This window comes from Cupriavidus sp. R6-3, from assembly GCF_059772245.1.
The window spans coordinates 1-113,176 of record NZ_JCBAJO010000001.1; the positions used below are offsets into that span (position 1 = coordinate 1).

The following is a 113,176-nucleotide window of genomic DNA, read 5'->3' on the forward strand; positions in this document are numbered from 1 at the left end:
TGGCCGTGGCGGCGGCGCTGGCGCTGTCCGCGGCAATCGGTGCGCGCGTGTGGGCGGGGCGCCGCGGCTGGACGGCGCTGCGCGGCGCCGGACCCTGGCTGGTCGCGCTGCCGCTGGTGCTGGCCGGCTGGGAGTTCCTGACCGCCAAGACCGGAACCTTGCCGACGCCGTTCTTCGCGCCGCCGCAGGCGCTGATCGAGGTCTATCTCGACGACTGGCGCCGGCTCGGCGACAGCGCGCTGAACACGCTGAAGCTGCTCGGCTTCGGTGTCGCGCACGGCGCGGTGGTCGGTTTCCTGATCGGCGTCTCGATCGGCTGGTCGCGGCGGATCGGCTATTGGGTGCATCCGGTTCTGCGCGTGCTCGGCCCCTTGCCGTCGACGGCCCTGCTGCCGCTGACCTTCTACTTCTTCCCGTCCAGCTATTCGGCCGCGGTGTTCCTGATCGCGCTGGCCACGGCCTTTCCGGTGGCGGTGCTGACGTGGTCGGGCGTTGCCAGCGTCGACAAGCGCTACTACGACGTGGCGCGCACGATGGGGGCGTCGGGCTGGTTCCTGGTGCTCCGCGTGGCGATTCCGGCGGCCTTGCCGCAGGTGTTCGTCGGCCTGTTCATGGGGCTGGGCGCGTCGTTCTCGGTGCTGGTCACCGCCGAGATGATGGGCGTCAAGTCGGGGCTCGGCTGGTACCTGACCTGGGCGCAGGGCTGGGCCTCCTACGTCAACATGTACGCGGCGCTGATCGTGATGGCGCTGCTGTTTTCCGGGGTGATCACGCTGCTGTTCGCGCTGCGCGACCGGGCACTGTCGTGGCAGAAGGGGACCGTCAAATGGTGAGCGCGGCGATTGCGGACAAGGCAAAGGCGACCGCGGTGCAGGGACCGGCAGGGTTGCATCCACAAAAGAACGACGGGACGGGTGGGGTCATTGAGCGCGAGGGAGCCGGCGCGCGCATCGAGGTACGACAGGTCAGCCACTGGTTCGGGGACGGCGAGACACGGCTGCAGGTGCTCGACCGGGTCGATCTGAAGGTAGAGCCGGGGGAATTCGTCGCGCTGCTGGGGCCCAGCGGCTGCGGCAAGTCGACCTTGCTGCGACTGGTTGCGGGCCTCGATGCGCCGGTGGAGGGTCAAATCCTGCAGGACGGCGCGACGATCGCCGAGCCGGACCCGTCGCGCATCGTCGTGTTCCAGGATCCGACGCTGTTTCCGTGGCGGCGCGTCTGGGACAATGTGGCGCTGGGCCTGCAGGCGCGCGGGCTGCTCGGCCGCGAACATCATCGCGTCGACGCGGCGCTCGAACGCGTGGGCCTGAAGGACTTCGCGCGCGCCTTTCCGCATCAGCTGTCGGGCGGCATGGCGCAGCGCGTGGCGCTGGCACGTGCGCTGGTCAACGATCCGCGCCTGCTGGTCCTGGACGAGCCGCTCGGCAAGCTCGATTCGCTGACGCGGCTGGCGATGCAGAGCGAGCTGGTCGCGCTGTGGCAACGCGCCGGGTTCTCGGCCCTGCTGGTCACGCACGATGTCGAGGAGGCGCTGTTCCTGGCGCAGCGTGTGATCGTGTTCAGCGATCGGCCGGCGCGCATCCGCGCGGAGATCGAGGTCGATCTGCCGTATCCGCGCCATCGCGGCGATCCGCGGCTGACCGAGATGCGGCACGAGGCGCTGCGGCATCTGGGACTGGACGCGAGCTGGTGATGGAGGAAGCGTTGCGGGAGACGTTGGACGGGGCGTTGGAGGGTGCGTTGAAGGAGGCGTTGGCGCAAGCGTTGAAGGCAGCGTTGGGGGAAGCGTTCGGGGACGCCGCGGCGCGAACGGTTCGATGAACGGCGTGGTATTGCCGCCCTGGCTCGATACGCTGTTGGCCATCGTCGAGCAGGCGCAGTTCGGCCTGCTGCGGCTATGGCACTGGCTGGGGCTGACCGGCGACGCGCACGGACAGCCGGCCTGGCCCTGGGGCCATCGCATCGCCGGCGAAACGCTGCTGATCGATCTCGGCGTGGCGAGGCAACTGGCGTGGACAGGGATCGCCGTCGCGCTGTCGCTGGTGGCGATTGTGCTCACGCTGCCATGGCGGCGCCGGCGCGTGCTGTTGCTGACGATCGCGGCCGCGAGCCTGCTGTTTGCACCCTGGCCTGCGCCGGCGCTGCTGTTCGTGCCGGCGGCGCCGACCAGCTTTCATGCGAGTCCGACCGGATTTTCTGTGGAAGCGATTGCCGTCGGCGCGCGAATCTATGGGCAGCATTGCGCGGCCTGCCACGGTGACGACGGCCGCGGCGAAGGGCCGATGGCGGCGACGCTGCCGCGTTGGCCGCCAACGCTGGTCGGCCCCTTGCTCGGACGCCGTGCCGATGGCGAGCTGTTCTGGCATATCGCCGATGGCATGCGCGATGACGATGGTCGCCTCGTGATGCCGGCGTTTGCCGGCGTATTGCGCGATGACGAAATCTGGGCCGTGCTCGACTACGCCAAGGCGCTCGCGGCGGGCGAGGGTGCGAAGTCGGCCGGCAGCTGGCCGATGGCGGTACCGGTTCCCGATATGGCGATACGCTGCGGCGCCGATGCGCCGCGCCGGCTGGCGCGGTGGCGCGACGGCCAGCGGCTGCGGCTGGTCGCCTTCGACGGCTCGCCCGATCGCATTCCGCTCGAGGATCCACGCTTTCTCACGCTGCTGGTGACGCCCGACGGCAGGCCGCCCGCCGCCGTGCCGCAGTTTCGCAGCGAGTGCACGGCGGTGTCGCCGCAGGCCTGGGATATCGTCGCGCGGCTTGGCGGCGTCGCGCCGGAACGCCTTGCCGGCACCGAGCTGCTGGCCGATCGCAACGGCTGGCTGCGTGCACGCGGCACGCCGCAGCAGAAGGGCTGGTCCGATGCCGATCTGCTGTGCGAGTCGGGCCAGCCGGCGAAGTCAGCATCGGGCGGCAAGCCTGCACCCGATGGGCTGACTGCGCTGCTGCTGCGGATGGACGCCGAGCCGGTGCGCTTCGTCAAGGGCGGGATCGTGCATTAGCGGAAGGCCGGCAAGCGGAGCGCGGCCGTGAGCCGCGGTGAGCGGGGGGGGCGGCGGTGAGCGGCAGTGCGCGGCGCTATGCGGTGGCGTGCAGCATTGCGCCTTACCGCTTCATCATCGCCACCAGCGTATCGACGAAGTCCAGCGCCAGCCGCGACAGCGGCTCGGTCTCGACATGGAAGATCTGCGCCGATGCCGTGACGCGGGTCCTGACCGGCACCGCGACGATGTCGGGCCAGCTCTGGCCGAATACCGTCATCGCGTCGACCAGCGCGATGCCGGCGCCCGCCTGCGCCAGCGCACGGGCGACGTGGGCCTGTTCCACCTGCACGCTGAAATCGGGCTGGTCCGCCTCGCCGCCGAACATCTCGCGGATCAGCAGGCCGAAGGGCACGTCGTCGCCGTAGCCGATCAGCGCCTCGCCGGCCAGTTCGGCCGGCCGCACGGCACTGCGCCCGGCAAGCCGGTGGCCCTCGGGCACCAGCGCGACCAGCGGATTGCGCGCCAGCACGCGCGCCTCCAGATTCGGGTGCGTCAGCGGCATGGTCGACACGCCCAACTCGACCTGCCCCGACAGCAGCGCGCGCAGCATATTGGCCGGAATCTGCGTGCGCACGACGATCCGCACTTCGGGATGCGCCAGGCGAAAGCGCGCGATCGCGCGCGGCAGCACCGTCTGCCCCAGATTGGGGCTGCACGACACACGCAGGCTGCCGGTGCGGTTCGCCGCCAGGTCCTCGGCGATCTCGTTGACGCGCTCGATGCCCTCGTAGACCGAGTTGACCTCGGCCAGCATGCGGCGCGCTTCCGGCGTCGGATACAGCCTTCCCTTGGTGCGGCGAAACAGCGCGAAGCCCAGGCGCTGCTCGGTATGCGACAGCAGGCGGCTGATTGCCGGCTGCGAGACGTACAGCAGCTTGGCGGCGGCGCTGATGGAGCCCGTCAGCATCACCGCGCGAAAGACTTCGATCTGGCGCAGATTGATTTTCATGACATAACACGATGTTAAGCGTCACCGATATATAAGCATATGACAGTCATGGCCGCGCTCCCTACACTGATTTCGACGAATCCACGATTCGACGATCCACGACATCAGGAGACGGTATGAGCGACATCCATCTGACCTACCTCAACGGCAAGGACATCGCGCAGCTGGCGATGACCGACGCGGAGATCCTTGCCGCGGTCGAGCAGGGGCTGGTGGCGCAGGGCAATGGGCAGACCGTGATCGAGCCGCGCATGCATCTGATCCCGGACCCCGCCTTCAACGGGCACTTCAATGTGCTGCGCGGTTATGTCGCGCCGCTCGGGCTGGCGGGGGTCAAGATCGTCGGCGACTTCGTCGACAACTACAAGCAGGGCCTGCCGTCGGAAATGGCGCTGCTGAACCTGTTCGACCCGCGCACCGGCATGCCGGTCGCCGTGATCGACGCGACCTTCATCACCGATGCCCGCACCGGGGCGCTGACCGCGCTGGGCGCGCGTCATCTGGCGCGCCGCAACAGCAAGGTGCTGGGCCATATCGGCGCGCGCGGGACCTCGTACTGGAATATCCGGCTGCTCGACAGTCTGTTCGACTTCGACGAGATCCGCGTGCACTCGCGCCGCCCCGAAAGCCGCAACGCCTTCGCCGCCAGGCTGGAGCGCGACCTGGGCAAGCCGATCGTCGTGACCGAGGACTGGGAGTCGTGCGTGCGCGGCGCCGATATCGTCGTCGAAGCCTCGCGGCTGGAACGGCCGACGCCGCTGCTGAAGACCGAATGGATCTCGCGCGGCGCCTTCGTCGTGCCCTACGGCACGATGAGCGCGGTCGAGCTGTCGCTGACCGACATCATGGACAAGCTGGTGGTCGACGACTGGAGCCAGTGCAAGGGCGGCATGTTCGGCTCGCTGCGCGCGCATGTCGAGGCCGGCAAGCTGTCGGAGCAGACGCTGTACGCCGAGCTCGGCGAGATCGTCGCCGGCCGCAAGCCCGGGCGGCAGAGCGACGACGAGACCAATCTGTTCTGGCATCGCGGCCTGTCGCTCAGCGATATCGCGCTCGGCCACGCGATCATGCAGAAGGCGCAGCGCATGGGCATCGGCCAAAGGCTGGTCTACGCATGATCGCCAATGCACGCATGTACTCGGTGTCGCCGCAGGCCGGCGCGGTCTGGCGGACGCTGCTGATGCGCGTGGCACAGCGCGCCGGCGTGGAGTTGGCCTATGTCGAGCACGATGCGCCGGCGCCGATCCGCGCGCTGTGGGAGCGCGACGATTGCGCCTGCGTGCTGATGTGCGGCTATCCGTTTGCGACGGCGCCGGTGCGCTACCGGTTGCTGGCGGCGCCGGTGCCCGATCTGCCGCGCTATGGCGGCCTGCCGCGCTACTTCAGCGAGTTCATCGTGCGTGCCGATTCGCCGTGCGCCTCGCTGGCGCAGACCTTCGGCACGCGCCTTGCGTGCATGCTGCCGGAATCCAATTCCGGCTATAACGCGCCGCGCCGCTATCTGATGGAGTTCGGGCTGGTCGACGGGGCGTTGTATCTGCCGACCGAAGCGGCCACGCCGACCCCGCAGGACGTGATCGATGCCGTCATTGCAGGGAGGGCGGAGGTTGGCGTAGTCGACAGTTATGTGCTGGACCTGCTGCGTCTGCATGCGCCCGGGCGGATCGCCGCCTTGCGCACGCTGGCGGTGACGCAGTCCTCGCCGATTCCGCCGCTGGTCGCCTCGCCCGGCATCGACGAGGAGATTGCCGCGCGGCTGCGCGGGGCATTGCTGGACGCGCATCGCGATCCGGACTGTGCCGAAGCGCTCGCCACGCTGCGGCTGGCGCGCTTTGCCGCGGTGGAGCCGGGCGATTACCGGCGCCTGGTCCGGTGGGCGCGCGAGGCCGACCACGCGGGCGTCGCGCTGACCGCGGCGACGCCGGTGGCGCAGGGGCTTTCGTCGCCGCTGTCGCAGCCATCGTCGCGACCGTCGTCGCAGCCGCTGTCGGAGCCACTGTCGGAGCCGCTGTCAGAACCTTTGTCGAAGCCCTTGCCGCACCCCTCCGATCCATTGGCCTGATTCACTCGGGAGATTCACGATGATGCGTCTGCTTTCCACGATACTGGGCGCGCTGCTTGCGGCAAGTGTGCCGCCTGGCGCATCGGCGCAGGGCGGCGGCGGGCAAGCCTATCCCGCCAAGGCGGTCCGGCTGGTGGTGCCCTTTGCCGCCGGCGGCCCGGCCGACGTGCTCGGCCGCGCGGTGGGCGATGGCCTGTCGAAACGCTGGAGCCAGCCGGTCGTCGTCGAGAACAAGGCCGGCGCGGCGGGCACGATCGGCGTCGATCACGTCGCCAAGGCCGCACCCGACGGCTATACGCTCGCCGTGGTGCCGGTCGGCAATATCGCCGTCAATCCTTCGCTGATGCCGAACCTGCCCTACAAGGCGGCCGACCTGGTGCCGGTCACGATGCTGGCGACGGCCGAGAACGTGCTGGTGGTCCACCCTGGCGTCCAGGCCAGGTCGCTCGGGGATCTGCTCAAGCTCGCCCGCCAGCAGCCCGGCAAGCTGACGTTCGCCTCGCCCGGAGCCGGCAGCCAGGCGCATCTGGCCGGTGAACTGCTGCAGCTCGACGCCAACGTCAAGCTGATCCACGTGCCCTACAAGGGCGTCAGCCCGGCGATGACCGACCTCGTCGGCGGCCAGGTCACGATGATGTTCGCGCAGATCTCGGCGGCGCTGCCGTATATCCAGGCCGGCCGGCTGCGCGCGCTCGGCGTGGCCAGCGCCAGGCGCTCGGCCGTGCTGCCCGATGTGCCGACCATCGCCGAACAGGGCTTTGCGCAGTTCGAGGCGGTGTCCTGGTACGCGCTGATGGCGCCCGCCGGCACGCCGCGCGAGGTCGTCGAGCAGCTGAGCCGCCAGACCGGCGAAGTGCTGGCCGATCCGGGCCTGAAGAGCAAGCTCGCGACGCTCGGCATGGACGTCGGCGGCGGCACGCCACGGCAACTGGGCGAGACGATCCAGAAGGAGACGACGCGCTGGGCCGGGGTGATTCGGCAGCGGGGGATTACGGTGGATTGAGGGGCGACGAGGCGGGGGCGTCAGTTCCAGCGCGGTCAAATGTCGGGGTGCGCCCGGCCGTAACCGTGAGGACTGCGGTCTTTTGGCGTGCGCCCAACTGTGACGCTTGTATTGATGCCAAAATTGATGCATATTGGCTTCAATATTGAAGCGGAGATCAGCCATGCGCACCACAGTGACGATCGATGATGCACTCTACGAAAAGGCACTGGAGATGGCGGACCCCGGCATGGATAAATCGGATCTGTTCCGAGAAGCGATCAAGACGTTTGTACGAGTCCAGGCGGCGAAGCGCCTTGCTGCCCTAGGCGGTGCAGCTCCCGATATGGAGGACGTTCCACGCCGCCGCGAGGAGCCGCCGGCAAAATGAGTGTGCTGATCGATAGCTCGGTATGGGTCGATCACTTCAGGCACCGTAACGCGGCGCTGATCGACCTGATCGTGATGGACCAAGCCCTGACGCACCCCATGGTGGTCGCCGAACTCGCCTGCGGAACGCCGCCGGCACCGCGCCTTACAACGCTCAACGACATTGGCTTGTTGCAGCCATGCAATCAAGCGACGTTGCATGAAGTGATGCAGTTTATCGAGCGGGAAAGGCTGTATGGACTCGGATGTGGCCTGGTCGACATGGTGCTGCTGGCATCCACCCTTATCACGCCAAGCGCAAAGCTATGGTCGCTCGATAAGCGGTTGGCCGAATTGGCCGAACGCTTCGGAGTGGCATACCAACCCAGATTGCACTAGCCGAATCAGCTTGCGTCACCGTCGGATCGTTCCATCACGACTCCGCCTTCTCCGACAAATACTCCCGCCGCTCGATCCCATGCCGATGCAGCTTGTCGTAGAAGGTCTTGCGCGCGATGCCCAGCGATTCCAGCGTTGCGCGAACATTGCCGCCGTTCGCGGCGAGCGTGTCGCGGATCAGTTGGGCCTCGTAGCGGTCCATCCGTTCGGCCAGCGTGCCTTCGGCGCCGGTGTCGCCCGAGGTCGCGGCCTGCGCGGCGGGGGGCGTCGGCAGCGTATGCACGCCCAGCACGAAGCGTTCGGCGAAATGCAGCAGTTCCCGTACGTTGCCCGGCCACGAGTGCGTGTTCAGATAGCGCCGTACCGCGTCGGTGACCGGCGGCGCCTCGCGCTGGAAGCGGCGCGCGGCCTGGCCGGTGAAGACCTCGAACAGCAGCGGAATGTCTTCGCGCCGCTCGCGCAGCGGCGGCATGTACAGCGTGACGACGTTGAGGCGGTAATACAGATCCTCGCGAAAATCGCCGCGCTGCGCGGGGTCGCCCAGATCGACCTTGCTGGCCGCGATCACGCGCAGATCGACCGGCCGCATTTCGTTGGTGCCCAGCGGCGCGACGCTGCGCGTCTCCAGCACGCGCAGCAGCTTCAGCTGCACCGACGGCGGCATGCCTTCGATCTCGTCGAGAAACAGCGTGCCGCCGTTGGCGTGTTCGATGCGGCCGATCCGCTTGCGTTGCGCGCCGGTGAAGGCGCCGGGCTCGTGGCCGAACAGCTCGCTCTCGATCACGCTCTCGGGCAGCGCCGCGCAATTGAGCGCGACCAGTTCGCCCGCGCTGCGCCGGCTCCAGCGATGCAGCGCGGTCGCCGCCATTTCCTTGCCGCTGCCGGTTTCGCCGACCACCAGCACGTCGACATCGGCATCCGCGATATGACGGATGGTCTGGCGCAGCCGCTCCATCGCCGGCGTCACGCCGATCAGCGGCCAGGCGCTTTCCGCTTGCGTCGCGGCGTCCTGCAGCCGGCGGTTTTCCAGCACCAGACGGCGCTGTTCCCAGGCATGGCCGACGGCGGTCAGCAGGCGATGGGTGGCGTAAGGCTTCTCCAGAAAATCGTAGGCGCCGCGGCGCATCGCCTCGACCGCCTGCGCGATATCGCCATGGCCGGTGATGAAGATCACCGGCAGGCTGGCGTCGCGCTCCAGCACCCGCTCGAACAGTTGCAGGCCGTCGAGCCCCGGCATCCGCATATCGGTGACCAGCACCTCGGGATAGCCGTCGCGCAGGCTGTCGAGAAAGGATTGCGCGCTGGCGTGCGCGTCGACCCGATAGCCGGCCAGGGTCAGGCTTTCGGCTGCTGCGGCGCGAACGTCGTGGTCGTCGTCGACCAGGGCGACCCGGCGTACCGGACCCTGACTGGCTTGCGCTTCGCTGGTTTGCATCATGGAGCTGAATTCAGTGTGATGGTGAAGATCGCGCCGCTGCCGCTTCCGCCGTTTCCGCCGCTGCGGGGGCGCGTATCGAGCGTGCCGCCGAACTCGGCGACGATGTCGCGGCTGATCACCAACCCCAGTCCCATGCCCTCCGGCTTCGAGGTGGAGAAGGGCGTGAACAGCCGCTCGGCGATCTCGGGCGCGATGCCGGGGCCGTTGTCGGCGATCTCGATGCGCACGCGCGCATCGTCCCCACCGTTCGCACCGTCCGCATGGTCCGCATGCGTCGCGATGTCGATCCGCGCATCGTCGCGGCCGGCGACGGCGTCCAGCGCGTTCTGCAGCAGATTGACCAGCACCTGTTCGAGCCGCAACCGTTCCGCCTGCACGCGCAGACCCTTGTCGCCGGAGCGCACCAGGGCGACGGGCTGCGTGCGCAGGCGCGGCCCCAGCAACAGCAGCGCGCCTTCGATCGCGTCGTCCACCGGCGTCGGCTCGCGCGCGCCCGAACCCTTGCGGGCAAACGCGCGCAGCTGGCCCGTGATGGCGCCGATGCGCTCGGTCAGTGCGCCGATCCGCGCGAGGCTGGCGCGCGCGCCGTCGGCCTCGCCGCGCTCCAGATAGCTGCCGGCGTTGTCGGCATAGCTGCGGATCGCCGCCACCGGCTGATTGATCTCGTGCGCGACGCCGGCGGCGATCTGGCCGAGAAAGGTCAGCTTGTTGGCCTGCACCAGTTCCTCCTGCGCGGCGTGCAGCCGCAGCTCGGCCTGGCGGCGTTCCTCCATTTCGGCGCGCAACTGGTCGTTGGCGGCCTGCAGTTCCGCGGTGCGCGCCTGCACGCGCGCGGTCAGCTCGGCGCGGATCGCGGCCTGCTGCGCGTTGTGCCGCCGCAGCCGGCGCCGCGCGTAGACCCCGGTGGCAATGGCGATATAGGCGAGCAGCAGCACCACCAGCGCCTGCGCCTGCATCCGCGCCGCGATGCCGGTCCGCTCGTCGCGGCTGGGCGCCAGCAGATGGAAGGTCCAATGCGTGGACGGTACGGGCAGCGCAACGTGGAGATAGCTGTCGCCGGGCGGGTGTCCGGGCACGTCGGCAAGTATCTCTTCGCCGCTGGCCGGCGGCCTGCGCGCCGGCGCGGCACCGGCTGCCGCGGAAAACGGCCGGATCGGCAGCGGGGCGAAGGTGCCATCGCCGAACTGCAGGCTGCGCCGCAGCTGCTCGGCCGCCGCCTCGCCCAGCGGCACCATCGAGCGGAAGCGCCAGCCGGGCTCGCTGGTCAACAGCACCACGCCATCGCTGTTGGTGACGAAGACCGGCTCGGCCAGGTGCGCCCAGTCTTCCTCGAGGCCGGGGAACTCGACCTTGACGACCACCACGCCCAGCGGCTGTCCGCCGGCATCGTCGAGCCGGTGCGACAGGTACAGGCCGGGGCGGCGGCTGATCGTGCCCAGGGCGAAGTGCTCGGCGGCGCCGCCGGCCATCGCGCCCTGGTAGTAGGGGCGGAAGGCGTAGTTCTCGCCGACGAAGCTGTCGGGGCCGCGCCAGTTGCTCGAGGCGACCGTCAGGCCGCGGCGGTCCACCGCGTAGATCACCGAGGCGCCCGTGCCGGCCGCCAGCGCCTCGAGCTTGCCGTTCAGCGCGGCAAGGCGCTGCGGGTCGGCCGTCGCCAGCGCCGTCTTCAGGTCGGGGTCCTGCGCCAGCACGAACGGCAGCGCACGATGCTTTTCGAGATCCCGCCGCAGCGTGGCGACGTTGAACTGCGCGGCCGTCAGCGCACGCTGGGTGACCGCCGCGGTGGCCTCGCGATGCGCAGTACGCTCGACCATCCGCAGCACCGCGACCGTCAGCGCCAGCATCAGCAGCACGGCCAGCGCGACGCCCGCCGCGGCGCGCGGCGAGAAGGACCGGCGCGCGCGCGCTTGGTCGGTTGGCAGGGTCGAGGCGGGCGGTCGGGCCATCGGCGGGGTGAAGGGGGCGGTGATAGCGAAGCGGTCAAGCCGGCACGTCGGACACGCAAGCGCGGTTGTGTGCGGCGAAAGTTGTGTGGATTTCCATACAAATGGCCCGAATTCTATGTGGATTTCCACTCAAACGCCAGCGAGCCGCACGGCGCTTCCGAATTTTTCCCTTAAAGATCAACGAATTGTGAAAGACATTCGGCTGGCACACGCATTGCGATAGCGGCTGGTCCGGCGCCGCATCCGCTCGGCCAGGATATTTCAAGAAACTCGCCGCCGCGTGCCCCCGCATGGCGCCCGGCAGCCCATTGGCAGGGGACACCCGCATGATCGACACCCACACCGCCGCGGCCACGGCCGCGCAGCCTCGTCCGTTCTATCGCCATCTGTACGTGCAGGTGCTGGTCGCCATCGTCGCCGGCATCGCGCTGGGCCACTACTGGCCCGATATCGGCTCGAGCATGAAGCCGCTCGGCGACGGCTTCATCAAGCTGGTCAAGATGATCATCGCGCCGGTGATCTTCCTGACCGTGGTCACCGGCATCGCCGGCATGTCGGACCTGAAGAAGGTCGGCCGCGTCGCCGGCAAGGCGATGATCTACTTCCTGACGTTCTCGACGCTGGCGCTGGCGGTCGGCATGATCGTCGGCAACGTGGTCCAGCCCGGCCACGGCCTGCATATCGATCCGGCCTCGCTGGATTCGAACGCGGTGTCCGGCTATGTCGCCAAGGCGCACGATTCGACCATCACCGGCTTCCTGATGAACATCATTCCGACCACGGTGCTCAGCCCCATGGTCAATGGCGACATCCTGCAGGTGCTGTTCGTCGCGGTGCTGTTCGGCATCTCGCTGGCGCTGGTCGGCGAGCGCGGCAAGCCGGTGGTCGATTTCCTGCAGGCCGTCACGCTGCCGGTGTTCCGTCTGGTGTCGATCCTGATGAAGGTCGCGCCGATCGGCGCGTTCGGCGCGATGTCGTTCACCATCGGCAAGTACGGCATCAAGTCGGTGGCCAACCTGGCGATGCTGGTCGGCACCTTCTATCTGACGTCGCTGCTGTTCGTGCTGATCGTGCTGGGCCTGGTGGCGCGCTACAACGGCTTCTCGATCGTCAAGCTGATCCGCTATATCCGCGAGGAACTGCTGCTGGTGCTGGGCACCAGTTCGTCCGAGGCCGCGCTGCCGACGCTGATGCAGAAGATGGAGCGGGCCGGCTGCGCCAAGTCGGTGGTCGGCCTGGTCGTGCCGACCGGCTATTCGTTCAATCTGGACGGCACCAACATCTACATGACGATGGCCGCGCTGTTCATCGCGCAGGCCTGCGACATCCACCTGTCGTTCGGCGACCAGATCCTGCTGCTGCTGGTCGCGATGCTCAGCTCCAAGGGCGCGGCCGGCGTGACCGGCGCGGGCTTCATCACGCTGGCGGCCACGCTGGCGGTGGTGCCCTCGGTGCCGGTCGCCGGCATGGCACTGATCCTCGGCGTCGACCGCTTCATGTCGGAATGCCGCGCGCTGACCAACCTGGTCGGCAATGCGACCGCCGCGATCGTCGTCGCGCGCTGGGAAGGCGAGCTGGACAAGGATCAGCTGCGCAAGGCGATGGCCGGCGAGGCCGTCGCGCCCGCCGCCCCGGGCACGCCCGAGCTGACGCAGTCGGCGGCGTAACCTCCGGTCGCGCTTGCCCGAATGCCGGACGCGGTCGATCGCGTCCGGCATTTTTTTTGCGCATTGCGGTTCGCATTTGGCGCGTCTATGCTGGCATAGATCCATACGCGTCACTTTTCCGCCGGCACAGGCGGGCAAGGATGGGAACTCGATGCAGATTCGCCTCGATCCGGTCACCTCGGTGCTGATCGCCGTGCTGGTCCTGCTGCTCGGTACGCTGATCAATCGCCGGGTCGCCTTTCTGTCGCGCTACAACATTCCCGATCCGATCACCGGCGGGGTCCTGTTTGCCGCGGTCGCGGCGATTGCGGTCGCGCTGTTCGACTTCCGCGTCGTCATCGACGCCGCCATCAAGCCCGTGCTGCTGCTGATGTTCTTTGCCGGCGTCGGCATGGGGGCGGACCTGCGCGCGCTGAAGCAGGGCGGCAAGGCGCTGGTGATCTTCCTGATCGTGCTGTTTCCTTACATCGTGGTGCAGAACACCGTCGGCGTCGCGATGGCCAAGGCGCTGGACCTGCATCCGATCTTCGGGCTGGTCGGCGGTTCGATCACGCTGGTGGGCGGGCACGGCACCGGCGCCGCCTATGCCGAGCGCTTCGCCGAGATCAACAATCTGCAGTCCGTGATGGAACTGTCGATGACGGTGGCGACGATCGGCCTGATCGTCGGCGGTATCATCGCGGGGCCGGTCGCGCAGTACCTGATCTCGCGATATCGCCTGCGCTCGCAGGGCGAGGACGAAGCGAGCGTCGAGGCGGAGGCCCATGGATTTCCGATCACCACCGTCGCGGCCGTCGGCGCGCTGGGCGGCATCCTGGTGGCGGTAGTGGTCGGCCGCTGGCTCGCCTCGCTGTTCTCGGGCCAGGCCATCACGATCCCAGGCTTCCTGTGGTGCATGCTGACCGGCATCGTGATCCGCAACCTGCTGCCGCTGACCGGCGTGCGCTTCGACGACCGGCCCGCCGAGCTGATCTCCAATGTGAGCCTGTCGCTGTTCCTGGTGATGACGATGATGGCGCTCGACCTGGTCGACGTGGCGCTGTCCGCGGGGCCATTCATCGCGATCATCGCGATGCAGGTGGTCTTTATCGTGCTGTATGTGGTGCTGGTCTGCTTCCGCTTCATGGGGCGGGACTACGAGGCCGCGGTGCTGTCCGCCGCCTTCATCGGCTTCAACATGGGCTCGACCGCCACCGCGATGGCCAATATGCAGGCGATTACCGCCAAGCACGGACCGGCCCCGAAGAGCTTCGTGGTGGCGCCGCTGGCCGGCGCCTTCTTCGTCGACATCATGAATGCCTTCGTGCTGACGCTGATGCTGGCGATGCCATGGATGGGAGGCTGATCGTGCGCCGCCTGTTCTTCGCGCTGTTTGCCCTGGTCGTCGCGTCGCTGCTGGCGGGATGCGAGCGCGGCCCGGACGCCGACGCGCTGCGCAAGGACGTCGCCGCGCGGCTGGCCCAGGCGCTGCCGCCGGGCACGGTGCAGCTGGCGGAACTGCGGCGCCAGGGCTCGCAGACCGATCGGCGCGGCCCGCCGGGCGAAGACCGGCGTGTCGTCTACTTCGACGCCGAGCTGAAGCTGACGCGCGACTTCGACTTCGGCGCTTGGGATGCGCCGGGCGTCGCCGGCCTGATCTCGGCGCTCGGTGCGGCGCCCAGGGGCGTGCAGGGCATCGCGCTGGGCGGCAACAAGGCGGGCGACATCATCCGCGCGCACGGCGCCGCGGTGTACCGCGAAGAAAATGGGCGATGGGTGCCAGTGGTGCCGGGCGGCTATCGCCCGGTCACCGCGCCCGCCTATGCGGCCAGCGCCCCGCAAGGCGCGGCCGCGATGCTGGAGGCCGTGCGCCGCATCGTCGAATCCGTGCCGGCCGAATCGTCGCCAGAGCAGCACGCGATGATCACGCAGGAACTTGCCGCCGCGCATGCCAGCATCCGCGCCCGGCTGGCTCGCGCCAAGCAGGGCTACCCGCTCGCAGCGGGCGCCGAGGGCGGGCAATACCTGCGCTTCGCCCAGGCGCTGGCCGCCAATCCCGGCGCGCGCGTGGTGCCGCTGGTCACGCGCGGCGGCGACGAGAACCTGCGGATGCTGCGGCAGGGCAAGGCCTCACTCGCGCTGGCGCAGGCCGATGCCGCGCTCGACGCCTATCGCGGCGACGGCGACTTCGCCGCCGATGGCCCGTTCACGTCGCTGCGCGCGATCGGCAGCCTGTATCCGGAGGCGGTCCATGTTCTCGTGCGCGCCGATGCAGCCGTCAAGACGGTGGCGGACCTGCGCGGCAAGCGCATCGCCATCGGCGAGAAGGGCGGCGCGTCGCAACGGACGGCGTTACGTGTGCTTGCGGCGCACGGCCTCAAGCCAGCGGATTTTGCCGGGCGCGAGCTGGGCATCAACGCCTCGCTGGTGGCGCTTCGGCAGGGCGAGGTCGATGCCGTGATCCAGATCATCGGCGTGCCGTCGGAAAGTATCCGCGACGCGCTGGCCGCGATTCCGCTGCGCCTGCTGCCGCTCGGCGACAAGGCCGCCGCCGCGCTCGCCGATTCCGGCCGCGGCTATTTCCGCTATACGGTGCCGGCAGGCACCTATGCGAACCAGGCCGCCAGCGCGGCCACCGTGGCCGTCGCCGCGCAACTGCTGGTCGCCGCCGATCTGTCCGACGCCGAGGTCGGCGCGATCGCCCGCAACGTCTATGCGCCGGGCGCGGACTTCACCGCCCGCGGCAGCGCCCAGGGCGCGCAGATCTCCCCGGCCAACGCGACGCAAGGCCTGTCGGTGCCGCAGCATCTGGCGGCGGCGAGGGCGATCGAGGCGCTGGTCAAGGGCGGCGCGGCAGCGCGGCCGGGGCGATGACAACCCTTCGACCGGATCATGTCCCGCGTCGTGCGCTCCGTCGCCGCGGCTTTTCCCCGGCGTCCATCTCCGCCGCCGCCAGCCGCAGGCAATCGACAGATGCTCCGCGCTCGCGCCCAGCCCGGCCTCGCGCGATGCACGCAGCGTAATGATCCCGACCGGCGGCAGCTCGATCGGCACGGCGATATTCACCAGCTCGAGCCTGCCTTCGCTGGCGAACTGCTTCGCCACCGAGCGTGCCAGGAATCCGACGGCGTCGCGCTGCGTGACGAAGGTCGAGACCGCCAGATAGGACGAGGTCTCGATCCGGTCCGATGGCGGCTCCAGGCCCTGGGCGAGGAACGCCTGCTCCAGCTTGACCCGCAGCGAGGCCCAGGGCGGCGGCATCACGCAGGGCAGCTGCGCCAGGTCGGCCCAGCCGGCCTTGCGCTTGGCGGCGAGCGGATGCCCGGGCCGCACTACGGCCACCATCGGTTCGTTGTATAGCGCCTCGGTGGCCAGGTCCGGCGCCGCATAGCCCGGCTCCAGCCGGCCCACGATCAGGTCCAGTTCGGACAGCCGCAGCTTCGGCAGCAGATGCGTGAGATCGCCTTCCTCGATCAGCACGGTGGCCTGCGCCGAGCGCGACTTCAGCCGCGCGGTGGCGCGCGCCAGCAGCACCGGCAGCGCCGCGCCCATCGCGCCGACGCGCACGCGCCCGGCCGCGCCGGTGTCGACCGCCTCGATCTCCTCGCGCGTGCGATCGTATTGCGCCAGCACGCGGCGGGAGAAGCGGATCAGCGCTTCTCCCGCCGCGGTCGGCTCGGTGCCGCGGGTCGAGCGGGAGAACAGCACCAGGCCCAGCATCTTCTCGACCTCGGACAGCGTCTTGGACACCGCGGGCTGGCTGATCGACAGGAATTCGGCGGTCTTGCCGAGATGGCGGAACTCGTCGAGCGCCACCAGCAACTGCAGATGGCGTAGCTTGATATTGGAGCGCAGCGCGCGGTCGATATGGGGCATGCCGCGCAGTCTACCTCGCGGCCTACTTAACGGAAAGGTTATGAAGCAATGACGATATTGGATTGGATCGTTATGTCGTTGCCGGACACAATGCCGCCCATGGCGTTGCCTCGATGCACGCCGGCCACCACCGATAACACAGTGCGAGGACGACAATGAACCAAGGTTCCCCCACCAATCCCGCGCGCCGCCGCCTGCTCCTCGGCGCCAGCGCCGGTGTTGCCACGGCCGCGGCGGCGGCTGCCACCGGTACCGCCGGCATGCTGCTGGCACGCGGCGCCAGTGCCGCCACCTATCCCGAACGTCCGATCACCTTCATCTGCCCGTGGCCGGTCGGCGGCACCGCCGACCAGTCGATGCGCGCGCTGTGCCAGGTCGCCTCGGGCATCCTGAAGCAATCGATCGTCGTCGAGAATCGCGCCGGCGCCTCGGGCATGATCGGCACCCGCGCGCTGGCGCGGGCCAAGCCGGACGGCTACACCATCGGCCAGATTCCGATCTCGGTAACGCGCTTCTCGCAGCTTGGCATGCTGGAGATCGATCCGCGCACCGAGCTGACCTATCTGGCGCGCACCTCGGGCCAGACCTTCGGCATCGCGGTGCCGGCCAGCTCGCCGTACAAGACGCTGCAGGAAGTCGTCGCGGCGGCCAAGGCCAATCCCGGCAAGCTGACCTATGCCCACGCCGGCATCGGCGGTGCGACCCATGTCGGCATGGAGCAGTTCGCGCTGGCCGCCGGCGTGCGTTTCAACGCGATCGCCTACAAGGGCGGCTCGGCTGCGCTGCAGGACGTGCTCGGCGGCCAGGTCGACCTGCTGGCCGATTCCAGCTCGTGGGCGCCGCATGTCGAATCCGGCAAGCTGCGGCTGCTGGCGACCTGGGGCGAGCAGCGGACGCCGCGCTTCAAGGACACGCCGACGCTGCGCGAGCTCGGTTACGACGTCGTGGTCGAAGCGCCCAACGGCATCGGCGCACCGAAGGGGCTGGACCCGGCCATCGAGAAGCAGCTGCGCGACGCCTTCCGCGCCGCGGTCGCCAGCAAGGAATTCAGGCAGGTGGCCGCGCGCATCGACGCGCCGGTGATGTACCTCGATGGGCCCGACTACAAGAAGTACGTGGCGACGGTCTACGAGCAGGAGACCCAACTGATCCAGCGGCTCAAGCTGAAGGAAATGCTGCAGCAGAGCTGATCCCGCAAGCCGCCGACCGCCGACCGCCGATTGCCCCCACCAACCACAGGAATTGTTCGACGTGAACGTCAATGCCGTCATCCGCCTGCACGCCAATGACAACGTGCTGATCGCGCGCCAGGACCTGGCGCTGGGACAGCCGTTGCCCGAGCTTGGCGTGCGTGCGCGGGCCCAGGTGCCGGCCGGCCACAAGATCGCCGCGTGCGCGATCGCGAAGGGCGAGCCGGTGCGCAAGTACGACACCGTGATCGGCGTCGCCGACCGCGATATCGCGCCGGGCGAGCACGTGCATTCGCATAACCTGAAGCTGGTCGATTTCTATCGCGACCCGGCTTTCTGCAGCGATGTGCGGCCCATCGACTATGTGCCCGAGGCCGAGCGCGCGACCTTCCAGGGTTTCGTGCGCGCCGACGGCCGCGTCGGCACGCGCAATTTCATCGGCATCCTGTCGTCGGTCAATTGCTCGGCCACGGTGATCCGGCATATCGCCGACCATTTCACGCGGGAGCGGCTCGCGGCCTATCCCAATGTCGACGGCGTGGTGGCGTTTGCCCATGGCACCGGCTGCGGCATGTCGTCGCCGAGCGAGCATTTCGATCTGCTGCGTCGCACGCTGGCCGGCTATGCGCGCCATCCGAATCTGGCCGGCGTGCTGATCGTGGGGCTTGGCTGCGAGCGCAATCAGGTCGCATCGCTGGTCGAGTCGCAACAACTCGAGCCCGGCAGCCAGCTGCATACGATGGTGATGCAGGACACCGGCGGCACGCGCGAGACCATCGCCGCCGGTATCCGCGCGATCGAATCGATGCTGCCGGCAGCGAATGCCGCGCAACGCCAGCCGGTGTCCGCCAGCCATCTGAAGATCGGCCTGGAGTGCGGCGGCTCCGACGGGTTCTCCGGCATCACCGCCAATCCCGCATTGGGCGCGGCGATGGACATCCTGGTGCGCCACGGCGGCACCGCGATCCTGTCGGAAACGCCCGAGATCCATGGCGTCGAATACATGCTGACGCGGCGCGCCGTCACGCCGGAGGTCGGGCAGAAGCTGCTCGACCGGCTGGCCTGGTGGGAGCGCTATACCGCCGGACACAACGCGCAGTTCAACGGCGTCGTGGGCCACGGCAACCAGCAGGGCGGCCTCGCCAACATCTTCGAGAAGTCGCTGGGCTCCGCGATGAAGGGCGGCACCACGCCGCTGCAGGCGGTCTACCAGTACGCCGAGCCGATCGACAAGGCAGGCTTCGTCTTCATGGATTCGCCCGGCTATGACCCGGTCGCGGTCACCGGCCAGATCGCCAGCGGCGCCAACCTGATCTGCTTTACCACGGGCCGCGGCTCGATGTTCGGCTCCAAGCCCGCGCCGACGATCAAGCTGGCGTCCAACACGCCGATGTACCGGCGCCTGGCCGACGACATGGACATCAACTGCGGCGTCATCGTCGACGGCGAGCTGACCGTCGCCGAGATGGGGCAACGTATCTTCGAACATATCCTGCGCGTGGCCTCCGGCGACAAGACCCGCAGCGAGCTGCTCGGCCTGGGCGACAACGAGTTCGTGCCCTGGCATATGGGCATCGTCAGCTGATTGGCCACATGCGGTCGCTTGTGGCCGCCCGTGGCTGCTTGCGGCGGCTTTCGGCGTTTTCTTCGGCCGCATGCGGCCGCGTCCACCCGCTTACCGTCCTTCTCCAAGACCTCCATCGCATCATGTCCCTGCAGCTTTCCCACGCCGCGCTGCTGCGCGGCCAGAACCTGATCGGCGCCCAGTGGCAACCCGCCGCGCGCGGTGAGCGCCTCGATGTCGCCAATCCCGCGGACGGCGCCACGCTGACGCAGGTTGCCGACAGCGGCGCCGAGGACGCGCGCCGCGCCGCCGATGCCGCACACGCGGCCTTCGCCGACTGGAGCCGCCGTCCGGCCAGGGAGCGCGCGCGTCTGCTGCAACGCTGGCATGCGCTGATCCTCGAGCACCAGGAAGACCTGGCGCGCATCATCTCGGCCGAGCAGGGCAAGCCGATGCACGAGAGCCGCGGCGAGGTGCAGTACGGCGCCGCGTACGTCGAATGGTTCGCGGCCGAGGCGGTCCGCATCTGCGGCGACATCGTGGCCGAGGCCGTGCCGGGCCGAAAGATGCTGGTGCTGAAGGAACCGGTCGGCGTGGTGGCGGCGATCACGCCGTGGAACTTTCCGCTGGCGATGATCGCGCGCAAGATCGCGCCGGCACTGGCGGCCGGCTGCACCGTGGTCGCCAAGCCGGCCGAGGACACGCCGCTGACCGCGCTGGCGCTGGTGTACCTGGCCGAGCTTGCCGGCGTGCCGGCGGGCGTGCTGAACATCGTCACTGCGTCGCGCGAACGCACGCCCGAGGTGGTCGACGTCTGGCTCGCCGACAGCCGCGTGCGCAAGATCACGTTCACCGGCTCGACGCCGGTCGGCAAGCACCTGGCGCGCGAATCCGCATCGACGCTGAAGAAGCTGTCGCTGGAGCTCGGCGGCAACGCGCCCTTTATCGTGTTCGAGGATGCGGACCTCGACGCCGCGGTCGAAGGGCTGATGGCATCGAAGTTTCGCAACGGCGGCCAGACCTGCGTCTGCCCGAACCGCATCTACGTGCACGAGGCCGTTCACGACGATTTCGTCGAACGGCTGGCTCGCCGCGTCGGGGCGCTGAAGGTCGGCGCGGCCAGCGAGGAGGGCTCGCAGATCGGCCCGATGATCAATGCGCGCGCGGTCGACAAGATCGCCCGCCATGTCGAGGATGCGGTGGCCCGGGGCGCGCGCGTCGTCACCGGCGGCAAGCGCGTGCGTACCGCGGACGGTCCGCACTACTACGCGCCCACCGTGCTGATCGGGGCCACGCCGCAGATGGCGTTGTCCTGCGAAGAAACCTTCGGCCCCGTCGCGCCGATCTTCCGCTTCGCGAGCGAGGACGAGGTGATCGGCCACGCCAACGACACGCCGTTTGGCCTTGCCGCCTACTTCTATTCAAACGATGTGCGCCGCATCTGGCGCGTCGCGCAGGCGCTGGAGACCGGCATCGTCGGCATCAACGAGGGCGCCATCGCGGCCGAGGCCGCGCCGTTCGGCGGCGTCAAGGAGTCCGGTTACGGGCGCGAGGGCTCGCGCCATGGACTGGACGATTACCTGCATTTGAAGTATTTGTGCCAGGGGCAACTGGACTGAGGCCGGCCGCAGCCGTAGAACGCCGCAGGAAACCCTCAAGGCCGTACAACGCCGTACAAGGCTCGGTCGCCAGGCCCATCGAACCCGCATTGCTTTGACAGGACCCGTCATGCCCGCATCCAATCCCTTCAAGACCGCATTGGCCGCCCGCCGGCCGCAAATCGGCCTGTGGCTGTCGATGGCCGAGCCGTATCTGGCCGAGGTCTCGGCCACCGCCGGCTTCGACTGGCTGCTGATCGACGGCGAGCACGCCCCCAACGATGTGCGCAGCATCCTGGCCCAGTTGCAGGCGGTCTCGGCCTATCCGAGCGCCCCTGTCGTGCGCGCCGTGGCGGGCGGCGTGCCGCTGATCAAGCAGTTGCTCGATATCGGCGCGACCACGCTGCTGGTGCCGATGGTCGATACCGCCGAGCAGGCGCGCATGCTGGTCAGCGCGACGCGTTATCCGCCGCAGGGCATCCGCGGCGTCGGCAGCGCGGTGGCGCGTGCCTCGCGCTGGAGCGGCCGCACCGACTATCTCGATGTCGCCGATGACGAGGTCTGCCTGCTGGTGCAGGCCGAGACCGTGACCGCGCTGGCAAACCTGGAAGAGATCTGCGCGGTCGATGGCATCGACGGCGTCTTTATCGGACCGGCCGACCTGGCCGCGTCGATGGGGCATCGCGGCAATCCCGGCCACCCGGAGGTGCAGGCCGCCATCGAGAACGCGATGCGCACCATCGTCGCCAGCGGCAAGGCGGCCGGCACGCTGACGTCCGATGCCGCGCTGGCGCGGCGCTATCTGGAGCTGGGCTGCACCTTCGTCGCCACCGGCGTCGACGTGCTGCTGTTTGCCAAGGCCGCGCGCCAGCTGGCCGCGTCCTTCCGCGAGGAAGGCGCCGTCCCCGCACAACGGCCGTCCGCCGCCTACTGAACGATTTCCCGATCTCTCCGCATCATGTCCCTGGATAGTTCCACTCGCGACGCCACGCTGCGCGCGCTGCAAGCCATCGTCGGCGACAACGCCTGCCTCGTCGCGGACGCCGATACCGAGTCCTATGTCACCGACTACCGGCGCATCAGCCGCGGCAAGGCCAGCGTGGTGGTGCTGCCGTCGAGCACCGAGCAGGTCGCCGCGGTGATGGCGTGGTGCCATGCGCACGACGTGCCCGTGGTGCCGCAGGGCGGCAATACCTCGCTGATGGGCGGCGCGGTGCCGGACACGCGCGGCGATGCCGTGGTGCTGAACCTGAGCCGCATGAACCGCGTGCTGGCGATCGACACGGTCAACGACACGCTGACGGTGCAGGCCGGCGTGACGCTGGCCGCCGCACGCGCCGCGGCCGAGGAGGGCGGGCGCCTGTTTCCGCTGCGGATCGGCTCCGAGGGTTCGTGCCAGATCGGCGGCAATCTGTCGACCAATGCGGGCGGTACCGCGGTGCTGCGCTACGGCAATATGCGCGATCTGGTGCTCGGCATCGAGGCGGTGCTGCCCGATGGGCGCATCTACTCGTCGCTGCGCTGCCTGCGCAAGGACAACACCGGCTACGACTTGAAGCACCTGTTCATCGGCGCCGAAGGGACGCTCGGCATCATCACGGCCGCGGTGCTGAAGCTGATGCCGCAGCCGCGTGCGAGCGCGGTGGCCTTCGTCGCGGTGGCGTCGCCGGATGCGGCCGTGCGCCTGCTGGGCGAGGCCAAGCGGCTGTCGGGCGGGGCCGTCACGGCCTTCGAGCTGATTTCGGGCCCGGCGCTCGACCTGGTGCTCGACTATCTGGGCAATGTCGCGTCGCCGCTGGCGCAGCGGCACGAGTGGATGGTGCTGATCGAGTTGAGCTCGGGCGCGGACGCCGCCAGCCTCGAGGCGACGCTGCTGGAAATCCTCGAAAGCGGCTACGAACAGCAGCTGGTGCAGGATGCCGCGATCGCGGCCAGCGTCGCCGACGCGCAGACCTTCTGGCGCATCCGCGAGGAAATCTCGGACGCGCAGACGCGCACCGGCGGCAGCATCAAGTGCGATGTGTCGGTGCCGCTGTCGCGCATCGCGGACTTCGTCGACGAGGCCTCGCGCCGCGTGCTGGAACTGGTGCCCGATGCCCGCATGGTGATCTACGGCCATATGGGCGACGGCAACGTCCACTTCAATCCGCTGCGGCCGAAGGACGCCGACGCGAAGGCCTTCCTCGCGCAGTGGTACAAGCCGGTATCCGATCTGGTCGATGGCCTTGCCCACGGCGAAGGCGGCTCGATTTCGGCCGAGCATGGCATCGGCGCGGTCAAGCGCGACGACCTGCGGCGCTACAAGTCGGAGGTCGAGCTCGAGCTGATGTGGCAGGTCAAGCGGGCGCTGGATCCGAAGAATCTGATGAATCCGGGCCGGGTGTTGCCGGCGATGGGCGAGGGCGGCTGAGCTTTCGGGCCGCCGCGCTGGTGTTCAGGCGGCGGCCTCGAGCCGGCGCGTTCGAGCTGGCAGGCTCAGGGTGGCACTTTCGAGCCGGGCCGTTCGAGCCGGCAGGCTCGGGGTGGCACTTTCGAGTCCGGCCGTTCGAGCTGGCAGGCTCAGGCTGGCACTTTCGAGTCCGGTCGTTCGAGCTGGCATGTTCAAGCCGGGCCGTTCAAGCCGGCTCGGCCGCCGGCTCCGACAGCCGCAGCGTGCGCAGCACCGCCTTGGCCACGCCATACGCGCTGCCCGGGTTCTGTCCGGTGATCAGGCGCCCGTCCTCGACCACATAAGGCGCAAACGGCAGCATCGCCTTGCTGTATTGCGTGCCGCGCTTGCCGAGCTCCTGTTCGAGCCCGAACGGCACCGCAAAGTCGCGCTTGGCCATGATCTCCTCGTTCCACGAGAAGCCGGTCACGCGCTTGCCCTGCACCAGCAGCTCGCCATTGCCGAGCCTGACGTCCAGCAGGCCGGCCGGGCCGTGGCACACCGCGGCCACCACGCGACCCTGCTCGTACATCGCCGCGATCAGCCGCGCCAGCGGCTCGCAACCCGGGAAGTCGAACATCACGCCATGCCCGCCGGTCAGGTAGATGGCATCGAACTCGCCCGGATCGACCGACGCCACGTTGACCGTGTCGTTCAGCAGGTCCATGAAGATCCGGTCCTCATAGCGTTTGAAAACACTGCTGCGCATGCCGGCACTTCGTGCAAGTTCCGACAGCATCAGGCTCTCGGGATCGATCGGGATCATGCCGCCCGACGGCGACGCCAGCTGCAGCGTATGGCCCGCTTCCTCGGCCACATCCCAGAAGTGCGTGAGTTCGCTGAGCCACAGGCCGGTACGAAAGCCCACTTTTTGATACTGGTCGACGTTGGTCGCGACCACCAGGATTCGGCGTTGCGCTGGCATGGGTGCCTCCTGTTTTTCGGGGGAAGTTCGAAAGCTGCAAGAAGCGTTCCGCAGGTTCGGCGGCGGACCCAGGGCAGTCGTCCAGGAATGACGAAGTCGGGGTTAACCCTTGCTCTCGTAAACTCTATTTTCATGGCACGGCTATTGCGTGTAAATTTGTTTACATCGATAGCTGTTCGCCGGATGCACCAGATTGCGCCCGGCCCACCGCAGAGCCATGACTGCTTCCCGTCCGGACCCGGCCGCCAGGCCGGCCGATTCCGCGCCAGACGCCGCGCCCGAGACCACGGTCTCGCAGCGCATCGCGAAGGTGTTTCCGTCGCTGACGCCGGCGCACCAGCGCATGGCGGATTACGTGCTGGCCAACCCGTTCCGCGCGGCGACGATGCGCATCGACGAGTTCGCGCAGGCGGTGCAGGTGTCGGTGGCGACGGCGAACCGCTTTGCCCATGCGCTGGGCTTCGACGGCTACCCGCAGTTCCGCGCCGAACTGGTGCGCGGGTTCGAGGCCACGCTGGCGCCGGTCGAGAAGCTGCGCACCGAACTGGAGCGCCCGGCCACCGTCACGGAAATCATCGCGGCCTCGCTGGAGGAGAACGAGCGCAACCTGCAGGCGACCCGCCGCGCGCTCGATGCCGATGCCTGCGAACGCGCGGTGACGGCGATCCTCGAGGCCGAGCATGTCTATGTGCTGGGCTTCGGCGCGAGCGGCTATCTGGCCGGCCTGCTGCAGCACGGGCTCGACATGTACTGCCGCACGGTGATCACGGTCGCCGGCGTCGGCGGCGCGTCGACGGCGGCGCGGCAGCTGTTCAAGCTGACCAGCCGCGATCTGGTGATTCCGATTGCTTTTCCCCGCTATGTCTATGACAGCGTCGCGCTGACCGAGCGCGCCCGCGCCCACGGTGCCCGCATCCTGGCGCTGACCGACGGGCCGACCTCGCCGCTGGCGCCGTTTGCCGATATCGCGCTGTATGTCAGCGCCGGCCGGCAGCTGTCGCCGAACTCGGATGCGGCCGTGCTGGCGATGATCGAGGCGCTGTGCGGCGCGGTGGCACACCGCGCCACCGGCTCGGTCAAGGCCGCCGCCGACATGACCGAATTCGTGCTGCCCTGGCTGCATCAGACCCATGCCCGCGGCGATTCCAGCCGCACCGCCGCGGCGGGCGACACGCAGACCAAGCCCCGTCCGGGGTCCGGCAAGGCGCCACGGCGCCGGCGCCCGGACCCCGGCACCGAATAACGCTCCCGAGCCTCACCGAGTTGCCTGCCGTGCAGGCCGACACAGCACCATGAACGCAGACCGATCGACCTCCAAGCCCACGCCCGTGATCGCCATCCATGGCGGGGCTGGCACCATCACCCGCGCCGCGATGGACGCGGACAAGGAAGCCCAATACATCGCCGCGCTCGAACAGGCCCTGCGCGCGGGCCAACGCCTGCTGGCGGACGGCGCCAGCGCCGTCGATGCCGTGACCGAAGCGGTGCGGCTGCTCGAGGACTGTCCGCTGTTCAATGCCGGCAAGGGCGCCGTGCTCACCAACGCCGGCACCTATGAACTCGACGCCGCGGTAATGGACGGCGCCACCCGCGACGCCGGCGCGGTGGCCTGCGTCAAGCGCCTGCGCAATCCGGTACTGGCGGCGCGCGCCGTGATGGAACGCAGCGAGCATGTGCTGTTCGCCGCCGACGGCGCGGAAGCCTTCGCGCAGGCGCAGGGCCTGCCGCTGGTCGAGGCGGATTACTACTACACGCCGGAGCGCCATGCGCAATGGCAACGCGCCCGCGCGGGCAGCGGCATGGCCCTGCTCGATCACGACGCCGCCGCGCTGGCCGCGCGCGCCGACGCCGATGAGGCGGGCGGCGAGCCGCTCGATCCCGGCACCAAGTTCGGCACCGTCGGCGCGGTCGCGCTCGACGCCCAGGGCCGGCTCGCCGCGGCAACGTCCACCGGCGGCATCACCAACAAGCAGCTCGGCCGCGTCGGCGATACGCCGGTGATCGGCGCCGGCTGCTATGCCGACGAACTGGTGGCGGTGTCGACCACCGGCACCGGCGAGATGTTCATCCGCGTGGTGGCGGCCTACGACATCTCGGCGCGCATGCGCTATGCCGGCAGCTCGCTGGAGGCCGCGACGCATGCGGTCGTGATGCAGAGCCTGCCGGCGATCCAGGGCCGGGGCGGGCTGGTGGCGATCGACGCGGCCGGCAATGTCGCGCTGCCGTTCAACACCGAAGGCATGTACCGCGGTCATGCCCGCGTTGGCGAGCCGGTCCACGTGGCGATCTACCGCTGACCCCATGCCCGCAGGTTTCGAGGAACACTCCATGGCTACATCGTCTTCCACGTCTTCCGCGCCTTCCGCATCCCGCCTCGCGCTGCCGCCGCAGCGTGTCGTGTCCGTCAACGACCTGACGGTGCGCTTCGCCACCTCCGAACGCACCGTCGAAGCCGTGCGCGGTCTGTCCTTCCATATCGACCGCGGCGAAACGCTGGCGGTGGTCGGCGAGTCGGGCTCCGGCAAGTCGGTGACCTCGCTGGCGCTGATGCGCCTGGTCGAACATGGCGGCGGGCGCCTGGCCAGCGGCAGCATGCTGCTGCGCCGCCGTGGCGGCGACGTGCTCGACCTCGCCAGCGCGGACGCCGGCACGATGCGCGGCATCCGCGGTGCCGATATCGCGATGATCTTCCAGGAGCCGATGACCTCGCTCAATCCGGTGTTCCCGGTCGGCGAGCAGATCGCGGAATCGATCCGCCTGCATCAGAACAAGAGCCGCGCGGCGGCCCGCGCCGAGGCGTTGCGCATGCTCGAGCTGGTGCGCATCCCCGAGGCGCGCCGCGTGCTGGACCGCTATCCGCATCAGCTGTCCGGCGGCATGCGCCAGCGCGTGATGATCGCGATGGCGCTGTCGTGCCGGCCCGCGCTGCTGATCGCCGACGAGCCCACCACCGCGCTGGACGTCACCATCCAGGCCGAGATCCTGCAGCTGATCCGCAATCTGCAGGCCGAGATGCAGATGGGCGTGCTGTTCATCACGCACGACATGGGCGTGGTGGCCGAAATGGCGGACCGCGTGCTGGTGATGTACCGCGGCGAGAAGGTCGAGGAGGGCGACGCGCCGACCGTGTTCGCGCGGCCCGCGCACCCCTACACGCGCGCACTGCTGTCCGCGGTGCCCAAGCTCGGCGCGATGGCAGGCACCGATCTGCCGGCCAAGTTTCCGCTGGTGCGGGTGGAGGGCGGCGATGGGCATGCGAGCGCCGAAGTCCCCGGCGAAAGACCGGCCGCGGCCACGCGTCCCGATGCCTCGGCCCAGCCGATCCTGCGCGTGCGCGATCTCGTGACCCGCTTCGACGTGCCGGGCGGGCTGTTCGGACGGCCGACGCGCCGCGTGCATGCGGTCGAGCGCGTCAGCTTCGACCTGTATCCCGGCGAGACGCTGGCGCTGGTCGGCGAATCGGGCTGCGGCAAATCGACGACCGGCCGCTCGCTGCTGCGCCTGGTCGAAAGCCAGAGCGGCACCATCGAATTCGCCGGCCAGAACATCGGCGAACTGTCGGGGCCCGCGCTGCAGAGCCTGCGCCGCAATATCCAGTTCATTTTCCAGGACCCGTTCGCCTCGCTCGATCCGCGCGTGCCGGTCGGCTATTCGATCATGGAGCCGCTGCTGGTGCACAAGGTCGCCAGCGGCAAGGAGGCCGAGCAGCGCGTGGCCTGGCTGCTGGACAAGGTCGGCCTGTCACCTGCCCATGCCGCCCGCTATCCGCACGAGTTCTCGGGCGGCCAGCGCCAGCGCATCTGCATCGCGCGCGCCCTGGCGCTGAACCCGAAGGTCGTGATCGCCGACGAGTCGGTGTCCGCGCTGGACGTCTCGATCCAGGCGCAGATCGTCAACCTGATGCTCGACCTGCAGCGCGAGATGGGCATCGCCTTCCTGTTCATCTCGCACGATATGGCGGTGGTCGAACGCGTCAGCCACCGGGTCGCGGTGATGTATCTGGGGCAGATCGTCGAGATCGGCCCGCGCCGCGCGATCTTCGAGAACCCGCAGCATCCCTATACGAAGAAGCTGATGTCCGCGGTACCGGTGGCCGACCCCGCGCGCCGGCATCTGCGGCGCGAGCCGCAGGTCGACGAGCTGCCGAGCCCGATCCGCGCGATCGGCGACGAGCCGGTGGTGCAGCCGCTGGTGGCCGTCGCCCCGGACCACTTCGTTGCGCGGCACGCCGTCGGCGGCGCCTATTGAGGCTGCCCGCGCCAACCCGCATTGTGCCGACCCGTATTGAGCCAACCGTGTTGGGCCAACCGTATTGAGCCAACCCGGGCTGCAAGGCCGCCAAGAGCCGACCCAGCCCGATCACCCTGCCAGTCTTACCAAGGAGAATCGACAATGATGCAAGCCAGTTTGTCCCGACGTGGCGCCGCGCGCCTGTTTGCCGGCGGCCTGCTGATGGCCGCGTTTGCGGCCGGACCGGCCTTCGCCGCCAAGGACGCGGTGATGGCGGTGGCCTCTACCTTCACCACGCTCGATCCCTACGATTCGAACGACACGCTGTCGCAGGCGGTCTCCAAGAGCTTCTACCAGGGCCTGTTCGGCCTGGACAAGGACATGAAGCTGGTCAACGTGCTGGCCGACAGCTATGACGTCAGCAAGGACGGACTGGTCTATACCATCAAGGTCAGGAAGGGCGTCAAGTTCCACGACGGCACCAGCTTCGACGCCACCGCCGTCAAGGCCAATCTGGACCGCGTCACCGATCCGGCCAACAAGCTCAAGCGCTACACGCTGTTCAACCGCGTCGCGCGCACCGACGTGGTCGACCCGACCACCGTCAAGATCACGCTGAAGGAGCCGTTCTCGCCGTTCATCAACGTGCTGGCGCACCCGTCGGCCGTGATGATCTCGCCGGCCGCGCTGAAGAAGTACGGCAAGGACATCGCCTTCCATCCGGTCGGCACCGGTCCCTTCGAGTTCGTCGAATGGAAGCAGCCCGACCACTTGCGCGGCAAGAAGTTTGCCGGCTACTGGAAGAGCGGCCTGCCGAAGATCGACACGATCACCTGGAAGCCGGTGGTCGACAACAACAGCCGCTCGGCCATCATGCAGACCGGCGAGGCCGACTTCGCCTTCAGCATTCCGTTCGAGCAGGCCGCGGTGCTGAAAGCCAGCCCGAAGGTCGACCTGATCGCGGCGCCGTCGATCATCCAGCGCTACCTGTCGCTCAATACGCAGGTCAAGCCGTTCAACGATCCCAAGGTGCGCCAGGCGATCAACTACGCGATCAACAAGCAGGCGCTGGCCAAGGTGGCGTTCGCCGGCTATGCGGTGCCGGCCGAAGGCGTGGTGCCGCCGGGCGTCGATTTCGCCGAGAAGCTGGGCCCGTGGCCGTACGATCCGGCCAAGGCGCGCGCGCTGCTGAAGGAAGCCGGCTATCCGAACGGCTTCGAAACCACGCTGTGGTCCGCCTATAACCACACCACCGCGCAGAAGGTGATCCAGTTCGTGCAGCAGCAGCTGCAGCAGGTCGGCATCAAGGCCTCGGTGCAGGCGCTCGAGGCCGGCCAGCGCGTCGAGAAGGTCGAGAGCGTGCCCAGGCCCGAGGACGCCGGCGTGCGCATGTACTACGTCGGCTGGTCATCGTCGACCGGCGAATCGGACTGGGCGCTGCGTCCGCTGCTGGCGTCCGAATCGATGCCGCCCAAGCTGCTGAATACCGCGTACTACAAGAACGACCAGGTCGATGCCGACATCGCCGGCGCGCTGCGTACCACCGACCGCAACGAGAAGGCGCGGCTGTACAAGGACGCGCAGCAGCGCATCTGGGCCGACGCCCCGTGGGCCTTCCTGGTGACCGAGCAGGTGCTGTATGCCCGCAGCAAGCGGCTGAGCGGCGCCTATGTGATGCCGGACGGCTCGTTCGAGTTCGAGAACATCGATATCAAGAGCAGCTCGCAGTAAGCCGCGCAGCGCCGCCCGCCCCAGGTATGCGGGGGCGGGGCGGGCGGCCGGCGGTCTTTTGCGGCCATCCTCATTGCCATTGTTGCAAGCCCCCCGGTGTCCGCGCCGGTCGCCGATTGCTGATCGGCGCGGACCCACGGAGTCGTCATGTTGAATTACTTTCTGAAGCGCGTGCTGGGCGTGGTGCCGACGATGCTGATCGTCGCGGTGCTGGTCTTCCTGTTCGTGCATCTGCTGCCCGGCGATCCGGCGCGGCTCGCCGCGGGACCGGAGGCCGATGCCGCCACCGTCGAACTGGTGCGCAAGGACCTGGGCCTGGACAAGCCGCTGCACGAGCAGTTCGTCACCTTCTTCGGCAATGCGCTGCAAGGGGAGTTCGGCAACTCGCTGCGCACCAAGCGCCCGGTCAGCGAGGAGATCGGCGACCGTTTCTTCCCGACGCTGTGGCTGACCGTCGCCTCGATGCTGTGGGCCGTGGTGTTCGGCATGCTGATCGGCATCGGCTCGGCGGTCTGGCGCAATCGCTGGCCGGACCGCATCGGCATGACGCTTGCGGTGTCGGGCATCTCGTTCCCGGCCTTCGCCCTCGGCATGCTGCTGATGGAGATCTTCTCGGTCCAGCTCGGCTGGCTGCCGTCGATCGGCGCGGAAAGCTGGAAGCACTACATCCTGCCGTCGTTGACGCTCGGCGCCGCCGTGGCCGCCGTGATGGCGCGCTTTACGCGGGCATCGTTCGTCGAGGTGCTGCAGGAAGATTACGTGCGTACGGCGCGCGCCAAGGGCGTGCGCGAGTCGCTGGTGGTCGCCAAGCACTGCCTGCGCAACGCGATGATCCCGGTCGTCACGATGATGGGCCTGCAGTTCGGCTTCCTGCTGGGCGGCTCGATCGTCGTCGAGAAGGTGTTCAACTGGCCCGGCCTCGGCCGGCTGCTGGTCGATGCCGTCGAGATGCGCGACTACCCGGTGATCCAGGCCGAGGTGCTGCTGTTCTCGCTCGAATTCATTCTGATCAATCTGGTGGTGGATCTGCTGTACACGGTGATCAACCCCACCATCCGCTACAAGTGAGGCCGTCCATGACCGAGCTATCGACCGTGGCCAACGAGGCCGCCGTGCCGGGCGCGGCGGCGCAGGCCGAGCCCGTCCGCACGCCGTGGAGCGAATTCTGGCGCAAGTTCCGCCGCCAGCATCTGGCACTCGCCGCCGGCGTGTTCGTGATCCTGCTGGTGATCGTCGCCGTGCTGTCGCCGCAGCTGGTGCCCTACGATCCCGAGAACTACTTCGACTACGACGCGCTGAACGCGGGGCCGTCGGCGGCGCACTGGTTCGGCGTCGATTCGCTGGGCCGCGACATCTTCAGCCGCATCCTGGCCGGCACGCGCATCTCGCTTGCCGCCGGCTTCTTCTCGGTGATCGTCGGCGCCATCGTCGGCACGCTGCTGGGCCTGCTGGCTGGTTACTACGAGGGCTGGTGGGACCGGATCGTGATGCGGATCTCCGACGTGCTGTTCGCGTTTCCGGGCATCCTGCTGGCGATCGGCATCGTCGCCATCCTGGGCAACGGCATGGTCAACGTGGTGTTCGCGGTGGCGATCTTCAGCATCCCGGCGTTCGCGCGGCTGGTGCGCGGCAACACGCTGATGCTCAAGCGCCTGACCTATATCGAGGCGGCGCGCAGCATCGGCGCGTCCGACTGGACCATCCTGATGCGGCATATCCTGCCGGGCACGATCTCGTCGATCGTCGTCTATTTCTCGATGCGGATCGGCACCTCGATCATCACCGCGGCCAGCCTGTCCTTCCTCGGCCTGGGCGCGCAGCCGCCGACGCCGGAGTGGGGCGCGATGCTGAACGAGGCGCGCGCCGACATGGTCACGGCCCCGCATGTGGCGATCTTTCCCAGCCTGGCGATCTTCCTGACCGTGCTCGCGTTCAACCTGCTGGGCGACGGGCTGCGCGACGCGCTCGATCCGAAGATCGATCGCCGCTGACGGAGGGCCATTGCGATGCCGCACGAACCCTCCGCCGCGCCGGACTCGCCTGCACCGGGCGTTCCTCCGCATATTGGCGACCTGCCGGCGGGCGCACGCAATGCGATCACCGATGTGCCGGGCGTTCGCGTGGGCCATTGCACGCTGGCCGATGGCGCGGTGCAGACCGGCGTCACGGTGGTGCTGCCGCACGCCGGCGATCCGTATCTGGACAAGGTGCCGGCCGCGGCCGCGGTGCTGAACGGATTCGGCAAGAGCATCGGGCTGGTGCAGGTCGACGAGCTCGGCGTGCTGGAGACGCCGATCGCGCTGACCAACACCTTTGCGGTCGGCGCCGTGGCGCAGGCGCAGATCCGGCAGGCGATCGCGGCCCACGCCGAGATCGGCCGCGGCTGGCCCACCGTCAATCCGCTGGTGTTCGAATGCAATGACGGCTATCTGAACGACATCCAGGCGATTGCCGTCGGCGAAACGCACTATCTGCGGGCCTGCGCCGCGGCCGGCGCCGATGTTGCGCAGGGCGCGGTCGGGGCGGGGCGCGGCATGTCGGCGTTCGGCGTCAAGGGCGGCATCGGCACGGCGTCCCGGCTTGCGGGGCCTTACCGCGTGGGTGCGCTGGTGCTGGCCAACTACGGCACGCCGTCGATGCTGACGGTCGCCGGCAGGCGGGTCGGTGCCGAACTGGCGCAGCGGCTGGCCGCGCCCACTGCAACGGACGCCGCCACAACGAACGCCGCCACAACGAACGCCGCCACAACGAACGCCGCCGCAACGGACGCTGCGCCCGCTGCAACGGACGCGGGGCGGGCCGCAACGGACGCCGCGCAGACTGCCGCCGATTCCGGGCCGGAGAAGGGCTCGATCATCATGATCGTCGCCACCGACGCGCCGCTCGATTCCCGCCAGCTGGGACGACTGGCGCGGCGTGCCGGCGCGGGGCTGGCACGCACCGGATCGGTCTACGGTCATGGCTCCGGCGATATCGCGCTGGCCTTCAGCACCGCCTATACCGTGCCGCACGACGCCGCCACGCCGATGCCGGCCGTCGCGATGGTCCACGAGACCGAGCTCGATCCGCTGTTCCATGCCGTGGCCGACAGCGTCGAGCAGGCCATCCTGCATGCGCTGTGGCACGCCGAGACCGTCAGCGGCCGCGACGGCCATTGCCGCCGCAGCCTGCTGTCGTGGATGCCTGAATTGAATTTCGCCGACTGAACCGCGCACGCCGCCGCTGCGCCGGCGCGCGCCATTCCTGCGTGCGTCGCCGCTGCGTTTTGCGCGCGCCATTCCCATGAAGATCCTGATCTCCACCGATATCGAGGGCGTCGCCGGCGTCTTCCATCTCGAACAGACACGCCCGGGCAATGGCGAGTACGAGCGCGCCCGCGCCTGGATGACGCGCGAAGCCGACGCCGCGGCGCGGGGCGCCTTCGCGGCCGGGGCCGAGGCCGTCTGGGTCAACGACTCGCATGGGGGCTTTCGCAACCTGCTGCCGGACCTGCTGGACCCGCGTGTGCGCATCGTGCTAGGCAAGCCGCGCTACGCCGGCATGATGAGCGGGATCGAGCAGGATTGCGACGGCGTGCTGATGATCGGCTATCACGGCCGCGCGCAAGGCCGCGGCATCCTGGCGCATACGATCAACAGCAGCGCGTTCGCCAGCGTGACGATCGGCGGCATCGAACTCGGCGAAGCGGGGCTGTACGCCGCGCTGGCGGGCGAGGCCGATGTGCCGGTGCTGATGGCGAGCGGCGACGATGTCTTCGTCGAGGAAACGTCGGCGCTGATGCCGTGGGTGCGCTACGTGGCCACCAAGCGCGCGCAGGGGCAGGGCAGCGGGGATTCGATGACGCCCGCCGCCGCCTGCGAGGCGATCGGCGCGGCCGCGCAAGCCGCGGTCCGCGCGCTGCGGACCGATCCGGCCGGGGCCCGGCCCTTCACCATTCCTGGCCCCGTCACGTGCCAATTGCGCACCCTGACGCCCGCACACGCCGACCTGTTCTGCCAATGGCCCACGCTGCGGCGGCTCGATGGCGTCACGCTGAGTTTCGATGCGCCCAGCGTAACCGACGCGGTGCGCATGCTGAACTGCCTGTCGGCGATGTCGTTCATGCTGCGGTAGCGGCGAATGGGGCAGCGTGGGTTTTCTCCCCTCTCCCGCTTGCGGGAGAGGGGCGGGGGAGAGGGCAAACGGCAGCCGCTATGTCGCTGCAGTTTGAAACCACCTCCTTCTCCCCAACCCTCTCCCCCGTGAGGGGGAGGGAGAATTCCGCCCGCAAGAATCAGTGCCGGTGGTCCGCCGGCGCCCGGCCTCAAGCCACCGGCAACGTCTTGCTGAACACGCTGACGCCATCGAGGTCGCGCAGGTCCACCGTCAGTGCCTTCGTCGACGGATCGATATTGACCTCGCCGAAGAACTGGAAGCCCGAATAGGGCGACAGGTTCGCCTGGCCCGCGGGCGGCGCCTTCTGGAAGACCAGTTGGGGGCCGAAGGTGGCGTCGAGCTGGTTGGGGCCGAAGGTCCCGGCGTTCAGCGGGCCGGCCACGAACTCCCAGAACGGCGAGAAATCGGTGAAGTGTGCCTTCGACGGATCGTAGTAGTGCGCGGCGCAATAGTGCACGTCGGCGGTCAGCCAGACCACATTGGGCACGCCCTTGATGGCGCGCAGCAGCCGCGCGGTTTCCAGCTCGCGGCCCAGCGCCGCGCCGTCGTTGCCGTTGGCGATCGCTTCCCAGCGGGCGTTGCCGGCCGCGTCCTTGCCGTCCGGCACCCACAGGCCGATCGGCATGTCGGCGGCGATGATCTTCCACGTGGCCTGCGATTGCTTCACGCCGTTGACCAGCCATTCCAGCTGCTCGTTGCCGAGGAACACCGTGTCGCCGTTCTCGGTGGTCTGCAGGTTGGCGGTATTGCCGCCACGATACGTGCGCATGTCGAGGACGAACACGTCCAGCAGCGGCCCGTAGGAAACCTTGCGATAGAGCGTTTGCTCCGCCGCGGTGCTGCCGATCCGCATCGGCGCGTATTCGCGGAACGCCTGGGTGGCGCGGGCGACCAGCGTGGCGATGTTCTTCTCGGTGTAGCGCGCGTCGGCGCTCAGGTCCTTGGTCGGCGACCAGTTGTTGGTGACCTCGTGATCGTCCCATTGCCAGATCTGCGGCACCTCGGCCGAGAAGCGGCGCACGTTCTCGTCCATCAGGTTGTAGCGATAGCGGCCGCGGTATTCGTCCAGCGTTTCGGCGACCTTGGAGACCTCCGGCGTCACCAGGTTCTTCCACACGCGGCCGTTCTCGGCGGTGGCCTCGGCCAGGATCGGGCCGTCCGCGTAGATCGTGTCGCCGCTGTGCAGGAAGAAGTCCGGCTCGCGGCGGCGCATCGCCTCGAAGATCTTCATGCCGCCGAACTCGGTATTGATGCCCCAGCCCTGGCCCGCGACGTCGCCACCCCAGACGAAGCGCACGGGGCGATTGGCGTCGGTACGCGGGATCGTGCGGAACTGGCCCGGCACCACCACGCCGGTCGCGCGCGGATTGTCGATGCTGTCACAGGCTACGCGCAGGAAGATCGATTCGCCGGCCGGCAGGCCCGACAGCTCCACGCGGCCGGTGAAATCGGACGCGGCGCTGACGGTGGGGCCGAGCACCTTGCGCGGATTGCGGAAGCTGTCGGTGGTGTCGTACTCCACGCGCAGCTGCGCGGCGCGGTCGGCGCGCGCCCAGACCACCGCGCGTCCATCACCCACATCGCCGATCTGGATGCCGTACGGCAGCTTGGGCCGCTCGCTGTCGGGCACGATGACCGCCGGCGCCTCGGGCGAGTCGTCGGAGCCGCAGGCGGTCAGGCCGAGGCTGGTGCCGAGGCCGAGCGCGCCGGTGTGGATCAGGAAACGTCGACGGGGGTAGGGGGATCGGGTCATGTCCTGCCTCTCGGGTGTGGGGAAGGGAAAGGCAGGACCTTAGCGGGCGATTGCGAAAGAATGATGAAAGCCGGCGCCGGCCGGGACAGGCGTGCGGCGGACGCGCGGCAGACGCGAGGCAAGCGGGATGGCATGGTCGTTGCGGAACACCGGTTCCTGCGTACCAACGATCAAGGAGATGGCGATGAATCCCTCGCAACCCGGCACGAATCAGGGCGGTGCCAGCATCGTAGGATCGGGCGTCGGTGAAGGCCCCGGCCCGGAAGTGATGGCGGCCTCCAGCCTCGAGGACACCAAGGTCTATTCGTCCGACGGCGAGCACGTCGGCGAGATCAGCGAAATCATGCTCGACGTACCGCGCGGCCGCATTGCCTATGCCGTGCTGACCACCGGCGGCTTTCTGGGCATGGGCGACACACTGCACGCGATTCCGTGGAACGCGCTGGTCATGGATACCGACCAGAAATGCTTCCGCCTCGGCATCACGGCCGACCGCATCAAGTCGGCGCCCGGCTTCAACAAGGACCAGTGGCCGCGCATGGCGGACCCGCAATGGGGAACGCAGCTGCACCAGTACTACGAGCGCGAGCCGTATTGGCTGTCCGGCGGCGGCACGCTGTGATATTGGCGGCGCGCACCGCATGCCTTCCATGCGGGCGCGTCGTTCTTACAGCGGCATGTAATTCCGCAATGGGCGACGCGGCCGCAGGCGGCGCCCCCCACGTTGCAGGCAGTCCCCGCTAGATCACCCTGGCCGCGCAAAATGCGGCCAGTTGCGTGGCGGGGGGGTCTGGCGTTGTCAGCGAAGGGGCCTCAATCGAGGCGCGTGCCGGTCGCCTTGACCTGAGCGGCCCACCAGGCTGTCTCGCTGCGGATCTGCGCGGCGAACGCTTCGGGGCTGTTGCCGACGGGCTCGGCGCCCAGTTCGATCACCCGCTTGCGCATCTCCGGCGTGGCCAGGATGCGGGCGCAGGCTTGATGCAGCTTGTCGATGACGGGCTTGGGCGTGCCGGCCGGCGCCATCAGGCCCTTCCACGCGGTGACCAGATAGCCCTTGACGCCAGCCTCGTCGAAGGTCGGCACATCGGGCAGCGCGCCGGCGCGCTTGTCGCTGGCGACCGCGATCGGCCGCAGCTTGCCCGCCTGCACCTGGGCCAGCAGCGCCGGCATGTTGTCGATCATCAGATCGATATGCCCCGCCATCAGGTCGGCGACGGCCGGGCCGCTGCCCTTGTAGGGGACGTGCTGCATCTTCAGGCCGGCGGTGCGGTTCAGCAGCTCGCCGCCGAGATGGGCGACGGTGCCGTTGCCGGGCGAGCCGAACGACAGCTTGCCCGGATGGCTGCGCGCATGGGCCAGGAACTCGGACAGGTTGCGCACCGGCAGCTGGGCCTTCACCGCCATCAGGTTGTGCTCGCGCGCCAGCACCGTGACGGGCGCCAGATCGCGCGCGGGATCGAACGGCATCTTGCTGTACAGGCTCGGATTGATCACGGTAGGGCCTGCCGCGGCGAGCAGCAGCGTGTAGCCATCGGGCGCGGCGCGCGCCACGCTTTCGCCGGCGATATTGCCGCCCGCGCCGGGCTTGTTCTCAACCACCACCACCTGGCCCAGCTCTGCCTTCAGGCGATCGGCGAGCAGGCGCGCCAGGATATCGGACGAACCGCCGGGCGCGAACGGCACCACCAGGCGGATCGGCTTGCCGGGATAGGCCGCGTCGGCGCGGGCCGCGCCGCTCAGCGTGGCGGTGCCGATCGCCAGCGCGATGGTGGCGACAAGGGTCTTGAACATGGTGTCTCCTGTTGTGTTTTATCGGCCGGGCCGCTGGATCGGGCGCCTGATCAAGTGCCCATCAAGCGCCGATCAAGCGCCGATCAAGCGCCGGCCTGCGCCAGCGTGCGCTTGGCGATATTGAGCTGGTGGATCTGGCTGGTGCCCTCGTACAGGCGGAACAGCCGCACATCGCGATAGAAGCGCTCGATGCCGTAGTCGGCGATATAGCCGTAGCCGCCGAACATCTGCACGCAGCGGTCGGCGACGCGCCCGCACATCTCCGAGGCGAAGTACTTGCAGATCGACGCCTGCATCGTCACGTCCTCGCCGCGGTCGCGCTGGCGCGCGGTCTCGAGCACCAGCGCGCGGGCCGCGTGGATTTCGGTCTGGCAGTCGGCGATCATCGCCTGCACCAGCTGGAAGCTCGATAAGGGTTCGCCGAACTGCTTGCGGGTGCTGACAAAGCGGATCGCATCGTCGAGCATGCGGATGGCCGGGCCGATGCACAGCGCCGACAGATGGATGCGCTGCTTGTTCAGCACCTTCATCGCCGTACGGAAGCCCTGGCCCTCGACACCGCCGATCAGGTTGGCGGCGGGCACGCGGCAATCGTGGAAATGGACCTCAGACACCGGCGAGCCTTCCTGCCCCATCTTGCGGTAGGCCGACCCGGTGCTCAGGCCCGGCGTGCCGCGCTCGACCAGGAAGGCCGAGATGCCGGAGGCGCCGGTGGTCTCGGGATCCGTGCGCGCCATCACCGTGAACAGCCCGGCGATCGGCGCATTGGTGATGAAGCATTTGGTGCCGTTGAGCACATAGTGGTCGCCATCGCGGCGCGCCGACGTGGTCAGCGCCGTTGCATCCGATCCGGCTTCCGGCTCGGTCAGCGCGAACGAGCCGGTGATCTCGCCGCTCGCCAGGCGCGGCAGATAGCGCTGCTTCTGCTCGGGCGTGCCGTCGGCGACCAGCGCTTCCGAACCGATGCCGGTATTGGTGCCGACGCGCGCGCGGAAGGCCACCGAGCACTGCGACAGCTCGATCGCGGCCAGCACCAGTTCTTCGGTCGTCATGCCGGCGCCGCCATAGGTCTCCGGGATCGAGAAGCCGAACAGCCCGATGTCGGCCATCTCCCTGACCAGGTCGGCCGGCACCTCGTCGCGCGATGCCACCTCGGCCTCGCGCGGCACCAGGCGCTGCTGCACGAAGCGGCGCAGTTGCGCCAGAAATGCGGGGTAGGTCTCAGGGTCTCGGATCATCGTGATGGCTTCCTGTTTCGGTTGGCAGTGGACCGGGGGACATGCCCGTGGTCCGGCATCGGAGTGGAAGGCAGCGTAGCAATGCGGGCGGAAATAGTGGATCGTTGTTTCGCTATCTTGAACAACTTGCCATTGCCGGGGCGGCCCGGCGCGCTATGATCGAGGCCAGTGGGGCGATGCGCGCGGCGTGCCGCCTCTCGTTTCTGGAGATCCGAACCGCCCTGCCGATGGCTCCACGCCCCCATCATCCCGATCCGGCCTTCGCGACCACACTGGCGCACGGCCTGTCGCTGCTGCAGTGCTTCGGCATCGGCGACAGCGTGCTCAGCAACAAGGAACTGGCCGAGCGCACCGGCCTGTCACCGGCGACCGTCAGCCGCCTGACCTACACGCTGGCGGCACGCGGCCTGCTGCGCTACGACGCGCAATTGCGCCGCTATCGGCTGGGATCGACCACGCTGGCGCTGGGCTACCCGCTGCTGGCCACGTTGCGCATCCGGCAATTGGCGCGGCCGCTGATGAAGGAACTGGCCGACGAGATCGACGGATCGGTATCGCTGGGCCTGCGCGACCGCACGCAGATGGTCTACGTGGAGACGAGCCGCGGCCACGACGCGATGGCGTTCCGGCCCGATATCGGCGCGACGCTGCCGATGCTGCCGACCGCGATCGGGCGCGCCTGGCTGTGCACGGCGTCGCCGCAGGAAAGCGCGCCGGTGCTGGCGGCATTGCGCAAGGCCGATCCGGCGGAATTCCGGCGGCAGGCGTCCGCCCTCGAGCGCGCCCGGGAAGAGATGGCCGAGTTCGGTTTCTGCACCTCGCGCGGCGAATGGCAGAGCGATATTCATGCGGTGGCGGCGCCGCTGGCCTCGCGTATCGATGGGGAAGTCATGGTGTTCAACTGTGGGGTGCTGGGCGTGCGGATGACCCCGCGCAAGCTCGAGCGGCAGATGGGGCCTCGGCTGCTGAGGATGGTCGCGAAGGTCGAGGCCGCGCTGAGGAAGAGCCGATGACGCGGCCTGGCTCGCGCTCTGACTCGCGCCCTGGATTGCGCTCCGGCTCGCGCTCGGAGTCGCGCCAAGACTCGCGCTCCGACTCGCGCTCCGACTCGCGGTCCGACTCGCCGTCCGACGCGCCGTCCGACGCGCGCTCGGGCAAGCGTTCCGATGTGCGCGCCGGCTCGCGGCCCGGTTCCCGCGCCAGCGCGGCGCAGCCCCTGCCGCGCTCCAACGAGCCGGCCGACAAGGACCGGCAGTTCGCCGCCACGCTGGCGAACGGCATCGACATCCTGCTGGCCTTCGACAGCGGCGATGCGATGCTCGGCAATCGCGATTTCGCCGAGCGTACCGGACTGTCGAAGACCACAGTGGCCCGGTTGACGCACACGCTGACCGCGTTGGGCTATCTGCGCCACGACACGGTGCTGCGCAAATACCGGCTCGGCGCGGCGGTGCTGTCGATGGGCTATCCGCTGCTGGCCAGCATGCATCTGCGCCAGCTGGCGCGGCCGCTGATGAAGGCGCTGGCGGACCGGCTGTGCGGCGCGGTATCGCTCGGTATCCGTGATCGCACGCAGATGATCTATGTCGAGACCGCGCGCTCGACCGACAGCCTGATCGTGACGCCGGAGATCGGCGCCGCGCTGCCGATGCTGTCCACCGCCATCGGCCGCGCCTGGCTCAGCCACGCCCCGGCGCACGAACGCGAGGCGGTGCTGAACCAGCTGCGGCTGCAGGACCCCGACGCCTTCGCCCGCGCCCAGCCGCGCCTGGCCGATGCCCGCCGCGACCTGGAGCGGCAAGGCTACTGCGCCAACCGCGCCGAATGGCGTCCCGAGGTCTACGGCTTCGCGGTGCCAATGTGCCAGCCGGTCGGCTCGCAATTGTTCGTGCTGAACTGCGGCGTGCCGGCCGCGCAGGGCAGTTTCGCGGCGATCGAGAAGCAGGCCGGGCCGCAGTTGCGCGCGCTGATGCTCGATATCGAGAGGATGCTGGGGTTGCGATAGAGCGCCGGTAACCCGGCTTCGTGCTCCGGCATGCTGCGATGCGACAAGGGCCGGCCTGGAGAAGAGCAAGACCGAAGTGCCGGTCACCGTGCCGTTATTCCGCATCGCAGCAATGGCCCGTTCGTCACTGATCCGCTTCCGTTATTGCGAAATCCGATTCAATCCTGCTCTTCATTGACTTGACCTTGCGTAAACACGCCTCTACGATCCCCGTCCTATAGCCAATGTGTTCGTATATAGAACGTTAGTTCGAAATGCGGCACTAGCGCAGCAACACGCGACGCCTTTCGGCATGTTTTTGGAGACAGATCTTGAGCAAGGTCGCCGGGTTCTTTACTGAACTGATGCGCCGGTATTTGCCGGACCCCTTCGTTTTTGCCATCGGACTGACGCTGCTCAGCATGGTGATGGCCATGCTGGTGCAGGGACAGGCCGCGCCCGCCGTGATCCTGGAATGGGGCAAGGGCTTCTGGAACCTGCTGGCGTTCACCACGCAGATGGCCGTGATCCTCGCGATGGGCTACGTGCTGGCGACCGCGCCGCTGGTCGACCGTTTCCTCGACCGCATCGTCGAACGCGTGGCCACGCCGCGCGGCGCGGTGATCGTCGCCACGCTGGTCGGCGGCATCGGCAGCTATCTGAACTGGGGCTTCGGACTGGTGATCGGCGGCATCGTCGCGCGCAAGCTGGCGCTGAAGGTCAAGGGCGTCCACTATCCGCTGATCATCGCCGCGGCCTACAGCGGCTTCACGCTGTACGGCCTCGGCCTGTCGGCCAGCATCCCGGTGCTGATTTCGACGCCGGGTCATCCGATGGAAAAGCTGATGGGCGTGATCGCGCTGAAGGACACGATCTTCTCGACGCCGATGCTGCTGACCAGCCTGGCGGTGATCATCACGCTGCCACTGCTCAACGCGATGCTGCATCCGCGCGATCCGAAGGACGTGACCGAAATCAATGCGCAAGCCGAAACGCGCGCGGAGCAGGGCAGTGCGGCCGGCGGCCACAGCATGGGGCTGGAGAACACGCTGGCCACGCGGATGAACAACAGCCGGCTGCTCAGCCTGGTGATCGGTGTCTGCGGGCTGGCCTACGTGGGGCTGTACTTCACGCAGGGCGGCACGCTCGACCTGAACCTGATCAACTTCCTGATCCTGTTCATCGGCGTGCTGCTGCTCGGCACGCCGGCCAACTACGTGGCCAAGCTGAACGAGGGCATCAAGACGATTTCCGGCATCATCCTGCAGTATCCGTTTTATGCGGGCATCATGGCGGTGATGGCCGGATCGGGCCTGGTCGACACCATCTCGCGCGTGTTCGTCGATATCGCGACGCCGCAGACGCTGCCGTTCTGGGGGCTGGTCAGCTCGTTCTTCATCAACTTCTTCGCGCCCTCCGGCGGCGGCCACTGGGTCATCCAGGGACCGTTCATGATCGATGCGGCCAAGGCAATCGGCAGCTCGGTCGCGCAGACCTCGATGTCGGTGATGCTCGGCAATGCCTGGAACGACCTGGTGCAGCCGTTCTGGATCCTGCCGGCGCTGGCGCTGTCGAAGCTGAAGCTCAAGGACGTGATGGGCTACACCGTGATCATGATGTTCTGGGTCGGCCTGATCTACATCGTCGCCATGCTGGCGTGGGGCGCGCAGATCTGACGATCCGGGTCTGGCCATCGGTCACCGCGCTTTGCCAACGACAACACAGGAGACACCATGCCGTACATCATCGAGACCTTCGACAAGCCCGACCACCAGCACGTGCGCAAGGCCCAGCGGCCGGCGCATCTGGACTTCCTCGAAGCCAACAAGTCGCTGCTGCTGGCCTGCGGTGCCAAGCTGAACGACGATGGCAGCGATGCGGGCGGCGGTCTCTATATCGTCGATGTCGAGACCCGCGAGGCCGCGCAGGCGCTGATCGAAGCCGATCCCTTCCATCAGGCGGGCCTGTTCGCCGAAGTGCGGATCACGCGCTGGCGCAAGGCCTATCTCGATGGCGTCTGCTGTCTCTGACTGACATCCCGATCGATCGGACCGCGCGGGCCGGCGCATCGGCGCTGGCACCGCGGCGCGTCCGTGCCGGAGGCTATCCCCGATGCGATGGAAACAACGGCCGGAAGGCTCCAACTGGGGCGATTTCGGCGCCGACGACCAGCTCGGCCGTCTGAACCTGATCACCGCGGACAAGATCCGCGCCGCCGCGCAGGAGATCCGCAGCGGCCGCACGTTCTGCCTGTCGCTGCCGCTCGATCTGCCGGGTGGCAATGCGCTGAACGTGCGCCGGCATCCGCCGGTGCTGCGGCCCACCTATCGCGACGACATTCCGTACGTCAATTTCCCGCTGGCCAGGGTCGATGCCAATGCGCTCGACGTGCTCAGCGACGACCAGGTCCTGCTGTCGCTGCAGTATTCGACGCAGTGGGACTCGCTGGCCCACGTCGGCGCGCTGTTCGATGCCGACGGCGATGGTGTGGCCGAACGCGTCTATTACAACGGCTTCCGGCCCAATGCGGAGATCGTCGGGCCGGTCGACTATGCCGAGGCCGATGATTTCGCCGCGCATCCCTGCGGGCATGACCATAGCCACGCCGATGCGCTGGGCATCGAGACGCTGGCCGTGCATGGCGTGCAGGGGCGGGGCGTGCTGGTCGATCTGGCGGAGCATTTTGGCCGCGATTTCCGCACCGTCGGCTACGACGACCTGATGCGCGTGATGGACGCCGATCAGGTCGCCGTCGAGACCGGCGACATCCTGGTGCTGCGCACCGGCTTCGCCGAGATGGTGCTCGAGATGGGCGGCCGGCCCGATGCGCACGCGCTGCATCACAGCTGCTGCGCGCTCGATGGCCGCGACGAGCGGCTGCTGCAATGGATCACCGATGCGGGCATCGCCGCGCTGGCCGCCGACAACTACGCGGTCGAATGCTTTCCGGCCCGGCCACCGGCGCCGGGGCAGGGCGCGGTGCCGATGCTGCCGCTGCATCATCACTGCCTGTTCAAACTGGGTCTGCCACTGGGCGAGCTGTGGTATCTGCGCGATCTCGCCGCGTGCCTGCGCGCAGAAAGGCGTTCGCGCTTTTTCCTGACCGCGCCGCCGCTGCGCCTGCCCGGCGCGATGGGCTCGCCCGTGACGCCGATCGCCACGGTATGACCTCGCTTACTCTCTTCACCGTACCGCTACAACAAGGAGATCACCATGCTGTTCATGGTTGAAATGACCGTCCGCATTCCCCATTCGGCCGACCCGCAGGCCGTCGACAAGCTGAAGGCCGACGAGAAGGCGTTTTCGCAGCAGCTGCAGCGCGAAGGCAAGTGGCGCCACCTGTGGCGCGTGGTGGGCCAGTACGCCAACGTCAGCATCTTCGACGTCAAGGACAACGACGAGCTGCATACGCTGCTGACCTCGCTGCCGCTGTATCCGTATATGGAGATGAAGGTCACGCCGCTGGCGCAACACGGTTCCGCGATCGCGCAGAACTGATGTCTGTGTCGCTCCGCGTGGGCGCTTTCCCGCGCCGCGCGGGGCATCGATCGATCGTCGTCCCGAGTACCGCCGCGAATCGCCGAGCATCACCGAGCATCACCGAGAATCGCTGGGTACCGCCGACAACTGCTGAGAACCGCTGAGAACCGCTTCTGCCATGCCCTTCGCCGACCTTTCCGACGTTCGCCTCCACTACCAGCTCGATGGCGACCCGAGCCTGCCGGTGCTCGTGCTGTCCAATTCGCTGGGTACCAACTTCGACATGTGGCAGCCGCAGATCGCGGCCTTCACGCAGCATTTCCGCGTGCTGCGCTACGACACGCGCGGCCATGGCCGCTCGTCCGTGCCTGCCGGCCCCTATAGCGTCGCCCAGCTCGGTGGCGACGTCATCGCGCTGCTCGATACGCTGCAGATCGAGCGCGCGCATTTCTGTGGGCTGTCGATGGGCGGCATCACCGGCATGTGGCTGGGCCTGAACCACGCAGCGCGGCTGAACAAGCTGGTGCTGTGCAATACCGCGGCCTACATCGGCCCGCCGGAGAACTGGACCAACCGCGCCGCGGCGGTCGAGCGCGATGGGGTGGGGTCGATCGCGGCCGCGGTCGTCGACAGATGGCTGACGCCGGACTTCGCCGCCGCGCATCCGGAACGGGTGCAGCAGTTGCGCGCGATGCTGAGCGCGACCGATGCCGCCGGCTACGCGGCCAATTGCCGCGCGATTCGCGACAACGATCTGCGCGCCGACATCCATCGGATCGCGGTGCCGACGCTGGTGATCGCGGGCTCGGGCGATATTCCGACGCCGCCGTCCGACGGCCGCTATATGGCCGAGACGATTCCGGGCGCGTCCTATGTAGAACTGGAGGCGGCCCACCTGTCGAATCTGCAGCAGGTGGAGCGGTTCACGCAGGCGGTCGTCGATTTTCTGACTGGCGCCTGAAAGCCCAGGTGGTCGTGGTTCCTCTGACTTGCGCCGGAAGGCCAGGGCAGAGGCCTCGGTAACGACGCCACGTCGTCCCCCGCGCAGGCGGGACGACGCGTCCGTGCAGCCGTCCCCCCTGCCTGCGCACGGGAGACGACCAACTCAATCGACCTTCGCGCCCGAACGCTTGACCACCGTCGACCATTTGCGGATCTCGCTGTCGACAAAGCGCGCGGTCTGCTCCGGCGACATTGGCATCGGCTCCGAGCCGCGGTCGACGATGAACTTCTGCAGCTCCGGCGATTGCAGCGCCTTCACCGTTTCGGCATTGAGCTGCGACACGATGGCCGGCGGCGTGCCGGCCGGCGCCATCAGCACCGCCCATCCCAGTGCCTCGAAGTCGGGCACGCCTTGCTCCTGCACGGTCGGCACGTTCGGCAGCTGCGGCACGCGCTTGCCCGCGGTCACGGCCAGCGGCACCGCCTTCTTCGACTGGATCAACGGCAAGGCCGCGGTGATCGAGTCGACCATCACCGGAATCTGATTGCCGAGGAAGTCCGCCTGCGCGGGGCCGCTGCCCTTGTACGGGATATGGACCATGAAGATGCCGGCGCGCGCCTTCAGCATCTCGGCCGACAGATGCTGCGTGCCGCCGATGCCGGCGCTCGCGTAGCTCAGCTTGCCCGGCGCCGCCTTGGCCTTGCTCACCAGATCGCGCAGCGAAGTGATGCCGGACGCGGGCGTCGACAGGAACACCAGCGGCACCGAGAACACGCCCGAGATCGCCTGGAAATCGCGGCGCGGATCATAGCCGATCGATGCGTACAGCGTCTGGTTGATCGCCATCGCACTGCCGGCCATCACCAGCGTATAGCCATCCGGCGCGGCGCGAGCGGCCAGTTCCATGCCGATATTGCTGCCGGCGCCCGCGCGGTTCTCGACTACCACCGATTGCCCCAGCTGCTTGCCGAGCCGCTCGCCGAGCGCGCGCGCAAAGATGTCGGTCGCCTGCCCGGGCGGGAAGGGCACGATCAGTTTGATGGGGCGTTCGGGGTAGGCGGCGTGTGCCGCGGCGCTCGCCATCAAGGCAATCGCCGCCAGGCACGTGATGCGTGGCTTCAAGGTTGTCTCCTTCCAACAATGTCTGGGTGTGGCACGGGATGCCAAGTGCCGACGATAGCACCCCGTACGTTACCTCGGCCATGGAACCCCTCGATCTCATCGGAAAGGCGGTGCTGGCCCGTCCTGCGATCATGGTTCTGCATGAATATCTTGCGAAACGCCATTCGCAAGAATAGAATGCTTTCTCCCGGGGAGGTGACGATGTTCGAACGAATCTCGCAAAAGCTGATCGGCTATCGGGTCAAGGCGGCACGCGAGGCCAAGGCATGGACGCAGGATCAGCTCACCCAGGCTCTCGGCCTGAACGACCGCCAATCGGTGTCGGACATCGAAAACGGCAAGCGCGCCCTCAAGTCCGACGAGATCCTGGCCATATCCGAACTACTGGACCGCGACGTCGATTTTTTTCTCGATCCATTCGCCGTCGCGGGCGAGGCTCAGTTTTCCTGGCGAGCGGCCCCGACCGTGCCGGAAGAAGAGCTCGATGGGTTTGAATCGAGCGCCGGCAAATGGATCGGTTTATTGCGCTGGCTACGCGAGAGCCAGCGCGGCGGCACCAATCCACTCAAGCACAGCTTGCGCCTGAGCGCGCAGTCATCGTTCGAGGATGCCATCGCGCGCGCCGAAGCCTTGATCTCCGCGCTGGACCTGGGCATGGTGCCCGCTGAGCGGCTTGCCGAGCGTATCGAGCGGGATCTGGATATCCCGGTCCTGTTTGTCGACGCCGTCGAAACACCCAGGGGCGACTCCATTTCGGGTGCGACCTGTCATTTGCAGGACCTCGGCGTGATCCTGATCAATCGCAACGAATCCGAGGCTCGCCGCTACTTCGACCTCGCTCATGAACTGTTCCATGCATTGACATGGGACGCCATGAAACCCGACCACCGGGAGTCAAACTCATTCGAAGCCCGGGGCAGGGCAAAACGCATCGAGCAGCTTGCGGACAACTTCGCCGCGGCGCTGCTGATGCCGAGCCAGTCTCTGCAGCAATTGATCGACCCGCGGCGATGCTCGGATATCGATCATCTCGTCGATGTCGCCGCCGAATTGCGCGTTTGTCCCATTGCGCTGGCCTGGCGTCTGTACAACATGAAGCGTATCGACGCTGCTACGCGGGAAGGACTGCGCAAAGAGCGTCAACGATCCAGTGCAGGTCGCAAGCCAAAGCGCTTCTCGGACAGCTTCGTCAGCATGCTTCACACAGCCATCGACCGTGGCCAACTCTCTGCCCGCAAGGCGGCCAAGGCAATGGGCATGAGCCTGCCGATGCTGAACGACCTGTTCGCCGAGCATTCGTTGCCGGCACCGTTCGAGCTATGAGGACCGACATCGCATGGCGAAGGTCAGGGTGTTCGTCGACACCAACATCATCCTGGAAGCGTTCCGGACGGGATGTTGGTTCGCCATCTGCGAGCGTTACGCGATTGAAACGGTAGAGAAGTGTATTGAAGAGGCGCTTACCGGAGATCTTTCGGCTCCCCGGCGTATTCCGGTGGACCGCAGCGCCCTGGTCGCCGGCTTGAGTGGAAGGCATGCCGTCGGCAGGCGCGAACTGGTCGACCTGGTACTGGCCTATCCTCACTGCCAAACCCTGGACGACGGAGAGCTGCATTTGCTCGCCTGGCTGCACGCAAACAAGCTGCTGCCGCAAGCCCTGATCCTGCTGTCCACGGCGGACAAGGCGGCGATCGTCGCGACGGGTCGTCTCGGCTGGATCGATTCGCTGACGTCGCTCGAACATCTTGCTCGAACGTCGGGCGCCACGCCGGGGCAGATCGGTCGCCTAGCTCGGCATTACAGGGAAGATTGGCTGGGAGAGATCAAGATGAAGATTCGGCTCGGAATCCTCCCGTAGCCGCTTTCCTCCAGGCGGAGGGTGGTGCGCTCACCCATGGCCTTTTCGGCCAGCACTCGATAGCCTCGCACGCGGCGCGGTAGGGAAGCGGGGCCGAACTGGCCCCGCTCCCGTACTTACCGCCAATCTCAAGACTTCGTAATATCAAACACCAGATTCACCGGCGACGGGCCGAACGATCCATTCGGCACCACGCCCGTTTGGTTGACCCCGCGCTGGGTCCAGTCGCAGACGCCGGTCGGGAAGATCGCGCGCAGGCGGTTCAGCTGATCGGGGGTGAACGGCACGCTGTAGTCGGCGGGATTGACCGGCTTCAACGTGCATTTCATCACGTCGCCGGCGATCGGGCCGCCGGCTGCGATGCGGGGCGCGGTCCACGAGGGGAACAGCGAATTGCAGGTCGTGTCCGGCGTGCTGCTCAGGGTCTGCGGTTCCGCGACGAAATCGGTCTGCGAACGCCAGCAACCGTCCACCGCATCCCGCGGCTTGTGCGTGACCACCCGCTGCCTCTGCGGCGCCTGCGATTTGTCGTCCTTGTAGGCAGCCACCCACCGGATGAACATGTCCCAGGCGGTATCGGCCGGCACCGGATTGCCGCGCCACATCACGTGGTTGGCGGTATCGCCGTTGGCGGCGAGCATCCGTTCGCGCAGCGCGAAATGGAACCACTGGTAGTGGTAGGCCGTGTCCTCGTTATAGACGCCCGTCACGTCCACCACGGGGATCGTCGCCAGTCCGCCGTTGCCGCCCAGTTGCAGGCCCGACTGCTGCGCGCGCAGGATCGCGCCGAGGTCGCCTGGCGAGCGCGCCGGGACGTAGTTCGCGTCCTGGTCGTAGCCGCCCACCTTCTCGTTCAGGTCGAGGAACTGATCGACGGTGATCCCTCCGCCGTTCAGCGCCGCCAGTCCGTATTGCACGCCGACGTTGTCGAACGGGCGCAGCGCGAAGCCGGTGGCCTTGTCGATGCCATAGATATTCCTGGCGGCGTCGTACACGGTCGGCCGTGCACCGGTCCGGTTATTGACCGGGTGATAGCGCACCTCCTGCGGCACGGCGGCGTTGAACACGCCCGACACATAGCCCGGATAATCCTGGCGCGCGGGGACCGGATCGGTACGTCCCGCCTGATTGGCGGCGTCCTCGAAGGCCTTGCGGCTCTTGTAGCCGGTCACCGCGGCGATCTGCGCATCGGTCAGCGCGTTGGGATTCCCCATGATGTAGTGCGTGATCAGGTGCCCATCCGAGCCCGACAGTGCGATCGACAGCGGGTCGGGGAAGGTGCAGGCGATCAGCACGCCGTCGAACAGGCCGGGAATGCGATCGGCGGGCTGGGCGCTGCCATAGGACCCGCCCGAGCAGCCGGCGCTGACGGTAAAGACCGGCACGCCGAAGGTCTCGATTACCGCCTCCTTGGACATCATCGCCGCCTCGCTGGCCAGCACCGCGTTGCAGTTGTTCGACGCGTGCTGCAGCGTATTGGCGAAGGTCGCGTAGCCCTCGCCGAGCCGCCTGACATTGAGCAGCGTGAAGTCGAACCCGGCGACCGAGATGTTGCCCTGCGCCGCGCCCTGGATGTACCAGCCGCCCGGGCAGCCGAAGCCCTCGACCGCTATCAGCCGCTTGTTCCATGCCTTCGGCGGTTTCAGCGGCGTGGGGGCCGACTCCCTGGTGGGGTCGTGCAGCACCGCGTTCTGGTAGATGCCGCGATTGACCGTACCGGTTTCCACGCGCACGACGAAGGGCACGGTGCGGCCGTCGAGCGTCGTCGTGCTGGCGACATCGGCGGGCAGCGAGGTGGTGCTCGGCATCGGCACCAGCGCGCCGCCGGTGTTCTTCTGATAGACGTAGTGCACGCGCGTGGCCACGCTGCAATTGGCATCGAGCGGCGGACCAAGGCGCGAGCCGTCCGGCAGCACGAAGCTCTCGGTCTGGCAGATGAACGGCGTTTGCCACGGCCCCGAAATCACCGGGCCGGTGATCGGGTAGTTGGTCATTCTGAGCGTGGCCGTTTCGCGGCCGATCTTGGCCGTCAGCGTATTTTCGCCATCACGCAGCCCTCCGAGGACAGCCTGGAGATGGCGAAGATCGTCCAGCAGCGGGCGGAATTCCCGCGTCACGTCGTTGCCGTTGAGTTCGATCCGCAGCGGGCGGCGGTCCAGCTTGATCTGGCGCGGCACGGTGATGTCGATCAACGCGTTGCCGCCGGTCACGTGATCGGGTGAGGAGGAAAGCAGCTGGATGGTAGGTGCCGCTTCGGGGCCGTCGTCATCGTCGTGGCCGCCGCCGCATGCTGTCAGGGCCGCAAGCATGGCGCATGCGAGCGCCATCCTGGGCCATCGCCGTAGGATGTTCATGTCGTCGACTCCTCTTCCGTAGTGAGTCGTGGTGGGTTGCAAGCCGCTCCGGGCTTGCGCCGACATGCATGCGTACGACGAGCTTAGTGTCCGGTCCTGCCAAATACAATGTCGAGGAAAGCTGACCAGGAGGCTGACCAGAAGCGGATATCGGGGACGGTACATCGCGCGCTCCAGGTGTGCCGAGCCCAGCGCTGAAACGCCCGGCGGCGCCTCCCGGTCGTACCCTTCACAATTCGTGAAGCCCCCATTCCGTCCGGCGCCTTAGCAGGGCCCCCAGGTATCGGTAGAGTCGCGTCAAACATCGACAAGACCGAACCGTGCCTTTCTTCCCCATGCCCTCATCCGAGGACGCCGCATGATCGACGTCCTGGTCATTGGCGGCGGCAACGCCGCCCTGTGCGCCGCGCTGATGGCGCGCGAAGCCGGTGCCTCCGTGCTGCTTCTCGAGGCCGCGCCGCGCGAATGGCGTGGCGGCAATTCGCAGCACACCCGCAACCTGCGCTGCATGCACGACGCGCCGCAGGACGTGCTGGTCGACGCCTATCCCGAAGAGGAATACTGGCAGGACCTGCTGAAGGTGACCGGCGGCATCACCGACGAGCACCTGGCCCGCCTGGTCATCCGCGCGTCGTCGAACTGCCGGGACTGGATGCGCCGCCATGGTGTCCGCTTCCAGCCGCCGCTGTCGGGCGCGCTGCATGTCGCGCGCACCAACGCCTTCTTCATGGGCGGCGGCAAGGCGCTGGTCAATGCCTACTACCGCAGCGCCGAGAAGCTGGGCGTGCAGATCCGCTATGAGGCGCCGGTCGATGCGATCGAGCTTGACGGAGACCGCTTCGTCGCGGCGCGCGTCGGCGGCGAGCGCATCGAGGCGCGCGCCTGCGTGCTGGCGGCCGGCGGCTTCGAATCGAACCGCGAATGGCTGCGCGAGGCCTGGGGCCAGAACGAGCGCGGCGAATGGCCCGCCGACAATTTCCTGATCCGCGGCACGCGCTTCAATCAGGGCGTGCTGCTCAAGTACATGATCGACGCCGGCGCGGACGCGATCGGCGATCCGTCCCAATCGCACTGCGTGGCGATCGACGCCCGCGCGCCGCTGTACGACGGCGGCATCTGCACCCGCATCGACTGCGTCTCGCTGGGCGTGGTGCTCAATGCCAACGCCGAGCGCTTCTACGACGAGGGCGAGGACTTCTGGCCCAAGCGCTATGCGATCTGGGGCCGTCTGGTGGCGCAGCAGCCCGGCCAGATCGGCTACTCGATCATCGACGCGAAGGCGATCGGCCGCTTCATGCCGCCGGTCTTCCCCGGCGTCACGGCCCGCACGCTGCCCGAGCTGGCGCGCAAGCTGGGCCTCGACGAGGCGACCTTCATGCGCACCGTCGGCGACTACAACGCGGCCTGCCGCGTCGGCACCTTCGACCATACGGTACTCGACGATTGCCATACCGAGGGCCTGGCGCCCGCGAAGACGCACTGGGCCCGCCCGATCGACACGCCGCCGTTCTACGGCTATGCGCTGCGCCCGGGCATCACGTTCACCTATCTCGGCCTGAAGGTCGACGACAAGGCCGCCGTGCATTTCGGCGGCAAGCCCAGCGCCAACCTGTTCGTGGCCGGCGAAATGATGGCGGGCAACGTGCTGGGCAAGGGCTATACGGCGGGCGTCGGCATGTCGATCGGCACGGCGTTCGGCCGCATCGCCGGCACGCAGGCGGCGCGGGCCGCCGCCGCACAACGGGGCGCCGCCGCGGCGCCCCGCACCGAATCTCTGGAACAGCAACATGCAACATCTTGAAGCCCTGACGCGCGAAGCGGCGGCGCTGGCGCAGGCCGCGCTGCCCCTGACGGCCGACGAAAGCGAAGTCGCGCGAACGCTGCAGATCTGCAATGCCTGCCGCTATTGCGAGGGCTTCTGCGCGGTGTTCCCGGCGATGACGCGCCGGCTCGAATTCGGCAAGGCCGATATCCACTACCTGTCGAACCTGTGCCACAACTGCGGCGCCTGCTTTCATGCGTGCCAGTACGCGCCGCCGCACGAGTTCGCGGTCAATATTCCGCAGGCGATGGCCAAGGTCCGCGTGCAGACCTATGGCGATTACGCGTTTCCCGCCGCGCTGGGCGGCCTGTACCGGCGCGCCGGGCTGGCGACCGCGCTGGCGCTGGCCGCGGGTCTCGCGCTGTTCCTGCTGATGGCGGTGGCGATGGGCGGCGGCCTGTGGCACGAGCCGATGGCCGGCAATTTCTACGAGATCTTCCCGCACAACCTGCTGGCGACGATGTTCGGCGTCGTCTTCCTGTTCGCGATCGTGGCGCTCGGCGTGGGCGTGACGCGCTTCTGGCGGCAGGTCTCCCCGGGCACGCGGCCGGGCGAATCGCGCGCCGCGGCCGCGACCGGCGCCGCCAATGACGCGCTGCGCCTGCGCTATCTCGACGGCGGCCACGGCGAGGGCTGCAACAACGAGGACGACGCCTTCACGCTGGCCCGCCGGCGCTTCCACCATTTCACCTTCTACGGCTTCATGCTGTGCTTCGCCGCGACGACGGTGGCGACGTTCTACCACTATGCGCTGGGCCTGCACGCGCCGTATGCGTATACCAGCCTGCCGGTGGTGCTCGGCACGCTGGGCGGCATCGGCCTGCTGATCGGTCCGGCGGGACTGTTGTGGTTGAATCTGCGCCGCGATCCGCGCACCGGCGACCCGGACCAGCGTCCGATGGACCGCGGCTTCATCGCGCTGCTGTTCCTGACCAGCGCGAGCGGCCTGGCGCTGCTGGCCTGGCGCGATACGGGCGCAATGGCGGCACTGCTGGCGGTGCATCTGGGCATCGTGATGGCGCTGTTCCTGACGCTGCCCTACGGCAAGTTCGCGCACGGCATCTATCGCAGCGCCGCGCTGCTGAAATGGCATATCGAAAAACGCCGGCCCAGCGATCTGGCGCTGGGGTCGGACTGAGTCCGGCGATCGAACGATCGATCGAACGAACACAAGGAGAGAGAGACCATGACCAAACCAGGCGTGTTGAACATCCCCTCGATGCGCGACCGTTGCAGCGAAGCCGAATGGCAGGCGCGCGTCGATCTGGCGGCCTGCTACCGGCTGGTGGAGCTCTATGGGATGGCCGACATGATGGCCAACCATATCTCGGTGCGCGTGCCGGACGAGGAGGGCGCCTTCCTGATCAACGCCTACGGCATGATGTACGAGGAGATCACCGCATCGAGCCTGATCAAGGTCGATCACGACGGCAACATCCTCGCCAAGCCCGACTTCGGCGCGCTGAACTACGGCATCAACAAGGCCGGCTACGTGATCCACAGCGCCGTGCACGCGGCGCGCCCCGAAGTGGCCTGCGTCATCCACACCCACAGCTGGGCCTCGATGGCGGTGTCCGCGCTGGAATGCGGGCTGTTGCCCCTCACGCAGACCGCGATGCGCTTCCTGAAGATCGGCTACCACGACTATCAGGGCGTGGTGCTCGATACCGCGGAACAGGCCTCGCTGATCGAGGACCTGGGCAAGAGCGAGGCGCTGATCCTACGCAATCACGGCGCGCTGACCGTCGGCAACACCGTCGGCGAGGCCTTCAACTGGATGCACCGGCTCGAACTGGCCTGCCGCGCGCAGATCGGCGCGATGTCGTGCAACACGCCGCTGCAGCAGGTCGGCCAGCAGGTGCTCGAGGCAACCTGGAACAACTACCAGCCCGGCACGCGGCGCCCCTACGGCGTGATGGAGTGGCCGGCGCTGCTGCGCAAGCTGGACCGGATCGATCCGAGCTATCGGGACTGAGCGCGGCGCCCCCCGCCGAACAAGAACAAGTTTGCAGGATGGAGACCACGATGAACCGCAGACGCCTGCTGGCGCAGATGCTGGCGCTTGGCGCCGCCCCCATGGTGATGACCGCCGCGCGTGCGCAGTCGCTGCCCAACAAGCCGGTGACGCTGGTGGTGCCGTTTGCGCCCGGCGGCAACCTCGACGTGGTCGCCCGCGCGATCGCGCCGGCGCTGGAGCAGGGCCTGGGCCGCAACGTGATCGTCGACAACCGGCCCGGCGCCGGCGGCGTGATCGGCGCCACGCTGGTGTCGCGGGCCGAGCCGGACGGCAGCACGCTGCTGGTCACCACGCCCAACGCGATCGTGGTGCTGCCGCGCATGACGAAGACCAACTTCAAGCTGGCCAGCTTCCATCCAGTCGGCCTGGTGTCGACCACCGCGCTGGTGGTGGTGGTCAAGGGCGACGACAAGCGCTTCCGCGATATCCAGTCGCTGCTGGCGTACGCGAAGAGCAACGCGGGCAAGCTCGCCGCCGGCCATGCCGGTCCGGGCACGACCAACCATATGGCGATGCTGCAGCTGGAAGACGCAGCCGGCATCCGGCTCAATCAGGTGCCCTACAAGGGCTCGGCGCCGGCGCTGGTCGACCTGATGGGCGGCCAGATCGACATGGTGGTGGACCAGCTGACCAGCTCGGCCCCGCATATCCAGTCCGGCGCGCTGCGCGCATTGGCGGTGATGTCGCGCGAGCGCGATGCGGCCTTGCCCAGGGTGCCGACGCTGCGCGAGGCCGGCCTGGCCAACTTCGAGGCGACCACCGCGACCGGCCTGCTGGCGCCGGCCGGCACGCCGGCCGCGGTGGTGGACACCATCAACGCCGCGCTGCGCAAGGCGCTGGCCGAAGGGGCGGTGAAGAGCCGGCTGCTGACGGTCGGCAGCGTCGCGCATCCATCGTCGCCGCAGGAGCTGTCGACGCTGCTGCAGCGCGAGGATGCACGCGCGCAGACGCTGGCGTCCGCGGGCCGGCTGAAGGCCGCGGAATGAGCGCCGGCATCCATTCGTCTTGGGAGCTGCCGCTATGACGCGCCCCTGCCTGCCTGCCCGCGAGCACATCACGCCGCCGGCCTTTCGCGCGCCGCCGGGCGCGTGCGACAGCCACGCCCATGTGTTCGGCCCGTTCGAGCGATTTCCGCTCGCCGGCGATCGCAGCTATACGCCGGCGGCCTATCCCGCCGAGGCGTTCATCGCGCATCTCGACGCGCTCGGCCTGACGCGCGGCGTGCTGGTGACCGCCAGCGCCAGCGGCACCGGCGCGGGCAACGCCGTGGTCGTCGATGCGCTGCGGCGCTATCCGACGCGGCTGCGCGGCATTGCCGTGCCGTCCGCCGATACCACCGACGCCGAGCTCGATGCCTGGCACGAAGCCGGCGTGCGGGGCGTGCGCATCAACCTGTATCGGGTCGACGGCCATGCGGTCTACCGCAACGGCGTCGGCATCGACGTGCTCGAAGCGATGGCACCGCGCCTGCGCGAACGAGGCTGGCACGCGCAGATCTGGATTCACGCGCCGGACCTGGTCGAACTGGGTCCGCGCCTGAAGGCGCTCGGCTTGCCGCTGGTGGTCGACCACATGGGCCGGATGTCGACCGCACGCGGGGTTGGCGACCCCGGCTTCCAGACGCTGTGCGCGATGCTGGCCGAGGGCGTGGCCTGGACCAAGATATCCGGGGCCGATCGCCTGAATCCCGGCGGCGCGCCTTACTACGAGGTGGACCCGTTCGCCACGGCGCTGCTGAAAGCCAATCCCGACCAGGTGGTCTGGGGCTCCGACTGGCCGCATATCAATTACTTCGAGCCGCACCTGATGCCCGACGACGGCGTGCTGTTCAACCTGCTGGCGCGCTGGCTGCCCGACGCGGAGGCGCGCGAACGCGTGCTGGTCACCAATCCGGCGCGGCTCTACGGCTTTTAGGTCCGTGACACACGGCGGTCGGCCATACACAACAAGCAACGAGGAGACAACGATGTTCCGTTTCACCAAACCGATCGTCCGCGCCATCGCGCCGGCGATGATCGCCGCCACCGCGGCTTTGACACCGCAGGTCCATGCGGCCGACTATCCCACCAAGCCGGTACGCGTGGTGGTGGCCTTCACCCCTGGCGGCACCACCGACATCCTGGCGCGCAATGTCAGTCAGCAGCTGGCGCAGCGCTTCAAGCAGTCGTTCGTCGTCGACAATCGTCCCGGCGCCGGCGGCAATATCGGCACGGAGTTCGTCGTCCGCGCGCCGGCCGACGGCTATACGCTGCTGGTCAATTCGGTCGGGCCGATCTCGATCAACCAGACGCTGTACAAGCGGCTGAGCTACGACCCGCTGACGGATCTGGTGCCGGTCGTGCAGATCGCCGATGTGCCGAACGTGCTGGTGGTCCATCCCTCGTTGCCCGTCAAGAACCTGGACGAGTTCGTCGCCTATCTGAAGGCCAACCCCGGCAAGCTGAACTACAGCTCGACGGGCGTGGGCACCTCCTCGCACCTGTCCGGCTTCATGCTGACCGAGCGGATCGGGGCACCCGCCACGCATATCCCCTACAAGGGCGCAGACGCGCTGAACGACCTGCTGTCCGCCCGCGTGCAGTTCATGTTCGCCACCATTCCGTCGGTGATCTCCCACATCCAGAGCGGCAAGCTGCGCGCGCTGGCCGTGACCAGCGCCAAACGCTCACGTTCGCTGCCCGATCTGCCGACGGTCGCCGAGAAGGGCTTCCCCGGCTTCGAGGCCGGTTCGTGGTTCGGCTTCTTCGCGCCCAAGGGCACGCCCGAGGCCGTCGTGATGAAGATCAACCGCGCCGTCAACGAGGTGCTGCCGTCGCTGCAGGCGCAGATGATCCGCGAGGGCGCCGATCCGGTCGGCGGCACGCCGCAGCAGTTCGGCAAGTTCACCCGCGCCGAATACCAGAAGTGGAAGCTCGTCGTGCGCGCCTCGGGCGCTTCGGTAGACTGAAGCCCCGCATCCGATACGCCGACACCATGACCGCTTCTCCGCGTGCCGCGCCATTGCGCATCCTGTTGTCCGAGCCGGCCCTGCAGGCCCATGGCGATGCCATCGCCGCGGTGCTGCAGGACCGTCCGTGGGCCGCGGTGCTCGCGCCCGCCATCGATGACCCGCGCGCCGTCGACGCCGATATCGCCTTCGTCTCGCGCGATGTCACCGGCCTGTCGACCAAGCATGAGGTATTGCCGTCGACGCAGCGCTTCTACACCGCGCTGCTCGAGGCGCCGTCGCTGCGCTGGACCCATGTGCATTCCGCCGGTGCCGACCGGCCGGTCTACATCCAGTTGCGGGAGCGCGGCGTCAAGGTGACCACCTCGTCCGGTGCCAATGCCAGCGTGGTGGCGCAAACGGCGTTGGCCGGTCTGCTGACGCTGGCGCGCCAGTTTCCCCGGATGCTGGCTGCGCAGCGGGAACGCCAATGGGCGCCGCTGATCGCCACCGGCATGCCGCGCGACCTGCACGGACAGACCGCGACCGTCGTCGGCTGGGGACCGATCGGCCAGCAGATCGGCGCGGTCCTGCACGCCCTCGGCATGCGTGTGGTGGCGGTGCGGCAACGTCCCGACTCAGCCGGCCCGGACTATCAGACCGTGACATACCGGACGCTGCCCGAGGTGCTGCCGCGCACGGACTGGCTGGTGCTGGCCTGCCCGCTGACCGACGAAACCCGTGGGCTGGTCGGCGCCGATGCGCTGGCGCGCTTGCCGGAAGGGGCGCACCTGATCAACGTCGCCCGCGGCGAAGTCGTCGACGAGCCGGCCCTGATCGCCGCGCTAAGCGAGGGCAGGCTCGCCGGCGCCTATCTGGATGTGTTTGCCCACGAGCCCTTGCCGGCCGAGTCGCCGCTGTGGGACATGCCCAACGTCATCGTGACGCCGCACAGCGCCGGTTTTTCCGATGGCAACGCGGCCCGGGTCGTCGACATCTTTCTCGACAGGCTGCGCGCGCTGGCGACACACGGCGATCCCGACGCGCGGGACTGACATCGCCGGCCGGCGCTTCGCATCGGTCTGAGGGGCAGGGGATGTTTGCGGTACACTGTGCCGCTCGCGGAGGCACCACGGGGGCATCAAGCCCTGCGCCGCCCGCAGCCCTTGTCCCGATCGTCGATGCGCCGGTTCTTCCTGATCCTTCTGGTATTGCTGTTGCCGCTCCAGTCCGCCTGGGCCGCGGCCACCGCGTATTGCCAGCACGAACAGCGGCCGGCGGCCAAATGGCATCTGGGCCATCATCAGCACGAGCATCGGGGCGACGGCAACGCCGAGGCCGGGACGTACGGCAAGGTCGTTGGCGGAGCCGATAACCGAGCTAATCTCGGTGCCGACAACGCGGCCGATCGCAACGCCGATTACAACGCCGATCACAACGCCACCACCAGGGCCGACGCCAATCACGGCACCGATGCCAAGGGCCTGTTCGATCCCGACTGCGGCATCTGCCATCTCGCTTCGCTGCCGTTCGCCTGCCCCGAGCCGGCCGTCCTGCCGGCGCTGCGCCTGCCGCGGACCGTGCTGGTGACGCACGATTTCCACTACACCTCTCTCCATCCCCGCGCCCCCGATCGCCCGCAGTGGCGTCGTCTCGCTTGAGCGGCGAGACGAACGGTTCGATTTCCTGCTGAATTCCCGTCTCGCCGGATTCCCTTGGTGTCTTTTCCAGGTGCAATTCGATGCGACGATTCATGGTGCCGCTGTGCATGGCGGCGATTCTTGTTGGTCCGGGCCGGGCTGGGGCACAGCCATCCCCGCAGTCAGCCTCTCAGCCATACGCTCAGCCATACCTTCAGCCATACCCACAAGCACAGCCAGTCGCGCCCGGGGCCTCCGCATGGCCACGGGAGGCCGCTGAACCGCTGACGGTCGACACGGCGCTGGCGCTGGCCGCCGCGGGCAATTTCTCTCTTTCGGCCGCGGCCAGGGAGCTCGACGCCACCGAAGGCGCGATTCGCCAGGCCCGCACGCTGCGCAATCCCGAAGTGGCGCTCGCCATGGAGGATACGCGGCGCGAGACCCGCGCCACCACGGCGCAGCTCAATCTGCCGATCGAACTGGGCGGCAAGCGCGCGGCCCGCATCTCCGCCGCCGAGCTGGGCCGCGACGTCGCCCAGGCGCAATGGCGCAGCACCCAGGCCGACTTGCGCGCCACGGTGATCGCCGCCTTCTTCGGCGTGGCGGTGGCCCAGGAGCGCGTCAGGCTGGCCGCCGCCTCGGTCGACATCGCGCGCAAGGGCACCGATGCGGCGGCAAGACGCGTCGCCGCGGGCAAGGTCTCGCCGCTGGAGGAGACCCGGGCCGCGGTGGAGCAGGCCAATGCCGAACTGGAACTGGCCGACGCCACGGCCGAACTGCAGTCGTCCCGGCAGGCGCTGGCCGCGCTGTGGGGCAATGCCTCGCCGCAATTCACCGAAGTCCGCGGCGACCTCGATGCGCTGCCGTCCCGTCCCGCGCCCGAGCAGCTGCTGGCCGCGCTGGAGGACTCGCCGCTGCTGCAGAGCAGCCGTCTCGAAGTGGGACGCCGGCAGGCGCTGGTCGATGTCGAACACAGCCGCCGCTATCCCGATATCACGGTCAGCGTGGGCACCAAGCGGGACAACGAGGCCAATCGCACCATGCCGGTGCTCGGCGTGGCGATACCGCTGCCGCTGTTCGACCGCAACCAGGGCAATCTGTACGAATCGATCCGGCGCGCCGACAAGGCCGCGGACGAATTTCTTGCCAACCGCATCCGGCTGACCAACGAGCTGCAACAGGCGAGCAACCAGCTGACGGTATCGCGCAGCTCCGCGCAGACGCTCAAGACCACCGTGCTGCCCGCGGCCGAGCGCGCCTACGAGGCCGCCACGCGCGGCTTCGAGGCCGGCAAGTTCGACTTCCTGAACGTGCTCGACGCCCAGCGCACGCTGTTCCAGGCGCGCATCCGCTACCTCGGCGTGCTGGCCCGCGCCTATCAGGCGGCTACCACCATCGACCGCATCGTCGGACGCTGATCAGGACCGATTTCAATCATGGCAATCACACCGAAGCAAAAGGCCGCCATCGCGGCCATTCTCGCGGCCGGCACGCTGGCGACCGCGGCCGTGCTGCTGACCGGCCGCTCAGGCTCGGACCCACACGGCGCGCATGACGCCCACGGCGACGCGCACGCGCATGGCGCCGGGCAGGCATCCGCTTCCGCCGCGACGCCGGCCGCGGACAAGCATGCCGACGCCGACGCGCCCATCGCGCTGACCGACGAACAGATCCAGCGCGCCGGCATTGCGATCGAGACCGCCGGCCCCGCGACGATCCAGTCGGGACTGCAGTTTCCCGGCGAAATCCGCTTCAACGAGGACCGCACCGCGCACGTGGTGCCGCGTCTGGCGGGCGTCGCCGAAAGCGTGCCGGCCACGCTGGGCGAGCAGGTCAGGAAGGGGCAATTGCTGGCGGTGATCGCCAGCACCGCGCTGTCGGATCAGCGCAGCGAGCTGCTTGCCGCGCAACGCCGCATGGAGCTTGCCCGCGCGACCTACCAGCGCGAACGCAAGCTGTGGGAAGAAAAGATTTCCGCCGAGCAGGACTATCTGCAGGCCAGGGCGGCGCTGGAGGAGGCCCGCATCGCCGTGCAGAACGCGCAGCAGAAGCTGACCGCGGTCGGTGCCACGCCTTCGGCGGCGCGGCTCAACCAGTTCGAGCTGCGCGCGCCATTCGACGGCGTCATCGTCGAGAAACACCTGGCCCTGGGCGAGGCCGTGGCGGACAACGCCAATATCTTCACGATCTCGGACCTGTCGACCGTCTGGGCCGAATTCGTCGTTGCCGCCAAGGATCTGGAACACGTGCGCGTCGGTGAGACGGCGCGGATCCGATCGGCCGCGTCCGACGGCAAGGCCGAAGGGAAGATCTCGTATGTCGGCTCGCTGCTGGGCGAGCAAACCCGCACGGCCAAGGCGCGCGTGACGCTGACGAATCCGAATCTGGCCTGGCGGCCCGGCCTGTTCGTCACGGTCGAGGTGCTGACCGCCAAGGCGGCAGTTCCCGTCGCGGTGCAGGCCGATGCGATCCAGGAAGTCGACGGCAAGCGCGTGGTGTTCGTTGCCGGCCCGAAGGGCTTTGTCGCGCAACGCGTCGTGCCGGGACGCAGCGACGGCCAGCTGGTCGAGATCCGCGAGGGGCTTCGCCCGGGAGTGCGCTATGCCGCCCGCAACAGCTTCGTGCTGAAGTCCGACCTCGGCAAGGACGCTGCCGGGCACGAGCACTGACACGGGAGGTCGCCATGTTCGAACGTGTCATCCGTTTCGCCATCGTGCAGCGCTGGCTGGTGCTGCTCGCCGTGCTCGGCATGGCGGTATTGGGCGCGCTCAGCTACACGCGCCTGCCGATCGACGCCGTGCCCGACATCACCAACGTCCAGGTCCAGATCAATACCTCGGCGCCGGGCTATTCGCCGCTGGAGACGGAGCAGCGGATCACCTATCCGATCGAAACCGCGATGGCGGGCCTGCCGGGCCTCGAGCAGACCCGTTCGCTGTCGCGCTACGGGCTGTCGCAGGTCACCGTGATCTTCCACGAAGGCACGGACATTCATTTCGCACGCCAGCTCGTGAACCAGCGCATCCAGGAGGCCACGGAGAGGCTGCCGGCCGGCGTGTCGCCGGCCATGGGGCCGATCTCGACGGGACTGGGCGAAATCTATCTGTGGACCGTCGAGGCCGAGGAGGGCGCGCGCAAGCCGGATGGCTCGCCCTACACGCCGACCGATCTGCGCGAGCTGCAGGACTGGGTCGTCAAGCCGCAATTGCGCAATGTGCCGGGCGTCACGGAGGTCAATTCGATCGGCGGCTTCGACAAGGAATACCTGGTCGCGCCGAGCCTGGAAAAGCTGGCCTCGTATGGACTGACGCTGGCCGATGTCGTCAGCGCGCTCTACCGCAACAACGACAATGTCGGTGCCGGCTATATCGAGCGCAGCGGCGAACAGTATCTGGTGCGCGCGCCGGGCCAGGTCCGCAGCGAGGCCGACATCGGCGACGTGATCGTCGGCAGCGCACAAGGGCAGCCCATCCGCGTGCGCGATATCGCCGAGGTCGGCATCGGCAGGGAGCTGCGCAGCGGCGCCGCCACCGAGAACGGCAAGGAGGTGGTGCTGGGTACCGTCTTCATGCTGATGGGCGAGAACAGCCGCGCGGTGGCGCAGGCGGTCGGCGAGCACGTCGACGCGATCAACCGCACCTTGCCGAAGGGCGTCCGCATCGTGCCGGTCTACGATCGGACCCGGCTGGTCGACAAGGCGATCGCCACCGTCAAGAAGAACCTGCTCGAGGGCGCGGTGCTGGTGATCGCGGTACTGTTCCTGTTTCTCGGGAATATCCGCGCGGCCATCATCACGGCGCTGGTGATTCCGCTGTCGATGCTGTTTACCTTTACCGGCATGGTCAGCTATCGGATCAGCGCGAACCTGATGAGCCTGGGCGCGCTGGACTTCGGCATCATCGTCGACGGCGCGGTGGTGATCGTCGAGAACTGCGTGCGGCGACTGGCCCATGCGCAGGCGCATCGCGGCAGGCCGCTGACCCGGTCGGAGCGCTTCGAAGAGGTGTTCGCCGCCGCGCGCGAGGCGCGGCGGCCGCTGCTGTTCGGCCAACTGATCATCATGATCGTCTATCTGCCGATCTTTGCGCTGACCGGCGTGGAAGGCAAGATGTTCCACCCGATGGCGTTCACCGTGGTGCTGGCCTTGCTGGGCGCGATGCTGCTGTCGGTGACGTTCGTGCCGGCCGCCGTCGCGCTGTTCATCGGCGAGCGCGTCGCCGAGAAGGAAAACCGGCTGATGGCATGGGCGAAGCGGCGCTATGCGGTCTGGCTGGAGCGGTCGCTGGCGAATGCGCCGGTCGTGCTGACCTTTGCCGGCGTAGCCGTCGTGCTTTCGCTGGCCATGGCGTCCCGACTCGGCAGCGAGTTCATTCCCAATCTGAACGAGGGCGATATCGCGATCCAGGCCCTGCGCATTCCCGGCACGAGCCTGTCGCAGTCGGTCGAGATGCAGAAGCAGCTCGAAACGACGCTGATGGCGAAATTCCCCGAGATCGAGCGCGTGTTTGCGCGTACCGGCACCGCGGAGGTGGCGTCCGACCCGATGCCGCCCAATATCTCCGACGGCTACATCATGCTGAAGCCGCGATCCGAATGGCCGCAGCCGGCCAGGACACGCGAGGCGCTGCTCGGAGCGATGCAGGATGAGGTCGCCAGGCTGCCAGGCAATCGCTACGAGTTCTCGCAGCCGATCCAGCTGCGCTTCAACGAGCTGATCTCGGGCGTTCGGTCCGACGTCGCGGTCAAGGTCTTCGGCGACGATCAGGCGGTGCTCGACCGGACTGCCGAACGCATTGCGGCGGTGCTGCGGGACGTGCCCGGCGCATCCGAGGTCAAGGTCGAGCAGACTACCGGCCTGCCGATGCTGACCGTCGGCATCGACCGGCACAAGGCGGCGCGCTACGGGCTCAATCTGGCCGATATCCAGGACGCCGTGGCGATCGCCATCGGCGGCAAGGAGGCGGGCATCTTCTACCAGGGCGATCGGCGCTTCGACATCATCGTAAGACTGCCCGATACGGTCCGGCAGGACATCGAGGCGCTGCGCCGGCTGCCGATCGCATTGCCCAAGGGCGGAGGGGCCGATGCTCGAGTCAGCTATATCCCGCTGGCCGAGGTCGCGACGATCGAGATCGCGCCCGGCCCGAACCAGATCTCGCGCGAGAACGGCAAGCGGCGCGTCGTCGTCAGCGCCAATGTCCGCGGCCGCGATATCGGCAGCTTCGTGCCCGAAGCGCGGGCCGCGATCGACAAGGCGGTCAGCGTGCCGGCCGGCTACTGGCTGGGCTGGGGTGGCACCTACGAGCAGTTGCGCTCGGCCACGGCCCGGCTGCAGATCGTCGTGCCGGTCGCCTTGCTGCTGGTCTTCGTGCTGCTGTTTGCGATGTTCAACAACATCAAGGACGGCATGCTGGTGTTTACCGGCATTCCGTTTGCGCTGACCGGCGGCATCCTGGCGCTGTGGCTGCGCGGCTTGCCGCTGTCGATCACCGCGGCGGTCGGCTTTATCGCGCTGTCGGGCGTTGCGGTGCTCAACGGCCTGGTGATGCTGTCGTTCATCCGCACGCTGCGCGACGAAGGCAAGCCGCTCGACGAGGCGATCCGGCTCGGCGCGCTGACGCGGCTGCGCCCGGTACTGATGACGGCGCTGGTCGCCTCGCTGGGCTTCGTGCCGATGGCAATCGCCACCGGCACCGGCGCCGAGGTGCAACGGCCGCTCGCCACCGTGGTGATCGGCGGCATCCTGTCATCGACCGCGCTGACGCTGCTGGTGCTGCCAGTGCTGTATCGGCTCGCGCATCGGCGCGATGCGGTAGTGCCGGCCGCTGCCGTGCCGCGCTCTGCCTGATTGTTGGAGTCCATTGGAAACACAAGCCAATGGCGGCCGGATTGTCCGCTCCGGCCGCCATCGACAGAATGGGCTCCATCGCGGCCGGGGTGCCGCAGTGGTGGAGAGAGACATGACGAAGCGAATCATCGAAGAGGGGCAGCCGGGGCCGGCAGTTGCCGGGATGTCCGATGGATCGGTGCGGCGCCGGCACGCCGCTGGCGCGCGCTTTGAACCCGTCGCCTATCTGCTGCTCCGCATCGTCTTCGGCATCGTGATGATGACCCACGGCCTTCCCAAGCTGCTGGGCACCAGCCACGGCTCGATGGCCGATCCAATGGCGGGCGCGACGCGGCTGATTGCCGAGGTCCTGCATCTGCCCGGCGCGCCGGTGCTCGCCTGGCTGGTGGCCGTGCTTGAGACCTTCGGCGGTGCGATGCTGGTGGCCGGGGCATGGACCCGGCCGCTGGCAGCGCTGATGACGGTGCAGATGATCGCGATCTGCTATATCCACCGGCAGCACTTCGCGTGGATCGACCGGGGCATGGAATATCCGCTGGTGCTGCTGGCCGTGGTGCTGCTGATCGCCGCGCGAGGCGGCGGAGCGTGGTCGGTCGATGCCGCGCTGCATGCGCGCCGGCGGGCCTAGAGCAGGCCGGCACGGCCCGGCGCGGCCCGGCGGCAGCGCGCCGCCACGGCAAGGAAAGGATTGACCGCCGCCCGATCGATCTGTTAATTCTGCCGGACCTTCAATGCAGATCGATCCCAACGGCATGGACCGCTTCGACGCCTTGCAACTGTTTACCCGCATCGTGGAGCTCGGCAGCTTCTCCGGTGCCGCCAATGCGCTCAATATCCCGCGCGCCACGGCCACGCATGCGATCAAGGAACTGGAGGCGCGGCTCGGCGCCCGGCTGCTGGAACGCACCACACGCCAGGTCCGCCCCACGCTCGACGGCCAGGCGTTCTACGAGCGCAGCAAGCGCGTGCTCGCCGAACTCGAGAATGCCGAGACCTCGCTGAGCAGCCACGCCACCGATCCGCGCGGCACGCTGCGGCTCGATCTGCATGGCACGCACGCGGCGATGATCATCCTGCCGCGCATCGGCGAATTCCACCAACGCTATCCGCATATCGAGTTGGCGATCAGCAGCGGCGACCGGCTGGTCGATCTGATCGGCGAGGGCATCGATTGCGTGGTCCGGGCCGGCGTGCCGCGCGAGTCCTCGCTGGTGGCGCGACGGCTCGCCAACCTGACCGAGGTGATCTGCGCCAGCCCGGCCTATCTGGACCGGCACGGCGTGCCCCGCCACCCGGACGAACTCGCCCGGCATCAGGGCGTGGGCTTTTTCGCCCGCAATCACGATTACCGCTATCCGTTCACCGTGCGCGTCGACGGCGAGGTGGTCGAATACCAGCCACGCGGCTGGATCACCGTCAGCGACGCCGAGTGCTATACGCAGGCCGGGCTGGCCGGCTGCGGTTTGATCCAGGTGCCGCGCTTCCGCATCGAGGACCATCTGCGCACGGGCCGGCTGGTGCAGGTGCTGGCCGATTGGCCGTGTCCGGAGCTGCCGGTGTCGGTCATGTACACCTCGCAGCGCCAACTGGCGCCCCGAGTGCGGGTCTTTGTCGACTGGGTGTCGGCGCTGTATGAAGAGCGCTTCGGGCCGGTGCGGGCTGGCGTTTGATTCCAGCCGCGCGCGTCAGGCGCGATTGACCACCGGCAGCAGCGCGCCGTGAATCGCGCGGGCCGCGTCGGAGGCCAGGAACAGGATCGCGTCGGCCAGCGCCGCGGGATCGACCCAGCGCGAGGCATCGGCGTCGGGCATCGCTGCGCGGTTTTCCGGGGTGTCGAGCACGCTGGGCAGCACGGCGTTGACGTGCACGCCCTGGTCGCGCACCTCCGCCGACAGCGCCTCGGTCAGCCGCGCCAGCGCGTCCTTCGACGCGCAGTAGGCACCCATCTGCGCCAGTCCGCGCGCGGCCGAGTTCGCGCCGACATTGACGATCCTGCCGCCGCCGGCCGCGATCATGTGCGGCACCACCGCGCGCGACACGTTCAGCACCGTACGCAGGTTCAGGTCGAACATCCGCTCCCACTGGGCATCGGCGCCCTCGCCGACGACCGGACCCATGCCGAAGCCCCCCGCCAGATTGCAGACCACGTCGATGCGCTGGCAGCTGCCGATCGCCTGTTCGATCGCGCGCTTGACCGCGCCGGCGTCGAGCAGGTCGGCTTCCACCGCGAGATGCGCGCCGGCCGGAAGGGCGGGGCTGACGCCCGGGCGGTCCACCAGCACCAGGCGGGCGCCGGCACGCGCGAAGGCGTCGGCGACGGCGCGGCCGAGGTTGCCGGCCGCGCCGGTGATGAGGACGGTCTTGTCGTGGAAGTCGAATGCCATGTCAGGTCTCCAGGGAATGCGTTGCATCGCGCCGCTGACGTCGGCGGATGCGGCCGGCGTCCCGATGTATGTCGGCCGATGCGGCCGGCGCCCAGTGTATGGCGACGCGCCCAACAGGATGTTGCGATTGCGGCTCGGGCTAACCCTGTGTCGCGGCAGAAAATTGCGGCACCGCGCCGGTCCAGGCGTGAGAGGCCTCGGCGGCGTCCCCGAGTTGTCTAAAAAAGTCGTCTACAGATCCAGCGGCATCGCGCTGGTGCACTTGATTTCGTCGAGGCAGACGCTGGAGCGCACGCCGCTGACGCCCGGAATCCGCATCAGCGCATCGAGCAGGAAGTCCGACAGCGACTTCAGGTCCCGCGCGACCACCTTCAATACATAGTCGATATCGCCCGTCACGGAGAAGCACTCCTGGATCTGGGCCAGCTCGGTCACCAGGCCCTTGAACTTAGACAGGTCGCGGATATGCCCGCGCTCCATCGTCACATGGATGAAGGCCACCACGCCGAAGCCGAGCATGGCGCCGTCGAGCCGGGCCTCGTAGCGCTTGATGATGCCGCTTTCCTCCAGGCGGCGGTGACGCCGCAATGTCTGGGCCGGCGACAGGTTGATGGCCTCGGCCAGTTCCAGGTTGGAGGCGCGGCCGTGCTCCTGCAGGACGTCCAGCAGGCGGCGGTCGGTGCGGTCCAGTTCGATCGAATGCATCTTTATTTCTCCAGAGCCATATTTGATGAAATGTTATCTCACATCCTAGGGTTTCCCTGTGGTTTTAACGAAATCCAATTTGGCGCCGCGAAATATAAACTGCATCGCATCGCTGCATGCGTTCGACCCTCAGGCGATATGTCGGGGCCCTGCTGGGACCCGACACCCGCCGGCGCGATTCGACGCATGAGCAGCCGAAATAATATTTCCCGGGGGATGCCCCGGCATCCCGGACCCACAACCCACTTGCCAGAAGACGATATGAGCGATCTCTTTGACAACCCGATGCAGCTGATGGGCTTTGAATTCGTCGAATTCGCCTCGCCGACGCCGAATGTGCTGGAGCCCCTGTTCGAACAGATGGGCTTCACGCTGGTGGCCCGCCACCGCTCCAAGGACGTGGTGCTGTATCGCCAGGGCGACGTCAATTTCATCGTCAATCGCGAGCCGAACAGCCTGGCCGCGTACTTCGCCGCCGAGCACGGCCCCAGCGCCTGCGGCATGGCGTTCCGCGTCAAGGACTCGCACAAGGCCTATGCCCGCGCGCTCGAGCTCGGCGCGCAACCGGTGGAGATCCCGACCGGCCCGATGGAACTGCGCCTGCCGGCGATCAAGGGGATCGGCGGCGCGCCGCTGTACCTGATCGACCGTTTCGAGGACGGCAAGAGCATCTACGACATCGACTTCGAATTCATCGAAGGCGTGGACCGCCGCCCGGCCGGACATGGCCTGAAGCTGATCGACCACCTGACGCACAACGTCTACCGTGGCCGCATGGCGTACTGGGCGGACTTCTACGAGAAGCTGTTCAACTTCCGCGAGATCCGCTACTTCGACATCAAGGGCGAATACACCGGCCTGACCTCGAAGGCGATGACCGCGCCGGACGGCAAGATCCGCATTCCGCTGAACGAGGAATCGCAGAAGGGCGGCGGCCAGATCGAGGAATTCCTGATGCAGTTCAACGGCGAAGGCATCCAGCACATCGCCTTCCTGTGCGACAACCTGATCGAGGTCATCGACAACCTGCAGCTGTCGGGCGTGCCGCTGGCCACCGCGCCGAACCAGTACTACTACGACAACCTGGCCAAGCGCCTGCCCGGCCATGGCCAGCCGGTCGACCAGCTGCAGGCCCGCGGCATCCTGCTCGACGGCACCACCGAGGGCGGCCAGCGCCGCCTGCTGCTGCAGATCTTCTCGAAGCCGCTGCTGGGTCCCGTGTTCTTCGAGTTCATCCAGCGCGAAGGCGATGAAGGCTTCGGCGAAGGCAACTTCAAGGCGCTGTTCGAATCGCTCGAGCGTGACCAGATCGAGCGGGGCGTGCTGAACGTCTGATCCGTCAGCTCGTCGGCGACCCCGGCCGCTCGCGTCGGGATTGTTCACAGGGTCATATCCACCGACTGCCCGGCGCTACCCGCGCCGCGGCAGCGCACAGCCATAAGCGCCCGCCCCCATAGAGGCGCCCGGCTATCATTCCAAAAGAATGGGTAGAGGAAACACTTCATGCATGCAGATCAATCGGACCGCTCGCTCAAGCGCGGCCTGAAGAACCGGCACATCCAGCTGATCGCGCTGGGCGGTGCCATTGGCACGGGCCTGTTCCTGGGCATTGCCCAGACCATCAAGATGGCGGGCCCCTCGGTATTGCTGGGCTATGCCGTCGCCGGCATCGTCGCCTTTTTCATCATGCGCCAGCTCGGCGAGATGGTGGTCGACGAGCCGGTGGCGGGCTCCTTCAGCTATTTCGCCGACAAGTACTACGGCCATTTCGCCGGCTTCATGTCGGGCTGGAACTACTGGGTGCTCTATATCCTGGTCAGCATGGCCGAGCTGTCGGCGGTCGGCATCTACGTCCAGTACTGGTGGCCGGAGATTCCGACCTGGGTGTCGGCATTGGCCTTCTTCCTGATCATCAACGCGGTCAACCTGGCCAGCGTCAAGTCCTTCGGCGAGACCGAGTTCTGGTTCTCGATCGTCAAGGTCGCGGCGATCATCGGCATGATCGGCTTCGGCGGCTATCTGCTGGTGTCCGGCGAGGCAGGCCCGCAGGCCTCGGTCGCCAACCTGTGGCAGCACGGCGGCTTCTTCCCGAACGGCGTGTCCGGCCTGGTGATGGCGATGGCGGTGATCATGTTCTCGTTCGGCGGCCTGGAGCTGGTGGGCATCACCGCGGCCGAGGCCGATTCGCCCGAGAAGACCATCCCCAAGGCGACCAACCAGGTCATCTATCGCATCCTGATCTTCTATGTCGGCGCGCTCGGCGTGCTGCTGTCGCTGTACCCGTGGGAGAACGTCGCCAGCGGCGGCAGCCCCTTCGTGCTGATCTTCCATGCGCTGAACAGCAACTGGGTCGCCAACGTGCTGAACGTGGTGGTGCTGACCGCGGCGCTGTCGGTCTACAATAGCGGGGTTTACTGCAACAGCCGCATGCTGTTCGGCCTGGCACGCCAGGGCAACGCCCCCAAGGCGCTGCTGAAGGTCAACCGGCGCGGCATTCCGGTGGTGGCCCTGGGCGCATCGGCGGCTGCCACCGCGGTCTGCGTGCTGATCAACTACCTGATCCCGGGCAAGGCCTTCCAGCTGCTGATGGGCCTGGTGGTGTCGGCCCTGATCATCAACTGGGCGATGATCAGCGTGATCCATCTGAAGTTCCGCGCCCACAAGCGCAGCGCCGGCCTGACCACGCGCTTCCAGAGCTTCGGCTACCCGCTGACCAATTACCTGTGCCTGGTCTTCATGGCCGGCATCCTGGTGATCATGTACCTGACGCCGGACCTGCGCCTCTCGGTCTATCTGATCCCGGTGTGGCTGGGCGTGCTGGCCGTGTGCTACCGGCTGCGGAACAAGGACGCGGCGCAGGCGCTGCCGCAGGGCGCACCGGTGCGCTGAGGCAGTGACGGCAATGCGAGGCGGCGCCCGGCGCCGCTCGCGACGCCGCGCGTCATCTCCGATCTTGCATCGGTCTCAATCTGGCTTGAGGTTTTCATGTTTGCTCATATCGACGCCTACCCCGGCGACCCCATCCTGTCCCTGAACGAGAACTTCGCGCAAGACCCGCGTCAGGACAAGGTCAATCTGACGATCGGCGTCTGCTTCGACGACGAAGGCCGCCTGCCGCTGATGGCCGCGGTGCGCGAAGCAGAAGCCGCGCTGGTCGCCGACCAGGGTCCGCGCCCGTATCTGCCGATGGCCGGTATCGCCGGCTATCGCCAGGCCGTGCAGAAGCTGGTGTTCGGCGAGAACAGCCCCGCGCTGGCCGAGGGCCGCGTCGCCACCATCCAGACACTGGGCGGTTCGGGCGCGCTGCGCGTCGGCGCCGATTTCCTGAAGCGCTATTTCCCCGAGGCGCAGCTGTGGATCAGCGATCCGAGCTGGGACAACCATCGCGTGGTGTTCGAGCGCGCCGGCTTCCAGGTCAACAGCTATCCGTACTATGACGACGCCACCGGCGGCCTGCGCTTCGACGCGATGATCGACGCGCTGCGCCAGGTGCCGAAGGGCCATGTGGTGCTGCTGCACGCCTGCTGCCACAACCCGACCGGCGTGGACCTGAACGAGGCGCAATGGCGCGAAGTCATCGCCGTGGTCAAGTCGCGCGGGCTGCTGCCCTTCGTCGACATGGCCTATCAGGGCTTCGGCACCGGCCTGCAGGACGATGCCTTCGTGATCCACGAACTCGTGCGCGAAGGCGTGCCGTGCCTGGTCGCCAATTCGTTCTCGAAGAACTTCTCGCTGTACGGCGAGCGCTGCGGCGGCCTGTCGGTGGTCTGCGCGAACGCCGAGGAAGCCGGCCGCGTGCTGGGCCAGCTGACCGGCGCGGTGCGCGCCAACTACAGCAACCCGCCGACGCACGGCGCCCGCATCGTCGGCAAGGTGCTGACCACGCCGGCGCTGCGCCAGTCGTGGGAGGCCGAACTGGCCGCCATGCGCGAGCGCATCGCGGCGATGCGCACGGCGATCCACGGCAATTTGCAGCGCCTGGTCGGCGATGCGGACCTGTCGCGCTATCTGGCGCAGCGGGGCATGTTCACCTATACCGGCCTGTCCGCCGAGCAGGTCGATACGCTGCGCACCGAGCACGGCGTCTATCTGGTCCGCTCGGGCCGCATGTGCGTGGCCGGCCTGAACCACGGCAATGTGGCGGTGGTCGCGAAGGCGATCGCCGGCGTGATGGCCGCGAAGGGCTGATCGCGTAGTTCTGCCTCTAGAAAGCCGAAACCCCGCTTGCGCGGGGTTTCGACTCTAATCACGGAGGCCCGTCCGACCTCGGACCACCCCCGTCTCAAGCGGAAATATTACAGCCACTGCCCGTCTAAAATCAACATCCGTGGAGAGGAAAGCCAGATATATTTCCGGCTTTTCATCCCTGTGCGCGGTGGCATGCAAGTCCATCTGACAGAGCGGCGGTTGGCCGCCGTACGCCGTTTCTTCCAATGCAGCTCAAAGAGCGATCTCTTGGGCTGCTACACCTGGTGCCAAGCATTGTCGGGGGCGCTCCTGCCGCTTCTCAATGATTTTGAGGTCACGTTGCGCAATGCGTTGCATAGAGCCTTGTCTCAGTTCTATGCGCAGACCGATTCGGCGCCGTGGATGCTTCCACTTGCGGGTCCAGTACACGCCGGCGCTCCAACACCGAAGACGCCTCATTCCATGCCGCCTCAGGATCGGCATGAGATTCATAAGTTTGTGGACCGGCGCTCCCGCAAAGGAAAGACCATCAGCCAGGATGACGTTGTTGCATCGGCCTCATTTGGCTTCTGGGAGCAATTGGTGAACGGGCTTGGCCGGTCCAACCATCCGCCCGCGTTGCAACAGTCAGTTCTTCAGATGGCGTTTCCATACGCGCCTGTTGGCACCCAGTATGGCTCTGAAGACTTCAGAAACCGTCTGGTAAGACTGCTGCGCTCCGTTCGCGATGTTCGCAACCGTGTTGGCCATCATGATGCCATTTGGGGAATGCCTGAGTTCGACGCGTACGGGCATATCGGTTTCATCCCACGTCGACCGCGCCATACGGTCGTCAGCGCGAAGCTGTTCGCGCAGCGACTTGTTTGGATCGCCTCCTGGATTGACCCAGAGATTGCGGCGCACATAAGGCGATCAGAACATTGGGAACGGCTTCACAAGGTCCTTTCGCGTTGTGCGCTCACTGCATACCGGCGGCGTGCTGGCCGTGCCGGCTGCCACGAGGCGGTTCTTAAGGGCGGTACGCGGCTCGGACCTCGCCGAACGTTGCACTACTGAAGGATGCAGCCAATACGCGGACGAGCGATAGCGGACGCGGGATGATCAACGGTCTATCGGACAGCAGTACGTTGTTTCACGACTACACCACCATACCCGTTGCGGCCCTCAGCGCCGCCATCGTCCATCCCCGTCCCAGCAGCACCATGCGGGTATGCAGGTCGTCCCGCACGGTCTCGGACACCTGCGGCCCCAGGTCGCGCAGCGCCTTGTCGCGTAGTTCCACATAACCGCGTTCGTAGTCCGCCGCCAGGGCATGCCATAACGCATGCGCGCCCAGCGATTGGCGTGCGCCGGTGATCAGGCAGTGTCCCGCATCAAGATACCGGCGATAGATCGCCGAGGCCAGGCCACGGCGCTGGTAGGGCGGGGCGAACTTCGAATGCGGGGCGCGCAGATGGCGGTCGGCGCGGCGGTCCAGTTCGACCAGCCGGTTGAAGACGGTATAGCCGGCAAGCCGGCGCCGCACGGTGTCTTCAACATAGAAGTAATACTCCCCATCCGCCTCGCGGAAGCGCACCACCAGCCCCGGCAGGGCCGAGGGCGTGGCCGCGATGCCGTGCAGGCAGTCGCCGGGCTGGTAGAGCCGGTCGTACAGTGTCTGCAATTCGGCCTCGAGCGCGTCGGGGGCGTGATCGACATCGATGCGCAGTTCGATGGCGCGCAGCAGGCGGGCGAGGGTGGGGCGGCTTGTATGCCGCTGTCGCGGCGAGTCCGGCCATGAAGCGGGGCCGGCGGCCGCATGGGCGAGCAGGAAGGACATGGCCGTCGTCAACCGCTCTGCCAGGCGCCGCTGACCAGGTTCTCGGGTTTGCGGCGGGCAACGATGCGCGCGCTGACGTCCCAGATATCGATCCGCACGTTCAGTCCCGCATGAATGCCATATCCCGGCCCGGTGACGATGTCCTCGTCGGTCTGCACGCCTTCGCCGGCCTTGATCGCGCTCTCCGCCACGATGGATCCCGTTGCCTTGATGCCCCAGCCGGCTTCGATATGGTGGCTGCTGCGGATCGCGCCGCCGGCCTCGATGCCGTGGCCGGCGCTGATGCCGTGGCCCTGCAGATCGCCGTCGGCCTTCAGCGTCCCGCCGCAGCGGATCGCGTGCTGCGCGGCGATGCTGTCCCCCGCGCGCAGATTGCGGCCGACGTGGATGTGCTCGCCCGCGCTGATGTCCCAGCCCGCGCGCACGCTGCCCTTGGCATCGAGGAAGGTTGCGACGTCGATGCCCCACGCGGCCTTGATGTCGCCGCCGGCCTCGATGGCGCCGCCGCTGTAGAGATTGCCGGCGCAGTCGATATCTTCGCCGGCGATGATCGCCGTGCCCGCGCGGATGCCGCCGCCGACGCGGATCGTGCGGCCGGCCCGGACCACCGAATCGACATCGATGGCGCCGCGCACGACCAGCGTGCCGGCGAACACCAGCGCGCCGGCGTTCAGCGCATCGAGCGTCAGCACGGCATCGGTGGGGCCGAACTGGTCCAGCAGCCAGCACGCATCGCCGACGCGGCCGGCATCGACCAGCGCATCGAGCAGCCGCTGGTAGTCGCTGCCGTCATGCCGGTTGCGCAGGAACCATTTGTAGCCGTCCGCGCAGGGGCGTTTCGCCTTGACGAAATTCTGGGTGAGTTCCATGGACATCGGGACCTCGGTAGTCGGTGAAGGGTGGGGCTGTCGTGCCTTGGGCGGTGGCACGCACGAATGCAAGCGCGATGCCGCGCTCCCTCTCCCCACGCGGGAGAGGGAGGCGCGGAGGGAAACCGCGTTCAAACCGCCTACAGCGGATTCATCACGATGAATTCAACCGCGAGATAAAGCGCGGCAATGCCGGCCATGGCGAGCAGGGCGCGGCGATAGACGACGGCGGATTTTCTGGTCTTGGCGGACATGCGCTCTCCCAATTGCACGTTGAACAGTGGATCGCCGATCGTCGATGGCGATCCCCGGGCAATGTGCCGTGCCAGGGAGACCGGTGTGGGACTGTTGGTGCTAGTCCCGGACTCCCCGCACGGCTGAGAGAAGCACGGCGGGAATATGGGATGTGCGGGCGACCATGGCCTGGCGCGCGGCAAAGCCGCAAGCGTCGCCGTACGCGCGTGCCGCCACAGCATGCAGGGCATGCTGGAAAAGGGCGGAGCGGCGCAGGACGAGTTGCATTCGGTCGCGAAGAAGAGGAAGAGTGAGCCGGTGTCTTCGGTGGAGCGTTTGCTCCATCGGCCCGGAAAACCGGGGAAAAACGGCTGAAAGCAGGCCGAGTATCCCATAGCCGTTGAGAAGTCTCAACCCTGCGGCGCACCATGCGCCCTCGACAGAGCCCGTGCCACAGCCCCCCAGCGGCAGACGCTCAACGGCCGAGCCTCATCGGCAGCCCCTCTTCGGCAGCCCCTCATCGGGAGCCCCTCATCGGCAGCCCCTCATCGGCAGCCCTCAGCGACAGTACTTCCGATACTGGTTGAAATGCCGAATCGCGCGATGCGCGTCGCCCAGCTGCTCATGCAGCCGGGCCGCATTGAAATGCGCATCCGCCATGTCCGGCGCGATGTCGATGCAGCGGTGATAGCTGCGCAGCGCGTCCTCGTATCGCTCCAGATCTTCGAGCGTGACGCCGAGATTGAAGTGGAGCAGCGGTTCGTCGCCGATCGCGGTGAGCGCGTCCCGATACAGCGATTCGGCCTCCTGCACGCGCCCCGCCTCGGTCAGCAGGCAGCCGAGGTTCAAATAGGGATCGGCGTAGTCGGGGGCGATCGCGATCGCGCGGCGGTAGGCTTGTTCGGCCTTGCGCATGTCCTGTGCTTCGAGCTGGCAGCCGAGCTGGAACCATGTACCGGCGTCGGGGCCGTGGCCGGTATGCTCCTCCGCGCGGTGCTCGGTGGGGTCGGTGCGGTTGTCAGCGCGGTTGTCAGCGCCGTCATCAGCGCTGTTTTTGGCCGGGTTGTCGGCCTTCCTCGCCGACTGGATCGACAGCACCGCGCCCGGCTGCGACCGGCTCGGCTGCAATTCCATCACCAGCTGGCCGGTCTCGACCTCCCACTGGCGATGCGCCTCGGAGACGACCACGCCATTGCCGACCGCCGCGATCCGCACACCCGACAGCGGCCGGTCCTGCGACCACGCCTTCAATCGCTGCAAGGCCCGCGTGACGCGCCGCGGCGGCACATTGGCCTTCTTCAGCGAATCGGCGGTGCGGATCAGCACCACGTCCTGGAACGAGAACTGGCGCTCGCCGCGGCTGCCCTTGATCGGTTCGAGCAAACCTGCCCGCGTCAGGCTCGCCACCGTCCCGCGCGAGACGCCGAACGTGCCTTCGATGTCCTTCAGCGTGAAGCTGTCCTTGCCGACCGCGCTCATTTCCTGGCAGTACGTCGGATCGGGGTCGCGGCCTCCGTGGCGCGCTTGGCGCCCTTGCGCGGCGCCGCCTCGCGCGCAGGCTTCTTCGCGGCGGTCTGCGACTTGCTCAGGCTCGCCTTGAGCGCCGCCATCAGGTCGATCACCTCGCCGCCCTCGCTGGGCCGCTCCGCCGTCGCCGATACCGTGATCTTCTTGCCCTCGATCTTCTTGTCGATCTCGGCCAGCACGCGCTGCTTCTCCTCGTCCTGATAGGCCGCGGGGTCGTAGGCCTCCACCGTGCTCTGCTCGATCAGCTGCTCGGCCAGCGTCAGCTCGGCGGGGCGGATATCGGTGCGCTCGACGTTCAGGTCCGCCATCGAACGGACCTCGTCCGCATAGAGCAATTGCTGCAGCACCAGGCCCTCGTCGTTGGCGCGCACCTGCACCATGTACTGCTTGCCCTTCCACACCCAGGTGGCCAGCGCGCAGGTCCCGGTCTTGCGCATCGCCTCGGTCAGCAGGCTGTACGGCTTGGCGCCGCGCTTGTCGGGGGCCAGATAGTAGGCCTTGTCGAAATAGATCGGGTCGATGGCGCCGGTCGGCATGAAGGCGACGATGTCGATGGTGTGGCGCGCGCCGGTCTCCAGCGCGTCGAGCTCCTCCGGCGCGAACACCACGTACCGGTCCTTCTCGAACTCGTAGCCCTTGACCATGTCGGCGCGCTCGACGACCACGCCCTCGCGCTGACAGATGTACTGCTGCCGCAGCCGCGAGCCGCAGCCCTTGTGCAGCAGGTTGAAACCGATGCCGGACTTGCTTTCGGTCGCGGAAAAGACCCGGACCGGGATGGAAACCAAGCCGAAGCTCAGCGAGAGGGAGGCAATGGAGCGTGCGGCCATTTCGTCACCTTTCGGGTTGGCGTATTGCTAAAGAATAGTCGACGCATCGACTGCACGCATCCCTCAGCCTTTCGTATAATGGCGGGTTTGCCGCCACGTCACCGCGCCAAAGCGGGATTCGGGCGGCTCCCGGGCACTGCCCGCCCTCTGCTCTGACGCTCTGACCTCGCTCCGCGCCTCTCCCACCATGAAAACTCTGAAAGCCCTCCTGATCGTCTCCGCCGTGGCCCTGTTCGCCGCCTGCGGCAAGTCCGAACAAGCTCCCGCCGCCGGTGCGCCGGCCGCGGCCGCCAAGACCGTCGTGGTCGGCCTGGACGACAACTTCCCGCCGATGGGCTTTCGCGATGCCAACAATGAACTGGTCGGCTTCGATATCGACATGGCCAAGGAGGCCGCGCGCCGCCTCGGCATGACGGTCGAGTTCAAGCCCATCGACTGGAGCGCCAAGGAGGCCGAGCTGAACGGGAAGCGCGTCGACGTGCTGTGGAACGGCCTGACCATCACCGACGAGCGCAAGAAGAACATCAGCTTCACCGCGCCCTACATGAGCAACCACCAGATCATCGTGGTGGGCAGCGCCTCGCCGATCAAGGCCAAGGCCGACCTGGCCGGCCGCATCGTCGGTGCGCAGGACGGCAGCAGCGCGGTCGACGCGATCCGCAAGGAGGCGCAGGTGGCCGCCAGCATCAAGGAGCTGAAGACCTTCGGCGACAACGTGACGGCGCTGATGGACCTGGCCGCCGGCCGCCTCGACGCCATCGTGGTCGATGAGGTCGTGGGCCGCTATCTGGTCAGCAAGCGCGCCGGCGAGTACCGCGTGCTCGACGAGAACTTCGGCACCGAGGACTACGGCGTCGGCCTGCGCAAGGACGACACCGAACTGCTGGCGCAGCTGGACAAGACGCTGGCCGAGATGAAGCAGGACGGCACGGCCTCCCGCATCGCGCAGCAGTGGTTCGGCGCGAATCTGATCAAGTAAGCCCGCCGCGCCCCTTCACGGGGCGCCGCTTTTTTCTGGATCCCGCGCGCCGGGTTTCGATCCATGGACTACGTTCTCTCCCTGCTGGGACCGATGGCGCAGGGCGCGCGGATCACGCTCTCGCTGTTCTTCATCACGCTGGCGCTGTCGGTCCCGCTGGGCCTGGCGCTCGCGCTGGCGCGGCTGTCGGCATGGCGGCCGCTGAGCGTGGCCGTCAACGGCTATATCTGGCTGATGCGCGGCACGCCGCTGATGCTGCAGCTGCTGTTCGTCTATTTCGCGCTGCCGTTGTTGCCGGTGGTGGGCGTGCGCCTGCCGGACTTTCCCGCGGCGGTGGTCGCCTTCGCGTTGAACTACGCGGCGTATTTCGCCGAGATCTTCCGCGCCGGCATCCAGTCCGTCGACCGCGGCCAGTATGAAGCCAGCAAGGCGCTCGGCATGACCTACCTGCAGACGATGCGCCGCGTGGTGCTGCCGCAGATGGTGCGGCGCGTGCTGCCGCCGGTCAGCAACGAGACCATCACGCTGGTCAAGGACACCTCGCTGATCTACGTGCTGGCGCTGAACGACATCCTGCGCACCGCGCGCGGCATCGTGCAGCGCGACTTCACCACCACGCCTTTCCTGGTCGCCGCGGCGTTCTATCTGCTGATGACGCTGCTGCTGACCTGGATGTTCCAAAGCCTGGAAAAACGCTATGCCGCACACGATCAATGAGCCGCAGAACCGCGGCGGCGAAGGGCAGGAGCGCCCGGTGATGATCCGCGCCCGCGATATCGTCAAGTCGTTCGGCGCCAATCGCGTGCTGCACGGCGTCTCGCTGACGCTGCGCAAGGGCGAGGTGGTGGCGGTCATCGGGCCGTCCGGCTCGGGCAAAAGCACGCTGCTGCGCTGCCTGAACCATCTCGAGACGATCGACGGCGGCAGCATCGAGATCGAGGGCGAGACGCTGGCCGAGCCCGGCGCGGACCAGCGCAGCCGCTACGTGCCGGACGCCGAGGTACGCCGCATCTGCCGCAAGATGGGCATGGTGTTCCAGTCCTTCAATCTGTTCCCGCACATGACGGTGCTGCAGAACATCATCGAGGCGCCGATGACGGTCAAGGGCATGGCGCGCGATGCCATCGTGCCGATCGCCGATGCGCTGCTGCGCAAGGTCGGCCTGCTGGAGAAGCGCGACAACTATCCGTCGCGCCTGTCGGGCGGGCAGAAGCAGCGCGTGGCGATCGCCCGCGCGCTGGCGATGGAGCCGGACATCATGCTGTTCGACGAACCGACCTCGGCGCTCGATCCCGAGCTGACCGGCGAGGTGCTGCGCACGATGCGGCAGCTGGCGGATGACCACATGACCATGCTGGTGGTCACGCACGAAATGGGCTTCGCGCGCGAAGTCGCGCACCGGGTCGTCTTCATGGACCAGGGCCGCATCGTCGAGAGCGCGTCGTCCGAGGAATTCTTCCGCGCGCCGCAGCATCCGCGCACGCGGGAGTTCCTGGCCCATATGTTGTAGGCCGCTGCGCTGCCAGGCGGGGCGAGGTTGGGCGGGGCGAGGCGGGGCGAGGCGGGGCGAGGCGAGGCTGGGCTGGACTGGGCCGGGCGTTTGGCCCGCTACGTCGCCGGATGCAGCCCCTGCACCAGCGCGCGCTTGTTGTCCCGGCTGCGGCGCGCGTGCTCGCGCATCAGCGCCTCGGCCCGTGTCCCTTCATGCGCGACGATGGCCCGCACCACATCCTCATGATCGAACTGCGCGCGCTGCACGAAGGCCAGTTCCAGCGACGGCTGCACTCCCGCCGCGCCCAGCGCGCCAGGGCCCGCCATCGGCGTCCTGGCGATATGGTCGAGCGCCGATGCCAGCGCCGGATTGCCCGCGCCCTCGACCAGCGCCCGATGAAAGCGCGCATTCATCGCCGCCCAGCGCGTGGTATCGACCGGCGCATCCTTCCCGAGCAGCGCCTGCTCGACCAGTAGCCGCCCCTCGTCGACGCAGGCCTGCAGCACCGCGAATATCTCTCTGGTGACGCCTTGCTCCGCCAGCAGCCGTGCCGCCATGCCTTCGAGCGTGCCGCGCACGTCGATCGCCATGGCCACTTCATCCAGCGTGACCTGACGCACGCGGAACCCGCGCGTCGGCAGACGCTCCAGCAGACCCTCCTTTTCCAGCTCGCCCAGCGCCAGCCGCAGCGGGGTCCGGGACACGCCCAATTCCCCGGAGAACTGCACCTCGCGGATCCGTTCGCCGGCCCGCAGGTCGCCGGCCAGGATGCGGCGCCGCAATTCCATCGTCACGCGTTCTATCTGGGAGGCCATCGATCAAAAGTGGAGTTGGGCAGACATGTGGGGTTTCATTATGGCATGAGGCCAGCTTGACGCAGCCGGGTGCATCGCCAATACTGCATGCAAAAGGCATCATAGGTCGACGATAAACGGCATTGGTAAGCATGTTTGCATGCAAACAGCGACAAAATGCCGGACAGGAGACAAGCGCCGTGCCATCCCGATTCCTGCGGCGGCGGCAAGCCCCGCGCTCGCCCGTCGTTTCCCCGCGCCGCCGTGCGACAGCCTTCGCGCTCGCGGCGGTGGCAACCGGACTGCTGGCTGGCCCCGCTGCAGCCGTTGCCGCGTCCGAGCCGTATCCGTCCAAGGCGATCCGCCTGATCGTCCCGTTCCCCGCCGGCGGTGGCGGCGACACGCTGGCCCGCCTCGTGATGACCCGCGCCGGCAAGGAGCTTGGCCAGTCGCTGGTGATCGAGAACGTGGCGGGCGCCGGCGGCAATATCGGCTCGCAGGCCGCGGCAAAGGCGGCGCCGGACGGCTATACGCTGCTGTACGGCACCAATGGCACCTTCGCCATCAATCACGCGCTGTACAAGCGCACCGGCTTCGATGCGATGCAGGACTTCGTGCCCGTCGCGCAGTTGACGCGCATCGCCACGATGGTGGTCACGCGTCCCGGCTTTCCGGCGAAGACCTTCCCCGAACTGCTGCAGGTGCTGAAGGCCAATCCCGGCAAATACACGGTTGCGTCGGCCGGCAACGGCACCACCTCGCATCTGGCTTCCGAACTGCTGAAGGCATCGGCCGGCGTCTCGATGGTCCATGTGCCGTACCGCGGGGGCGCGCTGGCGCTGACGGACCTGATGGGCGGCCAGGTCGACCTGATGATCGAGGTGATGCCCAACGTCATGCCGGCGGTGCGCGGCGGCAAGGTGCAGGGCCTCGCCGTGACGACCGCGCAGCGCGTGCCGAGCTTTCCCGATGCGCCCACCGTGGCGGAGCAGGGCCTGGCCGGCTTCGAGGTCAGCGCGTGGGACGGCATCTTCGTGCCGAAGGGCACGCCGGCCGATGTCGTCGCGAAGGTCCACGCCGCGATTCAGAAGGCGCTGGCCGACCCCGCGCTGCGGCAGCAGCTGCTGGACCGCGGCGCCGAGCCGGTACCGCAATCGAGCGCCGCCTTCGCGCAATTCGTTCGTGCCGAATATGACCGCTGGGGGGCGCTGGTCAAGCGCTCCGGCGCCAGCGTCGATTGATCGCTGAGGGCTCGGCGTCCCCGCCGCCCCGACCGGCTGCCATTCCATCGCAAGAACCGAGACAGACATGACCGCCCATTCCGCTCGCAAGCCCGACGCCAACGCCAACGCCAACACCAACGCCAACACCAACGCCAACGCCAACGCCAACGCCAACACCAACGCCAACACCAACACCAACGCCAACGCCAACGCCAACGCCAACGCCAACGCCAACGCCAACGCCAACCACCGCTCGCCTGCCGCCGACGATCGCAGCGGCCTGCCGCACTACGACCGTCCGCCGCTGAAGGACAGTCGCCGCCCGCGATGCCCGCCGTTCGTCGAGATCACCGATGCCGACCAGCTGCTGCCGTATCTCGAACACGTCGCGCGCCGTCCGTACAACCACGGGCTCAACGCCTGCTGGGACCTGAAGGAGGGCGAGCGCGTGCTGCTGCGCGTCGACAACTGGCACAGCGAGCTGACGATCCAGGCATGCCAGCGCATCCTCGAGAAGTACAAGGTCAGGTACGAGATCCAGAAGGTCGATCGCGGCCCGATCCCGACCTGGGTCGGGGCCGACGAGGTCGACTACTACCTGTTCCGCACGCGCGAGCTGGCGCAGTGGATGGACATGTGGGAAGAGGAAGAAAAGAAGCAGCAGTACGACAAGATCTTGATGGGCTACGGCGGCCCGGTGCTGGCCGAGCGCTTCATCAAGATCCAGCGCATGCCCTTCATCACGCCGGAGATCCTGGCCTCGCCCGCGCATGCGATGCCGATCGAGGTCATCAACGCGATCGACCGCTGGACCTGGGACCGCATCCGTACCGCGCGGCGGGCGCGCATTACGGACCCCGAGGGCACCGACATCAGCTTCACCAATCACGACGACTACTGGGACGCGCGGCGCGAGTTCTATCACCCCGACCTGACCGCGGCGACCTGGCGCGGCAACGAGCATTTCGGCAAGACCTATCTGCCGGGGCATATCACCGGGCGGCCGTGGATGTTCCATCCGTTCAAGGAGGACGGCTGCGGCGTGATCGCCGGCACCACCAACCATATCGCGCCGTGCGACTGGACCCAGCTCGTGGTCGAGAATTCGAAGATCACGCGCATCAACGCCGGCGGCGACTTTGGCGACAAGCTGCGCTACGTGATGGAGCAGACCCGGGACATCCAGTATCCGACCTTCCCAGGCAAGGGCCTGATGTACTGGTGGGAGGCGTCGATCGGCACCAATCCGCATATCCACCGGCCGCGCAAGGACTTCCCGTCGGGCTTCGTCAATTGCCTGTACGAGCGCGTGCGCTCCGGCGTCATCCATATGGGCTTCGGCACCATCATCTCCTCGATGGCCGAGCGCGAGGCCGCCAGGATGGGGCATCTGGTCGGCCACTGGCACCTGCACCTGTATTTCCCCACGTACACCACCGAGCGGTCCGGCGACAACGAGAACATCATCGAGAACGGCCGCCTGCTGGCGCTCGACGACCCCGCCATCCGCAAGCTGTGCGCGAAGTACGGCGATCCGGACCTGTGGCTCGACGAGAGCTGGAATCCCGCGGTGCCGGGCATCAATATGCAGGGCGACTACTGGTCGCACTATGCAAAGGACCCGCTGCACTGGGTCAAGACCGAGCTGGAGGTCTGCCGCAACTACCACCCGATGTTCATGCGGATGGTCGATGCCGATGCGAAGTACTGCGAAGGCGAGGGCGCGCGCTGGTGGAAGGGCGGTTGCTGCAACCACAGCGGCGTGCAGGCGCCGGTGTTGCCGGGCAACTGCTGCGGCACGGAGGCAGCGCCGGTGCAGGCCGGCCATTGCTGCCATGGCGGTGCGGCGTCGGCTTGAGGGCGTGCGCGGCGCGGCGGATAGGTTCGGGGCGAAGCGGAGCGGTGATCGACCGGACCAGCAGGCCGCCGCGGTCAGATGCGGCGGCCCGCCAGCGGCAGGACTGGGACTGATAACAGGGCCTTACGACTGGCCCCGCAAGAGGGCCTGACGACGGGGCTTAACGACGGGACCTTACTTGTCGTTGCCGACCTTCTTGTTCAGGTCGCGCGCCATCTGCAGATGCTGCTCCAGGTCGGGCACGTGCTTGGCGGCGAAGGCCTTGATGTCGGGGTCCTTCGCGTTCTTCGACGCTTCCTGGAACAGCTTGACCGTCTTTTCATGCGCGGCGACGCCGATCCGGCTGGCGTACATCTTGTCGAAGCGCTCGCCATCCAGCGCGCTGAGCCCCTTCAGCTCCGTGCGCTGCACGACCGAGGGCTCGGTCGGCGGCGTATAGCCCTTGCTGGAAGCCAGCTTGGTGAGCTCCTCGTTGACCATGGTGTGGTCCTTGATCATGCGGGCCGCAAAGGATTTGACGTCGGCATTGGAGGCCTTCTGCTCGGCCAGCTTGCTGCCCTCGACCTCGGCCAGGCCGCCCTGCGCGGCGTTTTCCAGGAAGCTGCGGTCGGCGCGCACCAGCTTGCTGGCGTCGCCCGCGGTGCCTCGCGTGGTGGTCTGATCCGTTGCGGTCGTGGCGGGCATATTGCCGGGCGCCGTGTTCTTCGGCGCGGTGCTGGTGCCTTGCGCCATCACCGCGGTGGACAGCAGCAGGGAACAGGCGGCGGTACTGACGACACTGAGTGCTGCGGTACGGATAGGCATGGCGTGTTCTCCCTTGAAGGTGGATGGGTTCGACCAATCAGCAATATCCGCGCCCAACGCCGGCCTCGCCGATCACCGCCTTCGCCCCGTGGCTCGCGCAGGGCTTGCTGGGGCTTGTGCAGGGCCTGTGCAAGGCTGGCGTTGGGATGTCGTGCGCCACGGTAAAGACACCGCCGCATATCGGTCGGCGCAAAGGCCGGCGACTAGGGCGGCGACGAGGCCGGCGAAAAAATTGCATGCGACGGTAAAAACGCTCGGCCCGGTGGCCGGTTTGGCAGGCAGTTCAACGTCCGGCCACGTCTCCGTACACATAACGCCGCGCAGTGCATGCAAAAACGGCGTTTCGGGTGGCCCCCGTAGTAGAATTGCCCCCACTCAAACCGATGTCCCTGCCGCATGCCCGAAGAGCGAACGAGTCTGGCGGAAACGATCCGCGCCACCATCGAACAGGAGATTCTGTCCGGCAAGCTGGCCAGCGGCGCCCAACTCGACGAGCAGCAGTTGCTGTCGCGTTTCTCGGTATCGCGTACGCCGGTGCGGGAGGCGTTGATCCGGCTGGCGTCGGCCGGGCTGGTCGATCTGGTGCCGCGCCGCGGCGCGATTGTGTCCGCCATCACGCTGCGCGAATACGTTGCCATGAGCGAGATCCTGGTACAGCTCGAGGCATTGGCGGCCCAGCTGGCCGCGCGGCGTATCACCGAGGCCGAACGGGGGGCGCTGCGGGAAGCCTATGCGGCTTGCCAGCAGGCGGCGGCGCAGGCCAGCGCCGACCGTTATCGCGAGGCCAATGACCGTTTCCACGCGGTCATCTACGAGGCCTGCCGCAACGAGATCCTGAGCGCGCAGATTCGCACGATGCGGGCCCGCATGCGTGGCATGCGCGACTACCGCTTCGAGAAGCCCGCGCGCATTCGCGCCTCGCTCGAGGAACATGGCGCGGTGATGGAGGCGATCCTGCGCGGCGATGAGGAGGCGGCGGCGCGGGCGATGGTCGAGCACATCTCGACCGGCGGGAACGTCTATGCGGACATGATCGCGTCGATGCCGGACGAGGGCGTGGGCGCCAAGGGGGCGCGCTGACCGACGGGGCGCTGACGGAGGGCGCCCCAGCAAGAGCGAGAAAACACGCCAGCGAGCGCGTCAGCAAGCGCGACAGAAGACACGCCAGCCTGCGCACCAACAACCGCGCCAGCCGGCGCCGCGCGTTTCAATCGATCTTCACGCCCGCCTGCACCGTGCGTTGCAGCGCGTTCTTGCCATCCTGCTGCGCCCATTGCTTGAACTCGGCCGGCGAGCGCGACGGTGCCGGTTCGCTGCCGTTGTCGACCAGACGCGTGCGAATGGCCGGATCGGCCAGCACCTTGGTGGCGACGGCATAGAGCTTGTCCGTGACCTCCTTCGGCAGCCCCGCCGGTCCGAACAGCCCGAACCAGAACGTGTAGTCGAAGCCCGGCAAACCGAGCTCGGCAATGGTCGGCAGCCCCGGCGCCACGGCGGAGCGCTGCGGCGTCGTGACGCCGATCATCTTGACCACGCCCTGCGTGCCGAGCGGCAGCACCGACGATGCCGTGCCGAAGGAAAACTCCACTTCGCCCGCCGCCACCGCCTGCAAGGCCGGCGCGCCGCCCTTGTACGGCACGTGTGTCATGTCGACACCGACCGCGTTCGCAAACGACAGCCCGGCGACATGCGGCGATCCGCCGATGCCCGAAGACGAGTAGTTGAACTTGCCGGGATTCGCCTTGGCCTTCGCCGCAAGCGTTTTCACGTCGGCGATGCCGAGGTCCTTGTTGACGGCCAGGATCAGCGGCGAGATGGTCAGCCGCGTAATCGGCGTGAAGCTGTCGGCCTTGTACTTGACCTTGTACAGGTGCTGGTCCATGCCATAGATCGTCGCCGTGGCCAGCCCCAGCGTATAGCCGTCCGCCGGCGCCTGCGCCAGCCATGCCGATGCGAGCGTGCTGCCGGCACCGGGCTTGTTCTCGACCACCACCGGCTGTCCCAGCTCCTTGGACATGGCCTCGCCCACCACGCGCGCAACGAAATCGGCCGCGCCGGCCGGCGTGTAGCCGATCACCAGCCGGATCGGCTTGTTCGGATAGCCTTCGGCCATCGCGGCGCCGGGCGCGATGGCGGCGATCAGACCCACGGCCGCCAGGGCCGCGACAGTGGCAGAGGCCCTGGAAGCCCTAAAGGCCCGGGAGGCCGCGGAGGTCGCTGTGGAATGGCTGTGCATCGGTGTCTCCTTGTTATGTTGCTTGGGTCGATGGGGCTCTGCGGCCCCTCGTCGATCGTCAGGCGATGGCGCCCTTGTCGCGCCACTGCGCGATCAGCTCCGGCGCAAAGCCCAGCTCGCCGAGCAGCTCGTCGGTCTGCTCGCCGGGGTCCGGTGCCGCGCGCGCAAAGCGCTCGGGGTGGGGCGCGGCGGACAGGTTGATCGGCGAGCGCAGCAGGTCGAGTTCGCCTAAAACAGGATGGCGCGCGGTACGGGTCATGCCGAGGTGGCGGACCTGCGGGTCCTCGAAGGCCTGCCCGATATCGAGCACGGGGCCGCAAGGCACGCCGGCCGGATTGAGCCGCGCCATCAATTCCGAGCAGGTAAAGCGCGAGGTGTGGGCCTGGATCGCTTTGTCGAGCGCGGCCCGATTGCGGGCACGCGAACGCGCGTCGCGATAGTCGGCGTGGTCGATCAGATCGTGCGCCTCCAGCGCCTGGCAGAAGTTGGCCCACATCCGTTGCGTGCTGGCCGCGATATTGACCAGGCCATCGCTGGCGCGATAGGTGCCCATCGGCACCAGCGTCGGATGGGCGTTGCCTTGCTGCGTCGGCACTTCGCCGTCGACCGTGTAGCGCGCCGCCTGGAAATCGAGCTTGTTGAGCATCGACTCGATCAGCGAGGTATGGACCCATTGGCCGCGACCGGTCCGTTCGCGGTGGAACAGCGCCAGCAGAATCCCCTGGCCCAGGAACATCCCCGCCGTGGTGTCCGAGATCGCGATGCCGACGCGGACCGGGCCGCGCCCCGGCTCGCCGGTGACCGAGCTCAGCCCGCACATCCCCTGCACGATCTGGTCGACGCCGGGCCGTTCGCTGTAGGGGCCATCCTGGCCGAAGCCCGAGATGCTGGCGAGGATCACGCGCGGATTGCGGGCGCTCAGCGCCTCGTATGTCAGCCCGAGCCTGGCCTTGACCACCGAGCGGAAGTTCTCGACCACCACGTCGGTGTTCTCCAGCAGCCGCGCCAGGATCTGCGCGCCCTCCGGCGTCTTCAGGTCCACGCACATGCTGCGCTTGTTGCGGTGCAGGTTCTGCTCATCCGAGCCGCGGCGTTGGCCCGTCACCGAGCCGTGGTCCTTTGGCGGCGGCGGCTCGAGCCGGATGACATTGGCGCCCCAGTCGGAGAGCAGCCGTACCGCGGCCGGGCCGGCGCGGGCGACGGTCAGGTCGAGGACGTTGATGCCGTGCAATGGAAGTTGGGATTCGGATTGGGCCATGGCAGGGGAAGGATGATGGGGTGCGGCGAGTATACGCACAACAATCGTATGTATACGAATAGGGGGTTGTATGGATGCGGAGCGTCGCTCGGTGTCCTAGACTTTCCGCTGTGCGGTTCCCCACGGCCGCCTCTGATCGCTCGCACGCCAAGGTGCGGCACCAATAAGTGACTTCGGGGCGACCAGCGTGCGTCCCTCTTCGAGGAATCGTATGAATTCGGCGGCAATACAAATACAGAAAAACGGCGGGCCGGACGAACTGGAGTTCATCGAAGTCGCCGTGCCGCCGCCTGGCGAGGGCGAGGTCCAGATCCGGCAAAGCGCGATCGGCGTCAATTTCGCGGACATCTACCAACGGCGCGGCAGCCACGGCCCCCATCAGCCGACCTCGTTCCCGATCGTGCTCGGCTCGCAGGGCGCGGGCCGCATCGAAGCGGTGGGGCCGGGCGTCAGCGGACTGGAGGTCGGCCAATCGGTCGGCTGTTTCCAGCCGGGGGCTTATCAGGTCGTGCGCAACGTTCCGGCGGCACGCGTGGTGCCATTGCCCGCGCAGATCCCCGAAGACGTGGCAGGCGCCACGCTGCTGCGCGGCCTGACCGCGGAATATCTGCTGCGCCGGATTTCCCCGGTCCAACCTGGGGATGCGGTGCTGGTGCATGCGGCGGCCGGCGGCATGGGCGTGATCCTGTGCCAATGGGCGCGTGCCTTGGGCGCGACGGTGATCGGCACGGTCGGCTCGGAGGCCAAGCGAGAGATCGCGCTGGCCCATGGCTGCCATCACGTCATCGATTATCGGCGCGAGGACTTCGCCGCCCGCACGCTCGAACTGACGGACGGCCACGGCGTCGCGGTGGTCTACGACGCAGTCGGCAAGGACGTGTTCGTGCCGTCGCTGTCGTGCCTGCGTCCGCTGGGCATGGCGATCAACTATGGCACCGCGTCCGGCGATGTCGAGGCGTTCGACCTGCAACTGCTGCACGCGAAGTCGCTGATGGTCTGCCGTCCCACGCTGCGCACCTTCATTGCCGATGCGGCGTCGCTGCGCCAAGGCATGGCGGCGCTGTCGGCGGCGGTCGGGGCAGGTCATGTGCGGCTCGAAGTCGGCCAGCGCTTTGCCTTTGCCGACGCGCGCGAGGCCCACCGGCAGCTCGAAGCCCGGCAGACCAGCGGCGCCGTGGTGCTGATTCCGTAGTCCCGCCGGCGATGGAAACCGTATTACCAGGAGAAGCGGCATGAAGCTCTATCACAGCTGGCTGTCCAGCGCGTCGCGCCGCGTGCGCCTGTGCCTGGCCGAGAAGGGCATCCGCTACGACAGCGTGCCGGTCGACATGCGCCGGCAGGAGCATCACTCGGCGGCCTATCTGGCCGTCAATCCCAACGGCGTGGTGCCCGGGCTGGTGCTGGACGACGGCCGGGCGCTGCACGAAAGCAGCACCATCTGCGAATACCTCGACGACACGCATCCGGAGCCGCCGCTGCGGCCGGCCGATCCCTATCGGCGCGCCGTGATGCGCAATTTCATTCGCTGGACCGACGAGCGCGCGCTGCCGAATCTGCTGATCCTGAACTGGAGCCTGGTATTCCAGGCGCAGGCGTCGCAATGGACCGACGCGGAGCTGGCCGAACGGCTGGCCCGCGTGCCGACCGCGCAGCGGCGCGAGGCGTGGCTGCGCGTCGCGCGACGGCCCTATACCGACGACGAGAAGCGCGCCGCGCTGGACCAGTTGAAGGCCATCGTGCCGAAGATGGAGGCGATGCTGGAGGACGGCCCCTGGCTGTTCGGCGATCGCTACACGCTGGCCGATATCGCCGCCGTGCCGTTCGTGGCCCGTCTTGCCGAACTCGATGCCGACGCACTGTCGCCGGATTCCGCGCACGCCGTGGCCGACTGGTGGCGGCGGGTGCAGGCACGTCCCGCGTTTGCCGAAGCACGGATCGATCGCTTCGATGCCGCCGTGGCAAGCGCGTAAGCCGCATTGCTTTCCCCTTGATTCGACCACTCCCTCTCATTGCAAGGCCAGCCCATGTCAGACACCGGATCGCTCCCCATTCTGGAAATCGAAGACCGCATCGCCACCATTACGCTGAGCCGGCCGGAGGTCGCCAACCGGCTCGGCCCGGACGACCTGGCCGCGCTGCGCCAGCATGTCGACACGGTCAATGAGGCCGACGTGCTGGTGCTGCGCATCCGCGGCAGCGGCAAGTATTTCTGCAGCGGCTTCGATATCGGCAAGCTGGCCGCGGGTCAGCGCGGCGCCGGGTTCGAGCCGCTGGTCAATGCGCTGGAAGATTGCCGCCCCGTGACGATTGCCGAGATTCACGGCGGGGTCTACGGCGGCGGCACCGATCTCGCGCTGGCATGCGACTTCCGCATCGGGACACTCGCCACCGAGATGTTCATGCCGGCCGCTCGGCTGGGCCTGCATTTCTATCAGCGCGGCATGGAGCGCTATGTCTCGCGGCTGGGTTTGAATGCCGCCAAGCATCTGTTCCTGACGGCCGAGAAGATCGATGCCGAGGCGATGTTCCGTTGTGGCTTCCTGACCGAATTGCTGCCGGCTTCGGCGCTGCGCGAACGCGTCGAGCAACTGTCGTCCACCATCGCGTCGCTGGCGCCGATTTCGGTGTTCGGCATGAAGAAGCATCTGAATGCGATTGCGCGCGGCGTGCTGGACGTCGAAGCATTGGCCGCCGATATGCAGCGCTCGGTGCAATCGGAGGACATCAAGGAGGGGGCCATCGCCTGGAAGGAAAAGCGGGTGCCGAGGTTTGTCGGGCGATAGTACGGTCGGCGGCCAGGCCGGTAGGCCCGTAGGCCGTCAAGTTCGTCGGGGCGCCAGGTCGTCGGATTGTCAGGGCGTTGAACCGGATATCAAGCCGCCAGTTCCTGCTCCAGCGTTTTCGCGTTGAATCCCGTCAGGCAATCGAGATCCAGCGCGCGGATCTGATCGGTCATGAAGTCGATAAAGACGCGAATGCGGGTCGGCAGGTGCTGGCGGCTGAGATAGCAGATAAAGTGGCCGCGATCGTCCGGCGCGTGCCGGGCCAGCGCCACGACAAGTTCATTGGCCGCGATGTGATCGCAGATCTGGTATCCCGCCATTTGCGCGATGCCCCATCCCTGCAGCACCGCTTCGAGCACCAGATCGGCGTCGTTGAAGGTCAGCCGCGCCGTGGGCATGTATTTGCGCACGGCGCCATCGACCTTGAATTCCCATTCGAATATCCGCCCGCTGGCAAAGCGGAAATTGATGCAATCGTGCTCGGCGAGTTGTTCCAGCGTCTGCGGCAATCCGTGCGCGGCCACATAAGCGGGCGAAGCGCACAACGCCATCTGCATCGGAATCAGCCGCTTGGCGATGATGCTCGAATCTTCGATGCGACCGTTGCGGAATGCCACGTCGATTTGCTCGGAGGCGAAGTCGGTGGGCCGATCGTCGAGCAGCAGGTCGATGGCGATATCCGGATAGGCCTTCATGAAGCGTTCCAGCAGCGGCGCGATGATCTTCCTGCCGAAGCCGACCGTCGAGCTGATGCGGATCAGGCCGCGCGGCGGACCTTCCCGGAGCTCCAGCATGTCGTTCATCGCCTCGACGATATGCGTCACGCCCTGGTGGCAGTTTTCGAAGAAGCGCTGACCTTCGCGCGTCAGCTGCGTGGTGCGCGTGGTACGGAGGAACAGCCGCGTACTGAGCTGGGTCTCCAGCTTCTGCACGTTGCGGCTGACCGCGGAGCGGCCGATGCCCAGGCGCTCGCCGGCCTTGGCAAAGCTGCCCTCGCTGGCGACAGCCATGAACGCCATGATGCCGGCATAGCTCGCCGCAAAGCTGGTGGAAAGCGCGTCGGCGCGATTGGGCAGGCTGAGGCGGAAGGCGCGTTCCGCTGTTTCCGGTTCGTTCATTTCAGCACTCCCTGAATGCATCGCCGCAAGAAATGAGGCGTGCCTGGATGCTAATCAGGCGCCGGTGTACGGTAAATGACAGCGTTCCCTGATTTTCTGCCAGGCTGCCATCGGGTTTCCGCGCGCTTTGCCATGTGCGATCGAGATTGGTGCAGAAATGGAAACGGCGTCGCATTGCCGCATTGCCGCATGGGGCGCCGCATGGATACGCTGCTCGCACGCCCTTGCATGTCGTTGCACACGCTTGCGCGCGCTTGCACGCCATCGCCGGCACGACATAACATCCGGTGTCCTCTTCTCGGCTGCCATGGAATTGAATCCCTCGCCCTCCGCCTCCGCGCCCATTGAACCCATGCCGCGCAATGTCGTGTTTGTGCTGTATCCCGAGGTCAGCCTGCTCGATTTCGCCGGCCCGCAGACCGTGTTCTGGGCCGCATCCCATTACGCCCACGAGCGCGGCATGCCGGGCTATCGCTGCCATGTCGCCAGCGAGTCCGGCGGGGCGGTCGCGGCGGTGGAGGGCACGGCGATGCAGACCGTGGCGCTCGATACCCTGGACCTGCGCGAGGTCGACACCGTGATCGTGCCGGGCTCGCCGAACATTCTCCAGGTCGCCATCGACTCCGGATCGCTGATCGAATGGCTGGGCATGGCCTCCGCCAGGGTCCGTCGCACGGCCTCTGTCTGCAGCGGGGCGTTCCTGCTGGCCCACGCCGGGCTGCTCGATGGCAAGCGGGCCACCACGCATTGGGCGATGCTGCAGCGGTTTCACGAGATGTTCCCGACGGTCGACCTGGATGCCGATGCGATCTTCGTGCAGCAGCAGAATCTGTGGACCTCGGCCGGCGTCACCACCGGCATCGATCTGGCGCTCGCCATGGTGGAGGCCGATTGCGGCCACGAGGTCGCGCTCAACGTCGCCAAGGAGCTGGCGGTCTATATGAAGCGCCCCGGGGCACAGCCACAGCTCAGCGAGATCCTGATCACGCAGAGCCGGCAGGTACCGCTGTTCGAGACGCTGCATTTGTGGATCGTCCAGAATCTGTCCCGCGAAGACCTGTCCGTCGAGCAACTGGCCGATCGCGTCGGCATGAGTCCGCGCAACTTCGCGCGGGTCTACAAGGAAAAGACCGGACGCACGCCTGCCAAGGGGGTCGAGCACTTCCGCATGGAAGCAGCGCGCGGCCTGTTGCAGGACATGGACAAGCCGGTCGACCAGATCGCGCGCGAATGCGGCTTTGGCAGCGAGGAGCGCATGCGGGTCGCCTTCCAGAGGCACTTCGGGCTCTCGCCCAGCGAATACCGGCTGCGGGTCAATCGCTGATCCGCGCATCGCCTTCGAACCATCCTGCGATTTCCGTCCCGCGTCCCGCCGCCGCGACAGGCAGTGCGGCCGGGATGCCTGCTGCCCGCGCGATTGGTGCCAAACGGGAAACACCGTGGTCCGCGCTTCGGTCTGGTGCCCAACTCCCGCGACCCCTAGCATGAGGTGGAGCTGTTCCATTTCCACTCACTCCACACACAGCAGGGAGACGCATCATGAAGATCGTTGTCATTGGCGGGACCGGCCTGATCGGCAAGAAGGTCGTGGCGAGACTGTCGGCGCAGGGCCATGAGGTGATTGCCGCCGCGCCGCAGACCGGCGTCAACGCGCTGACCGGCGAAGGCCTGGCGGAGGCCCTGGCGGGCGCGAAGGTGGTAGTCGATCTCGCCAATTCGCCGTCGTTCGAGGACGCGGCGGTCCTGCATTTCTTCGAGACCTCGGGGCGTAATCTCGCCGTTGCCGAGAAGGAAGCGGGCGTGGCGCACCACGTCGCGCTGTCGGTGGTGGGCACCGACAAGCTGCAGCAGAGCGGCTACTTCCGCGCCAAGATCGCGCAGGAGGCGCTGATCCGCCAGTCCAGCGTGCCTTACACGATCGTCCGCTCGACCCAGTTCATGGAGTTTCTCGGCGGCATCGTGCAATCCGCGGCGCAGGGCGACGCGATCCGGCTGTCGTCGGCGCTGATCCAGCCCATTTCGTCGGACGACGTCGCGCAGGCCGTGGCCGAGCGCGCGCTGGCCGCGCCGGCGAACGGCATCGTCGAGATTGCCGGTCCCGAGCAGTTCAAGATGAGCGACCTCGTGCAGCGCTATCTGAAGGCGATCGGCGATGCACGGACCGTGCAGGTCGATCCCGCCGCGCGCTACTTCGGCGCCGAGCTGCAGACGGGCACGCTGGTGCCGGAGGGCCAGGCGCATCTCGGGCGCGTCCGCTTCGAAGACTGGATGCGCAAGTCGCAAGCCCACTAGGCGCGGCGTGCCGATGGAAAACAAGGGGCTCAAACCGCCACCGCTGACGCTGCTCGACCGCTATCGCGGACGCGACTTTGCCACGCTGTACACGACCACCGTGACGGTATCGGGAGGCGAGTCCGGGCACGGCCGCGCCTCCGGTATCGCGCGGTCCGATGACGGCAACCTGCAACTCGAACTGAGGTTGCCGGCGGCGCTCGGCGGCCCGGGCGGCGGCACCAATCCCGAGCAACTCTTTGCCGCTAGCTTCGCGGCGTGCTTCCACGGGGCCTTGAGCCTGCTGGCGCAGCGCGAGCAGATCGATGTCACCGCGATGACGGTCGCGGCCAAGGTCTCGTTCGGCCGCGATCCCAGCGACGGCGGCTACGCCTTGATTGCCGAGATCCATATCCGCATGCCGGGGGTCGACAAGCCGGTCGCCGAAGAACTCGTTCGCCATACCGAGCGCTTCTGTCCCTACGCCAAGATGGCGCGCGAAGGCATTCGCACCGTCATTACCGTGTCGGTTTGAGGACGGGAATCCGCGATTGGTGCCGAAGCGGCAACAGCGTGCGCACCTTGGCGGTACTACCGGGGAAACGGCCCCAACCCTACGATGCCATCCAAGCCGAGCCGCATCGATTCGCGATGCGGCCTCGGTGAAGACAACACTGATTTCCGCTCACCAGGAGCCACCATGACCCAACGCCTCAACTATTTCCAGCAATCGCCGGAACTGTCCAGGAAGCTGATCGAACTCGGCACGATGTTCCAGAAGACGACGATCGAGCCCCATATCCGCGAACTCGTCGAGATCCGCACCTCGCAGCTCAACGGCTGCGGCTTCTGCGTCGACATGCACATCAAGATGGCGAAGATCCACGGCGAGCGCGAACTGCGCCTGCATCATCTGGCCGTCTGGCGCGAATCGACGCTGTTCTCGCCGCGCGAGCGCGCCGCGCTGGCGTGGGCCGAGGTGCTGACCCATATCCCGGCCCACGGCGTGCCCGACGACATCTACGAACGCGTGCGGACCCAGTACAGCGAGAAGGAGCTGTCGGACCTGACCTTCCTGGTCGGCGCGATCAATTCCTGGAACCGCCTGAACGTCGCGTTCCGCACCGTGCCGGGCTCGTCCGACAAGGCGTTCGGCCTCGACAAGGCCAACCTGGAGTAATGCGATGAAGCCAGTCACTGCTTTTGCCGCAACGCTGCTGCTGTCGTCCATGATGATGGGGCAGCCCGCCATCGCGGCCGGAGAAGGCGTCTCGGTCAAGCCGCTGCTGACGCAGCCGTTGCCCGAGTACCCCGGCAAGGAAGTCGAGATGATCGTCGTCGACTACGCGCCGGGCGGCGCCGACCCCGTGCATCGCCATGACGCACACGGCTTCGTCTATGTGCTGGAGGGCAGCATCGTGATGGGCGTCAAGGGCGGCAAGGAGGTCATGCTCAAGGCCGGCGACACCTTCCACGAGGGCCCGAACGACATCCACACCGTCGGGCGCAACGCCAGCAAGACGCAGCCGGCCAAGTTCGTGGTGTTCCTGATCAAGAAGCAGGGCGCGCCGATTCTGACGCCGGTGAAGTAGTCCACGCGCATATCGACATACGTTTTGCTTCGTTCTCCTGGCGGAATGGGACCCATACCATTGTCTGGTCCCATTCATGCCACGGAGAAGCGATGAGCGCCGTCATTCAGGATCGTCCTGCCATCACGTCCAGCGAGCTGGACATCGTTCCGGTTTCGCCCCGCATCGGGGCCGAAGTGCGCGGGCTGCGCCTGTCCGGCTCGCTCGACCCCAGCACGCTGGGGGCGCTGAAGGCCGCCTTGCTGCGGCATCGCGTGCTGTTCCTGCGCGGGCAGCAGCATCTGGACGACGCCACGCACCAGGCGTTCGGCCGGCTGTGGGGCGAGATCGAATCGCACCCCACCGTGCCCGCGCCCGACGGCACCACCTTCCTCGAACTCGACTCGCGCCATGGCGGCCGCGCCGATTCCTGGCATACCGACGTGACCTTCAAGGTCGCGCCGCCCAAGGTCTGCATCCTGCGGGCCGTGGTCTTGCCGCCGGTAGGCGGCGATACCGTGTGGGCCAACACGGTGGCCGCCTATGACGCGCTGCCGGAAGAACTGAAGGCGATCGCCGATCGTCTGTGGGCGGTCCACGGCAACGACTTCGACTACGCCGAGACCCGCGTCGACCACGGCGCGAGCGAGCAGGAGACGGAGGGGCGCAAGAAGTATCGTGCCGTCTTCACGCGCACGGTCATCGAGGCCGAACATCCCGTCGTGCGGGTCCATCCGGAAACCGGTGAACGTGCGCTGCTGCTGGGCCATTTCATCAAGCGGCTGTCGCGGCTTTCCACTAGCGAATCCCGCCATCTGCTCGAGGTCCTGCAAAACCGCGTGGTACGGCTCGAGAACACCGTGCGCTGGCGCTGGTCGCCCGGCGACGTGGCGATCTGGGACAACCGCGCCACGCAACACTATGCGCTCAACGATTACGGCGACCAGCACCGCATGGTGCGGCGCGTGACCGTCAGCGGCGACGTGCCGGTCGGGGTCGACGGCCGCCGGAGTGTCGACCTGACTGCCGCCGCGCAGCAGTGATTCATGCCAATGCATCAGGACATGACATGACCACTGCCATCGAGTCCGACGATTCCGCCACTGCGCCTGTCTTGCGCACCGACCACCGGCCGTCGACGGCGCCTGACATCGGCCGCCGCCGCGTGCTGCGCGCCGGCGCGGCACTGGGTGCCGGTGCCGTGCTTGGGGCGCCGGCATTCGCGCAAGGCGCGAAGAAGTACGCCGGCGTCGTGCTCAACGTTTCCGCATTCAGCGCGCCTTACCAGAAGCTGCTGCGGCAATGGCTGCCCGAGTTCGAGGCGCAGACCGGCATCAAGGTCAACTTCGACACGCCGTCCTTTCCGGTCTACAACCAGCGCGTCGATCTGGAACTGTCGACCAAGGGCTCGGGCTTCGACGTGGTGAACGTGACGTTCATCTATTCGAGCCGCTGGATTCAATCCGGTTGGCTGACGCCGCTCGACGATTTCATCAAGGATCCCGGCCGCACGCCAGCCGACTTCGATATCAACGATTTCCTGCCCGGCGCCCGCGCGCCGGAGACGGGCCGCGATGGCAAGCTCTACGGCGTGCCGTGGACCGCCGAGGTGACCATCAGCGCCTCGTCGCGCTTCGATCTGGTGAAGGCGGCGGGACTCGCCTATCCGGATACCACCGACGATCTCGTCAAGACGCTGAAAGCTGTCAATCGCAAGGAGCGCGTGGCCGGCTTCGTCACCGACAACCACTACGGCTGGACCTTTCCGCCGTATCTGCATGCCTTTGGCGGCGACGTCTTCCGCAAGGCGCCGGACGACCTGTATCCCACGCTCGATACACCGGAAGCAATTGCCGCGGCCGATTATTTCGCGCGCCTGCTGCGCGAGTTCGGCCCAGACGGGGCCGTCTCGTATACGCCGGACCAGGCGGTGCAGGCGCTCAAGGCCGGCCGCAGCAATTTCAGCACGCTAGGCCAGATCTATCTGTCGCAGGTCGGCGACCCTGCTTCGAGCAAGGCCGCGCAAACCGCCGCGTGGGGCCTGGTGCCGAAGGGGCAGGCGGGCCGTTTCCCGGGGACGGCGGTGCACGGCTATGGCATACCGGTCGGCAGCAAGAACACGGATGCGGCCTGGCAGTTCATCGTCTGGGCCACCTCGAAGACGATCACGCGGCGGGCGGTTGCCGCCGGCTATGGCTCGCCGTCGCGCCGCTCGGACATCGACGCCGACGTGTTCCGCAAGCGGCAGGTCGTCAACGGCTATGACATCGCGAAGCTGTGCACCGATTCCATCGAGCTGTCCGGCAAGCAGGGGCATATGAAATACCGCACCGTCTCGGTCTATCCGCAGGTCGATCAGCAGCTGAACAAGGCGATCGAGCTGATCGTTTCCGGTCAGCAGAGTGCGGCCGGCGCGATGAAGCAGGCGCAGGCAGCGGCCATCGCCGAGCTCAAGCGGGCGGGTGTGGCGGTCTGATGGCGGGCTCCGTTTCGATCCGGCCCGCCGCGTCGCCACGCGGCTGGGAAGCCGAACGGCGGCACGCCTTCCTGTTCGGCCTGGCGCCATCGCTGCTGATACTGGGCGCCATCACGCTCGTGCCCGCCGCGGCATTGTTGCTGATCAGCCTGACGCCGCTGAACCTGCTGGACCCGGCAGGGACGTTCCGCTTCGACGATCCCCTCGTCAACTACAGGCAACTGCTGGACGATCCACGCTTTATCGGCTCGTTGTGGGTGCAGGTGCGGCTGTCGCTGTCCAGCGTGACGTTGCAGCTCGCCCTGGGCTTGGCCATCGCGCTGCTGCTGAACGCGAACTCCCGCGTGCTGGCGGCGATTCGCTCGGTCTTCCTGATCCCCATGGTGCTGCCGCCGATCGTCGTCGCGCTGATCTGGAAGATCCTGTACACGCCCGATGTCAGCCCGCTGCATCGGGCACTGGAGCAGATCGGCCTGCCGCTGCGATCGCTGATCGCCAATCCCGATACCGCGCTGTGGGCCATCAGCATTGCCGAGACCTGGCAGTGGTTTCCGTTCACGATGCTGATGGTGTTGGCGGCATTGCAGATGATCCCCGACGAGCCGCTGGAAGCGGCGCGCATCGATGGTGCGAATCGCTGGCAGTTGTTCCGCTACATCGTGCTGCCCTATATCCGGCCGGTGCTGGTGGTGTGCGCGCTATTCCGGTTGATCGACAGCTTCAAGGCATTTCCGCTGATCTATGTGCTGACCAATGGCGGACCGGGCACGGTGACGGAGGTCACCAACTTCTACGGCTTTATCCAGGCATTCAATTTCTCGTATTGGGGTTATGCGAGCGCGATTGCCGTGGTCATGCTGGTGGCGGTGTTTGCCATCAGCTGGTCGATCAGCCGGTTCAACAGGAGTGATGGGAATGAACGCGACGACTGACACGCTGCGATTGCCACCGGGCGGCAGCGCCGGCGAGCACGCCACGCCGGCGTTGCAGCGGCCGTGGGCAAGGCCGCTGGCCTGGCTGCGTCGCCACGGCCGTGCCGCGCTGGCAATCGTGTTGCTGCTGGTGCTGATGTTCCCGTTTCTGTGGCTGGTGCAGATCGCCTTCAGGCCGGCTGAAGGCGCGTTCGACGACAGTCTGCTGTTTTCACCCACACTGGAGGCATTCCGCGCGCTGCTGGAGGGCAACTTCGCCCGCTCGTTCGCCAACAGCCTGCTGGTCAGCTCGCTGTCCACGGTGCTGTCGCTGGCGATCGGCGTGCCGGCCGCCTACGCGCTGACGCGGTGGCGTTTCCGCGCGCGCGGCCGCGTGGCGCTGTGGATCCTGATCACGCGGATGGCGCCGCCGATCGCCTTCACGATCCCGTTCTTTCTGGCCTACCGCTGGATCGGCTTGCTCGACACCGTCTGGGGGCTCGCGCTGGTCTACCTGACCTTCAATCTCGCGGTGGTGATCTGGCTGATGCAGGGGTTCTTCGAGGCGGTACCAGCGGCACTGGAAGAGGCGGCGTGGATCGACGGCTGCGGCGTGTGGAGTGCGTTCTGGCGCGTCACGTTGCCGCTCGCGGCGCCTGGCGTGGCGGCCACCGCCGTGCTGTGCTTCATCTTCTCCTGGAACGACTTTTTCTATGCGCTGATCCTGACCCGGACCCATGCCGTCACCGCGCCCGTCGCGATCGTCAATTTCCTGCAATACGAAGGCTGGGAATGGACGAAGATCGCGGCGGGCGGCACGCTGGTGATGCTGCCCGTGGTGGCGTTCACGCTGCTGGTGCGCAAATACCTGGTGCGGGGGCTGACCGCCGGCGGTGTCAAGGACTGACGGCGGACCCGCAATTCCATTCCGAAGGACTCATGGCTTCCATCTCTCTCCGACATTTGCGCAAGGCGTACGGCAGCACCGAGGTCATCCACGACCTGTCGATCGATATCCGCGACGGCGAGTTCGTCGCGCTGGTTGGCCCGTCAGGGTGCGGCAAGTCCACGCTGCTGCGCATGGTGGCAGGCCTTGAGCCGATCACGGCGGGCGAGATCCGGCTGGGCGACCGGCTGATCAACGATGTGGCGCCGCGCGATCGTAATATCGCGATGGTGTTCCAGAACTACGCGCTGTATCCGCATATGACCGTGGCGCAGAACCTCGGCTTTTCGCTGAAGCTGCAGGGCCTTGCGAAGGCGGAGATCAAGCGGCGCGTGCAGGCCGTGGCGGAAACGCTCGGCCTGTCCGCCGTACTCGACCGCACGCCGCGTCGCTTGTCGGGCGGCCAGCGCCAGCGCGTGGCCATGGGCCGCGCGATCGTGCGGCAGCCGGAGGCCTTTCTGTTCGACGAGCCGCTGTCGAACCTCGACGCCAAGTTGCGCGTGCAGATGCGCACCGAAATCAAGGCGCTGCACCAGCGGCTGGGGACCACCACGCTGTATGTCACGCACGATCAGGTAGAGGCGATGACGATGGCCGATCGCATCGTCGTGCTCAAGGAGGGTGTGGTCGAACAGTCCGGCGTGCCGCTGGAACTCTACGATCGCCCGCGCAATGCCTTTGTCGCCGGCTTCATCGGCTCGCCGGCAATGAACTTCCTCCGCGGGCGGGTGCAACGCCATGGCGCGCCGGCGGTCCTGACGGACGATGGCCTGCGGCTACCGCTCCATCGTCTCCCGGAGGCCGCGGATGGCCATGAGGTCCTGTATGGCGTGCGGCCAGAGCATTTTGCGCTCGAGGAGGGCGGCACGCTGGAAGCCAGGGTCGTGGTGGTCGAACCGACTGGAGCGGAAACGCTGATCGCTGCCGGGCTCGGCCGCCATCAGGTGGTGGCGGCATTCCGGGAACGCGTGGACGCTCACCCCGGCACTGCGCTGAAGCTGGCGCCTCGGGCCGAGCATGTCCACCTGTTCGATGCGGCGTCTGGCCAGCGCCTGAATTGACGGCGGAATCGGTGGCCGCCACGGACGGTGCCTGTCGTCCGCCGGGCCGGCAATCCCGACCCGGGCTGGCCCAATACCGGGATGTCGCTGGTTACCGCGCCGCCGCCAATTGCAGGGAAGGCTGCCGTGACGACGCCATCGGGGCAGGGCCGGCCTCCAGACGGAATCGCGCCACCACGCTTTGCAGCTCGCGCGCCTCGTCGGCCAGCGCGTTCGACGCCGCAGCCGCCTGTTCGACCAGCGCGGCATTCTGCTGCGTCACGGTATCCATCTGCGTGACCGCCTCGGCGACCTGGGCAATGCCACTGCTCTGGTGCTCGGACGCGGTACCGATTTCGCCCAGCAGCGTCGTCACGTGGCGGACGGCCCCGACGATTTCCTGCATCGTCTGACCGGCCTTGCCGACCAGCGTCGAGCCGCTGCCGACCTGCTGCACCGAATCGTCGATCAGGTCCTTGATCTCGCGTGCCGCCGCGGCGCTGCGCTGGGCCAGCGTACGCACTTCACCGGCCACCACCGCGAAGCCGCGGCCCTGTTCACCGGCGCGCGCCGCTTCGACGGCGGCATTGAGCGCCAGGATATTGGTCTGGAAAGCGATGCCTTGGATCACGTCGACGATATCGGCGACCTTCTTCGAGCTGGTGTCGATTGCCTGCATGGTGTCGACCACGGCGGTCATCACCTCGCCACCGCGCTCGGCGATGCCCGAGGCCGACTGCGCAAAACGGTTCGCTTCGCGGGCCCGCTCGGTGTTCTGCTGCACCATCGCGGTCAGCTCGCTCATGCTCGACGCCGTTTCCTGCAGCGTCGCGGCCTGCTGCTCGGTGCGCTGCGACAGATCGGTATTGCCGGCCGCGATCCGGTGCGAGGCCTCGGTAATCGAATCGGTGGACGTCTTGATCCGGGTAATCAGGTCGGTCAGCATGTCCTCCATCCGGCCGAGCCCGCCGAGCAGGGCGCCGAAGGGGCCGGTGCGCTCGGTCTCGAATTCCTGGCTCAAGTCGCCGGCAGCGACCGTTTCGGCGATCAGTTCGGCTTCGGCCAGCGGCTGCTGGATGCCCTTGGACAGCGCGTGGACGCTTGCCACCGCCAGCAGCAGGGCGGCGATGCCCAGGCCGGCCATCCATTCGGTGGTGGTGGTGATTTGTTGATCCAGCTGGCTTAAGGAGGCCGCGCCCTTGGCCGCGGTATCGGCCGCATGGGCCGCCTCGCCGATGGCGCGCAGCTGTGTCACACCCATTCCCAGCGCGATTGCCAGTACCAGCAGCACCGCGCCAAAACATGCCCCGAGCCGCGCCCGGATGGTCCAGTTTCCGATATGCATTTCTGCCTCCGCTCCCCATTTTTTTGTGGATTGGCGCCCGGCATGCAGGCGACTTGGCGGGCCGGACGGCGACGGTCCGGTTTTTTCACCCCCAACGCGGATTGACGGCAGGGCAGCAGAAAACTTTAGGGAAAAAATCAGGCGGGTTTTCGGTCCACCATACGAAGCCGTGGCAACGCGCCGCTTCAGGTTTCGATGGCCTCGCCGACCTCGGCATGCGCCAATTCGACCCGATTGCCGCCCATGGACTTCGCGCGATACAAGGCACGGTCCGCGGCAGCAAGCCGATCCACGAGCGACGGTGCGTGGCTGTCGAACTGTGCGAGCCCGACGCTGACGGTGGCTCGTATCCCGATGCCGCTCTGGTGCGGGACCGCCTCGGCGAAACGCCTCGCCACCGTCTCCGCCAGCGCCCTGGCGCGCAGCGCATCGTTACCGGACAGCAACGCGGCGAATTCCTCTCCCCCGATACGAGCCAGAACCGCATTCGGGCCCAGCACGCTTTGGGCGATTTCCGCGAATGACTTCAGCACCCTGTCGCCGGTCTCGTGCCCGTGGCGGTCGTTGATGGCCTTGAAATGGTCCAGATCGAAGGCCAGCACGGCTATTGGCCCGCGCTGCCTGCTGCGATCGACGATCAGCGCGCCCTGTTCGAAGAACCATCGGCGATTGCCCAGGCCGGTGAGGTAATCCGTCTGCGATTGCCGCAGGAGCTGCCCGTGCGATTCATCGCGAATCAGCTTCAGCAGGGCCATCGGCAAGATGACCGAGTACAGCACGCCCTCATAGATCGTGATCTTGCTGGCGATCGACTGTATCGACGATCCGTAGGCGGCCACCAACCACGGGAGGACGAAGGTCCTGGCCGCGTAGATCACGGCATGAATGCCGGCAACGACCACGACGATGCGCCGCGGCTGCAATGGCTTCATCGCATCGCACCGCAGCATCTCCCAGGCCGTCAAGGCGCTGACGATCGCAATTGGCACCGAACTGACGTGGCTCCAGACGAATTCCCGATGTTGCGGGCCCCACACGGCCCACACCAGCGCCATGACGATCAGCAGCCCGATGGAGCTGGCCCGGTATTCCCGGCCGTTCAACGATGCAACGCCGCGCAGCACAAGCAGATAGCCGCTGAGAACGAGCAGGTTGCTCACTGCCGATCCGATGGCGCCGGGCAGGTCGCGGCGGAACAGCACCGCCGCGCAGCCAATGGCCAGCGTCGCGAACCCCGCCGCCAGGATTCGCAATTCCCTGCTGCGCCTGGGGTTCGTCCGATGCTCCCAGAAGATCATTCCGGCGCTGACGAGGAGCGTTCCGATGGCGAGGTGATAAAGGGTAAGGAGATCGACGTGCATGCCAAATGTAAAGACATTGCGCCGATACATTGCGGCGGCCGCCGAATTTTACGTGGGAAATTGCATGGCGAGATCGTTGGGGTACCGATACCCGCCAGCAGAAGGAGGTTCAACGAGGAAATCCGGGGAGGGCTGAGTGGATCAAGGGGAGGCCACGATTCAAGCCGCTATTCAAGCCGCCAAGCCGCTATTCCTGCTGGATTCCGGCCTCCTTGACCACCTTTCCCCATTTCGCCAGGTCGGACTTGATCAGCGCGGCGTAGTCCTGCGGCGTCCCGCCCTGGACCTCGATCCCGGCCGCTTCAAGCTTGGCGCGTACCTCGGGGAGCTTCAACGCCGCATTGATCTCTGCATTCAGCTTGGCGACGATTTCCTTCGGCGTGCCCGCGGGCGCCAGGAAACCGCCATTGGTGTTGGCGTCATAGCCCTTCAGTCCTTGCTCTTCCGCGGTCGGGACATTGGGCAGGGCCTTGGAGCGGTTCCGCGTCGAAACGGCCAGCGCGCGGACGTTGCCGGCCTTGACCTGCTCCTGGATGGCGCTGATGGTGTCGATGAACAGCACCGTGCGGCCGGCCACCAGGTCGGGGTGGGCGGCGGACGAGCCCTTGTACGGAATCAGCAGCATGTTGGCGCCGCTGACCATGCGGAACATCTCCGCCGCCATCTCCTGCGCGCTGCCGCGGCCGGAAGTCGCGACCTTGGCCTCGCCCGGATTGGCCTTCATCCAATTGACCAGTTCGGGGACCGACTTGGCGGGAATTTTCGAATTGACTGCGAACACCAGCGGAATCACGTGGGTATAGACGATCGGCTCGAAGCTCTTTTCCGGATCCCAGCCGAGATTCTTGAACAGGTACTTATTGATGTTGTGGCTGCCGCCAACGATACCGATCGTGTAGCCGTCGGGCTTGGCATTGGCCAGCACCGCGGTGCCGAGGTTGTTCTATGCGCCGGGACGGTTCTCGACGATAAAGGGCTGCCCGAGCTTGACCGCCAGCTTTTCTCCGACGACGCGTGCAATCAGATCGATGCCGCCACCGGCCGGGGCGGGCACGATGATGGTGACGGGGCGGGTCGGGTATTTCGGTGTCTGTGCCGACGACAGGCCGGGGGCCATGATCAGCGCGGCAGGGATCGCTACGGTCGTGATCAGCTTGGTAAATGGCATGGTTGTCTCCTCTGTTTCTGGTCAACTGTTGTGTCAACTCTGGTGCTGCGCATCGCCGAGGCGCCAGCGAGCCGGGCGCGGGGACGCCGGGAAGCTGGGACGCTTTAATCGATATCAGCCGCGCCCGACGAAGGGCATGGCACTCGCCATGACGGTCATGGTCAGCACGTTCGCCTCGAGCGGCAGCGATGCCATATGACGCACGGCATTGGCGACGTGCGTGGCGTCCATCATCGGTTCCGGCGCTGTCGTGCCATTGGCCTGAAGCACGCCGCGCGTCATCCGCTCCGACAGTTCTGTCAGCGCGTTGCCGATGTCAATCTGGCCGGCGACGATGTTGAACGCGCGGCCGTCCAGCGCAAGTGCCTTGGTCAGGCCGGTGACGGCGTGCTTGCTGGCAGTGTAGGGCGCCGTGTAGGGGCGCGGGGTGTGCGCCGAGATGGAGCCGTTGTTGATGATGCGTCCGCCTTGCGGCGACTGCCGGCGCATCAAGCCGAAGGCCGCCCGCGCGCAAAGGTAGACGCCGGTGACGTTGGTGTTGATCACGTTGAACCAGGCGTCCAGCGGCAGCTCGTCCATCGGCACGGCCGGGGCATTGACGCCGGCGTTGTTGAACAGCAGGTCCAGCCGGCCGAACTCCCGTTCGATGGTGTCGAACAGCGCCTGCACGCTGGCGGGATCGGTGACGTCAGCAGGCACGGGCACTGCGCGCTGTCCGCGCGCAGAAGCCTCGGCGGCCAGCGCTTGCAGCGGTTCGGCGCGGCGGCCGGCCAGCACCACCGTCCAGCCGTCCTCCAGCAAAGCCATCGCGCTGAGGCGGCCAACGCCGCTGCCGGCGCCGGTGACGAGGGCGATTGTTCTTGAGGCGTTCAAGGGCGGGTCTCCTTAATGAGTTGTGAGGCTGGAAGGCTCATGCGTGCTCGTGCGTGCGTTCGTTCGTGCGCCCATGCGCCCATGCGCCCATGCGCCCGTGAGCTCGTGAGCCCGTGAGCCCGTGAGCCCGTGAGCCCGTGAGCCTGTGCGGTGGGGCGTGGGACCGATTGCCCCGCGCTCAGGTGGTCAGGCTCATCATCGGCCGGCCGCCGGCCAGCGCCTGCGCCACGCTTTCCAGCACCATCTGTGCCATCGCGGTCCGGGTCTCCCAGGTCGCGCTGGCGCGATGAGCCTGCAGCGTCGTGCGATCGGACTCGCGCAAGACGAGCGGTACGCGCGGCTCGTCGACGAACACATCCAGACCCGCGCCCGCGATGCGGCCGGCCGCCACGGCTTCGGCCAAGTCCGCCTCATTGACCAGCCGACCACGCGCCACGTTGACGAGATACCCGCGCGGCCCCAGCGCGTCGAGCACCGCGGCATCGACGATGCCCTCCGCCTTGTCGGCCGCTGCGCAAAGCACCAGCGCATCGCTGCGGCGCGCGAGCTCGCGCAGGTCGGCCACGAACTCGTGGGACACGTCATCCATGCGGCGCAGGTCGGTGTAGCGGATGGGGCAGCCAAAGGCCGCCGCCCGCATCGCCACCGCCCGGCCGACACGCCCCATGCCGACGATGCCGACATTCATGCCGCTGAAGCGGCGGGCAAGCGGAATCGCGCTCGGCTGCGGGTACAACTCCCACTGGCCATCTCGCACGAAACGATCCCCCGCGCAGATATTGCGGCAGGCCGCGATCAGCAAACCGATCGCAAGGTCGGCCACATCCTCGGTCAGCGCACCGAGGGTCGCGGTAACCGCCAGATTCCGGCCACGACAATATTCCAGGTCCACCGCATCGGTGCCCACGCCATTGATGGCCACCACCTTCAGCGCAGGCAACTGCTCCAGCATCGCCCGCGAAATCCCCGTGTGTCCGCCGGTAATGACGGCCTGGATGGAAGGCCCGTACTGCCGCAACCACGCCGCCTGATCGACGATCTCGAAGAACTTGTGGACGTCATAAAGCGAGGCGAGCTCGTCGTTGATGGCGGGAATCAGGATGGGATTCAGTTGCAGGATTTGCGGCTTCATGTGCGTCAGCGTGTGGTGTTTAGCGAGGCGTTGAACGTTGACGGCATAGTAGGTAATACTTGATCGTCATGGCAATATTGATCTATAAAATCAACATATAAACGTTACGAGTCATCATGAGCTCCTGGATTTCGATGGACGAGGCATGCCGACAGCTCGGCGTGCGACCGCAGACGATCTATGCCTATGTCAGCCGCGGCAAGCTGGAGGTGATGACCGACCCGGCCGACACGCGCCGCAGCCTGTACCGCGCGGAGGACGTGGCGGGCCTCGCCAAACGCAAACAGGCCGGCCGCAAGCACGAAACCCTCGCAACCAATACGCTGTTTGGCGCGGAACCCAGCATCCCGACCGCGCTTTCCACGTTCGTGCGCGAGCGGCTGTACTACCGAGGACAGGACGCGGTGTCCCTGGCTGGCTCGGCCACCCTCGAAGACGTGGCGCAATTGCTATGGGACGCGCAGCAACCGGTGGACTTCTCATGCTCGACCCGCGTCGCGAACCCCGGCCGTGTCGCGGCATTCAAGACCCTCGCTACCCTGGCCGCCACCGGCCACTCCACGCACGGCCGCATGACAAGGGTCCTGCATGTCGAATGCCAAAGCCTGGTCGGCCAACTCGCCAACGCGTTCGGCGCGCAACCGGGCCAACAGCCGCTGCACCTTCGCTTTGCCCAAGGGTGGAAACAGCCGGCGCACGTGGCTGAGCTTCTGCGGACGGCCATGGTTCTTCTGGTCGACCACGAACTGACGAGCTCCGCCTTTGCCGCACGCATCACGGCATCCACCGGCGCATCGCTGCCGGCCTGCCTGCTTGGAGGGCTCGCCACGCTCTCCGGCCCCTTGCACGGCGACGCCTCGGGCCGCGTCAAGGCGCTATTCGATGAAGTGGCGCGGCAGGGCGAGGAACAGGTGATTGCGCACCATCTGTCTACGGGGTTGCCTTTGCCCGGTTTTGGGCATCACCTGTATCCCGATGGCGATCCGCGGGCGGTAGCGTTGCTGGCGTTGTTTGATCCGCCGGAAGCGATAGTGCGTTTTATCGAGAAGGCGACGAGGCTGACGGGGCTGCAGCCGAATATCGATGTCGCGCTGGCGGCGATGGTTATCCATTACGGGTTGCCGGACGATGCTGCGTTCGCGATGTTTGCTACGGCGCGCAGCATTGGATTGCTCGCGCACAGCCTGGAACAATTGGGGGTGGGGCAGGTGATACGGCCGCGGGGGAGGTATGTTGGGGTGGTGCCGGGGACGATGGTGGAGAGGTGAGGGGGCAAGTGGACGCGGCGTTCAATGACGTTCGCATAGTTAAGCCGCGTCGGGTTCGAGTGATCCGACGGCAAGGCGTCCCCAAATGGGTGTGCCGGCATCGCCAGCGTGTCGGTAGCTCGTGCAAGCCGGCTTGGCGCTCATGCTATCCCGCCCCCATCTATTCACAATCATGGCGGAACCTTCGACACCGTAATCGAGCTTTTATGAAAGCTGCTAGTTACTAGTCAAATTCATGCGATTTGTTTGACCTGATATCCACAATTGCACGTTTCACGGTACGCTGGTTTTCCTTGTTCAGGTGACCTAGATCATCTTCTATTCGCGCGAGATATTTCTCGCCGCGGAACGAATCCGCCACTCGGGCGAGGATCAGGGCGACGTCTCCGCATCGACATGCGGTTAGCGCCAAATCGCCAGGATCCCATGAGGATGACATGAAGGCGTCGACTAGCTCCCGGCGCGCTGCTTTGCATCGGTCCCAATCATAGAAGGGAACAAACTTGAGGACGCTGGGTACCTCGTCGGCCTTTGCGAGTTCTCGATAGACTACAGGGAACAAAGCCGCAACCATAAGAGAGACAGGCTGGCTACGAGCGCTCAGTAGCGACGGCAAGAGCAAACCGGCAGCATTGACTAGGGCCATATACGAGGTCTTTTCCGCGTCGAACATGAGCGTTGCGCAGGCTTCGTTGGCCTCCCCCGTCAGATCGATGGCGTGGCGCCCCTGCAAAGCGCGGGCGATTTCATCGACAGCCTCGACAATGCGCACGCGCGCTGCAGACGGTGCTTTCTCAAAGACGATCAGGTTCCGGCTTGCGATCGCTGCGTCGTTGCCGCGCTCTAACCCTACCCTGGCAACCCAAGCGCCGTCCAATTGTGAGCCGAGGATGCCAAGCAGCATGGATAGAAATGCGGTATCGTCGCCCTCCAACGGGTGGCGCAGACAGGCTTCCATTGCTTGCTGGGCAATCCGAAATTTTTGAGCATCGTTGATCTTCGGGATCAGGAATCGGATGATGTGCACATAGGTGTTAATTGGAATATCGAGTGATGCAGCTCGAGTGAGTATGTCAACTGCGTCATCTGGTAGGCGCGAAACCACCCGCTCCGCAATTCCCTCATCGGTGAATAGCTCATTAAAGGCCTTGTGGTCGGCACGCCGCAGTACGCTGGTGAGCAGCTCAGCAGCCAGCTTTTCGGACAGCCGGTCTTCATTGAGAATCCAATGCATGTCCGTCCCGATCGCGTCCAGCGTAAGATCGAGTAATGCATCCCTGCCCGGCGAAGCATCTGACGAGATCAGGACGTCGCGGAGGACTGCCAGTCCGCCGATCTCCCGTGCCCGATCGATGAGCGCAGAACAAAGCAACTTCGCCTGGAAGGCGCCCGCGTCCCTGAGCCAACACAGTTCCGCAGCAATACCTTCGACGTCCAACTGCTTGAAGATGGCTGCGGCGGCAGGAAGCTGCCGGTCTTCGATCAAGTAGGGGAGCAACATGGCCCCGGCTCTGTCCGCGAGCTCTCTGTCCACGGATGCCAGAACTGCGCCCATTTTCCGGATGAGATTACTATCCTGAGCGATGCGATGAGTCAGCGGACCACCTTGCGAAATCAGGCGCGCGATAATGTCCGCCGGCGCTTCGGCAAGGATCTGCTCCACGCGCGGCGCAGCTCCGTTGCCGAGGCCGATGGCCACGCTAGGGACCAATTCGTCGATTGCACCGTCCGGATCGGGTTGTTTCAACAGGCTGATCGCACCATCGGGCGTGCGCTCCGCGAGAAGTGCTGCCAGTTGTACAACTGCCTTCCGACCGGCTGGCATGTCGTACCCCCGCATCTTTCGCGCCATCGCTCCAACGAAGTCCCAAGCGTTATGAGGGGGTAAATTGTCTGCAGCCCGTAGGGTGGCTTTGGCTAGCCGAGGTTCCAGTGATTTCATTGCCGCTGCATTGGCAATCAATCCTGAATTGGCGATATCCAACAACCCCAAGGCGGCGGTGGGCGATCGGTCGAGCTTGTCCATCAACTCGTCCCACAACAATGCTATTCGCAGGACAGCCGCGCTGTCCGCGTTGCGATCGCCCAGCAGATTTATCTCACGATCGGACAGCAGCCTTGGCACCGGTGCGTCGAAGACACGGCGCACAATCGTGCCCGTCCATCTATGTCGGTCTGCCTGTGCCGATCTGCCGTCCACTCGACGCCCTTGCCAGTCGGAAAACTTAGCCTTTGCACTCGAAGGTGCGAAGACGAGGTCTAGGTCGCGGCCAGCTATTTTACGGGGTGAGAGCGCGAACGTCGAAAGCGAAAATCGACGTCGCATGGCCGGCCAAAGGGCGATGAGCAGTCGTAACGCGATCAATTCGGGATCCGGTGCATCAAACACCGCCACCGGTTTCGCGTCTTCCAGAAAAAGCGCCTCGAGCAACTCGCTTGCGCCGAAGTCGGGGGCGGGAGGAAGCCGGTCTTCAGGCTGCTCCTCTAGTTCAATGCGTATCGCGTCCGCTTCGGTCGGCAGTTCGGCCGAACTGAGTAGGCGAAGGATGGAAGTTATCGACGTCCTGCGAGACCAGACTTCTGTGTCGAGCAGCATGCTCTTGGTTCGGACGCAGCCCGCCCGGGCAACGGTCAGGTCCTGCCATGTCCTGGCAATGACGTAGTGGCTACCACTTGGCAGCGGATAGGCTGACAGATAGGGTGAGAACTGTTCCTTCGGGCGCAGAGGTCCGGCAACGTCAGACAGACGATCCACCACTGCTTGGTCGTCCTTGGGCAGCATCAACGAAGACGCGAGGAGCTGGTGCCCCTTGCGATAGCCATGGACTTGAACTTCTGCGGTGATCATGGTTTCACAGGCCGACTGCCCAGGCGATGGGCAGCGTGACGTCAGGATTCTTCCGCCATCCATTCTCGTCACGTACAGCGACCCAACCCTTATCATCAAGCCCCGCTTCTAGGAACGTTTGCCGATAGTTGGGATCGTACTTGAGGTCGCCGCCGACAACGCTTAATCCAAAGATCTGGACATCAAGACGCGTTAGGTCCGCTAGCCTGCCGGCGACAAGGGGATATTCACGCTCCAGATATGCCGCAGGCCCATGATTGAACGTGCCAGGGTCGACGATGTCCCAAGCGGTAACAACGATCGAGAGGCGCGGTAGGCCGCCGTCCTGGCGATTTGCAAGGGAAATTTCAAGAAAGCGGATCAGCTCACACAGCATCACCTGTGTCGGGAGACCCTGGTCCTCCTCGCCCCCAAGTCTTTCCAGCATTTTGCGCGACGTTACCCAATCGAGCGGCCGCACATTCTGATCGGAATTGACTCGCACGAAGAGAAGCGCGGCGTCTGCTTGCCGAAGTTCATTCATCCAATCAGGGTCAATTTCGCTGTCGATGACAGCGTTGCGCCAAAGTTCCCCGGAAATATCCGGTACCACGACCCTCGCCCTAGGGCCGTTTTTCGTCGCGGCGACTACAACCTCAAAGTCGCGACGAGCGTCGCTGTGTTCGGAGCGCGGGGCGAAGCCTCCCTGAAACAGGTGATCGGCAACCTCAAGTACGAAGTTGATGTTCTCTGGTTGCTCCGCAGCATGCAGGGCACCTGCTCCGACGTCTAGCGCCCGCCATAGGCGACCAATATAGTTTGTCTTCCCGGAGTCCGGACCGCCAAGCAATATGATCGATCGGCTCATTGGTCCCTCCTATAGGCCAGGTAGGCGCGGCTTCCCTCCGTGGGCTCGGTCGAAGGCCAGAAGGTCGGACGAGCATCCGGCTGCCCGATTGTCCGGTTAATCAAATCGGCGATGCCGAATCCTGCCGGCACGTTTTCAGGATCATCGGAGAAGGGCGCCACGCCAACTATTTCGGCTCGGGCACCGCGTCGGGCGAGTTCCGCGTGCAAGCGGTCTGCTACGTTAGCGTTAAGGACATGCAAGTCTCGATGAGTCACCACGACCATCAAGCGCGGGGTGTGTGCGTCCAGCATCGTGTTCAGGCGCCCTGCGAGCTGGCCTACGCGGGCTATGAGTCCCTGCCGTTTTTCGATGTCGGCTAGCGACCGGCCATCGAGCACAATCCAGATGGCGTCGGCCGACTTCATGAAGTCGAGCCGATCCGATCTGGCCGTGTTAACCAGAGCCTGCGTCCATTCGCCCGGTAGGTCGGGAAGCGCGAGATCAACGCGTCGGCCGTCCGAAAGCCTGGCGAGCCTCAGATGGAGAAAGCCAGGGCGATGATCGTCCGCTAACTCAGTGTGAACTGTCATTTGTTCAGGCACGTTACCATGGTTCCAATCACGGGCGCCGCGCGCAATCTCCTCAAAGGCTGCCAGACTTCTGCTCTCCGCGAATGACCATCCCGTCAGCATCGCATGTGAGACCAGCAGGTAAAGGCTGGCCAA

99 protein-coding genes and 2 pseudogenes (1 of these 101 cut by a window edge) are annotated in these 113,176 nt (G+C 67.0%); 72 read left to right on the forward strand and 29 right to left on the reverse strand.

Annotated elements, in window-relative coordinates; genetic code table 11:
* The 3 genes from AC6EI8_RS00005 to AC6EI8_RS00015 all read left to right on the forward strand — a co-directional run.
* Positions 1 to 833 (forward strand): ABC transporter permease (locus AC6EI8_RS00005; protein ID WP_498380914.1); only part of this gene is annotated, 833 nt, incomplete at its 5' end.
* Positions 827 to 1,693 (forward strand): ABC transporter ATP-binding protein, encoded by an 867-nt coding sequence (locus AC6EI8_RS00010; RefSeq protein WP_226105368.1) that lies wholly within the window; start codon positions 827 to 829, stop codon positions 1,691 to 1,693. The genes AC6EI8_RS00005 and AC6EI8_RS00010, both read left to right, overlap by 7 nt.
* Positions 1,694 to 1,817: 124 nt before the next feature.
* Positions 1,818 to 3,005 carry a c-type cytochrome gene (locus tag AC6EI8_RS00015; RefSeq protein ID WP_226105369.1) on the forward strand — a complete coding sequence of 396 codons (1,188 nt, stop codon included), beginning with the start codon at positions 1,818 to 1,820 and terminating at the stop codon, positions 3,003 to 3,005.
* A 103-nt stretch (positions 3,006 to 3,108) separates the two neighbouring features.
* Here the strand turns inward: AC6EI8_RS00015 and AC6EI8_RS00020 are convergent, their stop codons facing one another.
* Positions 3,109 to 3,996, reverse strand: coding sequence for a LysR family transcriptional regulator (locus AC6EI8_RS00020; protein WP_265634282.1), 888 nt, complete (start codon positions 3,994 to 3,996; stop codon positions 3,109 to 3,111).
* Between the two features lie 116 nt (positions 3,997 to 4,112).
* Here AC6EI8_RS00020 and AC6EI8_RS00025 point away from each other — a divergent pair, with 116 nt between their 5' ends.
* The 5 genes from AC6EI8_RS00025 (at position 4,113) to AC6EI8_RS00045 (ending at position 7,808) form a co-directional block, all read left to right on the forward strand.
* Complete coding sequence (locus tag AC6EI8_RS00025; RefSeq protein ID WP_150083471.1) at positions 4,113 to 5,114, forward strand: ornithine cyclodeaminase family protein; 1,002 nt, start codon at positions 4,113 to 4,115, stop codon at positions 5,112 to 5,114.
* Positions 5,111 to 6,058 carry a phosphate/phosphite/phosphonate ABC transporter substrate-binding protein gene (locus AC6EI8_RS00030; protein WP_226105371.1) on the forward strand — a complete coding sequence of 316 codons (948 nt, stop codon included), beginning with the start codon at positions 5,111 to 5,113 and terminating at the stop codon, positions 6,056 to 6,058. The genes AC6EI8_RS00025 and AC6EI8_RS00030 overlap by 4 nt, the downstream gene beginning before the upstream one ends.
* Positions 6,059 to 6,077: 19 nt before the next feature.
* On the forward strand, positions 6,078 to 7,061 hold the full coding sequence (locus AC6EI8_RS00035; RefSeq protein ID WP_498380916.1) for a tripartite tricarboxylate transporter substrate binding protein: 984 nt from the start codon (positions 6,078 to 6,080) through the stop codon (positions 7,059 to 7,061).
* 163 nt (positions 7,062 to 7,224) lie between these two features.
* On the forward strand, positions 7,225 to 7,431 hold the full coding sequence (locus AC6EI8_RS00040) for a type II toxin-antitoxin system VapB family antitoxin (protein WP_265634276.1): 207 nt from the start codon (positions 7,225 to 7,227) through the stop codon (positions 7,429 to 7,431).
* Entirely contained in the window at positions 7,428 to 7,808 is a 381-nt protein-coding gene (locus AC6EI8_RS00045; RefSeq protein WP_265634274.1) for a type II toxin-antitoxin system VapC family toxin, read from the forward strand. The genes AC6EI8_RS00040 and AC6EI8_RS00045 overlap by 4 nt, the downstream gene beginning before the upstream one ends.
* 34 nt (positions 7,809 to 7,842) lie before the next feature.
* On the opposite strand, the gene AC6EI8_RS00050 is transcribed toward AC6EI8_RS00045, so the two are convergent.
* Both AC6EI8_RS00050 and AC6EI8_RS00055 read right to left on the reverse strand, forming a co-directional pair.
* Entirely contained in the window at positions 7,843 to 9,246 is a 1,404-nt protein-coding gene (locus AC6EI8_RS00050; RefSeq protein WP_498380917.1) for a sigma-54-dependent transcriptional regulator, read from the reverse strand.
* A complete protein-coding gene (locus AC6EI8_RS00055; protein WP_498380918.1) occupies positions 9,243 to 11,192 on the reverse strand; it encodes a sensor histidine kinase in 1,950 nt (649 codons plus the stop codon). Before AC6EI8_RS00055 ends, AC6EI8_RS00050 begins: the two co-directional genes overlap by 4 nt.
* Positions 11,193 to 11,518: 326 nt before the next feature.
* On the opposite strand from AC6EI8_RS00055, the gene AC6EI8_RS00060 reads away from it, so the two are divergent.
* The 3 genes from AC6EI8_RS00060 to AC6EI8_RS00070 all read left to right on the forward strand — a co-directional run bounded on the left by AC6EI8_RS00060 (position 11,519) and on the right by AC6EI8_RS00070 (position 15,712).
* The gene (locus tag AC6EI8_RS00060; RefSeq protein ID WP_150083476.1) at positions 11,519 to 12,859 is read left to right on the forward strand and encodes a dicarboxylate/amino acid:cation symporter; all 1,341 of its coding nucleotides are present in this window, start codon (positions 11,519 to 11,521) and stop codon (positions 12,857 to 12,859) included.
* A 151-nt stretch (positions 12,860 to 13,010) separates the two neighbouring features.
* Positions 13,011 to 14,204 (forward strand): sodium/glutamate symporter, encoded by a 1,194-nt coding sequence (gene gltS / locus AC6EI8_RS00065; protein WP_226105377.1) that lies wholly within the window; start codon positions 13,011 to 13,013, stop codon positions 14,202 to 14,204.
* Positions 14,189 to 15,712, forward strand: a complete 1,524-nt coding sequence (locus AC6EI8_RS00070) for a TAXI family TRAP transporter solute-binding subunit (RefSeq protein WP_498380919.1) — start codon at positions 14,189 to 14,191, stop codon at positions 15,710 to 15,712. The genes gltS and AC6EI8_RS00070 overlap by 16 nt, the downstream gene beginning before the upstream one ends.
* Positions 15,713 to 15,728: 16 nt before the next feature.
* Here AC6EI8_RS00070 and AC6EI8_RS00075 read toward each other — a convergent pair.
* Positions 15,729 to 16,714, reverse strand: a pseudogene (locus AC6EI8_RS00075) (LysR substrate-binding domain-containing protein).
* Positions 16,715 to 16,869: 155 nt separating this feature from the next.
* Between AC6EI8_RS00075 and AC6EI8_RS00080 the strand changes: the two are divergent.
* From AC6EI8_RS00080 to AC6EI8_RS00100, 5 genes are all read left to right on the forward strand, one after another.
* Complete coding sequence (locus AC6EI8_RS00080; RefSeq protein WP_226105384.1) at positions 16,870 to 17,904, forward strand: tripartite tricarboxylate transporter substrate binding protein; 1,035 nt, start codon at positions 16,870 to 16,872, stop codon at positions 17,902 to 17,904.
* Between the two features lie 61 nt (positions 17,905 to 17,965).
* Complete coding sequence (locus AC6EI8_RS00085; protein WP_498380920.1) at positions 17,966 to 19,489, forward strand: UxaA family hydrolase; 1,524 nt, start codon at positions 17,966 to 17,968, stop codon at positions 19,487 to 19,489.
* A gap of 122 nt (positions 19,490 to 19,611) precedes the next feature.
* On the forward strand, positions 19,612 to 21,087 hold the full coding sequence (locus tag AC6EI8_RS00090) for an NAD-dependent succinate-semialdehyde dehydrogenase (RefSeq protein ID WP_226105387.1): 1,476 nt from the start codon (positions 19,612 to 19,614) through the stop codon (positions 21,085 to 21,087).
* A gap of 109 nt (positions 21,088 to 21,196) precedes the next feature.
* Complete coding sequence (gene hpaI / locus AC6EI8_RS00095) at positions 21,197 to 22,000, forward strand: 4-hydroxy-2-oxoheptanedioate aldolase (protein ID WP_498380921.1); 804 nt, start codon at positions 21,197 to 21,199, stop codon at positions 21,998 to 22,000.
* Between the two features lie 24 nt (positions 22,001 to 22,024).
* Positions 22,025 to 23,476 carry an FAD-binding oxidoreductase gene (locus AC6EI8_RS00100; RefSeq protein WP_498380922.1) on the forward strand — a complete coding sequence of 484 codons (1,452 nt, stop codon included), beginning with the start codon at positions 22,025 to 22,027 and terminating at the stop codon, positions 23,474 to 23,476.
* 205 nt (positions 23,477 to 23,681) lie between these two features.
* On the opposite strand, the gene AC6EI8_RS00105 is transcribed toward AC6EI8_RS00100, so the two are convergent.
* Positions 23,682 to 24,419 (reverse strand): type 1 glutamine amidotransferase domain-containing protein, encoded by a 738-nt coding sequence (locus tag AC6EI8_RS00105; protein WP_265634254.1) that lies wholly within the window; start codon positions 24,417 to 24,419, stop codon positions 23,682 to 23,684.
* A gap of 217 nt (positions 24,420 to 24,636) precedes the next feature.
* Here AC6EI8_RS00105 and AC6EI8_RS00110 point away from each other — a divergent pair, with 217 nt between their 5' ends.
* The 8 genes from AC6EI8_RS00110 (at position 24,637) to AC6EI8_RS00145 (ending at position 34,493) form a co-directional block, all read left to right on the forward strand.
* A complete protein-coding gene (locus tag AC6EI8_RS00110; protein WP_149318203.1) occupies positions 24,637 to 25,662 on the forward strand; it encodes a MurR/RpiR family transcriptional regulator in 1,026 nt (341 codons plus the stop codon).
* Positions 25,663 to 25,711: 49 nt separating this feature from the next.
* Positions 25,712 to 26,716: an isoaspartyl peptidase/L-asparaginase family protein gene (locus AC6EI8_RS00115; protein ID WP_498380923.1), complete on the forward strand. Its 1,005-nt coding sequence runs from the start codon at positions 25,712 to 25,714 to the stop codon at positions 26,714 to 26,716.
* A 31-nt stretch (positions 26,717 to 26,747) separates the two neighbouring features.
* A complete protein-coding gene (locus tag AC6EI8_RS00120) occupies positions 26,748 to 28,667 on the forward strand; it encodes a dipeptide ABC transporter ATP-binding protein (RefSeq protein WP_498380924.1) in 1,920 nt (639 codons plus the stop codon).
* A 144-nt stretch (positions 28,668 to 28,811) separates the two neighbouring features.
* Positions 28,812 to 30,380, forward strand: coding sequence for a glutathione ABC transporter substrate-binding protein GsiB (gsiB, locus tag AC6EI8_RS00125; protein ID WP_498380925.1), 1,569 nt, complete (start codon positions 28,812 to 28,814; stop codon positions 30,378 to 30,380).
* Positions 30,381 to 30,527: 147 nt separating this feature from the next.
* Complete coding sequence (gsiC, locus tag AC6EI8_RS00130) at positions 30,528 to 31,448, forward strand: glutathione ABC transporter permease GsiC (RefSeq protein WP_149318206.1); 921 nt, start codon at positions 30,528 to 30,530, stop codon at positions 31,446 to 31,448.
* An 8-nt stretch (positions 31,449 to 31,456) separates the two neighbouring features.
* Positions 31,457 to 32,371 carry a glutathione ABC transporter permease GsiD gene (gsiD, locus tag AC6EI8_RS00135; protein ID WP_223819641.1) on the forward strand — a complete coding sequence of 305 codons (915 nt, stop codon included), beginning with the start codon at positions 31,457 to 31,459 and terminating at the stop codon, positions 32,369 to 32,371.
* 15 nt (positions 32,372 to 32,386) lie between these two features.
* Positions 32,387 to 33,586 (forward strand): DmpA family aminopeptidase, encoded by a 1,200-nt coding sequence (locus tag AC6EI8_RS00140; protein WP_498380926.1) that lies wholly within the window; start codon positions 32,387 to 32,389, stop codon positions 33,584 to 33,586.
* Positions 33,587 to 33,662: 76 nt separating this feature from the next.
* On the forward strand, positions 33,663 to 34,493 hold the full coding sequence (locus AC6EI8_RS00145) for a M55 family metallopeptidase (protein ID WP_226105401.1): 831 nt from the start codon (positions 33,663 to 33,665) through the stop codon (positions 34,491 to 34,493).
* A gap of 190 nt (positions 34,494 to 34,683) precedes the next feature.
* Here AC6EI8_RS00145 and AC6EI8_RS00150 read toward each other — a convergent pair whose 3' ends face one another.
* Positions 34,684 to 36,288, reverse strand: coding sequence for an alkaline phosphatase D family protein (locus AC6EI8_RS00150; protein WP_498380927.1), 1,605 nt, complete (start codon positions 36,286 to 36,288; stop codon positions 34,684 to 34,686).
* A gap of 184 nt (positions 36,289 to 36,472) precedes the next feature.
* Between AC6EI8_RS00150 and AC6EI8_RS00155 the strand changes: the two genes are divergently transcribed.
* Entirely contained in the window at positions 36,473 to 36,910 is a 438-nt protein-coding gene (locus AC6EI8_RS00155; RefSeq protein ID WP_149318210.1) for a PRC-barrel domain-containing protein, read from the forward strand.
* Positions 36,911 to 37,101: 191 nt separating this feature from the next.
* On the opposite strand, the gene AC6EI8_RS00160 is transcribed toward AC6EI8_RS00155, so the two are convergent.
* Complete coding sequence (locus AC6EI8_RS00160; RefSeq protein ID WP_498380928.1) at positions 37,102 to 38,079, reverse strand: Bug family tripartite tricarboxylate transporter substrate binding protein; 978 nt, start codon at positions 38,077 to 38,079, stop codon at positions 37,102 to 37,104.
* Positions 38,080 to 38,162: 83 nt separating this feature from the next.
* Complete coding sequence (locus AC6EI8_RS00165) at positions 38,163 to 39,317, reverse strand: acyl-CoA dehydrogenase family protein (RefSeq protein WP_498380929.1); 1,155 nt, start codon at positions 39,315 to 39,317, stop codon at positions 38,163 to 38,165.
* A 227-nt stretch (positions 39,318 to 39,544) separates the two neighbouring features.
* Between AC6EI8_RS00165 and AC6EI8_RS00170 the strand changes: the two genes are divergently transcribed.
* The 7 genes from AC6EI8_RS00170 to pcaD all read left to right on the forward strand — a co-directional run bounded on the left by AC6EI8_RS00170 (position 39,545) and on the right by pcaD (position 45,742).
* Entirely contained in the window at positions 39,545 to 40,330 is a 786-nt protein-coding gene (locus AC6EI8_RS00170) for an IclR family transcriptional regulator (RefSeq protein WP_498380930.1), read from the forward strand.
* On the forward strand, positions 40,327 to 41,322 hold the full coding sequence (locus AC6EI8_RS00175) for an IclR family transcriptional regulator (protein ID WP_498380931.1): 996 nt from the start codon (positions 40,327 to 40,329) through the stop codon (positions 41,320 to 41,322). The genes AC6EI8_RS00170 and AC6EI8_RS00175 overlap by 4 nt, the downstream gene beginning before the upstream one ends.
* Before the next feature lie 311 nt (positions 41,323 to 41,633).
* Positions 41,634 to 42,977, forward strand: coding sequence for a short-chain fatty acid transporter (locus tag AC6EI8_RS00180; RefSeq protein WP_498380932.1), 1,344 nt, complete (start codon positions 41,634 to 41,636; stop codon positions 42,975 to 42,977).
* Between the two features lie 57 nt (positions 42,978 to 43,034).
* The gene (locus tag AC6EI8_RS00185) at positions 43,035 to 43,331 is read left to right on the forward strand and encodes a YciI family protein (RefSeq protein WP_149318214.1); all 297 of its coding nucleotides are present in this window, start codon (positions 43,035 to 43,037) and stop codon (positions 43,329 to 43,331) included.
* 82 nt (positions 43,332 to 43,413) lie between these two features.
* Positions 43,414 to 44,469 (forward strand): cyclase family protein, encoded by a 1,056-nt coding sequence (locus AC6EI8_RS00190; protein WP_498380933.1) that lies wholly within the window; start codon positions 43,414 to 43,416, stop codon positions 44,467 to 44,469.
* Between the two features lie 45 nt (positions 44,470 to 44,514).
* Entirely contained in the window at positions 44,515 to 44,799 is a 285-nt protein-coding gene (gene catC / locus AC6EI8_RS00195; protein WP_149318216.1) for a muconolactone Delta-isomerase, read from the forward strand.
* A gap of 160 nt (positions 44,800 to 44,959) precedes the next feature.
* The gene (gene pcaD, locus AC6EI8_RS00200) at positions 44,960 to 45,742 is read left to right on the forward strand and encodes a 3-oxoadipate enol-lactonase (RefSeq protein WP_226105412.1); all 783 of its coding nucleotides are present in this window, start codon (positions 44,960 to 44,962) and stop codon (positions 45,740 to 45,742) included.
* Between the two features lie 144 nt (positions 45,743 to 45,886).
* Here pcaD and AC6EI8_RS00205 read toward each other — a convergent pair whose 3' ends face one another.
* A complete protein-coding gene (locus AC6EI8_RS00205; protein WP_226106274.1) occupies positions 45,887 to 46,807 on the reverse strand; it encodes a tripartite tricarboxylate transporter substrate binding protein in 921 nt (306 codons plus the stop codon).
* 240 nt (positions 46,808 to 47,047) lie between these two features.
* Between AC6EI8_RS00205 and AC6EI8_RS00210 the strand changes: the two genes are divergently transcribed.
* Both AC6EI8_RS00210 and AC6EI8_RS00215 read left to right on the forward strand, forming a co-directional pair.
* A complete protein-coding gene (locus AC6EI8_RS00210) occupies positions 47,048 to 48,169 on the forward strand; it encodes a helix-turn-helix domain-containing protein (protein WP_498380935.1) in 1,122 nt (373 codons plus the stop codon).
* A gap of 13 nt (positions 48,170 to 48,182) precedes the next feature.
* A complete protein-coding gene (locus tag AC6EI8_RS00215; RefSeq protein WP_498380936.1) occupies positions 48,183 to 48,704 on the forward strand; it encodes a hypothetical protein in 522 nt (173 codons plus the stop codon).
* Between the two features lie 128 nt (positions 48,705 to 48,832).
* On the opposite strand, the gene AC6EI8_RS00220 is transcribed toward AC6EI8_RS00215, so the two are convergent.
* Positions 48,833 to 51,013: a DUF6351 family protein gene (locus AC6EI8_RS00220; protein WP_498380937.1), complete on the reverse strand. Its 2,181-nt coding sequence runs from the start codon at positions 51,011 to 51,013 to the stop codon at positions 48,833 to 48,835.
* A gap of 403 nt (positions 51,014 to 51,416) precedes the next feature.
* Here AC6EI8_RS00220 and tcuA point away from each other — a divergent pair, with 403 nt between their 5' ends.
* From tcuA to AC6EI8_RS00285, 13 genes are all read left to right on the forward strand, one after another.
* The gene (tcuA, locus tag AC6EI8_RS00225; RefSeq protein ID WP_226105419.1) at positions 51,417 to 52,859 is read left to right on the forward strand and encodes an FAD-dependent tricarballylate dehydrogenase TcuA; all 1,443 of its coding nucleotides are present in this window, start codon (positions 51,417 to 51,419) and stop codon (positions 52,857 to 52,859) included.
* Complete coding sequence (gene tcuB, locus AC6EI8_RS00230) at positions 52,846 to 54,018, forward strand: tricarballylate utilization 4Fe-4S protein TcuB (RefSeq protein ID WP_498380938.1); 1,173 nt, start codon at positions 52,846 to 52,848, stop codon at positions 54,016 to 54,018. The genes tcuA and tcuB overlap by 14 nt, the downstream gene beginning before the upstream one ends.
* Before the next feature lie 48 nt (positions 54,019 to 54,066).
* Complete coding sequence (locus AC6EI8_RS00235; protein WP_498380939.1) at positions 54,067 to 54,855, forward strand: class II aldolase/adducin family protein; 789 nt, start codon at positions 54,067 to 54,069, stop codon at positions 54,853 to 54,855.
* 50 nt (positions 54,856 to 54,905) lie between these two features.
* Entirely contained in the window at positions 54,906 to 55,883 is a 978-nt protein-coding gene (locus tag AC6EI8_RS00240; protein WP_498380940.1) for a Bug family tripartite tricarboxylate transporter substrate binding protein, read from the forward strand.
* A 34-nt stretch (positions 55,884 to 55,917) separates the two neighbouring features.
* Entirely contained in the window at positions 55,918 to 56,811 is an 894-nt protein-coding gene (locus tag AC6EI8_RS00245; protein WP_226105425.1) for an amidohydrolase family protein, read from the forward strand.
* A 97-nt stretch (positions 56,812 to 56,908) separates the two neighbouring features.
* A complete protein-coding gene (locus AC6EI8_RS00250) occupies positions 56,909 to 57,844 on the forward strand; it encodes a Bug family tripartite tricarboxylate transporter substrate binding protein (RefSeq protein ID WP_498380992.1) in 936 nt (311 codons plus the stop codon).
* A gap of 26 nt (positions 57,845 to 57,870) precedes the next feature.
* Positions 57,871 to 58,878 carry a D-2-hydroxyacid dehydrogenase gene (locus AC6EI8_RS00255; protein ID WP_498380941.1) on the forward strand — a complete coding sequence of 336 codons (1,008 nt, stop codon included), beginning with the start codon at positions 57,871 to 57,873 and terminating at the stop codon, positions 58,876 to 58,878.
* A gap of 126 nt (positions 58,879 to 59,004) precedes the next feature.
* On the forward strand, positions 59,005 to 59,484 hold the full coding sequence (locus AC6EI8_RS00260) for a cobalt-zinc-cadmium resistance protein (RefSeq protein ID WP_498380943.1): 480 nt from the start codon (positions 59,005 to 59,007) through the stop codon (positions 59,482 to 59,484).
* Positions 59,485 to 59,564: 80 nt separating this feature from the next.
* A complete protein-coding gene (locus tag AC6EI8_RS00265) occupies positions 59,565 to 60,881 on the forward strand; it encodes a TolC family protein (protein ID WP_498380944.1) in 1,317 nt (438 codons plus the stop codon).
* 18 nt (positions 60,882 to 60,899) lie between these two features.
* Positions 60,900 to 62,132 carry an efflux RND transporter periplasmic adaptor subunit gene (locus AC6EI8_RS00270; RefSeq protein ID WP_265634211.1) on the forward strand — a complete coding sequence of 411 codons (1,233 nt, stop codon included), beginning with the start codon at positions 60,900 to 60,902 and terminating at the stop codon, positions 62,130 to 62,132.
* Positions 62,133 to 62,146: 14 nt separating this feature from the next.
* On the forward strand, positions 62,147 to 65,311 hold the full coding sequence (locus AC6EI8_RS00275; RefSeq protein WP_498380945.1) for a CusA/CzcA family heavy metal efflux RND transporter: 3,165 nt from the start codon (positions 62,147 to 62,149) through the stop codon (positions 65,309 to 65,311).
* A 112-nt stretch (positions 65,312 to 65,423) separates the two neighbouring features.
* Positions 65,424 to 65,939, forward strand: a complete 516-nt coding sequence (locus tag AC6EI8_RS00280; protein ID WP_226105434.1) for a DoxX family protein — start codon at positions 65,424 to 65,426, stop codon at positions 65,937 to 65,939.
* Positions 65,940 to 66,063: 124 nt separating this feature from the next.
* Positions 66,064 to 66,981, forward strand: a complete 918-nt coding sequence (locus tag AC6EI8_RS00285; RefSeq protein ID WP_498380993.1) for a LysR family transcriptional regulator — start codon at positions 66,064 to 66,066, stop codon at positions 66,979 to 66,981.
* 15 nt (positions 66,982 to 66,996) lie between these two features.
* On the opposite strand, the gene AC6EI8_RS00290 is transcribed toward AC6EI8_RS00285, so the two are convergent.
* Both AC6EI8_RS00290 and AC6EI8_RS00295 read right to left on the reverse strand, forming a co-directional pair.
* The gene (locus AC6EI8_RS00290; RefSeq protein ID WP_150083509.1) at positions 66,997 to 67,695 is read right to left on the reverse strand and encodes an SDR family NAD(P)-dependent oxidoreductase; all 699 of its coding nucleotides are present in this window, start codon (positions 67,693 to 67,695) and stop codon (positions 66,997 to 66,999) included.
* A gap of 231 nt (positions 67,696 to 67,926) precedes the next feature.
* Positions 67,927 to 68,400, reverse strand: a complete 474-nt coding sequence (locus tag AC6EI8_RS00295; protein WP_498380946.1) for an Lrp/AsnC family transcriptional regulator — start codon at positions 68,398 to 68,400, stop codon at positions 67,927 to 67,929.
* A 261-nt stretch (positions 68,401 to 68,661) separates the two neighbouring features.
* On the opposite strand from AC6EI8_RS00295, the gene hppD reads away from it, so the two are divergent.
* The 4 genes from hppD to AC6EI8_RS00315 all read left to right on the forward strand — a co-directional run bounded on the left by hppD (position 68,662) and on the right by AC6EI8_RS00315 (position 73,644).
* Complete coding sequence (gene hppD, locus AC6EI8_RS00300; RefSeq protein WP_226105439.1) at positions 68,662 to 69,735, forward strand: 4-hydroxyphenylpyruvate dioxygenase; 1,074 nt, start codon at positions 68,662 to 68,664, stop codon at positions 69,733 to 69,735.
* 168 nt (positions 69,736 to 69,903) lie between these two features.
* Positions 69,904 to 71,289: an amino acid permease gene (locus AC6EI8_RS00305; protein WP_149318237.1), complete on the forward strand. Its 1,386-nt coding sequence runs from the start codon at positions 69,904 to 69,906 to the stop codon at positions 71,287 to 71,289.
* Between the two features lie 96 nt (positions 71,290 to 71,385).
* Positions 71,386 to 72,588 carry an amino acid aminotransferase gene (locus AC6EI8_RS00310; protein WP_226105441.1) on the forward strand — a complete coding sequence of 401 codons (1,203 nt, stop codon included), beginning with the start codon at positions 71,386 to 71,388 and terminating at the stop codon, positions 72,586 to 72,588.
* Positions 72,589 to 72,780: 192 nt separating this feature from the next.
* Positions 72,781 to 73,644, forward strand: coding sequence for a hypothetical protein (locus AC6EI8_RS00315; RefSeq protein WP_498380948.1), 864 nt, complete (start codon positions 72,781 to 72,783; stop codon positions 73,642 to 73,644).
* 82 nt (positions 73,645 to 73,726) lie between these two features.
* Here AC6EI8_RS00315 and AC6EI8_RS00320 read toward each other — a convergent pair whose 3' ends face one another.
* Positions 73,727 to 74,407, reverse strand: a complete 681-nt coding sequence (locus AC6EI8_RS00320; protein WP_498380949.1) for an N-acetyltransferase — start codon at positions 74,405 to 74,407, stop codon at positions 73,727 to 73,729.
* A gap of 8 nt (positions 74,408 to 74,415) precedes the next feature.
* Entirely contained in the window at positions 74,416 to 75,276 is an 861-nt protein-coding gene (locus tag AC6EI8_RS00325; protein ID WP_498380950.1) for a hypothetical protein, read from the reverse strand.
* 474 nt (positions 75,277 to 75,750) lie between these two features.
* Here AC6EI8_RS00325 and AC6EI8_RS00330 point away from each other — a divergent pair, with 474 nt between their 5' ends.
* Complete coding sequence (locus AC6EI8_RS00330; RefSeq protein WP_498380952.1) at positions 75,751 to 75,885, forward strand: hypothetical protein; 135 nt, start codon at positions 75,751 to 75,753, stop codon at positions 75,883 to 75,885.
* Between the two features lie 183 nt (positions 75,886 to 76,068).
* Here AC6EI8_RS00330 and AC6EI8_RS00335 read toward each other — a convergent pair whose 3' ends face one another.
* Both AC6EI8_RS00335 and ku read right to left on the reverse strand, forming a co-directional pair.
* Complete coding sequence (locus AC6EI8_RS00335; RefSeq protein ID WP_265634194.1) at positions 76,069 to 76,989, reverse strand: tetratricopeptide repeat protein; 921 nt, start codon at positions 76,987 to 76,989, stop codon at positions 76,069 to 76,071.
* Positions 76,986 to 77,867, reverse strand: a complete 882-nt coding sequence (gene ku / locus AC6EI8_RS00340) for a non-homologous end joining protein Ku (RefSeq protein WP_498380953.1) — start codon at positions 77,865 to 77,867, stop codon at positions 76,986 to 76,988. The genes AC6EI8_RS00335 and ku overlap by 4 nt, the downstream gene beginning before the upstream one ends.
* 187 nt (positions 77,868 to 78,054) lie before the next feature.
* On the opposite strand from ku, the gene AC6EI8_RS00345 reads away from it, so the two are divergent.
* The 3 genes from AC6EI8_RS00345 to AC6EI8_RS00355 all read left to right on the forward strand — a co-directional run bounded on the left by AC6EI8_RS00345 (position 78,055) and on the right by AC6EI8_RS00355 (position 80,356).
* Positions 78,055 to 78,846: an amino acid ABC transporter substrate-binding protein gene (locus AC6EI8_RS00345; protein ID WP_226105447.1), complete on the forward strand. Its 792-nt coding sequence runs from the start codon at positions 78,055 to 78,057 to the stop codon at positions 78,844 to 78,846.
* Positions 78,847 to 78,909: 63 nt separating this feature from the next.
* Positions 78,910 to 79,563: an amino acid ABC transporter permease gene (locus AC6EI8_RS00350; RefSeq protein WP_006576339.1), complete on the forward strand. Its 654-nt coding sequence runs from the start codon at positions 78,910 to 78,912 to the stop codon at positions 79,561 to 79,563.
* Positions 79,564 to 79,603: 40 nt separating this feature from the next.
* On the forward strand, positions 79,604 to 80,356 hold the full coding sequence (locus AC6EI8_RS00355) for an amino acid ABC transporter ATP-binding protein (RefSeq protein WP_498380994.1): 753 nt from the start codon (positions 79,604 to 79,606) through the stop codon (positions 80,354 to 80,356).
* A 98-nt stretch (positions 80,357 to 80,454) separates the two neighbouring features.
* Here the strand turns inward: AC6EI8_RS00355 and AC6EI8_RS00360 are convergent, their stop codons facing one another.
* A complete protein-coding gene (locus AC6EI8_RS00360; protein WP_498380954.1) occupies positions 80,455 to 81,153 on the reverse strand; it encodes a GntR family transcriptional regulator in 699 nt (232 codons plus the stop codon).
* A 179-nt stretch (positions 81,154 to 81,332) separates the two neighbouring features.
* Here AC6EI8_RS00360 and AC6EI8_RS00365 point away from each other — a divergent pair, with 179 nt between their 5' ends.
* Entirely contained in the window at positions 81,333 to 82,373 is a 1,041-nt protein-coding gene (locus tag AC6EI8_RS00365) for a Bug family tripartite tricarboxylate transporter substrate binding protein (RefSeq protein ID WP_370639466.1), read from the forward strand.
* 67 nt (positions 82,374 to 82,440) lie between these two features.
* Positions 82,441 to 84,213, forward strand: coding sequence for a hypothetical protein (locus AC6EI8_RS00370; protein ID WP_498380956.1), 1,773 nt, complete (start codon positions 82,441 to 82,443; stop codon positions 84,211 to 84,213).
* Positions 84,214 to 84,387: 174 nt separating this feature from the next.
* Here the strand turns inward: AC6EI8_RS00370 and AC6EI8_RS00375 are convergent, their stop codons facing one another.
* A complete protein-coding gene (locus tag AC6EI8_RS00375) occupies positions 84,388 to 85,017 on the reverse strand; it encodes a DUF4142 domain-containing protein (protein ID WP_498380957.1) in 630 nt (209 codons plus the stop codon).
* A 396-nt stretch (positions 85,018 to 85,413) separates the two neighbouring features.
* Here AC6EI8_RS00375 and AC6EI8_RS00380 point away from each other — a divergent pair, with 396 nt between their 5' ends.
* The gene (locus AC6EI8_RS00380) at positions 85,414 to 86,097 is read left to right on the forward strand and encodes a GntR family transcriptional regulator (RefSeq protein ID WP_149318245.1); all 684 of its coding nucleotides are present in this window, start codon (positions 85,414 to 85,416) and stop codon (positions 86,095 to 86,097) included.
* Positions 86,098 to 86,224: 127 nt separating this feature from the next.
* On the opposite strand, the gene AC6EI8_RS00385 is transcribed toward AC6EI8_RS00380, so the two are convergent.
* Together AC6EI8_RS00385 and AC6EI8_RS00390 are read right to left on the reverse strand one after the other, a co-directional pair.
* Positions 86,225 to 87,253 (reverse strand): Bug family tripartite tricarboxylate transporter substrate binding protein, encoded by a 1,029-nt coding sequence (locus tag AC6EI8_RS00385; RefSeq protein WP_370639467.1) that lies wholly within the window; start codon positions 87,251 to 87,253, stop codon positions 86,225 to 86,227.
* Between the two features lie 58 nt (positions 87,254 to 87,311).
* Positions 87,312 to 88,511: a CaiB/BaiF CoA transferase family protein gene (locus tag AC6EI8_RS00390; RefSeq protein WP_226105457.1), complete on the reverse strand. Its 1,200-nt coding sequence runs from the start codon at positions 88,509 to 88,511 to the stop codon at positions 87,312 to 87,314.
* Between the two features lie 211 nt (positions 88,512 to 88,722).
* Between AC6EI8_RS00390 and AC6EI8_RS00395 the strand changes: the two genes are divergently transcribed.
* Genes AC6EI8_RS00395 through AC6EI8_RS00405 form a run of 3 tightly spaced genes read left to right on the forward strand, consistent with a single transcriptional unit; the run spans position 88,723 to position 91,294 of the window.
* Positions 88,723 to 89,703, forward strand: a complete 981-nt coding sequence (locus AC6EI8_RS00395; protein WP_498380958.1) for a quinone oxidoreductase family protein — start codon at positions 88,723 to 88,725, stop codon at positions 89,701 to 89,703.
* 40 nt (positions 89,704 to 89,743) lie between these two features.
* Positions 89,744 to 90,481 carry a glutathione S-transferase family protein gene (locus tag AC6EI8_RS00400; RefSeq protein WP_498380959.1) on the forward strand — a complete coding sequence of 246 codons (738 nt, stop codon included), beginning with the start codon at positions 89,744 to 89,746 and terminating at the stop codon, positions 90,479 to 90,481.
* A gap of 54 nt (positions 90,482 to 90,535) precedes the next feature.
* Entirely contained in the window at positions 90,536 to 91,294 is a 759-nt protein-coding gene (locus tag AC6EI8_RS00405; RefSeq protein ID WP_226105463.1) for an enoyl-CoA hydratase/isomerase family protein, read from the forward strand.
* A gap of 89 nt (positions 91,295 to 91,383) precedes the next feature.
* On the opposite strand, the gene AC6EI8_RS00410 is transcribed toward AC6EI8_RS00405, so the two are convergent.
* Positions 91,384 to 92,412, reverse strand: coding sequence for a LysR family transcriptional regulator (locus AC6EI8_RS00410; RefSeq protein ID WP_498380960.1), 1,029 nt, complete (start codon positions 92,410 to 92,412; stop codon positions 91,384 to 91,386).
* 352 nt (positions 92,413 to 92,764) lie between these two features.
* Between AC6EI8_RS00410 and AC6EI8_RS00415 the strand changes: the two genes are divergently transcribed.
* From AC6EI8_RS00415 to AC6EI8_RS00460, 10 genes are all read left to right on the forward strand, one after another.
* Positions 92,765 to 93,736 (forward strand): GlxA family transcriptional regulator, encoded by a 972-nt coding sequence (locus tag AC6EI8_RS00415; RefSeq protein ID WP_498380961.1) that lies wholly within the window; start codon positions 92,765 to 92,767, stop codon positions 93,734 to 93,736.
* A gap of 215 nt (positions 93,737 to 93,951) precedes the next feature.
* A complete protein-coding gene (locus tag AC6EI8_RS00420) occupies positions 93,952 to 94,704 on the forward strand; it encodes an SDR family oxidoreductase (RefSeq protein ID WP_226105469.1) in 753 nt (250 codons plus the stop codon).
* 13 nt (positions 94,705 to 94,717) lie between these two features.
* Positions 94,718 to 95,218, forward strand: coding sequence for an Ohr family peroxiredoxin (locus AC6EI8_RS00425; protein ID WP_498380962.1), 501 nt, complete (start codon positions 94,718 to 94,720; stop codon positions 95,216 to 95,218).
* A gap of 165 nt (positions 95,219 to 95,383) precedes the next feature.
* The gene (locus tag AC6EI8_RS00430) at positions 95,384 to 95,863 is read left to right on the forward strand and encodes a carboxymuconolactone decarboxylase family protein (RefSeq protein ID WP_226105473.1); all 480 of its coding nucleotides are present in this window, start codon (positions 95,384 to 95,386) and stop codon (positions 95,861 to 95,863) included.
* A gap of 4 nt (positions 95,864 to 95,867) precedes the next feature.
* A complete protein-coding gene (locus tag AC6EI8_RS00435; RefSeq protein WP_226105475.1) occupies positions 95,868 to 96,275 on the forward strand; it encodes a cupin domain-containing protein in 408 nt (135 codons plus the stop codon).
* Positions 96,276 to 96,367: 92 nt separating this feature from the next.
* A complete protein-coding gene (locus AC6EI8_RS00440) occupies positions 96,368 to 97,297 on the forward strand; it encodes a TauD/TfdA dioxygenase family protein (protein WP_498380964.1) in 930 nt (309 codons plus the stop codon).
* A 26-nt stretch (positions 97,298 to 97,323) separates the two neighbouring features.
* A complete protein-coding gene (locus AC6EI8_RS00445) occupies positions 97,324 to 98,730 on the forward strand; it encodes an ABC transporter substrate-binding protein (protein WP_498380965.1) in 1,407 nt (468 codons plus the stop codon).
* Entirely contained in the window at positions 98,730 to 99,662 is a 933-nt protein-coding gene (locus AC6EI8_RS00450) for a carbohydrate ABC transporter permease (protein ID WP_498380966.1), read from the forward strand. Before AC6EI8_RS00445 ends, AC6EI8_RS00450 begins: the two co-directional genes overlap by 1 nt.
* Complete coding sequence (locus AC6EI8_RS00455; protein ID WP_498380967.1) at positions 99,646 to 100,548, forward strand: carbohydrate ABC transporter permease; 903 nt, start codon at positions 99,646 to 99,648, stop codon at positions 100,546 to 100,548. Before AC6EI8_RS00450 ends, AC6EI8_RS00455 begins: the two co-directional genes overlap by 17 nt.
* A gap of 32 nt (positions 100,549 to 100,580) precedes the next feature.
* Complete coding sequence (locus AC6EI8_RS00460) at positions 100,581 to 101,648, forward strand: ABC transporter ATP-binding protein (protein ID WP_498380995.1); 1,068 nt, start codon at positions 100,581 to 100,583, stop codon at positions 101,646 to 101,648.
* Between the two features lie 91 nt (positions 101,649 to 101,739).
* Here AC6EI8_RS00460 and AC6EI8_RS00465 read toward each other — a convergent pair whose 3' ends face one another.
* From AC6EI8_RS00465 to AC6EI8_RS00485, 5 genes and pseudogenes are all read right to left on the reverse strand, one after another.
* A complete protein-coding gene (locus tag AC6EI8_RS00465; RefSeq protein ID WP_498380968.1) occupies positions 101,740 to 102,972 on the reverse strand; it encodes a methyl-accepting chemotaxis protein in 1,233 nt (410 codons plus the stop codon).
* 185 nt (positions 102,973 to 103,157) lie between these two features.
* Positions 103,158 to 104,333, reverse strand: coding sequence for a GGDEF domain-containing protein (locus AC6EI8_RS00470; protein WP_498380970.1), 1,176 nt, complete (start codon positions 104,331 to 104,333; stop codon positions 103,158 to 103,160).
* 187 nt (positions 104,334 to 104,520) lie between these two features.
* Positions 104,521 to 105,501, reverse strand: a pseudogene (locus AC6EI8_RS00475) (Bug family tripartite tricarboxylate transporter substrate binding protein).
* A gap of 114 nt (positions 105,502 to 105,615) precedes the next feature.
* Positions 105,616 to 106,374, reverse strand: coding sequence for an SDR family oxidoreductase (locus AC6EI8_RS00480; protein WP_498380971.1), 759 nt, complete (start codon positions 106,372 to 106,374; stop codon positions 105,616 to 105,618).
* A 178-nt stretch (positions 106,375 to 106,552) separates the two neighbouring features.
* Positions 106,553 to 107,506, reverse strand: coding sequence for a 2-hydroxyacid dehydrogenase (locus AC6EI8_RS00485; RefSeq protein WP_498380973.1), 954 nt, complete (start codon positions 107,504 to 107,506; stop codon positions 106,553 to 106,555).
* A gap of 116 nt (positions 107,507 to 107,622) precedes the next feature.
* Here AC6EI8_RS00485 and AC6EI8_RS00490 point away from each other — a divergent pair, with 116 nt between their 5' ends.
* Positions 107,623 to 108,774: a citrate synthase gene (locus AC6EI8_RS00490; protein WP_498380974.1), complete on the forward strand. Its 1,152-nt coding sequence runs from the start codon at positions 107,623 to 107,625 to the stop codon at positions 108,772 to 108,774.
* A 223-nt stretch (positions 108,775 to 108,997) separates the two neighbouring features.
* Here the strand turns inward: AC6EI8_RS00490 and AC6EI8_RS00495 are convergent, their stop codons facing one another.
* The 3 genes in view from AC6EI8_RS00495 to AC6EI8_RS00505 are tightly spaced (at most 4 nt apart) and all read right to left on the reverse strand, a layout consistent with a single transcriptional unit that may run on beyond the window.
* Positions 108,998 to 111,622 (reverse strand): GAP1-N1 domain-containing protein, encoded by a 2,625-nt coding sequence (locus tag AC6EI8_RS00495; RefSeq protein WP_498380975.1) that lies wholly within the window; start codon positions 111,620 to 111,622, stop codon positions 108,998 to 109,000.
* Between the two features lie 4 nt (positions 111,623 to 111,626).
* Positions 111,627 to 112,469: a TRAFAC clade GTPase domain-containing protein gene (locus AC6EI8_RS00500; protein ID WP_498380976.1), complete on the reverse strand. Its 843-nt coding sequence runs from the start codon at positions 112,467 to 112,469 to the stop codon at positions 111,627 to 111,629.
* Positions 112,466 to 113,176, reverse strand: partial view of a TRAFAC clade GTPase domain-containing protein gene (locus tag AC6EI8_RS00505; RefSeq protein ID WP_498380977.1) — the 3' portion only. Its footprint extends 204 nt past the window's final position; only the last 711 of its 915 coding nucleotides appear in the window; its start codon lies beyond the right edge, outside the window; the stop codon is at positions 112,466 to 112,468. Before AC6EI8_RS00505 ends, AC6EI8_RS00500 begins: the two co-directional genes overlap by 4 nt.

Coding starts and splice junctions, on each gene's coding strand:
- AC6EI8_RS00395 (WP_498380958.1), top strand. CDS start 88,723: ATGAATTCGGCGGCAATACAAATACAGAAAAACGGCGGGCCGGACGAA.
- AC6EI8_RS00470 (WP_498380970.1), bottom strand. CDS start 104,333: ATGCACGTCGATCTCCTTACCCTTTATCACCTCGCCATCGGAACGCTC.
- AC6EI8_RS00330 (WP_498380952.1), top strand. CDS start 75,751: ATGCAGGGCATGCTGGAAAAGGGCGGAGCGGCGCAGGACGAGTTGCAT.
- AC6EI8_RS00270 (WP_265634211.1), top strand. CDS start 60,900: ATGGCAATCACACCGAAGCAAAAGGCCGCCATCGCGGCCATTCTCGCG.
- hpaI (WP_498380921.1), top strand. CDS start 21,197: ATGCCCGCATCCAATCCCTTCAAGACCGCATTGGCCGCCCGCCGGCCG.
- AC6EI8_RS00115 (WP_498380923.1), top strand. CDS start 25,712: ATGAACGCAGACCGATCGACCTCCAAGCCCACGCCCGTGATCGCCATC.
- AC6EI8_RS00415 (WP_498380961.1), top strand. CDS start 92,765: ATGCCGCGCAATGTCGTGTTTGTGCTGTATCCCGAGGTCAGCCTGCTC.
- AC6EI8_RS00235 (WP_498380939.1), top strand. CDS start 54,067: ATGACCAAACCAGGCGTGTTGAACATCCCCTCGATGCGCGACCGTTGC.
- AC6EI8_RS00405 (WP_226105463.1), top strand. CDS start 90,536: ATGTCAGACACCGGATCGCTCCCCATTCTGGAAATCGAAGACCGCATC.
- AC6EI8_RS00305 (WP_149318237.1), top strand. CDS start 69,904: ATGCATGCAGATCAATCGGACCGCTCGCTCAAGCGCGGCCTGAAGAAC.
- hppD (WP_226105439.1), top strand. CDS start 68,662: ATGAGCGATCTCTTTGACAACCCGATGCAGCTGATGGGCTTTGAATTC.
- AC6EI8_RS00040 (WP_265634276.1), top strand. CDS start 7,225: ATGCGCACCACAGTGACGATCGATGATGCACTCTACGAAAAGGCACTG.
- AC6EI8_RS00025 (WP_150083471.1), top strand. CDS start 4,113: ATGAGCGACATCCATCTGACCTACCTCAACGGCAAGGACATCGCGCAG.
- AC6EI8_RS00020 (WP_265634282.1), bottom strand. CDS start 3,996: ATGAAAATCAATCTGCGCCAGATCGAAGTCTTTCGCGCGGTGATGCTG.
- AC6EI8_RS00220 (WP_498380937.1), bottom strand. CDS start 51,013: ATGCTTGCGGCCCTGACAGCATGCGGCGGCGGCCACGACGATGACGAC.
- AC6EI8_RS00335 (WP_265634194.1), bottom strand. CDS start 76,989: ATGAGCGCGGTCGGCAAGGACAGCTTCACGCTGAAGGACATCGAAGGC.
- AC6EI8_RS00370 (WP_498380956.1), top strand. CDS start 82,441: ATGACCGCCCATTCCGCTCGCAAGCCCGACGCCAACGCCAACGCCAAC.
- AC6EI8_RS00420 (WP_226105469.1), top strand. CDS start 93,952: ATGAAGATCGTTGTCATTGGCGGGACCGGCCTGATCGGCAAGAAGGTC.
- AC6EI8_RS00390 (WP_226105457.1), bottom strand. CDS start 88,511: ATGGCCCAATCCGAATCCCAACTTCCATTGCACGGCATCAACGTCCTC.
- AC6EI8_RS00060 (WP_150083476.1), top strand. CDS start 11,519: ATGATCGACACCCACACCGCCGCGGCCACGGCCGCGCAGCCTCGTCCG.
- AC6EI8_RS00460 (WP_498380995.1), top strand. CDS start 100,581: ATGGCTTCCATCTCTCTCCGACATTTGCGCAAGGCGTACGGCAGCACC.
- tcuB (WP_498380938.1), top strand. CDS start 52,846: ATGCAACATCTTGAAGCCCTGACGCGCGAAGCGGCGGCGCTGGCGCAG.
- AC6EI8_RS00240 (WP_498380940.1), top strand. CDS start 54,906: ATGAACCGCAGACGCCTGCTGGCGCAGATGCTGGCGCTTGGCGCCGCC.
- AC6EI8_RS00385 (WP_370639467.1), bottom strand. CDS start 87,253: ATGCACAGCCATTCCACAGCGACCTCCGCGGCCTCCCGGGCCTTTAGG.
- AC6EI8_RS00265 (WP_498380944.1), top strand. CDS start 59,565: ATGCGACGATTCATGGTGCCGCTGTGCATGGCGGCGATTCTTGTTGGT.
- pcaD (WP_226105412.1), top strand. CDS start 44,960: ATGCCCTTCGCCGACCTTTCCGACGTTCGCCTCCACTACCAGCTCGAT.
- AC6EI8_RS00170 (WP_498380930.1), top strand. CDS start 39,545: ATGGCTCCACGCCCCCATCATCCCGATCCGGCCTTCGCGACCACACTG.
- AC6EI8_RS00490 (WP_498380974.1), top strand. CDS start 107,623: ATGAGCTCCTGGATTTCGATGGACGAGGCATGCCGACAGCTCGGCGTG.
- AC6EI8_RS00070 (WP_498380919.1), top strand. CDS start 14,189: ATGGATGGGAGGCTGATCGTGCGCCGCCTGTTCTTCGCGCTGTTTGCC.
- AC6EI8_RS00165 (WP_498380929.1), bottom strand. CDS start 39,317: ATGATCCGAGACCCTGAGACCTACCCCGCATTTCTGGCGCAACTGCGC.
- AC6EI8_RS00355 (WP_498380994.1), top strand. CDS start 79,604: ATGATCCGCGCCCGCGATATCGTCAAGTCGTTCGGCGCCAATCGCGTG.
- AC6EI8_RS00485 (WP_498380973.1), bottom strand. CDS start 107,506: ATGAAGCCGCAAATCCTGCAACTGAATCCCATCCTGATTCCCGCCATC.
- AC6EI8_RS00450 (WP_498380966.1), top strand. CDS start 98,730: ATGGCGGGCTCCGTTTCGATCCGGCCCGCCGCGTCGCCACGCGGCTGG.
- AC6EI8_RS00375 (WP_498380957.1), bottom strand. CDS start 85,017: ATGCCTATCCGTACCGCAGCACTCAGTGTCGTCAGTACCGCCGCCTGT.
- AC6EI8_RS00150 (WP_498380927.1), bottom strand. CDS start 36,288: ATGACCCGATCCCCCTACCCCCGTCGACGTTTCCTGATCCACACCGGC.
- AC6EI8_RS00090 (WP_226105387.1), top strand. CDS start 19,612: ATGTCCCTGCAGCTTTCCCACGCCGCGCTGCTGCGCGGCCAGAACCTG.
- AC6EI8_RS00320 (WP_498380949.1), bottom strand. CDS start 74,407: ATGTCCTTCCTGCTCGCCCATGCGGCCGCCGGCCCCGCTTCATGGCCG.
- ku (WP_498380953.1), bottom strand. CDS start 77,867: ATGGCCGCACGCTCCATTGCCTCCCTCTCGCTGAGCTTCGGCTTGGTT.
- AC6EI8_RS00435 (WP_226105475.1), top strand. CDS start 95,868: ATGAAGCCAGTCACTGCTTTTGCCGCAACGCTGCTGCTGTCGTCCATG.
- AC6EI8_RS00325 (WP_498380950.1), bottom strand. CDS start 75,276: ATGGAACTCACCCAGAATTTCGTCAAGGCGAAACGCCCCTGCGCGGAC.
- AC6EI8_RS00045 (WP_265634274.1), top strand. CDS start 7,428: ATGAGTGTGCTGATCGATAGCTCGGTATGGGTCGATCACTTCAGGCAC.
- AC6EI8_RS00185 (WP_149318214.1), top strand. CDS start 43,035: ATGCCGTACATCATCGAGACCTTCGACAAGCCCGACCACCAGCACGTG.
- AC6EI8_RS00465 (WP_498380968.1), bottom strand. CDS start 102,972: ATGCATATCGGAAACTGGACCATCCGGGCGCGGCTCGGGGCATGTTTT.
- AC6EI8_RS00105 (WP_265634254.1), bottom strand. CDS start 24,419: ATGCCAGCGCAACGCCGAATCCTGGTGGTCGCGACCAACGTCGACCAG.
- AC6EI8_RS00205 (WP_226106274.1), bottom strand. CDS start 46,807: ATGGCGAGCGCCGCGGCACACGCCGCCTACCCCGAACGCCCCATCAAA.
- AC6EI8_RS00145 (WP_226105401.1), top strand. CDS start 33,663: ATGAAGATCCTGATCTCCACCGATATCGAGGGCGTCGCCGGCGTCTTC.
- AC6EI8_RS00010 (WP_226105368.1), top strand. CDS start 827: ATGGTGAGCGCGGCGATTGCGGACAAGGCAAAGGCGACCGCGGTGCAG.
- gsiC (WP_149318206.1), top strand. CDS start 30,528: ATGTTGAATTACTTTCTGAAGCGCGTGCTGGGCGTGGTGCCGACGATG.
- AC6EI8_RS00110 (WP_149318203.1), top strand. CDS start 24,637: ATGACTGCTTCCCGTCCGGACCCGGCCGCCAGGCCGGCCGATTCCGCG.
- AC6EI8_RS00275 (WP_498380945.1), top strand. CDS start 62,147: ATGTTCGAACGTGTCATCCGTTTCGCCATCGTGCAGCGCTGGCTGGTG.
- AC6EI8_RS00255 (WP_498380941.1), top strand. CDS start 57,871: ATGACCGCTTCTCCGCGTGCCGCGCCATTGCGCATCCTGTTGTCCGAG.
- AC6EI8_RS00440 (WP_498380964.1), top strand. CDS start 96,368: ATGAGCGCCGTCATTCAGGATCGTCCTGCCATCACGTCCAGCGAGCTG.
- AC6EI8_RS00455 (WP_498380967.1), top strand. CDS start 99,646: ATGAACGCGACGACTGACACGCTGCGATTGCCACCGGGCGGCAGCGCC.
- AC6EI8_RS00315 (WP_498380948.1), top strand. CDS start 72,781: ATGCAAGTCCATCTGACAGAGCGGCGGTTGGCCGCCGTACGCCGTTTC.
- gltS (WP_226105377.1), top strand. CDS start 13,011: ATGCAGATTCGCCTCGATCCGGTCACCTCGGTGCTGATCGCCGTGCTG.
- AC6EI8_RS00245 (WP_226105425.1), top strand. CDS start 55,918: ATGACGCGCCCCTGCCTGCCTGCCCGCGAGCACATCACGCCGCCGGCC.
- AC6EI8_RS00285 (WP_498380993.1), top strand. CDS start 66,064: ATGGACCGCTTCGACGCCTTGCAACTGTTTACCCGCATCGTGGAGCTC.
- AC6EI8_RS00425 (WP_498380962.1), top strand. CDS start 94,718: ATGGAAAACAAGGGGCTCAAACCGCCACCGCTGACGCTGCTCGACCGC.
- AC6EI8_RS00500 (WP_498380976.1), bottom strand. CDS start 112,469: ATGAGCCGATCGATCATATTGCTTGGCGGTCCGGACTCCGGGAAGACA.
- AC6EI8_RS00120 (WP_498380924.1), top strand. CDS start 26,748: ATGGCTACATCGTCTTCCACGTCTTCCGCGCCTTCCGCATCCCGCCTC.
- AC6EI8_RS00345 (WP_226105447.1), top strand. CDS start 78,055: ATGAAAACTCTGAAAGCCCTCCTGATCGTCTCCGCCGTGGCCCTGTTC.
- tcuA (WP_226105419.1), top strand. CDS start 51,417: ATGATCGACGTCCTGGTCATTGGCGGCGGCAACGCCGCCCTGTGCGCC.
- AC6EI8_RS00410 (WP_498380960.1), bottom strand. CDS start 92,412: ATGAACGAACCGGAAACAGCGGAACGCGCCTTCCGCCTCAGCCTGCCC.
- AC6EI8_RS00210 (WP_498380935.1), top strand. CDS start 47,048: ATGTTCGAACGAATCTCGCAAAAGCTGATCGGCTATCGGGTCAAGGCG.
- AC6EI8_RS00380 (WP_149318245.1), top strand. CDS start 85,414: ATGCCCGAAGAGCGAACGAGTCTGGCGGAAACGATCCGCGCCACCATC.
- AC6EI8_RS00015 (WP_226105369.1), top strand. CDS start 1,818: ATGAACGGCGTGGTATTGCCGCCCTGGCTCGATACGCTGTTGGCCATC.
- AC6EI8_RS00445 (WP_498380965.1), top strand. CDS start 97,324: ATGACCACTGCCATCGAGTCCGACGATTCCGCCACTGCGCCTGTCTTG.
- AC6EI8_RS00035 (WP_498380916.1), top strand. CDS start 6,078: ATGATGCGTCTGCTTTCCACGATACTGGGCGCGCTGCTTGCGGCAAGT.
- AC6EI8_RS00250 (WP_498380992.1), top strand. CDS start 56,909: ATGATCGCCGCCACCGCGGCTTTGACACCGCAGGTCCATGCGGCCGAC.
- AC6EI8_RS00430 (WP_226105473.1), top strand. CDS start 95,384: ATGACCCAACGCCTCAACTATTTCCAGCAATCGCCGGAACTGTCCAGG.
- AC6EI8_RS00155 (WP_149318210.1), top strand. CDS start 36,473: ATGAATCCCTCGCAACCCGGCACGAATCAGGGCGGTGCCAGCATCGTA.
- AC6EI8_RS00400 (WP_498380959.1), top strand. CDS start 89,744: ATGAAGCTCTATCACAGCTGGCTGTCCAGCGCGTCGCGCCGCGTGCGC.
- AC6EI8_RS00160 (WP_498380928.1), bottom strand. CDS start 38,079: ATGTTCAAGACCCTTGTCGCCACCATCGCGCTGGCGATCGGCACCGCC.
- AC6EI8_RS00290 (WP_150083509.1), bottom strand. CDS start 67,695: ATGGCATTCGACTTCCACGACAAGACCGTCCTCATCACCGGCGCGGCC.
- catC (WP_149318216.1), top strand. CDS start 44,515: ATGCTGTTCATGGTTGAAATGACCGTCCGCATTCCCCATTCGGCCGAC.
- AC6EI8_RS00495 (WP_498380975.1), bottom strand. CDS start 111,622: ATGATCACCGCAGAAGTTCAAGTCCATGGCTATCGCAAGGGGCACCAG.
- AC6EI8_RS00100 (WP_498380922.1), top strand. CDS start 22,025: ATGTCCCTGGATAGTTCCACTCGCGACGCCACGCTGCGCGCGCTGCAA.
- AC6EI8_RS00215 (WP_498380936.1), top strand. CDS start 48,183: ATGGCGAAGGTCAGGGTGTTCGTCGACACCAACATCATCCTGGAAGCG.
- AC6EI8_RS00140 (WP_498380926.1), top strand. CDS start 32,387: ATGCCGCACGAACCCTCCGCCGCGCCGGACTCGCCTGCACCGGGCGTT.
- gsiD (WP_223819641.1), top strand. CDS start 31,457: ATGACCGAGCTATCGACCGTGGCCAACGAGGCCGCCGTGCCGGGCGCG.
- AC6EI8_RS00260 (WP_498380943.1), top strand. CDS start 59,005: ATGCGCCGGTTCTTCCTGATCCTTCTGGTATTGCTGTTGCCGCTCCAG.
- AC6EI8_RS00310 (WP_226105441.1), top strand. CDS start 71,386: ATGTTTGCTCATATCGACGCCTACCCCGGCGACCCCATCCTGTCCCTG.
- AC6EI8_RS00280 (WP_226105434.1), top strand. CDS start 65,424: ATGACGAAGCGAATCATCGAAGAGGGGCAGCCGGGGCCGGCAGTTGCC.
- AC6EI8_RS00295 (WP_498380946.1), bottom strand. CDS start 68,400: ATGCATTCGATCGAACTGGACCGCACCGACCGCCGCCTGCTGGACGTC.
- AC6EI8_RS00050 (WP_498380917.1), bottom strand. CDS start 9,246: ATGATGCAAACCAGCGAAGCGCAAGCCAGTCAGGGTCCGGTACGCCGG.
- AC6EI8_RS00080 (WP_226105384.1), top strand. CDS start 16,870: ATGAACCAAGGTTCCCCCACCAATCCCGCGCGCCGCCGCCTGCTCCTC.
- AC6EI8_RS00360 (WP_498380954.1), bottom strand. CDS start 81,153: ATGGCCTCCCAGATAGAACGCGTGACGATGGAATTGCGGCGCCGCATC.
- AC6EI8_RS00350 (WP_006576339.1), top strand. CDS start 78,910: ATGGACTACGTTCTCTCCCTGCTGGGACCGATGGCGCAGGGCGCGCGG.
- AC6EI8_RS00175 (WP_498380931.1), top strand. CDS start 40,327: ATGACGCGGCCTGGCTCGCGCTCTGACTCGCGCCCTGGATTGCGCTCC.
- AC6EI8_RS00030 (WP_226105371.1), top strand. CDS start 5,111: ATGATCGCCAATGCACGCATGTACTCGGTGTCGCCGCAGGCCGGCGCG.
- gsiB (WP_498380925.1), top strand. CDS start 28,812: ATGATGCAAGCCAGTTTGTCCCGACGTGGCGCCGCGCGCCTGTTTGCC.
- AC6EI8_RS00055 (WP_498380918.1), bottom strand. CDS start 11,192: ATGGCCCGACCGCCCGCCTCGACCCTGCCAACCGACCAAGCGCGCGCG.
- AC6EI8_RS00190 (WP_498380933.1), top strand. CDS start 43,414: ATGCGATGGAAACAACGGCCGGAAGGCTCCAACTGGGGCGATTTCGGC.